116 protein-coding genes, 2 tRNA genes, 2 pseudogenes and 1 riboswitch (1 of these 121 cut by a window edge) are annotated in these 108,886 nt (G+C 61.4%); of the genes and pseudogenes, 53 read left to right on the forward strand and 67 right to left on the reverse strand.

The annotated features are described in order from the left end of the window. Positions 1 to 103 precede the first annotated feature (103 nt). The 3 genes from AC1D2N_RS06805 to AC1D2N_RS06815 form a co-directional block, all read right to left on the reverse strand. Positions 104 to 727, reverse strand: coding sequence for an outer membrane protein (locus tag AC1D2N_RS06805; protein WP_018445435.1), 624 nt, complete (start codon positions 725 to 727; stop codon positions 104 to 106). 48 nt (positions 728 to 775) lie between these two features. Next, positions 776 to 1,033 carry a DUF982 domain-containing protein gene (locus AC1D2N_RS06810; RefSeq protein ID WP_477980982.1) on the reverse strand — a complete coding sequence of 86 codons (258 nt, stop codon included), beginning with the start codon at positions 1,031 to 1,033 and terminating at the stop codon, positions 776 to 778. Positions 1,034 to 1,202: 169 nt separating this feature from the next. Next, a complete protein-coding gene (locus AC1D2N_RS06815; RefSeq protein WP_130728733.1) occupies positions 1,203 to 1,724 on the reverse strand; it encodes a hypothetical protein in 522 nt (173 codons plus the stop codon). 160 nt (positions 1,725 to 1,884) lie between these two features. Between AC1D2N_RS06815 and AC1D2N_RS06820 the strand changes: the two genes are divergently transcribed. The 4 genes from AC1D2N_RS06820 to AC1D2N_RS06835 all read left to right on the forward strand — a co-directional run bounded on the left by AC1D2N_RS06820 (position 1,885) and on the right by AC1D2N_RS06835 (position 3,846). Then, entirely contained in the window at positions 1,885 to 2,685 is an 801-nt protein-coding gene (locus AC1D2N_RS06820) for a hypothetical protein (RefSeq protein ID WP_130728734.1), read from the forward strand. After that, a complete protein-coding gene (locus AC1D2N_RS06825; RefSeq protein ID WP_018244560.1) occupies positions 2,682 to 3,239 on the forward strand; it encodes an SEL1-like repeat protein in 558 nt (185 codons plus the stop codon). Before AC1D2N_RS06820 ends, AC1D2N_RS06825 begins: the two co-directional genes overlap by 4 nt. Positions 3,240 to 3,337: 98 nt before the next feature. Next, complete coding sequence (locus AC1D2N_RS06830; RefSeq protein WP_130715504.1) at positions 3,338 to 3,520, forward strand: hypothetical protein; 183 nt, start codon at positions 3,338 to 3,340, stop codon at positions 3,518 to 3,520. A gap of 29 nt (positions 3,521 to 3,549) precedes the next feature. Continuing rightward, positions 3,550 to 3,846 carry a hypothetical protein gene (locus tag AC1D2N_RS06835; protein ID WP_130715505.1) on the forward strand — a complete coding sequence of 99 codons (297 nt, stop codon included), beginning with the start codon at positions 3,550 to 3,552 and terminating at the stop codon, positions 3,844 to 3,846. Between the two features lie 127 nt (positions 3,847 to 3,973). Here AC1D2N_RS06835 and AC1D2N_RS06840 read toward each other — a convergent pair whose 3' ends face one another. Next, positions 3,974 to 5,449, reverse strand: a complete 1,476-nt coding sequence (locus tag AC1D2N_RS06840) for a hypothetical protein (RefSeq protein WP_130728735.1) — start codon at positions 5,447 to 5,449, stop codon at positions 3,974 to 3,976. 187 nt (positions 5,450 to 5,636) lie between these two features. Further along, positions 5,637 to 6,092, reverse strand: a complete 456-nt coding sequence (locus AC1D2N_RS06845) for a hypothetical protein (protein WP_018244562.1) — start codon at positions 6,090 to 6,092, stop codon at positions 5,637 to 5,639. A 211-nt stretch (positions 6,093 to 6,303) separates the two neighbouring features. Between AC1D2N_RS06845 and AC1D2N_RS06850 the strand changes: the two genes are divergently transcribed. Beyond that, positions 6,304 to 6,891, forward strand: coding sequence for a hypothetical protein (locus AC1D2N_RS06850; protein ID WP_130728736.1), 588 nt, complete (start codon positions 6,304 to 6,306; stop codon positions 6,889 to 6,891). A gap of 86 nt (positions 6,892 to 6,977) precedes the next feature. Here the strand turns inward: AC1D2N_RS06850 and AC1D2N_RS06855 are convergent, their stop codons facing one another. After that, positions 6,978 to 7,679 (reverse strand): class I SAM-dependent methyltransferase, encoded by a 702-nt coding sequence (locus tag AC1D2N_RS06855; protein WP_018244563.1) that lies wholly within the window; start codon positions 7,677 to 7,679, stop codon positions 6,978 to 6,980. Positions 7,680 to 7,880: 201 nt separating this feature from the next. Here AC1D2N_RS06855 and AC1D2N_RS06860 point away from each other — a divergent pair, with 201 nt between their 5' ends. From AC1D2N_RS06860 to AC1D2N_RS06870, 3 genes are all read left to right on the forward strand, one after another. Further along, entirely contained in the window at positions 7,881 to 8,201 is a 321-nt protein-coding gene (locus AC1D2N_RS06860; RefSeq protein WP_026188598.1) for a hypothetical protein, read from the forward strand. 191 nt (positions 8,202 to 8,392) lie between these two features. Continuing rightward, positions 8,393 to 8,764, forward strand: coding sequence for a hypothetical protein (locus tag AC1D2N_RS06865; RefSeq protein ID WP_018447726.1), 372 nt, complete (start codon positions 8,393 to 8,395; stop codon positions 8,762 to 8,764). A gap of 154 nt (positions 8,765 to 8,918) precedes the next feature. Beyond that, entirely contained in the window at positions 8,919 to 9,221 is a 303-nt protein-coding gene (locus AC1D2N_RS06870) for a hypothetical protein (RefSeq protein WP_047617188.1), read from the forward strand. Here AC1D2N_RS06870 and AC1D2N_RS06875 read toward each other — a convergent pair. Beyond that, positions 9,215 to 9,538, reverse strand: coding sequence for a putative quinol monooxygenase (locus AC1D2N_RS06875; RefSeq protein WP_130651626.1), 324 nt, complete (start codon positions 9,536 to 9,538; stop codon positions 9,215 to 9,217). The two genes, AC1D2N_RS06870 and AC1D2N_RS06875, sit on opposite strands and share 7 nt — an antisense overlap. Before the next feature lie 5 nt (positions 9,539 to 9,543). Continuing rightward, entirely contained in the window at positions 9,544 to 10,575 is a 1,032-nt protein-coding gene (locus AC1D2N_RS06880) for an NADP-dependent oxidoreductase (RefSeq protein WP_130651627.1), read from the reverse strand. A gap of 107 nt (positions 10,576 to 10,682) precedes the next feature. On the opposite strand from AC1D2N_RS06880, the gene AC1D2N_RS06885 reads away from it, so the two are divergent. The 4 genes from AC1D2N_RS06885 (at position 10,683) to AC1D2N_RS06900 (ending at position 14,006) form a co-directional block, all read left to right on the forward strand. Then, positions 10,683 to 11,249: a TetR/AcrR family transcriptional regulator gene (locus AC1D2N_RS06885; RefSeq protein ID WP_130651628.1), complete on the forward strand. Its 567-nt coding sequence runs from the start codon at positions 10,683 to 10,685 to the stop codon at positions 11,247 to 11,249. A gap of 260 nt (positions 11,250 to 11,509) precedes the next feature. Beyond that, complete coding sequence (locus AC1D2N_RS06890) at positions 11,510 to 12,181, forward strand: class I SAM-dependent methyltransferase (protein WP_130651629.1); 672 nt, start codon at positions 11,510 to 11,512, stop codon at positions 12,179 to 12,181. A gap of 19 nt (positions 12,182 to 12,200) precedes the next feature. Continuing rightward, the gene (locus AC1D2N_RS06895) at positions 12,201 to 12,836 is read left to right on the forward strand and encodes a TetR family transcriptional regulator (RefSeq protein WP_130651630.1); all 636 of its coding nucleotides are present in this window, start codon (positions 12,201 to 12,203) and stop codon (positions 12,834 to 12,836) included. Between the two features lie 273 nt (positions 12,837 to 13,109). Next, on the forward strand, positions 13,110 to 14,006 hold the full coding sequence (locus AC1D2N_RS06900) for an aldo/keto reductase (RefSeq protein WP_028731619.1): 897 nt from the start codon (positions 13,110 to 13,112) through the stop codon (positions 14,004 to 14,006). 420 nt (positions 14,007 to 14,426) lie between these two features. Here the strand turns inward: AC1D2N_RS06900 and AC1D2N_RS06905 are convergent, their stop codons facing one another. Further along, positions 14,427 to 14,810, reverse strand: coding sequence for a hypothetical protein (locus tag AC1D2N_RS06905; protein ID WP_026188599.1), 384 nt, complete (start codon positions 14,808 to 14,810; stop codon positions 14,427 to 14,429). A 199-nt stretch (positions 14,811 to 15,009) separates the two neighbouring features. Between AC1D2N_RS06905 and AC1D2N_RS06910 the strand changes: the two genes are divergently transcribed. The 4 genes from AC1D2N_RS06910 (at position 15,010) to AC1D2N_RS06925 (ending at position 19,494) form a co-directional block, all read left to right on the forward strand. Further along, complete coding sequence (locus AC1D2N_RS06910) at positions 15,010 to 16,287, forward strand: alpha/beta hydrolase (RefSeq protein WP_130651631.1); 1,278 nt, start codon at positions 15,010 to 15,012, stop codon at positions 16,285 to 16,287. A 183-nt stretch (positions 16,288 to 16,470) separates the two neighbouring features. Next, positions 16,471 to 17,721 carry an NAD(P)/FAD-dependent oxidoreductase gene (locus tag AC1D2N_RS06915; protein WP_130651632.1) on the forward strand — a complete coding sequence of 417 codons (1,251 nt, stop codon included), beginning with the start codon at positions 16,471 to 16,473 and terminating at the stop codon, positions 17,719 to 17,721. 9 nt (positions 17,722 to 17,730) lie between these two features. Next, positions 17,731 to 18,441 (forward strand): SDR family oxidoreductase, encoded by a 711-nt coding sequence (locus AC1D2N_RS06920; protein ID WP_047617166.1) that lies wholly within the window; start codon positions 17,731 to 17,733, stop codon positions 18,439 to 18,441. A 15-nt stretch (positions 18,442 to 18,456) separates the two neighbouring features. Then, positions 18,457 to 19,494, forward strand: coding sequence for a 4-hydroxyproline epimerase (locus tag AC1D2N_RS06925; protein ID WP_047617163.1), 1,038 nt, complete (start codon positions 18,457 to 18,459; stop codon positions 19,492 to 19,494). 249 nt (positions 19,495 to 19,743) lie between these two features. Here AC1D2N_RS06925 and AC1D2N_RS06930 read toward each other — a convergent pair whose 3' ends face one another. After that, a complete protein-coding gene (locus tag AC1D2N_RS06930; RefSeq protein ID WP_130651633.1) occupies positions 19,744 to 20,427 on the reverse strand; it encodes a TetR/AcrR family transcriptional regulator in 684 nt (227 codons plus the stop codon). Positions 20,428 to 20,508: 81 nt separating this feature from the next. Here AC1D2N_RS06930 and AC1D2N_RS06935 point away from each other — a divergent pair, with 81 nt between their 5' ends. Next, positions 20,509 to 21,249 carry an SDR family NAD(P)-dependent oxidoreductase gene (locus AC1D2N_RS06935; RefSeq protein ID WP_130651634.1) on the forward strand — a complete coding sequence of 247 codons (741 nt, stop codon included), beginning with the start codon at positions 20,509 to 20,511 and terminating at the stop codon, positions 21,247 to 21,249. A gap of 75 nt (positions 21,250 to 21,324) precedes the next feature. Here the strand turns inward: AC1D2N_RS06935 and AC1D2N_RS06940 are convergent, their stop codons facing one another. From AC1D2N_RS06940 to AC1D2N_RS06975, 8 genes and pseudogenes are all read right to left on the reverse strand, one after another. Further along, positions 21,325 to 21,705, reverse strand: a complete 381-nt coding sequence (locus AC1D2N_RS06940) for a TfoX/Sxy family protein (RefSeq protein ID WP_130651635.1) — start codon at positions 21,703 to 21,705, stop codon at positions 21,325 to 21,327. Further along, a complete protein-coding gene (locus AC1D2N_RS06945) occupies positions 21,698 to 22,060 on the reverse strand; it encodes a nuclear transport factor 2 family protein (protein WP_130651636.1) in 363 nt (120 codons plus the stop codon). Before AC1D2N_RS06945 ends, AC1D2N_RS06940 begins: the two co-directional genes overlap by 8 nt. Then, positions 22,057 to 22,638, reverse strand: a complete 582-nt coding sequence (locus tag AC1D2N_RS06950; protein WP_047617150.1) for a TetR/AcrR family transcriptional regulator — start codon at positions 22,636 to 22,638, stop codon at positions 22,057 to 22,059. Before AC1D2N_RS06950 ends, AC1D2N_RS06945 begins: the two co-directional genes overlap by 4 nt. Before the next feature lie 242 nt (positions 22,639 to 22,880). Beyond that, positions 22,881 to 23,726, reverse strand: a complete 846-nt coding sequence (locus tag AC1D2N_RS06955) for a putative bifunctional diguanylate cyclase/phosphodiesterase (protein ID WP_477981084.1) — start codon at positions 23,724 to 23,726, stop codon at positions 22,881 to 22,883. Between the two features lie 21 nt (positions 23,727 to 23,747). Further along, positions 23,748 to 24,428 (reverse strand): annotated as a pseudogene (locus AC1D2N_RS06960) (diguanylate cyclase domain-containing protein); the annotation flags it as partial. Between the two features lie 338 nt (positions 24,429 to 24,766). Further along, positions 24,767 to 25,441, reverse strand: coding sequence for a hypothetical protein (locus AC1D2N_RS06965; RefSeq protein ID WP_130651638.1), 675 nt, complete (start codon positions 25,439 to 25,441; stop codon positions 24,767 to 24,769). A 219-nt stretch (positions 25,442 to 25,660) separates the two neighbouring features. Beyond that, on the reverse strand, positions 25,661 to 26,137 hold the full coding sequence (locus tag AC1D2N_RS06970) for an RbsD/FucU family protein (RefSeq protein ID WP_130651639.1): 477 nt from the start codon (positions 26,135 to 26,137) through the stop codon (positions 25,661 to 25,663). Then, a complete protein-coding gene (locus tag AC1D2N_RS06975; RefSeq protein WP_018447702.1) occupies positions 26,121 to 27,368 on the reverse strand; it encodes an ROK family transcriptional regulator in 1,248 nt (415 codons plus the stop codon). Before AC1D2N_RS06975 ends, AC1D2N_RS06970 begins: the two co-directional genes overlap by 17 nt. 227 nt (positions 27,369 to 27,595) lie before the next feature. Between AC1D2N_RS06975 and AC1D2N_RS06980 the strand changes: the two genes are divergently transcribed. From AC1D2N_RS06980 to AC1D2N_RS07010, 7 genes are all read left to right on the forward strand, one after another. Next, complete coding sequence (locus AC1D2N_RS06980) at positions 27,596 to 28,615, forward strand: sugar ABC transporter substrate-binding protein (protein ID WP_003556143.1); 1,020 nt, start codon at positions 27,596 to 27,598, stop codon at positions 28,613 to 28,615. 155 nt (positions 28,616 to 28,770) lie between these two features. Further along, positions 28,771 to 29,835 (forward strand): ABC transporter permease, encoded by a 1,065-nt coding sequence (locus AC1D2N_RS06985; protein ID WP_012755861.1) that lies wholly within the window; start codon positions 28,771 to 28,773, stop codon positions 29,833 to 29,835. A gap of 2 nt (positions 29,836 to 29,837) precedes the next feature. Next, complete coding sequence (locus AC1D2N_RS06990) at positions 29,838 to 30,620, forward strand: ATP-binding cassette domain-containing protein (protein ID WP_018244589.1); 783 nt, start codon at positions 29,838 to 29,840, stop codon at positions 30,618 to 30,620. Beyond that, entirely contained in the window at positions 30,617 to 31,249 is a 633-nt protein-coding gene (locus tag AC1D2N_RS06995) for a nucleoside triphosphate hydrolase (protein ID WP_018447701.1), read from the forward strand. The genes AC1D2N_RS06990 and AC1D2N_RS06995 overlap by 4 nt, the downstream gene beginning before the upstream one ends. A 112-nt stretch (positions 31,250 to 31,361) precedes the next feature. After that, positions 31,362 to 32,408 (forward strand): dihydroorotase, encoded by a 1,047-nt coding sequence (pyrC, locus tag AC1D2N_RS07000; RefSeq protein ID WP_130651640.1) that lies wholly within the window; start codon positions 31,362 to 31,364, stop codon positions 32,406 to 32,408. A gap of 177 nt (positions 32,409 to 32,585) precedes the next feature. After that, positions 32,586 to 33,764, forward strand: a complete 1,179-nt coding sequence (locus tag AC1D2N_RS07005) for a GGDEF domain-containing protein (protein ID WP_028731606.1) — start codon at positions 32,586 to 32,588, stop codon at positions 33,762 to 33,764. A gap of 202 nt (positions 33,765 to 33,966) precedes the next feature. Next, positions 33,967 to 34,503, forward strand: coding sequence for a glyoxalase superfamily protein (locus AC1D2N_RS07010; protein WP_018244593.1), 537 nt, complete (start codon positions 33,967 to 33,969; stop codon positions 34,501 to 34,503). 1 nt (position 34,504) lies between these two features. On the opposite strand, the gene AC1D2N_RS07015 is transcribed toward AC1D2N_RS07010, so the two are convergent. From AC1D2N_RS07015 to AC1D2N_RS07025, 3 genes are all read right to left on the reverse strand, one after another. After that, entirely contained in the window at positions 34,505 to 35,146 is a 642-nt protein-coding gene (locus AC1D2N_RS07015; protein ID WP_018244594.1) for a glutathione S-transferase family protein, read from the reverse strand. A 98-nt stretch (positions 35,147 to 35,244) separates the two neighbouring features. Next, entirely contained in the window at positions 35,245 to 35,742 is a 498-nt protein-coding gene (locus AC1D2N_RS07020) for an anthrone oxygenase family protein (protein ID WP_197728220.1), read from the reverse strand. Then, positions 35,730 to 36,554: an NmrA family NAD(P)-binding protein gene (locus AC1D2N_RS07025; RefSeq protein ID WP_130651642.1), complete on the reverse strand. Its 825-nt coding sequence runs from the start codon at positions 36,552 to 36,554 to the stop codon at positions 35,730 to 35,732. Before AC1D2N_RS07025 ends, AC1D2N_RS07020 begins: the two co-directional genes overlap by 13 nt. Before the next feature lie 101 nt (positions 36,555 to 36,655). Here AC1D2N_RS07025 and AC1D2N_RS07030 point away from each other — a divergent pair, with 101 nt between their 5' ends. The 3 genes from AC1D2N_RS07030 (at position 36,656) to AC1D2N_RS07040 (ending at position 39,063) form a co-directional block, all read left to right on the forward strand. Next, positions 36,656 to 37,312: a TetR/AcrR family transcriptional regulator gene (locus AC1D2N_RS07030; protein ID WP_130651643.1), complete on the forward strand. Its 657-nt coding sequence runs from the start codon at positions 36,656 to 36,658 to the stop codon at positions 37,310 to 37,312. Between the two features lie 72 nt (positions 37,313 to 37,384). After that, a complete protein-coding gene (locus tag AC1D2N_RS07035) occupies positions 37,385 to 38,074 on the forward strand; it encodes an orotate phosphoribosyltransferase (protein ID WP_477980997.1) in 690 nt (229 codons plus the stop codon). Positions 38,075 to 38,136: 62 nt separating this feature from the next. Continuing rightward, positions 38,137 to 39,063: a carbohydrate kinase family protein gene (locus AC1D2N_RS07040; RefSeq protein WP_130651644.1), complete on the forward strand. Its 927-nt coding sequence runs from the start codon at positions 38,137 to 38,139 to the stop codon at positions 39,061 to 39,063. 202 nt (positions 39,064 to 39,265) lie between these two features. On the opposite strand, the gene pgi is transcribed toward AC1D2N_RS07040, so the two are convergent. Both pgi and AC1D2N_RS07050 read right to left on the reverse strand, forming a co-directional pair. Continuing rightward, the gene (pgi, locus tag AC1D2N_RS07045; RefSeq protein ID WP_130651645.1) at positions 39,266 to 40,891 is read right to left on the reverse strand and encodes a glucose-6-phosphate isomerase; all 1,626 of its coding nucleotides are present in this window, start codon (positions 40,889 to 40,891) and stop codon (positions 39,266 to 39,268) included. Between the two features lie 179 nt (positions 40,892 to 41,070). Beyond that, positions 41,071 to 42,771 (reverse strand): long-chain fatty acid--CoA ligase, encoded by a 1,701-nt coding sequence (locus tag AC1D2N_RS07050; RefSeq protein ID WP_018447689.1) that lies wholly within the window; start codon positions 42,769 to 42,771, stop codon positions 41,071 to 41,073. Between the two features lie 247 nt (positions 42,772 to 43,018). Between AC1D2N_RS07050 and AC1D2N_RS07055 the strand changes: the two genes are divergently transcribed. After that, positions 43,019 to 43,411, forward strand: a complete 393-nt coding sequence (locus AC1D2N_RS07055) for a PRC-barrel domain-containing protein (RefSeq protein ID WP_018244602.1) — start codon at positions 43,019 to 43,021, stop codon at positions 43,409 to 43,411. Positions 43,412 to 43,460: 49 nt separating this feature from the next. On the opposite strand, the gene AC1D2N_RS07060 is transcribed toward AC1D2N_RS07055, so the two are convergent. From AC1D2N_RS07060 to AC1D2N_RS07090, 7 genes are all read right to left on the reverse strand, one after another. Further along, the gene (locus AC1D2N_RS07060) at positions 43,461 to 45,914 is read right to left on the reverse strand and encodes a glycoside hydrolase family 2 protein (RefSeq protein ID WP_130651646.1); all 2,454 of its coding nucleotides are present in this window, start codon (positions 45,912 to 45,914) and stop codon (positions 43,461 to 43,463) included. 88 nt (positions 45,915 to 46,002) lie between these two features. Further along, positions 46,003 to 46,398, reverse strand: coding sequence for a VOC family protein (locus tag AC1D2N_RS07065; RefSeq protein ID WP_047617126.1), 396 nt, complete (start codon positions 46,396 to 46,398; stop codon positions 46,003 to 46,005). Between the two features lie 146 nt (positions 46,399 to 46,544). Continuing rightward, the gene (locus AC1D2N_RS07070) at positions 46,545 to 47,294 is read right to left on the reverse strand and encodes an ABC transporter permease (RefSeq protein WP_047617124.1); all 750 of its coding nucleotides are present in this window, start codon (positions 47,292 to 47,294) and stop codon (positions 46,545 to 46,547) included. Next, on the reverse strand, positions 47,291 to 48,235 hold the full coding sequence (locus AC1D2N_RS07075) for an ABC transporter ATP-binding protein (RefSeq protein ID WP_047617122.1): 945 nt from the start codon (positions 48,233 to 48,235) through the stop codon (positions 47,291 to 47,293). Before AC1D2N_RS07075 ends, AC1D2N_RS07070 begins: the two co-directional genes overlap by 4 nt. After that, a complete protein-coding gene (locus tag AC1D2N_RS07080; protein WP_130651647.1) occupies positions 48,232 to 49,398 on the reverse strand; it encodes an ABC transporter permease in 1,167 nt (388 codons plus the stop codon). Before AC1D2N_RS07080 ends, AC1D2N_RS07075 begins: the two co-directional genes overlap by 4 nt. An 83-nt stretch (positions 49,399 to 49,481) precedes the next feature. Next, positions 49,482 to 50,390, reverse strand: a complete 909-nt coding sequence (gene osmF / locus AC1D2N_RS07085; protein WP_003545119.1) for a glycine betaine ABC transporter substrate-binding protein OsmF — start codon at positions 50,388 to 50,390, stop codon at positions 49,482 to 49,484. Between the two features lie 186 nt (positions 50,391 to 50,576). Further along, a complete protein-coding gene (locus AC1D2N_RS07090) occupies positions 50,577 to 50,762 on the reverse strand; it encodes an acetyltransferase (protein WP_245484433.1) in 186 nt (61 codons plus the stop codon). A 49-nt stretch (positions 50,763 to 50,811) separates the two neighbouring features. Here AC1D2N_RS07090 and AC1D2N_RS07095 point away from each other — a divergent pair, with 49 nt between their 5' ends. Further along, a complete protein-coding gene (locus AC1D2N_RS07095; protein ID WP_047617696.1) occupies positions 50,812 to 52,059 on the forward strand; it encodes a LysR family transcriptional regulator in 1,248 nt (415 codons plus the stop codon). Beyond that, positions 52,056 to 52,781 (forward strand): copper homeostasis protein CutC, encoded by a 726-nt coding sequence (locus tag AC1D2N_RS07100; RefSeq protein WP_130651649.1) that lies wholly within the window; start codon positions 52,056 to 52,058, stop codon positions 52,779 to 52,781. Before AC1D2N_RS07095 ends, AC1D2N_RS07100 begins: the two co-directional genes overlap by 4 nt. 363 nt (positions 52,782 to 53,144) lie before the next feature. Here the strand turns inward: AC1D2N_RS07100 and AC1D2N_RS07105 are convergent, their stop codons facing one another. The 8 genes from AC1D2N_RS07105 to AC1D2N_RS07140 all read right to left on the reverse strand — a co-directional run bounded on the left by AC1D2N_RS07105 (position 53,145) and on the right by AC1D2N_RS07140 (position 61,787). Beyond that, positions 53,145 to 53,522: a hypothetical protein gene (locus AC1D2N_RS07105; protein ID WP_018447681.1), complete on the reverse strand. Its 378-nt coding sequence runs from the start codon at positions 53,520 to 53,522 to the stop codon at positions 53,145 to 53,147. A gap of 267 nt (positions 53,523 to 53,789) precedes the next feature. After that, on the reverse strand, positions 53,790 to 54,809 hold the full coding sequence (locus AC1D2N_RS07110) for a zinc-binding alcohol dehydrogenase family protein (protein ID WP_018447679.1): 1,020 nt from the start codon (positions 54,807 to 54,809) through the stop codon (positions 53,790 to 53,792). Positions 54,810 to 54,872: 63 nt separating this feature from the next. After that, entirely contained in the window at positions 54,873 to 55,847 is a 975-nt protein-coding gene (locus tag AC1D2N_RS07115; RefSeq protein WP_018244613.1) for an ABC transporter permease, read from the reverse strand. Positions 55,848 to 55,874: 27 nt separating this feature from the next. Next, complete coding sequence (locus AC1D2N_RS07120; RefSeq protein WP_130651650.1) at positions 55,875 to 57,428, reverse strand: sugar ABC transporter ATP-binding protein; 1,554 nt, start codon at positions 57,426 to 57,428, stop codon at positions 55,875 to 55,877. Between the two features lie 81 nt (positions 57,429 to 57,509). Beyond that, positions 57,510 to 58,454, reverse strand: coding sequence for a substrate-binding domain-containing protein (locus AC1D2N_RS07125; RefSeq protein WP_477981004.1), 945 nt, complete (start codon positions 58,452 to 58,454; stop codon positions 57,510 to 57,512). 208 nt (positions 58,455 to 58,662) lie between these two features. Beyond that, the gene (locus AC1D2N_RS07130; protein ID WP_018244616.1) at positions 58,663 to 59,109 is read right to left on the reverse strand and encodes an RbsD/FucU family protein; all 447 of its coding nucleotides are present in this window, start codon (positions 59,107 to 59,109) and stop codon (positions 58,663 to 58,665) included. Between the two features lie 9 nt (positions 59,110 to 59,118). Further along, positions 59,119 to 60,138 (reverse strand): aldo/keto reductase, encoded by a 1,020-nt coding sequence (locus AC1D2N_RS07135; RefSeq protein ID WP_047617695.1) that lies wholly within the window; start codon positions 60,136 to 60,138, stop codon positions 59,119 to 59,121. 146 nt (positions 60,139 to 60,284) lie between these two features. Further along, positions 60,285 to 61,787, reverse strand: a complete 1,503-nt coding sequence (locus AC1D2N_RS07140) for a UxaA family hydrolase (protein ID WP_047617110.1) — start codon at positions 61,785 to 61,787, stop codon at positions 60,285 to 60,287. 227 nt (positions 61,788 to 62,014) lie between these two features. Between AC1D2N_RS07140 and AC1D2N_RS07145 the strand changes: the two genes are divergently transcribed. From AC1D2N_RS07145 to AC1D2N_RS07155, 3 genes are all read left to right on the forward strand, one after another. After that, positions 62,015 to 62,914 (forward strand): GntR family transcriptional regulator, encoded by a 900-nt coding sequence (locus AC1D2N_RS07145; RefSeq protein ID WP_130651651.1) that lies wholly within the window; start codon positions 62,015 to 62,017, stop codon positions 62,912 to 62,914. 229 nt (positions 62,915 to 63,143) lie between these two features. Next, entirely contained in the window at positions 63,144 to 64,268 is a 1,125-nt protein-coding gene (locus tag AC1D2N_RS07150; RefSeq protein ID WP_130651652.1) for an MFS transporter, read from the forward strand. A 118-nt stretch (positions 64,269 to 64,386) separates the two neighbouring features. After that, positions 64,387 to 66,384: an ABC transporter ATP-binding protein/permease gene (locus tag AC1D2N_RS07155; protein WP_477981007.1), complete on the forward strand. Its 1,998-nt coding sequence runs from the start codon at positions 64,387 to 64,389 to the stop codon at positions 66,382 to 66,384. 35 nt (positions 66,385 to 66,419) lie between these two features. On the opposite strand, the gene AC1D2N_RS07160 is transcribed toward AC1D2N_RS07155, so the two are convergent. Continuing rightward, positions 66,420 to 66,869 carry a MarR family winged helix-turn-helix transcriptional regulator gene (locus AC1D2N_RS07160; protein ID WP_130651654.1) on the reverse strand — a complete coding sequence of 150 codons (450 nt, stop codon included), beginning with the start codon at positions 66,867 to 66,869 and terminating at the stop codon, positions 66,420 to 66,422. Positions 66,870 to 66,995: 126 nt separating this feature from the next. Here AC1D2N_RS07160 and AC1D2N_RS07165 point away from each other — a divergent pair, with 126 nt between their 5' ends. Next, on the forward strand, positions 66,996 to 67,373 hold the full coding sequence (locus AC1D2N_RS07165) for a nuclear transport factor 2 family protein (RefSeq protein ID WP_477981009.1): 378 nt from the start codon (positions 66,996 to 66,998) through the stop codon (positions 67,371 to 67,373). Between the two features lie 137 nt (positions 67,374 to 67,510). Here the strand turns inward: AC1D2N_RS07165 and AC1D2N_RS07170 are convergent, their stop codons facing one another. Then, the gene (locus tag AC1D2N_RS07170; RefSeq protein ID WP_018244624.1) at positions 67,511 to 67,762 is read right to left on the reverse strand and encodes a hypothetical protein; all 252 of its coding nucleotides are present in this window, start codon (positions 67,760 to 67,762) and stop codon (positions 67,511 to 67,513) included. Between the two features lie 277 nt (positions 67,763 to 68,039). On the opposite strand from AC1D2N_RS07170, the gene AC1D2N_RS07175 reads away from it, so the two are divergent. Continuing rightward, complete coding sequence (locus AC1D2N_RS07175; RefSeq protein WP_112905875.1) at positions 68,040 to 68,885, forward strand: class I SAM-dependent methyltransferase; 846 nt, start codon at positions 68,040 to 68,042, stop codon at positions 68,883 to 68,885. 98 nt (positions 68,886 to 68,983) lie between these two features. On the opposite strand, the gene AC1D2N_RS07180 is transcribed toward AC1D2N_RS07175, so the two are convergent. The 13 genes from AC1D2N_RS07180 to ccoN form a co-directional block, all read right to left on the reverse strand. Continuing rightward, positions 68,984 to 69,559 carry an AAA family ATPase gene (locus AC1D2N_RS07180; RefSeq protein ID WP_130651657.1) on the reverse strand — a complete coding sequence of 192 codons (576 nt, stop codon included), beginning with the start codon at positions 69,557 to 69,559 and terminating at the stop codon, positions 68,984 to 68,986. Positions 69,560 to 69,622: 63 nt separating this feature from the next. After that, positions 69,623 to 70,063, reverse strand: a complete 441-nt coding sequence (locus AC1D2N_RS07185; RefSeq protein WP_130651658.1) for a hypothetical protein — start codon at positions 70,061 to 70,063, stop codon at positions 69,623 to 69,625. A 40-nt stretch (positions 70,064 to 70,103) separates the two neighbouring features. Then, positions 70,104 to 71,594 (reverse strand): MDR family MFS transporter, encoded by a 1,491-nt coding sequence (locus AC1D2N_RS07190; RefSeq protein ID WP_130651659.1) that lies wholly within the window; start codon positions 71,592 to 71,594, stop codon positions 70,104 to 70,106. Between the two features lie 257 nt (positions 71,595 to 71,851). After that, positions 71,852 to 72,274 carry a hypothetical protein gene (locus AC1D2N_RS07195; RefSeq protein WP_130651660.1) on the reverse strand — a complete coding sequence of 141 codons (423 nt, stop codon included), beginning with the start codon at positions 72,272 to 72,274 and terminating at the stop codon, positions 71,852 to 71,854. Positions 72,275 to 72,380: 106 nt separating this feature from the next. Further along, positions 72,381 to 72,692, reverse strand: coding sequence for a hypothetical protein (locus AC1D2N_RS07200; protein WP_130651661.1), 312 nt, complete (start codon positions 72,690 to 72,692; stop codon positions 72,381 to 72,383). Between the two features lie 34 nt (positions 72,693 to 72,726). Next, on the reverse strand, positions 72,727 to 72,885 hold the full coding sequence (gene ccoS, locus AC1D2N_RS07205) for a cbb3-type cytochrome oxidase assembly protein CcoS (RefSeq protein ID WP_018447663.1): 159 nt from the start codon (positions 72,883 to 72,885) through the stop codon (positions 72,727 to 72,729). After that, positions 72,886 to 75,153: a heavy metal translocating P-type ATPase gene (locus AC1D2N_RS07210; protein WP_130651662.1), complete on the reverse strand. Its 2,268-nt coding sequence runs from the start codon at positions 75,151 to 75,153 to the stop codon at positions 72,886 to 72,888. It lies immediately after the preceding gene. A gap of 13 nt (positions 75,154 to 75,166) precedes the next feature. Continuing rightward, a complete protein-coding gene (locus AC1D2N_RS07215; RefSeq protein ID WP_130651663.1) occupies positions 75,167 to 75,991 on the reverse strand; it encodes a DUF2189 domain-containing protein in 825 nt (274 codons plus the stop codon). Further along, entirely contained in the window at positions 75,992 to 76,186 is a 195-nt protein-coding gene (locus tag AC1D2N_RS07220) for a hypothetical protein (RefSeq protein ID WP_018244634.1), read from the reverse strand. It abuts the gene before it with no gap. Next, complete coding sequence (gene ccoP, locus AC1D2N_RS07225; RefSeq protein ID WP_130651664.1) at positions 76,183 to 77,061, reverse strand: cytochrome-c oxidase, cbb3-type subunit III; 879 nt, start codon at positions 77,059 to 77,061, stop codon at positions 76,183 to 76,185. The genes AC1D2N_RS07220 and ccoP overlap by 4 nt, the downstream gene beginning before the upstream one ends. Next, entirely contained in the window at positions 77,052 to 77,222 is a 171-nt protein-coding gene (locus tag AC1D2N_RS07230) for a CcoQ/FixQ family Cbb3-type cytochrome c oxidase assembly chaperone (RefSeq protein WP_003546168.1), read from the reverse strand. The genes ccoP and AC1D2N_RS07230 overlap by 10 nt, the downstream gene beginning before the upstream one ends. 18 nt (positions 77,223 to 77,240) lie before the next feature. Beyond that, positions 77,241 to 77,993, reverse strand: coding sequence for a cytochrome-c oxidase, cbb3-type subunit II (ccoO, locus tag AC1D2N_RS07235; protein WP_011650325.1), 753 nt, complete (start codon positions 77,991 to 77,993; stop codon positions 77,241 to 77,243). 3 nt (positions 77,994 to 77,996) lie between these two features. Beyond that, positions 77,997 to 79,640, reverse strand: a complete 1,644-nt coding sequence (gene ccoN / locus AC1D2N_RS07240) for a cytochrome-c oxidase, cbb3-type subunit I (protein ID WP_130651665.1) — start codon at positions 79,638 to 79,640, stop codon at positions 77,997 to 77,999. Positions 79,641 to 80,113: 473 nt separating this feature from the next. On the opposite strand from ccoN, the gene AC1D2N_RS07245 reads away from it, so the two are divergent. Next, positions 80,114 to 80,614, forward strand: coding sequence for an ankyrin repeat domain-containing protein (locus AC1D2N_RS07245; RefSeq protein ID WP_130651666.1), 501 nt, complete (start codon positions 80,114 to 80,116; stop codon positions 80,612 to 80,614). A gap of 112 nt (positions 80,615 to 80,726) precedes the next feature. Here the strand turns inward: AC1D2N_RS07245 and AC1D2N_RS07250 are convergent, their stop codons facing one another. The 3 genes from AC1D2N_RS07250 to AC1D2N_RS07260 form a co-directional block, all read right to left on the reverse strand. Beyond that, complete coding sequence (locus AC1D2N_RS07250; protein ID WP_130651667.1) at positions 80,727 to 81,332, reverse strand: hypothetical protein; 606 nt, start codon at positions 81,330 to 81,332, stop codon at positions 80,727 to 80,729. Positions 81,333 to 81,590: 258 nt separating this feature from the next. Continuing rightward, positions 81,591 to 81,666: transfer RNA gene (locus AC1D2N_RS07255), tRNA-Thr, on the reverse strand. Between the two features lie 110 nt (positions 81,667 to 81,776). After that, positions 81,777 to 82,736 carry an NAD(P)H-dependent flavin oxidoreductase gene (locus tag AC1D2N_RS07260; protein WP_130651668.1) on the reverse strand — a complete coding sequence of 320 codons (960 nt, stop codon included), beginning with the start codon at positions 82,734 to 82,736 and terminating at the stop codon, positions 81,777 to 81,779. Positions 82,737 to 83,024: 288 nt separating this feature from the next. Here AC1D2N_RS07260 and AC1D2N_RS07265 point away from each other — a divergent pair, with 288 nt between their 5' ends. Then, entirely contained in the window at positions 83,025 to 84,212 is a 1,188-nt protein-coding gene (locus AC1D2N_RS07265; protein ID WP_130651669.1) for a regulator, read from the forward strand. An 88-nt stretch (positions 84,213 to 84,300) separates the two neighbouring features. Here AC1D2N_RS07265 and ppk2 read toward each other — a convergent pair whose 3' ends face one another. After that, on the reverse strand, positions 84,301 to 85,182 hold the full coding sequence (gene ppk2 / locus AC1D2N_RS07270) for a polyphosphate kinase 2 (RefSeq protein ID WP_026188606.1): 882 nt from the start codon (positions 85,180 to 85,182) through the stop codon (positions 84,301 to 84,303). A gap of 242 nt (positions 85,183 to 85,424) precedes the next feature. On the opposite strand from ppk2, the gene phoR reads away from it, so the two are divergent. From phoR to phoB, 7 genes are all read left to right on the forward strand, one after another. Further along, positions 85,425 to 86,648, forward strand: coding sequence for a phosphate regulon sensor histidine kinase PhoR (phoR, locus tag AC1D2N_RS07275; protein WP_130651670.1), 1,224 nt, complete (start codon positions 85,425 to 85,427; stop codon positions 86,646 to 86,648). 195 nt (positions 86,649 to 86,843) lie between these two features. Next, the gene (locus AC1D2N_RS07280; RefSeq protein ID WP_018244642.1) at positions 86,844 to 87,878 is read left to right on the forward strand and encodes a substrate-binding domain-containing protein; all 1,035 of its coding nucleotides are present in this window, start codon (positions 86,844 to 86,846) and stop codon (positions 87,876 to 87,878) included. A gap of 171 nt (positions 87,879 to 88,049) precedes the next feature. Then, positions 88,050 to 89,531, forward strand: coding sequence for a phosphate ABC transporter permease subunit PstC (gene pstC / locus AC1D2N_RS07285; RefSeq protein ID WP_026188607.1), 1,482 nt, complete (start codon positions 88,050 to 88,052; stop codon positions 89,529 to 89,531). Continuing rightward, positions 89,528 to 90,850, forward strand: a complete 1,323-nt coding sequence (gene pstA, locus AC1D2N_RS07290) for a phosphate ABC transporter permease PstA (RefSeq protein WP_028731567.1) — start codon at positions 89,528 to 89,530, stop codon at positions 90,848 to 90,850. Before pstC ends, pstA begins: the two co-directional genes overlap by 4 nt. A 15-nt stretch (positions 90,851 to 90,865) precedes the next feature. Further along, positions 90,866 to 91,681 (forward strand): phosphate ABC transporter ATP-binding protein PstB, encoded by an 816-nt coding sequence (gene pstB, locus AC1D2N_RS07295; protein WP_130651671.1) that lies wholly within the window; start codon positions 90,866 to 90,868, stop codon positions 91,679 to 91,681. 44 nt (positions 91,682 to 91,725) lie between these two features. Further along, positions 91,726 to 92,439 carry a phosphate signaling complex protein PhoU gene (gene phoU / locus AC1D2N_RS07300; protein ID WP_018244645.1) on the forward strand — a complete coding sequence of 238 codons (714 nt, stop codon included), beginning with the start codon at positions 91,726 to 91,728 and terminating at the stop codon, positions 92,437 to 92,439. Between the two features lie 134 nt (positions 92,440 to 92,573). Continuing rightward, a complete protein-coding gene (gene phoB / locus AC1D2N_RS07305; protein WP_003545181.1) occupies positions 92,574 to 93,257 on the forward strand; it encodes a phosphate regulon transcriptional regulator PhoB in 684 nt (227 codons plus the stop codon). Positions 93,258 to 93,513: 256 nt separating this feature from the next. Here the strand turns inward: phoB and AC1D2N_RS07310 are convergent, their stop codons facing one another. Next, on the reverse strand, positions 93,514 to 94,047 hold the full coding sequence (locus AC1D2N_RS07310; RefSeq protein WP_018447648.1) for a GcrA family cell cycle regulator: 534 nt from the start codon (positions 94,045 to 94,047) through the stop codon (positions 93,514 to 93,516). 419 nt (positions 94,048 to 94,466) lie between these two features. Between AC1D2N_RS07310 and AC1D2N_RS07315 the strand changes: the two genes are divergently transcribed. The 3 genes and pseudogenes from AC1D2N_RS07315 to AC1D2N_RS07325 form a co-directional block, all read left to right on the forward strand. After that, on the forward strand, positions 94,467 to 95,666 hold the full coding sequence (locus tag AC1D2N_RS07315) for an aspartate aminotransferase family protein (protein ID WP_018447647.1): 1,200 nt from the start codon (positions 94,467 to 94,469) through the stop codon (positions 95,664 to 95,666). 40 nt (positions 95,667 to 95,706) lie between these two features. After that, positions 95,707 to 96,621, forward strand: coding sequence for an ornithine carbamoyltransferase (gene argF / locus AC1D2N_RS07320; protein ID WP_018447646.1), 915 nt, complete (start codon positions 95,707 to 95,709; stop codon positions 96,619 to 96,621). A 28-nt stretch (positions 96,622 to 96,649) separates the two neighbouring features. After that, a pseudogene (locus AC1D2N_RS07325) lies at positions 96,650 to 97,597 on the forward strand (Hsp33 family molecular chaperone); the annotation flags it as partial. A gap of 209 nt (positions 97,598 to 97,806) precedes the next feature. On the opposite strand, the gene apaG reads toward AC1D2N_RS07325, so the two are convergent. Together apaG and AC1D2N_RS07335 are read right to left on the reverse strand one after the other, a co-directional pair. Beyond that, positions 97,807 to 98,199 (reverse strand): Co2+/Mg2+ efflux protein ApaG, encoded by a 393-nt coding sequence (apaG, locus tag AC1D2N_RS07330; protein WP_003556205.1) that lies wholly within the window; start codon positions 98,197 to 98,199, stop codon positions 97,807 to 97,809. 243 nt (positions 98,200 to 98,442) lie between these two features. Next, positions 98,443 to 99,627: an O-succinylhomoserine sulfhydrylase gene (locus AC1D2N_RS07335; protein WP_130651672.1), complete on the reverse strand. Its 1,185-nt coding sequence runs from the start codon at positions 99,625 to 99,627 to the stop codon at positions 98,443 to 98,445. A gap of 42 nt (positions 99,628 to 99,669) precedes the next feature. Beyond that, positions 99,670 to 99,748: riboswitch (SAM riboswitch) on the reverse strand. Positions 99,749 to 99,821: 73 nt separating this feature from the next. Between AC1D2N_RS07335 and AC1D2N_RS07340 the strand changes: the two genes are divergently transcribed. Both AC1D2N_RS07340 and AC1D2N_RS07345 read left to right on the forward strand, forming a co-directional pair. Then, positions 99,822 to 100,916, forward strand: a complete 1,095-nt coding sequence (locus AC1D2N_RS07340; RefSeq protein WP_018244652.1) for a 2'-deoxycytidine 5'-triphosphate deaminase — start codon at positions 99,822 to 99,824, stop codon at positions 100,914 to 100,916. 59 nt (positions 100,917 to 100,975) lie between these two features. Beyond that, positions 100,976 to 101,049, forward strand: a tRNA-Gly gene (locus tag AC1D2N_RS07345). A gap of 26 nt (positions 101,050 to 101,075) precedes the next feature. Here AC1D2N_RS07345 and AC1D2N_RS07350 read toward each other — a convergent pair. Beyond that, positions 101,076 to 101,354 carry a hypothetical protein gene (locus tag AC1D2N_RS07350; protein WP_028731565.1) on the reverse strand — a complete coding sequence of 93 codons (279 nt, stop codon included), beginning with the start codon at positions 101,352 to 101,354 and terminating at the stop codon, positions 101,076 to 101,078. On the opposite strand from AC1D2N_RS07350, the gene AC1D2N_RS07355 reads away from it, so the two are divergent. After that, positions 101,353 to 101,505, forward strand: a complete 153-nt coding sequence (locus AC1D2N_RS07355) for a hypothetical protein (protein WP_165403072.1) — start codon at positions 101,353 to 101,355, stop codon at positions 101,503 to 101,505. The genes AC1D2N_RS07350 and AC1D2N_RS07355 overlap by 2 nt on opposite strands. A gap of 270 nt (positions 101,506 to 101,775) precedes the next feature. Beyond that, positions 101,776 to 102,156 (forward strand): VOC family protein, encoded by a 381-nt coding sequence (locus AC1D2N_RS07360; RefSeq protein ID WP_047617079.1) that lies wholly within the window; start codon positions 101,776 to 101,778, stop codon positions 102,154 to 102,156. Positions 102,157 to 102,213: 57 nt separating this feature from the next. Here the strand turns inward: AC1D2N_RS07360 and AC1D2N_RS07365 are convergent, their stop codons facing one another. Then, complete coding sequence (locus AC1D2N_RS07365; RefSeq protein ID WP_130651674.1) at positions 102,214 to 104,217, reverse strand: methyl-accepting chemotaxis protein; 2,004 nt, start codon at positions 104,215 to 104,217, stop codon at positions 102,214 to 102,216. Between the two features lie 434 nt (positions 104,218 to 104,651). Between AC1D2N_RS07365 and AC1D2N_RS07370 the strand changes: the two genes are divergently transcribed. Beyond that, positions 104,652 to 105,527, forward strand: a complete 876-nt coding sequence (locus AC1D2N_RS07370) for a transporter substrate-binding domain-containing protein (protein WP_065275818.1) — start codon at positions 104,652 to 104,654, stop codon at positions 105,525 to 105,527. 33 nt (positions 105,528 to 105,560) lie between these two features. Here AC1D2N_RS07370 and AC1D2N_RS07375 read toward each other — a convergent pair whose 3' ends face one another. The 5 genes from AC1D2N_RS07375 to AC1D2N_RS07395 form a co-directional block, all read right to left on the reverse strand. Further along, positions 105,561 to 105,974, reverse strand: a complete 414-nt coding sequence (locus tag AC1D2N_RS07375) for a tellurite resistance TerB family protein (protein WP_018072434.1) — start codon at positions 105,972 to 105,974, stop codon at positions 105,561 to 105,563. Between the two features lie 102 nt (positions 105,975 to 106,076). Continuing rightward, on the reverse strand, positions 106,077 to 106,787 hold the full coding sequence (locus AC1D2N_RS07380) for a thermonuclease family protein (protein ID WP_130651676.1): 711 nt from the start codon (positions 106,785 to 106,787) through the stop codon (positions 106,077 to 106,079). Between the two features lie 11 nt (positions 106,788 to 106,798). After that, complete coding sequence (locus tag AC1D2N_RS07385; protein WP_018244658.1) at positions 106,799 to 107,461, reverse strand: S24 family peptidase; 663 nt, start codon at positions 107,459 to 107,461, stop codon at positions 106,799 to 106,801. A 116-nt stretch (positions 107,462 to 107,577) separates the two neighbouring features. Beyond that, complete coding sequence (locus tag AC1D2N_RS07390; RefSeq protein ID WP_003545225.1) at positions 107,578 to 108,225, reverse strand: response regulator; 648 nt, start codon at positions 108,223 to 108,225, stop codon at positions 107,578 to 107,580. Positions 108,226 to 108,316: 91 nt separating this feature from the next. After that, a complete protein-coding gene (locus tag AC1D2N_RS07395; RefSeq protein WP_047617687.1) occupies positions 108,317 to 108,715 on the reverse strand; it encodes a hypothetical protein in 399 nt (132 codons plus the stop codon). 118 nt (positions 108,716 to 108,833) lie between these two features. Between AC1D2N_RS07395 and AC1D2N_RS07400 the strand changes: the two genes are divergently transcribed. After that, a protein-coding gene (locus AC1D2N_RS07400; protein ID WP_130651677.1) for a DUF952 domain-containing protein crosses the window boundary here: on the forward strand, positions 108,834 to 108,886 show its start. 301 nt of this gene lie beyond the right edge of the window; only the first 53 of its 354 coding nucleotides appear in the window; it begins with the start codon at positions 108,834 to 108,836; its stop codon lies off the right edge, out of view.

Consider the following 108,886-nt stretch of genomic DNA (forward strand, 5'->3'; position numbering starts at 1 on the left):
CGCGCCGATCGACAGCGCAACGTCATAGAGTATGAATAGGGGTGAATACAAAAGCCCCGCCAACATGGCGAGGCTCTCATTCTGCTGATCTGACGGGCCGTTCTTAGAACTTCACGCCGACCCCGAACTTGAGTTCGTGCTGATCGAGGTCAACATCGACACCAAGGATGTCTTTCTCGCCGAAGTCATTGAACCGGTACTCACCACGGGCAAAGATGTTGTTGGTGATAGCAAAATCGACGCCACCCCCGACGGTGTAGCCGTTGAACGTCTCCGTTTCCTTATCGAACCCTGGCACGTCGACGTAACCGCGCGTGGCGGTCCAGCCAGCTGCTCCATAAATCAGAGCTTTGTCAAAGGCGTAACCAACACGGCCGCGAACAGCACCGGACCAATCCGTTCCAATGTCCGCTCCGAGCGCGTCCTTTTCATTCCAGTTGTGTTCCAGATTGCCTTCAATGCCGACAACAACRTTGTCAAACTGGAAGTTGTAACCTGCRAATCCSCCGAAGACGCCGCCGTTAAAATCCTCAGAAGCGCTGGCACCRCCGACGCTGAAATCACCGTTCAGCCATCCCGCKCCGCCATCGATACCGAAATACGGCCCCGACCAYGTGAAAACAGGCGCCGCTGCAACTGGAGCAGCYGGGATGTCCTGAACGGCATCAGCCGCGAGCGCGGTGGTAGTGAAAAGTGCGAGGAAAGTGGTGGCAATAGTTAACTTCATTTTCGTACCCCATGGCATTACATTGCAACCAAAGGATACACCATCAGCTCAACAAAAAGCTGTAGCAATAAGAGCACACCCGGCTTCGATCGCCGCTTCGATGAACGCCTGCCGCGCCTCTTCCCGGTTTCGTTTGCCCGACATGACATCCGCGCAAACCGCACAAGCCCTATCCAAGGCGGGACCCTCTTCGGTCGGCCAGTCCTCAACCAACGCCCATGTTGCGGCCTGGGTCGTCTGGATCACCACCCACTGATCCGGGCCCTCAAGGGCGATCGTCACCGGCTTCTTCCAAATGGTCTGCATGATCTCAGGATCTCCGCTCCGCTCTCTGTAGGCTGCTCACATAGCGCGGTTCATCCAGCGTGGCGAGGAGAGGGGATGAACGAGATGCTTTTCTTAGACAGTGAACTGCTGGGATATGCTTTTCGAAAGGGGTTTCGTGCCGCCGTTTTGCGCGCTTATGCGGAGCCTCCTAGAATTCCTGCACGAATTCACACGCCAGCAAGGTTTTGCCTGGCAGGGCGTTACCTTGGCGGGCAACGATGGAGACCTTTCCGGGGCCGGCCATTCCGGGTTCCGGCTGCAGATCTGCCGGCAGCTCGCGCGAATAGCCCTTGGTGGCTGTGCCGAGCAGATCGGAGGTCTCCGGCTTCAAACCGTATTTCAAGGCCAGATCGTCAGCGCGTTCGCCCTCGATCAAGACGCCAACAGCGTTGCTTGCAAAGAAAATCTCGTTCGATTTGAAACCGTCGCGGACTATCTGGTTTGGGAGTTTGTAGATCGCCGCGCCCAAGGATGACGTGTCCGGCTTGGCCAGAGCTTCCACGACATCATAGATCTTCATTGCCGATGTCATCGTATAGGGTGGCTTGCAAAGGGCTGCGTCAAAGAACTTGTCATTGGCCGAATCGGCCAGAACCTGTCCGGCCTGAAATGCCGCAAAAGCGACGCAGGCGGAGAAGGCGGCGTAACGAATGAATTGAGCGTTGTGCATGGAATATTCCTGAGAATGCTGTAGCGGGTTGGTAGTCGTGCAATGCATCCGGATGCTTAGGGGATTCGAAGCAATTGTGCTACCTTAAGTTTACCTCTCGACATTTTCGGAAGGGCTGCCAAATGTTTAGCGGAAGGTGGCGGTGGAGACGGAAATTTAAATGACGTCACTAACCCAGGCGCAAATCGCCGAATTTCAGGGCATCGCAGGCAATGCTCCATCGATTTCACCAAGCGATCCAAAGTCTCTTCTCAACGCGACGGCTAGCCTGCTGGATGAAGACGATCTGCAGAGCATCGCGCGTGCTGACTACGGCAACGACACCCATGAACATCTCACCCAACTCGTTGACATCGTCCGGCTGTGCGAATTGCCCTCGCCATTGAAATGGCATCCCCGTGAGGTTCTGGAACTGACCCGGTGGTCTGAACCCGAACAACAGGATCCCGGCATGGCGGCGAGACTATCCAGGCAGTGCGCGTTCGCGTGCACGGTTCTCCTCGTCTCCTATGGCGATCCGCGCAACGCGGGTGCTTCTTATGGCAGCAACCAGACACTCATAAGCTTGGTCGGCAGCCTGGAAGCGCTCGGGTTGGACGTCGAGGATGAGGTTCTGTCGCTGTTATCCTGGCTTATTCCGCGCCTGCCCGAACATGAAGCGGGAGAAATCCCCTTCTTCGGACTGGCCATGCTGTGGTTCGCGCTCGGCAGCAGGCGCCAATGGAACGACGCAGTACTTCTCGGTCTCTGCGAGTGGATCATGGTCACCGAGGAGGCAGCCAGGCGCCGCAAATCCATCGGCTTGGGCGCAAGCGGATCGTGGCTGGTTTCGGGAACTGGCTATGACACCCATATCGACCGGTGGCAGAAATTGGGGCGGAAGCTGGTGGGTCGGCTCGACATGCGTCACGGCCCGGACGTCAGAGAGGCAGTTCAACTGATCGGAGCGATGCTGACATGACTGCGTCCAATGAGGAGATGGCCCAACAATTGTACAAACAGAAGCGTTATAAAGAAGCCCTCCCTCTTCTGGAGGAGGCCGCAAATGCCGGATCTGCCTGGGCTCATGGAGTGCTTGGTTGGATGTATTGGTATGGCCACGCTGTTCGAAAGGATAGAGATCGATCGCTTCACCACTACCAGCTGGCCTATGACGGCGGAGACGAGTCCGCTGCAAATCCTCTTGGGCTCAGCCATTTCGACGCGGGACGCGCCCAACTCGCGCTGGAATGGTTCCGGAAAGATCGCCATTACCCGATATCGTCGCTCTATTGGCAATACAGGACGATCGAGGCGCATCCCCATTTGGCGCGATATGCCGACGAAGCCGACGAGATTCTGTTGGAAGCAGCCGATAGCGGCCACCTGTTCGCGAAACGCGATGTGGCTTTTCGAATGATGAAAGGGCACAAGCGCTTCGGGACACGACTCCAGGGTTTGTTTCTATGGTTGGGTGTCTATCCCGATTTGTTCCGTCTGGCTCGTGCCGATTCATATGATGAACGGCTTCGCTAAAGCAAGTCGCGCAAAACTGTGCAGCGGTTTAGCGACCGTGACATGCGCAAAACCAAAGACAGAGATTGTCGCGGCGCCTTTTGCAGGGAGGAGAGCCAATGATCGCAGCCTATCTCGATGAAATCATCATGTTTTGCGCCGGCCTGTGGATGACGTCCGTTGGCTTTGGTTATCTGCCGTTTCCCGGTAATCCGGCCAACCGGCCGCCGGTGGTTCGTCACTTCAAGTGGATGGGTCCCTTGCTGCTCGCGATCGCCATCGTTCTGGCTGCCGCCTCATAAAAACCGCGTGCTCACGCTGGGGTGAAGCAATGAACAATATGTTGGCCTGTCCCTGGTGCGGATTGGACAAAACAGAATCGATCGTCCACCGCGGTTCCTACATTCTTCGCTGCGCCGCCTGCGGCGAAGCGATTGTCGCCACATCATTCATGGCGATGCTCGACTCGGATCATCAGTGTTCGGCCTTTATCGATCCGGGTCCCGGAAAACACCCTCCGCCAGAGACGCTCGCCGCGCGTGGACCGTTCCGGCAGATCGCAACGGCAATCAGCGCTGCGGCGAGTGACGGAACGCTGATACGTCTGATCCCCGAAGCGAAGGATTGAAGCCCGGCGTCGTTCACCGGTATATTTTACGCCGGCGACCAACCCAGCGGCTGAGATGAAGGGGCAGCTCACCAGGGCGCGGCCGACGATGATGCCGTTGGGAATGCGGACGACACAGGTGGCTCCCTTATGGGCGTAACCGGACGAGAATCTTGGTCCCGGGAGCCCTCAACCGTTCCGCCATCGCTTCCAAATCTTTCCTATCCGTTCCCGCCAGCACGATGCGACCATCCATGATCGGCTCCCTCATCCAGGGTTCCATGACGACCTTGTCGTTGATCAGCATCTGCGTTTGTCGTCCCAATGCCGCCTGCGTGAAATCACGGAATTTAGCGGCACTTTCCGGGGCGAGCACGATATTCAGGCCATGGTCGTAGGAGGGTGACAGGGTTACCTCCGCACTCTTCACCTCAAGCGAGACAGGCGCGATCGCCTTGGCCGCGTCATTGTCTGCAGCAACGGTCGTATCTTGCAATGCCGTCGGTGGGGCAGGCGGTGTCGAAAGCTCATCCAGGATGCTCGGCCCGGCCTCGGCCGATGGCAGCGGCTCGATATGCAAATCGGGCGTCTGCAACTCTTTTGCCGTCAGCACAGCGGGAAGCTGCAAGCTGGCCGGCATATCCTCGCGTTGGATGTGGGTGTATGTGCGCAACGTCGTCCCTCCTGCCTCAACGGTTACGATCTCCGACGCTTCGAGCGTCGAACCATCGTCCAGGGACACCACGAGCTCGACGCCGCGGATCTTGCTGGCGCGTTTGAGGGAAGCCAGCTGATCGGCGGTCAGGTTCTTTGCCCGCTCGGCAAAGCCGTTCATCAGCTTTGCGATCGCCGGCTGCTGCGACTGGCTGAATGCTGCGGCATCAGCTTCCTCCGACAGCGAAAGGGTTGCCGTGTGTGCGGTTGCGTCGGTCGATTCCAGGGTCCAGGTCGACGTCACCGGGACATTGACGCCGCCATAATCTTCGTCTCGCGAGGTCGCCGAAGCCTGACCAATCTCCATGGTCTCCGCCTGATAGGATTGCCCTGTGGCAAGCAGTTGCGCCTCCGGCACCAAGGCGACCACAATTTGAAGAGGGTTTGCCTCGATCTTGGCGATGATGTCATAGACCCCGCTTTCCCCCGTCACGGGGACTCCACCCGGTCCATTGGCCGCCATCGCCCGCATATGCGCCACGATCTGATCGACACCGGAGAGATCGCGCGGGTTGCCGTTCAGGTCGGTTTCAAGTTCGAGCGCAGCGGTGCCATAGGCCGTGAGGGAATTCCGATGGAGCGGGTTCATCTGATAGCTGTCGGCAAGGCCCGCAATGCCTTCCGGCAAGTCGGCGCGGAGGGACCAGCGGACCCGCATGCCGTCTTCATCCAGCGACAGGACCGTCATACGCTGGCGAAACGCGCCGCGCATCGTCATGGCCGAGGCGCCTGGCTTGTCGAACCAGAACGACATGTCGGTCTCGGTCGCTTTTTGAACGCGGTAGCTGCGCTCGACACCCATCGCCGGTGCGTAGCCCGGGATCTCGATGCCGCCGGCAGACCATGCCGGATGGGAGAGTGTGAGGCACAGGCAAAACCAGGCAAATCTCTTCCAGTGCGGTGATGTCATGCGGGCAGGGCCTCTGAACATTGAGGGTTGTGGGGCGCCGTCCGGCTGCCGGCCCGCGAGCATATTTGCATATGAAGAGGATGGGTAGTGCCGTTGCCGCAATAATCGTTTTGCGCGAAACTGCTTCAGGTTTTCAAGATTGAGATCAGGAGATCAAGGCTCAGCTTCTTCGGCTATAGGGTCTCTCTCAACCCCCTTCGGATTCTCTTTTCCACGACGCGCCGTTGCAAATGATATAGGAGCATTCGTCCTTATTGCCCTCATCCCATCCCGGCCAGCAGATCACGACGCGATGGAATTTGGCGTTGCAAAGCCCGTGGTTTGCCAGCGCACGCGGATCATTCAAGAAATACGGGCTTATGGCTTTGTCGCGGGTCCATTCAGGCACCGCCTTCCAATCAGCGGCGCCACCCTCATCGCTCAAGGGGGCGACCTGGCAAGACTTCCAGTTGGACAGCACGATGGTCTGATCGCAGGGAAAGGCTTGGACAGCGCTTGCTAGTAAGATCGAAACCAATGCCGACAATCGCCGGATGCAAACGACCACGCTCTTCTCCCCCATACCGCTTATTCGCATCGTGCTTCTACCCCCGAGATTCATTGCAGGGATCCTAGCAGAAGGGACTGGATAATAGAAGATCATAACTAAGAATATTTTCCTAGTTCATGGATCGTTCTTGCGCTAGGTTTGCCGCCATTGCAACCACGGACTGTTAGATGTTGAGCAAATTTTTTCTCAGAGATGAGGTGATGGTGTGGACGAGCTTTGGCCGTCACGCGCTGTATGAACGGAGTTCCCGCAACAGGCTCCGGAGGGCGGGCGGATACCGATCGACAACACGGGCGAGGGGCTGATGGCGGAATTCAACCCTCGCGACAAAAGCCGAACCAGTCAGGGAAAGGCGCGGACGATGGTGCGCAAGCATACCGCTCCGCCGAGCGGGACGGATGACGGTAGCCTTCGCTGGCAATGGTTCACCATTCAGTTGCTGGAATCTACGGCCTTCACGACATTGAGTGCGAATGCCTGCCGCGCCTTCTTCCGCATCGTCATCGAGCACACGTCGCACGCCGCCTTGGAAAACGGCAAGCTTGTCGTGACCCATCCTCAATTCGTGTCTTACGGCGTGACCGGCGAATATGTGGCAGATGCGATCGATGAGCTCGAATATAAGGGGCTGATAAAAGTTCGCCGTGGCCGAGCGGGCAGCGGTGTCGCGCATCCCAACCGGTTCACGCTGACTTTTGTCGGTGACCATGAAGGCGCGCCACCCACCGACGAGTGGAAGCGATGCACGGCGGAAAGGTGCCGGAAATGGTCCGAGACCGACCGCAAGATTGCCGCCGACAAACGCGGGCGCGTCGGCAGGAAGAGAAAAATCCCACTTCGGAATCCCGAAATTCCCCCGCTTCGGGATTCCGAAATCCGCCGCGCTTCGTGAGGTATCGACAGCGAGAAACGTTGAATGATTTCAATGTCGCAACCAATTTCGGGATTCCGAAGTGCTATATAGATCTTGGTGGGGAGTTACTGACGAAGACACTTTGCCACGATCAGGAACTCCGTCTCCCGCCCCCCGATCTTCCCAGCCGAAGTCGTGCGAAGCAGAAGGCCGAAAGCTTCATAGAGCCAATAAAGCGGGGGAATTCGGTCCTTGAGCGCGTACACCTGCGTCGACACATACTCGCCGACGAAGACGACATCCATGCCGAGTTCCTTCAATGTTCCTGCAATCTCCGAATGGGATGCCTCCGCGGCGTGCTCGACGCGGAAGGGGGCATAGCCCGGTTTTCCGGCGTTTTTCTGCCTGAGCACGTAGCGATAGAACAAGACGTGGGTCCACCAGGGTGTCAGATCGGTGAAGATCCCCTTGGCTGAGTTCAGGATCGGACCCTTGACGAACACCAGACCACCGGGAGACAGGGTGTCATGGGCTCTCAACAAGGCAGAGCGCGGGCTTTCCAAATGCTCGAGAACGTCCCAAAAGACGCAGGCGTCGAAGCGGCGATCTCCATAGTCGATGGTTTGAGCATCGCCGAGGATCCGCTCAGCGGCGTCCTTGTTCTTCTCGAGTTGCTCCTTGGAGATATCGACAACGGTATATCTCGCTCCTTGCAAGGGGATATGCGTGCGAGAGCCACCTCCAACCTCAAGGATATTTGTGTCGGTCTTGCTGGAAAACGCTGATTGTGCGTGCGACAGCGCGTCGTTTACCCACGGCGAAGCCATAATCTTTCCCTCCTGAAAGATTAGCGTTTACGACTATAAGTAAGCATTAATATAATATTTTAGCAATATTTTRAACATATCTAGTTGAGTGGCGCCCGTCTGGTCGGAATTGGCAGGCAACTCGTCAGCCTAGTTTCGCGCAACCTTCCTGATGTATCCGCAGGTCTGATGATCTTTGAGGCGCTTCAGCCGGAGGAATGCATGACGGTGGGAATTATTCGGGCTCTGGCTGCCCTGGCGATGATGACGGGCCTTGCCGGCTGCATCGACCATGCCAATGATCCCGTACTCCTGGCGGTCGGCGTGCCGGTCAATCCGCCTGCTGTTGCGCACGGCCTGTGCATGACTGACGGCAACGCCATGTATGACGAGGCGAGGAAGCAGTATCAGCTGCGCGCCCAGCTGACCGGATATGCCGGGGCTGATGAGCTGGAGGCCGAAACGACGGCGCGCGCCGCCGCCCATCGGCAATATGTCGCCTGCCTCTCCGGCCAGGGCTACCGGACATTATACGCGAATTGAGAACAGAGAATTCAGCTTTCCTCACCAGCGCCGTGTGAGCCCTCTTCCTGATCGCGACTTTTCACGTTTTTCGGCGATTTAGTCACGCCGGATCGCCTGCAATCACGAGTTTTGGAATTGCATGTGAGTCGCGGAACTCCGCACCCGGGAAAGGCATTCTCTCGAGATAAATCCAGTAAGGAGGGTTTATCATGAAGATGCTCAGGCTCACCCCTTCCACCGCCGCACTCGGCGCCCTTCTCGCCCTCGCGTCGATTGTCCCCGCGCGAGCCGCACCCGTCCAGACGGGCTCCCCGCCAACTGTCTCGGACGTGAAAATGGTGCAATATAAACCACATGCCGGGTCCTGGCATGGCTACCAGGGCTTCCGCACCGAGCGCCCCGGCACCCGGCGCCATTCCGATGGCTACTGGTATCCACTTGCCGCTTTCGGCGTCGAGGCCGGCACCACGGGCTCCATCGTCCGCCCGCCGGTGAACAGGCCGGCAGCTCCGGAAATGTGCAACCCTACGTTTTCTGGATCGATCGGCCCCGGTAGCATGCCCTGTGATAACGGCTATTGAGCCGGCAAATGAAAGAGGCGGCGATGAGCCGCCTTTTTCTCGATCGGGCCGCCGCTCACATGTCCGTGACCCCCGCTTTGGCACCGTAGTATGTGACAGATCGCCTTCCTAACTCCGGGGCGTAAATTCCACGAATCCTCCCAAGGAGACGATCATGACCACGACTTTCAAGCACGGCCTGATGGCCGCTGCCTTCGGCGCAATCCTCGGCCTGTCGGCCTTCTCGGCCACGGCAGCTCCCCTCCAGTCGAGCGCGACGGAGCAGGGTGCCGCCACGCGTCCGGTTGCCCAGCAAGAAACCACGGTGCAGCACGACAGGCGCACGACCGGTTCGATCGGCGAGCGCGCCTCGGAAACCACGGGCTCGACACATTATATGATGAACCCGAAGAAGCCGCTCAACATGGATTGCAAGCTCGGCTTCAACCCGACGAGCAGCTCCAGCTGCAATTACTGACGAGACGCTCGGCCGTTCGCCATCGCGAGCGGCCGTTCTTCCAGAACGTCATAGGCTTGCAGATCGACTTTCATCCTGTCCCTCCAGGTCTCCAGAAATGCCAGGGTCTCGCCTCTCTCAAGATGGGCCGTCAATGATTCCCGATCCTGCCAGCGCTGAGCGACCAGAAAGCGTCCGCTCGGCCCGTCCTCCAGGACAATGCCGTAAAAGAGGCATCCCTCTTCAGTTCTCGTGCCGAGGCTGATCGCCTCAACGTCGGTGACGAAATCATGAAGGTCGGACGGATCAAGGTGGATGTAGCCCATGAGGATAAGCATGCTTGTTACGCCCCCTTCTTCAATGGCATGACCGTGAGCACGATCTTGCCTTGGATGTGGCCTTTGGCGGCGCGTTCGTGCGCCTTGCGAGCCTCGGCGAGCGGGTAGGTGCTGTCTATGACGACGCGGATCGTCCCGTCATCGAGCAAGCGGCCGACGTCCGTCAGCTGGGCCCCGCTCGACCGGACCTGGGTTGCCGAGACCGTGACGCCCAGCTTCTCGGCATCCTCGGCACCGGCAAAGCCCAAGGGGTACACCGGGAACAATGCGCCGCCGCGCTTCAGCGTGCGCAGGAAGCGACCTGATGTCGGCCCGCCAAGCGCGTCGATGACAAGGTCAATGTCATGCGCGACGTTCTCGGGTGGCGTTCTGGTGTAATCGATGAATGCGTTGGCGCCGAGTTCGAGCAAGAGGGATTCATGCTTGCCCGATGCCACGGCGATGACGTCAGCGCCTTTCAGTTTGGCGATCTGCAGCGCGAAATGCCCGACGCCGCCGGCCGCCCCGTTGACGAGCACGGTCTTGCCCTTGAGCGGCACGGGCTGATGCCTATGCGGCTGAAGCGGATTGGGCTCGTTGTGCCCCAGTTCGATCATGAACTGCCACGCGGTGAGCAGCGACATCGGCGCGCCGGCGGCATGCACGTGATCGATGCCGGCAGGCTTGAGGGCAAGATCCGACGCCGGCACGCTGACATACTCGGCATAGGCCCTGCTTTCCCCGACACTGAAAAATCGAACCATGGAGTAGACCTCGTCGCCGACGGAGAAACCTCCGACATCGGCGGCGACCGCTTCGACGACACCAGAGACATCCGTGCCCAGAATGATGGGGAACGGTACTTGCGGCCGCCATTCCGGCGGAAGCGCCCTATAGCCATCGCGCAGGTACCAGTCGGGAGGATTGATGCCGATGGCGTGCACGCGAACAAGGACCTCTCCCGGCTTCGGCTCAGGCTTCGGCGCGTCCTCGTAGCGCAGCACCTCGGGGCCGCCAAAGGCATGAATCCGGATCGCTTTCATTGTTTCACCCGACATCGCTTTTCTCCATCAGGACAGATGTGCTATTGAATTCGGAGCGCTGCCCCGGTTTATCCGGAGTGCCGCCCCGTTTAAGCGGAGCACTGCCCCGCTTGTCAAGAGGTATGATGAGAGCCGACGCGAAAAAGAACTACGATCACATCCTCGCCGTTGCCCGCGAACTGCTGACGGGAGGAGGTGCCGATGCCTCGCTGCGCGACATTGCCCGCAAAGCCGGGGTGGGGGATGGGACGCTGTACCGCCACTTTCCGACACGGGAGGCGCTGCTGGAGGCGCTTCTCCGCAACGGCTTCGACGCGCTGAAGGAAAGGGCGCACGCACTCGAAACGTCGAACGAGCCCGATGCCGCTCTGGTGACCTGGCTGCGGGAGGTCGTCGCTATGGCGCATCATTATAGTGGTGCCATTGCCGCGATGGTCGCCGCGATCGCCGACGAAGGCTCGGCGCTTCATGCCTCCTGCGTCACCATGAAAGCAGCCGGGACGCGCCTGCTTGTCCGCGCCCAGGCCGAAGGCGTGGCGCGATCCGACATGGACGGGACGGATCTGTTTGCGATGGTCGGAGCATTGGCATGGATCGGCGACCAGCCTTCGCTCGCCCCACGCGCGGATCATCTGTTCGACATCATCTCGAGCGCGATCCTGACGGGCAAAGTGCGATCACCAGCTTGAACTCCGTCGATCTCGGCGACCGACAGGCGAGGAGGGATGGCCGGTGGCGGCAACGGTGGCAGTCATTCCTCTCGCAATTGCAGCACGGATGTTGCATCGAATGCAAAAATGCAATAAGTACAGAATCGTGCAAACTGGTGACAGTGGGTGTTGCGAAAAGCCGCAGCCAAGAGCGATTGACGCGTCTGCCTTGGAATTGCCATGCTCGCCGCGATGGTCGCATTTCATAATCAATCGAATTTCAGACAGGTGGGATAGTCATGACTGCAAAGGCCGCATGCTCCGATTTCCTGCATTTTTTCCGCTCCTGGATCAGCAACCCGCTTCGGGTCGCGGCCATCGCGCCGTCGGGGGATTCGCTTGCCAGGATCATGACCAGTGAAATTGCCGCACTCGACGGTCCGATCATCGAACTCGGCCCGGGAACCGGCGTCTTCACCCGTGCGCTGCTGGCGCGCGGCGTCAGTGAGGCGGATCTGACCCTGATCGAGTATGGCCCGGAGTTCATCAATTCGCTGCAGGCGCGGTTCCCGACGGCGCGCGTGTTACAAATGGATGCCGCCCATCTCGCCCATGCCGATATTTTCGAAGGCGAACCGGTCGGCGCAGTTGTCAGCGGCCTGCCGCTTTTGTCCATGTCGCCGCGCAAGATCGCCTCGATCATGGCTGGCGCCTTCGCCTATATGCGGCCGGGCGGGGCCGTCTATCAGTTTACCTATGGTCCGCGCTGCCCGGTGTCGCGGCCGATCCTCGACCGTCTCGGCTTGAAGGCGGTGCGCATCGGCGGCACGGTGCGCAACCTGCCGCCGGCCTCCGTCTACCGGATTTCGCGCAGCAAGCCGCTGGAATTGTCGCGCGAGCGCATCAGCTATCGCCAGAGCGAGACCGAAATCGACGACGTCGCCGCCTTTTCCAACGAAACCGGCGGCTGAACGATGATGCCGGGCCGGAATGGCTGAGAACAAGCGGACGGAGACCACGGAAGGCAGGCGGGAACGCAAGCGGCGGCAGACGCGCGAGCGCATCGAAAACGCTGCGATGACCCTGTTTCTCCAGCGCGGCTTCGACGCCACGACCATCGAGGACATCACCGAAGCGGCCGATGTCTCCAAGCGTAGTTTCTTCGATTATTTCCCCTCCAAGGAAGAGGTGGTTTTCGCCTGGCAGGATAGCTTTGCCGATCGGCTGATGGCGGCAATCGCCGCGAGGCCTGCAGATGAATCTTCCGTCGAGGCGGTCGAGGCGGCAATCACCGCAACCGTCATCGCCTCCGTCGACGAGCGCGGCCTGGCGCTTGGTGAACTCATCCATTGCACGCCGGCGCTGAAAGCCCGCGACCAGCTGAAATACGCCAAGCTCGAACAGAAGCTCGCCGAGGCGCTGCTGCTGCGCAGAGGAAACGATCCAGAGCAGCGGTCGCGCATGCGCCTCCTTGCGGCGATCGTCATCGGTGCGCTGCGCGTCGGTGGCGAACTCTGGCAGCAACGCCCGCCGGGCGCCTCGCTTGAGGATTTCGCCCGGGAGATCTTCGCCGACCTCTGGAAGATGCTGGCGGAGTTCGGCGACCAGGCGAAGACCAGGCTTTGACGTACGTCGCCTGAGGATCAGCGTGCACGCCCGCGCGCCAGTGGCCGGTAATGTTTTCATCGCCGTCACTGTTATCCCCGCGGTGCCATCCTATATCTGCAAGCGTCGCAGCGACCACATTCTCATTTATCATCTCGATGGGCGGGTCATCACCATGCCGGCGTCACTTTCGATCAGGGCAGGCATTCGCGTCCGAAGACGTCCCCAAAAGCCCAGGCATCTCCGACCATTCCACCGACTTTCAATGATCTATTGACCAAGAGAGGAAAGACCATGTCCAGTTACACCGCAGCCAACTACAACGCAGCGAAGTCAGGCACCTTCAAGATCGGCGGCGAGATCGAGGTCAACCGTCTCGGTTTCGGCGCCATGCGCGTCACCGGCAAGGGCATCTGGGGCGAACCGGCCGATCATGCCGAATCCATCCGCACGCTGAAGCGCCTGCCGGAACTCGGCGTCAACTTCATCGATACGGCCGATTCCTACGGCCCCGATGTCTCCGAATGGCTGATCAAGGAAGCGCTGCATCCCTATGGCGGCAAGTCGATCATCGCCACCAAGGGCGGCCTGACCCGCCACGGTCCCGATATCTGGCTGCCCGTCGGCCGTCCGGAATATCTGATCCAGCAGGCGCATAAGAGCCTGCGCAATCTTGGGCTCGAGCAGATCGATCTCTGGCAGCTTCATAGGATCGATCAGAAGGTGCCGGCCAAGGAACAGTTCGATGCGATCAAATCGCTGCTCGATAGCGGCCTCATCCGCCATGCGGGTCTGAGCGAAGTGTCCGTTGCCGACATTGAAGCCGCCTCGAAGTACTTCAAGGTCGCGACCGTCCAGAACCGCTACAATCTCGTCGATCGCACCAGCGAGGACGTGCTCGATTACTGCGCCAAGCACAATATCGGCTTCATCCCCTGGTACCCGCTGGCCGCCGGCGACCTCGCCAAGCCAGGCTCGCTGCTCGATACGATCGCCAAAAAGCACAATGCCGCGCCAAGCCAGATCGCGCTCGCCTGGGTGCTGAAGCGCAGCCCGGTCATGCTGCCGATCCCCGGCACCTCCAAGGTCAAGCATCTCGAGGAAAACGTCGCAGCCGTCGACATCACCCTCTCGAACGAGGAATTCTCCGCCCTCGACGCCGAGGGCCGGAAGCTCTTTAAGGCGGCTTGACGGGCGCTGACAGCTGCCCCTCACCCTAACCTTTACCGGGTCGAGACGAGTGGCTCGACCCCGGTTGGTGCCGGCAGGCGGATGCGGGGCAAGCCATCGGCGATCCGCGAGGCCGCAATTTTCGGCATAAATTTGACCATCCGGTCAAACATGCTGCAAAATGAGGCGGCGACCTGTTATTTTGAGGGCAAGCATTGCGTCCAGCGCATTGCTGCATTGCGGTATTTTCGCTATTCCAACTCGAAAGAATTGGGTATCACTATCTTCGTAAGCAGCGCACTCCTCCTCCCAGCGCTCTTACATCGGACTGACAACACTCCTCCTCCCAGTTGTCAGTCAGGATCAAGAGCCCGGCGCACCTCCTCCCGCGTCGGGCTTTTTTCTTTTCCTGCAAGTCTGTTTTCTCCCAAGTCGAATCGATCAATTGCCAATACGGGCAACGCCGCTTTTGCCGTTGTCCCGGGTCCATTTGACCTTGTTGGCGCCGGCGCGTTCGAGTTCGAAGCACATCGGCTTGCCCTTGTTCCAGCTCTGGAATTTCTGGCAGAGCCGGTTGGCGTCGATCCACCATTGGCCGGTATCGCTTGGCTTGACATAGCGGCCGAGACCGATCGCCTGGCCGTTGCCGTCGACCTTGCCGGAGGAGCGGAAGATCAGTGGCAGTTCACCGCCGAGCGGTGTGGAGAGGTAGACCGTCTTGCCGATGATGTCGCGGCGGATGTCGGCCTCGCCAAGCGTCTCCGTCGAGCCGAGAGAAGGCATCAGCATCAATGTCGATAGGCCTGTGATCGCGAGCAACTTCATCACCCTGATCCATCGATTGAATGTGATCGGACAAAACGCCGTGGACAGCCGAAAGTTTCAGGCGCAATTCCAGCAAAAGCGCGCAGCGGTTCTCACAGGAAAGCTCTTGTCCACCTCCCGCGGTTTGACTCGGCAAGCCTCGTCGGACTATTTGAACGGGCGCCGCCTGTCCGGTGCGTGAACCGATTGGAGTTTGGTCATGATCGGCAAAAGGCGCGCCCCGCGCGCGGCCCTGACAGGTCTTCTGGTTGCAACGATGGTGCTCGCCGGCTGCGGCGGCAGGCCGGTCGGTGTCATGCAGGCGGCCGGCACCGTCGCCCCGGGCACCTCCAAGGTCGATCTTCTCGTCGCCACGACGCGCGCTGCCGACGACAATCCCGCCGTGCTTTTCTCCGGTGAGCGCGGCACTGGCCTCGCCGTCAATGCCGTCGATGTCTCCATTCCGCCGGAAGCCAATCGCAAGGTCGGCCAGGTGCAATGGCCAAGCCGCCTGCCGGCCGATCCGCTGCGCGACTTCGTCACCATTTCGGTCGATCCGCTGGACGGCGAGCGGGCCGGCGAGACCTGGCTGAAGACCCATATGCCGAAGAGCCGCCGCGTGCTGGTCTTCGTCCACGGCTTCAACAATCGTTATGAGGATGCCGTCTACCGCTTCGCCCAGATCGTCCATGATTCGCATGCCGACGTCGCCCCGGTCGTCTTCACCTGGCCGTCGCGCGGCAGCATCTTCGATTATAATTACGACAAGGAAAGCACCAACTATTCCCGCGACGCGCTGGAGGAATTGTTGACCCGCACCGCCGCCAATCCCGCCGTCAGCGACGTCACCATCATGGCCCATTCGATGGGCACCTGGCTCACCGTCGAAGCGTTGCGGCAAATGGCGATCCGCAATGGTCATGTCGCGTCGAAGATCAACAATGTCATCCTCGCTTCGCCGGATCTCGATGTCGACGTCTTCGGCCGCCAGTTCGCGAGCCTCGGCAAGGAAAGGCCGCACTTCACCATCTTCGTCTCGCAGGACGACCGGGCTTTGGCGCTGTCGCGGCGCATCTCCGGCAATGTCGACCGGCTCGGCCAGATCGATCCCTCCGTTGAACCCTATCGCAGCAAGCTCGAGGCGGCCGGCATCACCGTGCTTGACCTCACCAAGCTCAAGGGCGGCGACCGGCTGAACCACGGCAAGTTCGCCGAAAGCCCCGAAGTGGTGAAGCTGATCGGCGACCGGCTGATTGCCGGCCAGGCGATCACCGATTCCAATGTCGGGCTCGGCGAGGCCGTCGGCGCGGTGGCGATGGGCGCTGCCCAGACCGCCGGAAGTGCCGTCAGCGTCGCCGTCAGCACGCCGATTGCGATCTTCGATCCGCGCACCCGGCGCAACTACGACGCCCAGCTGAAGCGTCTCGGCCAGTCGATGAACAACACCGTCGGTTCGGTCGGCGACAGCGTCGGTGCCAGCCTGCCGGAAAGCCAGTAAAAATTCCACAGAGCAATTCCAGCAAAAGTGCACAGCGGTTTTGCGTTTCGGAATTGCGAAAACCAAAGAGATAGGGAATTTCCCGTAATTCGGAGAAAACGGAAATTCTCTAGGCATCGCATCTTGATGTGATATATCAGGCTCACGACGGCAATTCTGTCTGCCGTGCGATGGGTTGATGGCATGGCGGATGAGATGAAGAAGAGGGTAGCGGTCGTCGGCGCGGGCGTGATCGGCGCCTCGATCGCTTTCGAGCTGCAACGGCGCGGCCTTGAGGTGACGCTGATCGACAAGGGTGAGCCGGGCCGCGGTACCTCCTTCGGCAATATGGCGAGCATCGCGCTCGATTTTGCCGCCGGCTCCGGCCCTTCGACCTGGAAGAAGATCCCCGGCTGGCTGCTCGATCCGGAAGGTCCCGTCTGGCTGCGGCCCTCCTATGCCGCCAGGATGCTGCCCTGGTTCCTGCGTTTCCTCGCCGCCGGCCGGCCGTCGCGTCTCCGAGAGATCGAGGATGCCGGCATGAGCCTGTCCAACCGCGCGCTCGGCGATTTCAGGCAGATGCTCCAGGCGATCGGCGCACCCGAATTGATGACCGAGGAAGGTTGCCTGGCGATCTACGAGACCGAGGCCGAATTTGCCGCCGATCGCGGCCATCTAGTCATGATGCAGCGCTACGGCCTCGAATTCGAGGTTTTGAGCAACGGCGCCATCCAATATTACGAACCCACCCTGTCACCGGCGATCGCCAAAGCCGTGCTGCTTCCCGACAACAAGTCGATCCGCGACCCCTACAAGCTGGTGGTGAAACTCGCCGACGCCGCAAAGGCCGCGGGCACGACCTTCGTCTCCGGCACTGTGCGGAATATCGAGCGCAGGGGCGATGGCACGGCCGTCGTTCTCCTCGAGGATGGCAGGCGGATCGAGGTCGGTTCGGTGGTGCTTGCCGCCGGCGTCCACACCCGTTTCCTTGCCGAAAAGCTCGGCGAGCCGATCCCGCTCGAAACCGAGCGCGGCTATCACACGCAGATCATGAAGCCCGGCATCTCCATGCGTTATTCGGTGATCTGGCCGCATCGCGCCTTCATGGTGACGCCGACGGCGGGCGGCATCCGTGTCGGCGGCAATGTCGAGCTCGCCGGTCTCGATGCCGCGCCGGATTTCCGCCGTCCGCGGGTGCTGGTGCGCCATGCCCAGCGCGCGCTGCCCGGCCTGAAGGTCGAGGAGACGACGGAATGGATGGGTCATCGTCCGGCGCTGCCCGATACGATCCCGATCATTTCGCCGTCGTCGAAAATGCCCGGCGTTTTTTATGCGACTGGCCACGGCCATCTCGGCCTGACCTTTTCGGCAACGACAGCGCTCGTGATCGCCGATATGGTGACCGGGCTCAAACCATCCCTCGATGTGACCCCGTTCCGCATAGACCGCTATTAGGAGGCCCTCATGTCCGATACCAGTAAACCCGTAGCGCTGATCACCGGCGGCGGCCGCGGCATGGGCGAGGCGATCGCCCGCGAGCTCGCGGCGCAAGGCTATCAGCTGGCGTTGATGTCGCCGTCGGAAAGCTGTGAGAAGCTGGCGGCCGAACTTGGCGGCGTCGCCTCGCGCGGCGTGGCCGAAAAAGCCGAGGATCTCAAGACGATCTTCGACCTGACGATGAAGACCTATGGCCGCATCGACGCCGTCGTCAACCTGAGCGGTCACCCGCCGAAGGGCGACCTGCTCGATATTTCAGACGAGAACTGGACGCTCGGTTCCGACATGATGATCCTGTCGCTGGTGCGCATGGCCCGCCTGGTGACGCCGGTCATGCTGAAACAGGGCAAGGGCGCCTTCGTCAACATCACCACCTTCGCGGCCTACGAGCCGTCGCTGGTCTTCCCGGTTTCCTGCACCTATCGTGCCGCTGCCGGCGCCTTCACCAAGCTCTATTCCGATCGTTATGCGGCCGACAATATCCGCATGAACTGCATACTGCCGGGCTATATCGACAGTCTGAACCACAAGCCCGAGACCGCCGAGAAGGTCCCGATGAAGCGCATCGGCCATGTTGAGGAGATCGCCAAGACCGCGGCCTTCCTGCTCTCCGATGGCGCCGGGTATATCACCGGCCAGAATATTCGCGTCGATGGCGGCGTCACCCGTCACGTCTGATCTGGAGTTTTCGATATGAGATGGAAGCGCACGATCCAGTTGCTGGATGTCCACGCCGAAGGTGAGATCGGCCGCGTCGCGATCGGCGGCGTGCCGAAAATCCCGGGCGATACCATTGCCGCCCAGCTGCATTGGCTGAACACCGATCCGAAGGGTGATGAGCTCCGCCGCTTCCTTTGCCTGGAGCCGCGCGGCGCGCCCATCGGCTCGGTCAACCTGCTGCTTCCGGCACGGCACCCGGAGGCCGACGCCGCCTTCATCATCCTGCAACCCGACCAGGCGCATGCGAGTTCCGGCTCGAACTCGATCTGCGTCACCACCGCCTTGCTCGAATCCGGCATCGTCGAGATGAAAGAGCCGGAGACGATCGTCACCCTCGAAACCGCCGCCGGCCTGGTCAAGGCGACGGCGACCTGCCGCGACGGGCGCTGCGAAAAGGTCAGGCTCACCATGGTGCCCTCCTTCGTGCATGAGCTCGATGTCGCAATCGACACGCCGCATTGGGGAAAGATCAAGGCCGACATCAGCTACGGCGGCATCTTCTATGCGCTGGTCGATGTCGGCCAGATCGGTCTGACGATCGAGAAGGCCAATGCCGCCGGCCTCGTCCAGGCCGGCATGATCCTCAAGGAGCTGATCAACCGCGACATCAGGGTCGTCCATCCCGAGATCCCGGCGATCTCAGGCGTCGCCTATGTCATGTTCCGCGATACCGAAGCCGACGGCACGGTGCGCACCTGCACCACCATGTGGCCGGGCCGCGCCGACCGCTCGCCCTGCGGCACCGGCAACTCCGCCAATCTCGCCACGCTTTATGCCCGCGGCAAGGCCAAGGTCGGCGACGTCTTCACCTCGAAATCGATCATCGGCTCGGAATTCGAGGTCGGCCTCCAGGCAGTAACCGAGGTGGCCGGCCGCCCCGCCGTCATCCCCACCATCACCGGCCGCGGCTTCACCTTCGGCCTGACCCAGGTAGCCCTCGACCCCTTTGACCCGCATCCGAACGGTTTTGCGCTGACGGATGTCTGGGGACCGTCGGCGGGAGAGATTTGAGCGTTCAGGGCATGGTGCCGGAACTGTGAGGCGGGTTCCTGACGGTTCGCGCCGATGGCTGCCCCTCACCCTAACCCTCTCCCCGTAAACGGGGCGAGGGGACGTGCCCTGCGAGAGGCCAGTGGGGAACGGAGAGGTCGCGACATGTCCCCTTCCCCCGTTTACGGGGAGAAGGTGGCGGCAGCCGGATGAGGGGCAGTGGCACGCTCCAACGATCCTGCGAAGCCTCCGCGACCGACTGCCTAGAGGTTACGCATGATCGGCGTAAGTCTGCCTGCGCTCAGCACCCCCGGTTCGAGTGTCCCAACCCAGCATGGCCAGCTCGGCCACGGCCTCCAGTTCGCCACGGGTCGCTCCGTCGCGGGCCAGGATCGACATGCCGTTCTGAACGGTCTGGACGAAGCGGGCAAGCGCGTGGACGTCGGTCGAGACTGGAATTTCGCCTGCTGATATCGCCTGGTTCAGGCGCAGCTTCAGGCGCTCGAGCGTGACGGCGCGGGCGGCTCGCACGAGTTCGCCGAGTTCCACATGGCCCTCGCTGCCGACCGAAGAGAGCGCCACCATGCAGCCGCGGGGAATATCCACGACACAGCCGGTCAGGGCAGCGGCCGAATCCATCAGGAGCGACATCACCGCTTCACGGGCCGTGCCCGCGGAGAGGAAGCCTGCCCAGACGAGCGCCTCGTTGTTGTCGCGATAGTGGCGCAACGCCTCGGCATAGAGGGCCTCCTTCGAGCCGAATGCCGCGTAGAGACTCGGCGATCCGATCCCCATCGCCTCGGTGAGATCGGCGATCGAGGTCGCCTCGAAGCCCTTGATCCAGAACAGGCGGGTTGCCCGCGCCAAGGCTGTTTCCCGATCGAACACCCGCGGCCGCCCGCGACTGCGGGCAGGGGTTTTATCGACTTCCGAGATCTCATTCGATTTTTGCATCGATCATTATATAAACCCATTGACACCCCATCGCAACGTGCCTAGCTATTTATGTGTCGATCACTACAGAAAGAGAAGATCATGACAGAACTGGCTGGAAAGCGTGCCCTGGTAACAGGTGGCTCGCGTGGCATCGGTGCCGCCATCGCATTGGCGCTTGCCGACAAAGGCGCTGATGTCGCCATCACCTATGAGCGTTCGGCCGATCGCGCCGCCGAAATCGTCCGGGCGATCGAGCGCAAGGGCCGCAAAGCGCTTGCCATCCAGGCCGACAGCGCCGATCCGACAGCCGTGAAGCGCTCGGTCGACGAAGCGGCCCAGGCACTTGGCGGTCTCGACATTCTCGTCAACAATGCCGCAATCGCGCTTTACGGTGCGATCGCCGACGTCAGCGTCGAGCAGATCGATGCGCTGCTGGACGTCAATGTGCGGTCGCCCTTGCTCGCTTCGCAGGCCGCGATTCCCTATCTGCAGGCGGGCGGCCGCGTCATCACGATCGGCTCGGTCGGCGCCGAACGCATCGTCGGTGATACCGGTACGGTCTATTTCATGACAAAATCCGCGCTCCACTCGTTTACCCGCGGCCTCGCGCGGGAACTCGGATCTCGCGATATCACCGTAAACCTCGTCCAGCCGGGTTCGACCGACACCGATATGAATCCCGCAGACGGCGACTTCGCCGACTTCCAGCGCGCCCTCATCCCACTTGGCCGTTATGGCGAGCCGGAAGATGTGGCGGCCGCTGTGGCTTTCCTCGCAAGCCCTGCTGCAAGGCACATCACCGGAACCATTCTCACAGTGGATGGCGGCCTGAACACCTGAATCGGGAGGTGTTGCTTCCGGCCCTCAAAAGACAGGGGGACCGACAGATGTCGGCCCTTCTTTCTCACTTATGCATTAGCCAAACGGGGTGACGGCCAGGATCGTGTCGGAGAGCCTGTGGCCGGGCGTGGGGGTCGCGTGCAATGCGCGCTCCGCGTAGCTGTGCAGCAGCGCAGGGTCGTCGATCACATGTGCCGGGACGGCGTAGTAGCGGCGAACCGTCACCTCCCTGCCGGCAGCGCGGTAGCTGAACGGTTCGGAGCCATCTGCCTCGAACTCCGCGCGCATCGCTTCGTCGACGCGGAGATACAGCGTGCCCATCATGACGAACCCGAACTGCGCGCCGTTTCGGACCAGGGCGGATCCGCCGAAGAATCGCCTGATATCGATGCAGCCGGCTGGGGCGATCTGGCTGGCAAAGTCGAGCGCCAGCCCGCGTGTCGCCTCGCTAGTCATGGTGCTGCTCCGCCAGAAGATCGAAGAAGCCGGTGATCGCGCCGAACCGGCCATCGGAAATCACCCCGAAACTCGTGCCGGTCTGCAAGACCCTCTCGTCTTCGTGGCGCAGTGCCCAGCGCGCCAGAGAGCGGTCATTATGGTGGAGAACGCTCAATATCTTGAACCGGCCTCCCGGCATGCTCTCCTTGAAGCCCGCCATATAAGCCGAGAGACCGGCTCGCCCCGCGATCGCTCCATTCGGGTCGCAATAGGTCACCTCGTCAGCGAGGCAAGCCAGCATTTCCGGCTCGCGAGCGTCAGCGTCCAGCGACCAGATGGCTGCATATCGATTCCAGAGTGCCTCAGGTGTCATGACATCGTCTCCAGTTGATTGAATTCATCTTCTATCGCCTGCCGCAGGCCGGCCTTGTCATCGCCACCGCGAATGAGCACGAGGAGTCCCTGATAGAAGGCCAGAAGGCGGGTGGCTGTCCTGTTCGCCTTGGCTCCGTCACCGTCTCGAGCGATGGTCGGCACTTCGGTCAGCCTCGAGCGGAATGTGGTACGAAGGAGGCCGAGCGCCGCTTCGACACGGGGATGCGGATTGACGCCGCCGCCGAATTCCACCGCCATATTGGTGATCAGGCAGCCAAGGGAGCCATCGTCGGGCTCATGCAGGAGCGACAGGAACAATTCGCGCAACCCTTGAAGCCCGCTTCCTGGCGGCGCAAACCGCTCGATCCGTCCCTCCAGCACCGTTCGGTGGTAATGTTCGAACGCTGCGTCGAAGAGGCCGGCCTTGTCGCCGAAGGCGTGATAGATGCTTCCGCCCTTGAGCCCCGTCGCCTCCTCGAGGTCTCGGATTGATGCAGCTTGATAGCCCTGCTTGCGAAAGATGTGCATCGCCCCCGTCAGCACCGCCTGCTCATCGAATTCCCGCGTTCGGCCCATCGTCGCTCCGATTCTTTATCGATTGTTCTAGAATGACCGATAAAGAATTCAAACGCAACTGCCTCAGTGACTTTCGGCGAAATTCTCGCCGGCCGACCTCGGTCATCCCAAGCGCGTGGGTATCCATCGCTTAAGGTTTAGGATGATGTTTCGGTGGAATGGCCGGTCGGCCAGGTGGACGGCGCTTGTTCGACGACAGCCTCCAGCATCTCCAGGCTGAACCCGACATACCGCGGCCCCCATCAACCGCGCTGCAAAACTCTGGCGCTGACCTGACCTGTGGCAAGCTTCTCGGCCGGCGCTGGCCTGCCAAGCAGATACCCTTGGCCGATGTCGCAACCCAGGTCCTGAAGCCGCTGAAGCTGGCTCTCCTCTTCGATGCCTTCGGCGGTTATCGTCACGCCAAGTCCCACACCGAGAGCGATGATCGCCTTGATCACCTTGTCTTGCTTATCATCGGTCTCGAATGAAGAGACGAAACTCCTGTCGATCTTGATCTTGTCGAACCGGTAGTTGGATAGTTGTGAGAGGCTGGAATATCCTGTTCCAAAGTCGTCGAGAGCAATCCTGACGCCCGCGTTCACCAGATCGTCGAGGACGATTCGTGCCGTGACAGCGTCCTGGATGATGGCGCTCTCCGTCACCTCCAGCTCGACCCTGTGCGCCGGCAGACCGACATCGCCCAATATCTTGAGAATTCGCAGGCCCAGTAACCGGTCGCTTAGTTGGATCGGAGAAAGGTTGAATGACAGGACAAGCTCATTTGGCCAGGAAAGCGCATCGGTGCAGGCGTGGCGAAGCAGTTGGTCTGTCAATTCGACGATCAGACCGGCTTCCTCTGCCACCGGAATGAATTCGTTCGGTGGGATGAATTCGCCGGAGGCCGTCTTCCAGCGCGCCAGGGCCTCGAAGCCGATAATCCGATTCGTCTTCAGGTCTACGAGCGGTTGATAGTAGGGAACGATCTCGGCCTTCTTGATGGCTGCTCTCAGATCAGCTTCCACTCGAATCCGCTTTGCCAACTCGTCCTGCATCGAAGCCACGAAGGGCTTCACCAGATTGCGCCCCTGCTTTTTCGCGACATACATCGCACAGTCCGAATGTCGAATGACTTGACTGAGGTCATCGCCGTTCTCCGGATAAAGCGCGAAGCCGACACTGGCGCCGAGGTCGACGGCGACACCATTGAATGTGAACGGCTTGCCGATCAAAGTCACTATGCGGTTCCCCAACGCGACAAGATCGGGATTTCCGGTGCGCCGTGCCAGAACAACGAACTCGTCTCCGCCAAGGCGGAAAACGTGCTCGCGGGGAAAGAGGGAAGAGAGCCGCTGGGCAACAGTCTTCAGCACCGCATCACCGTGATCGTGCCCGAGGAGATCATTGACCTTCTTGAAGCCGTCGAGATCGATGCTGAACACGACGTAGGTTTCTTGTGCCCTTTGATCGGTCATCGCCTGCGCGCATACGGAATCCAGAAACCTGCGGTTAGGCAGTTCGGTCAGCGTGTCGTGACAGGCGATCCAGTCTACGTTCTTTTCGGCCTGCAGCCGGCGATTGACCTCCCTCGAAAGATCCCGGATCCTCAGCGCGGAATAAATGAGCCCGAGAAACCCGGAGATATTAAGGGCGAGGAGCGCATGGTCCAGCGGATAGTCATGATGCTTTTCGATGAATCCATCCAGCCCTTCATGCCATTGGAAGAGCCAAGACAGGCAGAAGAGAAGCAGGAAGATCGCGAGCCAGGCAACGATCTCCATCTGCGGTCTGGTTGGTTGGATGCGAGGCATATGAACAGGCTCCTGTTGTGTGAAGAGCCGTCATGGCCAGTTTGCTACGCTCGTATCAGCGAATGCCGACGACGGATGGCGCAACGTCACGGCATCGGCGGTCCCAGGCCGTGATCGAAGACCGCCTCAATTCATTCGGGCGGAATTAAGAGGGCCGATATCGCAGTGGCTGATGAAGCCGCGCAGCACCGACAAATCCCAAAGATCGTGCGCTTGGTAGGTTAATGGTGGGTTGCCTTTGCGAAGGCACGGGAGTTTCGCTGCGCACAATGGATATCTTTGCCGTAAATCGGATGAGGATTCGGTTCCTGTCCATCGGTCGCGCATCCCGGAGCCGATCAACCTGCCAGCATCGTATCCGCCAGGCTGTAGCAGTGGCTCGCCTGATAGGCGTTCCGGCCCCGGTTCATGTGCGTCACATTGAAAGTCCGAATGGCGCGCAAGATGCGGCGCTCCGCGAGGAATTTGCGGATCGAGGCCGAGCCCCGCACATTGATGCCGAAAATGTCCTCGCCGCGCGGAAAAAAGTAACCGACGTCTTCGGGCGTCGTGACGCAGTGCTCGAGAAAAGCCGCGTCCACATCGCCCTGCGCGGGTGAATGGTCGGTGGTGAAATGCGAAAGATGCACCAGGAATCGTGCACGCAGCCCTTCGCCGTCGGCGTAGAGCGTGAAAAGCTCCATCCAGCTCGCATTAACGCGGACGAGCGGCTTGTCGGAAGTCGAGGGCAGACAGGAAACTGACCAGTAGTGACGCTCGGTCTTGCGCGGGATGGGGATGCAGGTCTGCCCGTATACCCCGAGAATTTCCAGAACGTCTTGCGCCTGCGGGCGACGAAGCAGCTTCTGGAACCGCGCGACGTACTTGAACCGCTGTTCCAGGGACTCCAAACGCTCTTCGGCGTCGATCAAGTCCGCCTCGCCTTCTATCCAATCCCGCTGCTGCTCAGGATCCAGAAACTTGCGCAGGCCGGTGGTGCTGCGACGAGGGGTCGTGCTTATGTCAGGTGCCATGCGAGATCCGTCTTCTCATCGCTTCACCGGCCTGATCCCGCGACGTCGGCTCCTGGTGGTGAGGCGCCGTTCGCAGCCGAGCGGTTTGCCGGCGCGGTGGACCAACGCACCGGCCGCACAATAACATCCATCGAACGAATGGCGAAGACTGCCTTCAGCCGGCCCGAAAGCCAAAGCCTGCCGACGACCAAACCGCTGCGCACTTTTGCCGGAATTGTTCTAGTAAACGAACGGATCGACCCCGGCCGCCGCATGGGTGCCCGGCTCTTTCGGATAGATCACGCCCTTGCGCAGGATGATGTTGGCATAGAGCCTGGGCTCGCCGGTCTGGACCACCGCATGGGCGGTCTTCACCCTTCCGTAGAAATCCTGGCCGATCAGCGGCACCACCTGCCGGTGCGGCTCATGGCGGGCGCAGCAGTCGATCATCTCCTCATGCACGGGATCGAGCTTGTCGCGCTCGGCCTTGACGGTCGAGCGGAAGATCGCCTCCGCCACGAAATCGTCGATCGGCAGCACGCTGAGCACGGCATTGAGGACCGGGATGAGGTGGTGGCCGTCGAGCCGGATCAGCCGGCGGGCATGTTCGACGCCGGGATAATTGCCGTCGACGATGGCGATCTCGTCGCCGTGGCCCATGGCGCGAAGCGTAAAAAGCAGCTCCGGGCTCAACAGCGGATCAAGTCCTTTCAGCATGGTCTACCTCCTTGAAGAGTACGTTCTGGTCGGTGAGGTAACGCGCGAAGATCGGCAGGCTGGCGCCGCCGATGGCGCGCGCCTGCGCGCCGACCGCGCCCTCGATGATTTCGGGCATGACGACGCCCTGCAGGTCGAGCTTGGCCGCTTCGTCGATGGTGGCCTGCACCACCCGGCTGCGCACCCAATCGGGAAAGCCGCCGTCGATGACAGCCGCGCTGAAATCGACGATCGAGGCGGCCGCAACGATCGCCTGCGCCAGCGCCTTGGCGCTATCCTGGATCCAGGCTTCCATCGGCTCGCCGAAATCCACCCAGCCGTCGGCCGAATACCAGAGCGGCTCGGGATCGATGCCGCGCTCGCGCAGCATGTTTTCGAGCACGAAAATCGAGGCGATTTCAAGCAACTGCATCGTCTCGCCGTTCTTGCCGCGCACAGGCAGCGGCCCGATCGCGCCTGCCGTGCCGGTGCGGCCGGAAAAGATCGCCGAATTCAGGACGATGCCGCCGCCGATGAAGGAGCCGATGAAGAAATAGACGAAATCCGGATAGGACGGTCCGACGCCGAAGACGAGCTCGGCGCCGCAGGCGCTGGTCGCATCGTTCTGCATGAAGACCGGATGCGAGACACGCGCGGCGATGTCGGCCTGCAGGTCGACGTCGCGCCAAACCTCCATGGCGCCTGGCGGCGCACCCACCTCTTCGGCCCAGTTCCAGAGCTCGAAGGGGGCGGCGATGCCGAGGCCGGCGATGCGGCCGCGCTGCTTGTCGTCGAGCCGGTCTTCGAGCTCCCGGATGCCCGAGGTGACGAAGGCGAGGATTTCATCCGGCAGCGGATAGGCATAGGTTCGGTGCAGCTGCATGCGGATGCGGCCGACGAAATCCATCAGCACCAGATCGGCGCTGCGCCGGCCCATCTTCAAGCCGAAGGAATAGACGGCATCCGGATTGATATGCATCGGGATCGACGGCTGGCCGACACGGCCGCGCACCGGTTCCCCGCGCGACAACAGCCCTTCCTTCTCCAGCACCCGCATGATGACGGAGACGGTCTGCGCCGACAGCCCGCTGCGGCGCGCGATATCGGCCTTCGACAGCGCGCCGTAGAGACGCACCAGCGACAGCACGAGCCGTTCGTTATAGGCGCGCACCCTGACCTGGTTCGCACCGCCGGCCGGATTCAGAATTGGTGGCGGAACCGGTGTGTGTTCCGGTCCTTCCAAGGACGACATGGCCGCTCCTCCCGATTGTTGGCCTATGCCCTAATTCGATTGAGCATGCCACATCGAATTAATAATTCAATTGGATTTATTTATTGACAAGCCGATTTCTTTTCGCTCTTAATTGCCGTCGTCAAGGGCACGGGACCGCTGGGAGGCGTTAGCGATCCACGGCGAAGTGCTATATCTTAAATTCCGGCCCCGCAGGGGCGGCGCCGGCAAACTCTGGGAGGAGTTCCATGAAGAAATCTGTTCTCGCTTTCGGCGCGCTCGCGCTTGGTGTCACCTTTTCCGCTCCGGTCATGGCGGCTGACGTTGCTGCCTGCCTCATCACCAAGACCGACACCAACCCCTTCTTCGTCAAGATGAAGGAAGGTGCGACCGCCAAGGCCAAGGAACTCGGCGTCTCGCTGAAGTCTTATGCCGGCAAGGTCGACGGTGACAGCGAAAGCCAGGTGGCCGCGATCGAAAGCTGCATTGCCGACGGCGCAAAGGGCATCCTGATTGCTGCTTCCGACACCAAGGGCATCGTGTCTTCGGTCAAGAAGGCCCGTGATGCCGGCCTGCTGGTCATCGCTCTCGACACACCGCTCGAGCCGGCCGATGCCGCCGACGCTACCTTCGCCACCGACAACCTGCTCGCCGGCAAGCTGATCGGCCAGTGGGCCAAGGAAACGATGGGCGACAAGGCCAAGGATGCCAAGGTCGGCTTCCTCGACCTGACCCCGTCGCAGCCGACGGTCGACGTTCTGCGCGACCAGGGCTTCATGATGGGCTTCGGCATCGATCCGAAGGATCCGAACAAGATCGGCGACGAGGATGATGCTCGTATCGTCGGTCATGACGTGACCAACGGCAATGAAGAAGGCGGCCGCAAGGCCATGGAAAACCTTCTGCAGAAGGATCCGAGCATCAACGTCATCCACACGATCAATGAGCCGGCCGCTGTCGGCGCCTATCAGGCGCTGAAGGCCGTCGGCATGGAAAAGAACGTGCTGATCGTCTCGGTCGACGGCGGTTGCCCGGGCGTGAAGTCGGTCAAGGAAGGCGTCATCGGCGCCACCTCGCAGCAATATCCGCTGATGATGGCAGCCCTTGGCGTCGAAGCGATCAAGAAGTTCGCCGACAGCGGTGAAAAGCCGAAGCCGACCGAAGGCAAGTCCTTCTACGACACCGGCGTCTCGCTCGTCACCGACAAGCCGGTCTCCGGCGTCAAGTCGATCGACACCAAGGAAGGCACGGACAAGTGCTGGGGCTGAGCCCCGATTGCTGAAAGCAGAGCGGCCGGGGCTTGATCCCCGGCCGTTTTCGACGGACGATGTGCCGTCGCCTCACGAACCGGCTAATCAAAGACCGGATGGATATCGGTGACGGCCCCCGCGCGAGTTCGGCGCGCGGATGCGGAGGAGGAACCATGACCGGAACACAGGAATTCGAACGTGTCCTCGACGGCAGCGACAAGAGCGTTGCCTCCTTCGAGCACGAGAAAGTCTCGCTGATCAAGCGCGCGCAGCATTTTCTGCACTCGACGCCGGCCGCCGTGCCGCTGATCGTGCTGGTGCTGGCGATCGTCATCTTCGGGATCACCATCGGCGGACGGTTCTTCTCGTCCTATACGCTGACGCTGATCCTGCAGCAGATCGCCATCGTCGGTATTCTCGGCGCCGCCCAGACGCTGGTCATCCTGACCGCCGGCATCGATCTTTCGATCGGCGTCATCATGGTGATCTCGGCCGTCATCATGGGCAATGTCGCCATCACCTACGGCATACCGACACCGATCGCGGTCGCAGCCGGCATGCTTGTCGGCGGCCTTTGCGGATTGCTGAACGGCTTCCTCGTCGCCTACATGAAACTGCCGCCCTTCATCGTCACGCTCGGCACCTGGAACATCGTCATGGCGACGAATTTCATCTATTCCGCCAATGAGACGATCCGCGATACCGACGTCGACGAAAAGGCGCCGCTGCTGCATCTTTTCGCCGTGAGCTTCAAGCTCGGCAGCGCCGTGCTCACCCTCGGCGTCATCGCCATGGTGCTGCTCGTCTTGGTGCTCTGGTATGTCCTCAATCACACCGCCTGGGGCCGGCATGTCTATGCCGTCGGCGACGATCCGGAGGCAGCCAAGCTCTCGGGCATTCAGACCAAGAAGGTGCTGCTGACCGTTTATGCCATCTCAGGCGTCATTGCCGGCTTGGCCGCCTGGGTCTCGATCGGACGCAACGGCTCGATCTCTCCGTCTTCGGCCGTCACCGATTTTAACCTCCAGGCGATCACCGCGACTGTGATCGGCGGCATCTCGCTGTTCGGCGGCCGCGGCTCCATTCTCGGCACGCTCTTCGGTGCCATGATCGTCGGCGTCGTCTCGATGGGCCTCAACATGCTCGGCGCCGACCCGCAATGGAAAGTCCTTTTGACAGGCGTGCTGATCATCGCCGCCGTCGCCATCGATCAGTGGATCAGAAAGGTTTCGGTGTAATCATGGCTCGCGAACCCCTTCTCACCGCCCGCGGTCTCGTCAAGCGCTATGGCCGCGTGACCGCGCTCGACAATGCCGATTTCGACCTCTATCCGGGTGAAATTCTCGCCGTCATCGGCGATAACGGCGCCGGCAAGTCCTCGCTGATCAAGGCGATATCGGGAGCCGTCACCCCGGACGAGGGGGTGATTACCCTTGAAGGCCGGCAGGTGCAGTTCCGCTCGCCGATGGAAGCGCGCGAGGCCGGCATCGAGACCGTCTATCAGAATCTCGCTTTGTCGCCGGCGCTGTCGATCGCCGACAACATGTTCCTCGGCCGCGAGATCCGCAAACCGGGCGTGCTCGGCTCCATGTTCCGCATGCTCGACCGGCCGGCCATGGAAAAGCTGGCGCGCAACAAGCTGTCCGAACTCGGCCTGATGACCATCCAGAACATCAACCAGGCGGTGGAAACGCTCTCCGGCGGTCAGCGCCAGGGTGTCGCGGTCGCCCGCGCCGCCGCCTTCGGCTCGAAGGTCATCATCATGGACGAACCGACGGCAGCCCTTGGCGTCAAGGAAAGCCGCCGCGTGCTGGAGCTGATCCTCGATGTCAGGGCCCGCGGCCTGCCGATCGTGCTGATCTCCCACAACATGCCGCATGTCTTCGAAGTGGCCGACCGGATCCATATCCACCGTCTCGGCCGGCGGCTGACGGTGATCGATCCCAAGGAATACACCATGTCCGACGCCGTCGCCTTTATGACCGGCGCCAAGGCGGTGCCGACGGAGCCCGTCGCGGCATGACGGCACGCATCGACGAAATCGCCGGCGCAGTTCTTGACCGCGCCGGCCATTCCAAACGTTTCCTGGTCGCCATCGCCGGACCGCCGGGTGCCGGCAAATCCACCATGGCCGACAACCTGGCGGAAGCGCTGAAAGCCAGGGGCGAAAGTGCCGAAGTCCTGCCGATGGATGGCTTCCACATGGACAACGCCATCCTGATCGAACGCGGCCTGCTGGCGCGCAAGGGGATCCCGGAGACCTTCGACGTTCGTGGTTTCCTCGATATCATCCGCGCCGTCAGGTTGGCCGATCAGGAGGTTCTGGTGCCGGTCTTCGACCGCTCGCGTGAACTCGCCATCGCCTCGGCCCGCCCTGTTTCCCCCGATCACCGCTTCATCATCGTCGAGGGCAATTACCTGCTCTTTTCGCTCGGCAAATGGGCCGAACTCGAAGGCGTCTTCGACTTTTCGATCATGCTGGCGCCGCCGATCGAGGTGCTCGAGGAGAGGCTGTGGGCGCGCTGGCGCGGTTATAAGCTCACCGAAGAGGCCGCCAGCGCCAAGGTCTACGGCAATGACCTGCCGAACGGCCGGCTGATCCTCGAAAACCGCCGCCCGGCCGATGTGACGCTGGAGATCGCGCTGGCGTGATGCCGCGCGACATTCACGAAAAAAAGAGCTAAAGCGCGTCGCATGATTCAATTTCAATGCGACGCGCTTTAGTGTTATCGAGGCCGCAGACGCATCGCTTCGGAGGTCTGCCATGCAATCGATCACCATCCGCCGTCCTGATGACTGGCACCTGCATCTGCGCGATGGCGCCATGCTGGAAGGCGTGATCGCCGATACGAGCCGCACCTTCGCCCGCGCCATCATCATGCCCAATCTCGTGCCGCCCGTCGTCACCACCAGTGACGCCAAGGCCTATCGCGAGCGTATCCTCAAGGCCTTGCCGGACGGCCATCGCTTTCAGCCGCTGATGACGCTTTATCTCACCGAACATACCAGCCGCGATGACGTGGAGGAGGGGAAGAACAGCGGCCTCATCACCGCCGTGAAGCTTTATCCCGCCGGCGCCACGACCAATTCGCATGGCGGCGTGCGCGACATGGAAAAGGCGATGCCGGTGCTGGAGCGCATGGCAAAGATCGGCCTGCCGCTCTGCGTCCATGGCGAGGTGACGACGCCTGATGTCGATATCTTCGATCGCGAGGCCGTCTTCATCGACACCGTGCTCGATCCGCTGCGGCAGCGCCTGCCGGAGCTGAAGGTGACGATGGAGCACGTGACGACATCAGATGGCGTCGATTACATCAAGGCGGCCAAGGGCAATCTCGCCGGCTCGATCACCACCCACCATCTGATCATCAACCGCAACGCCATCCTCGTCGGCGGCATCCGCCCGCATTATTACTGCCTGCCGGTCGCCAAGCGCGAAAACCACCGGCTGGCTCTGCGTGCGGCCGCCGTCAGCGGTGACGCCCGCTTCTTCCTCGGCACGGATTCCGCCCCGCATGTCGATCCGCTGAAAGAATGCGCCTGCGGCTGCGCCGGCATCTATACCTCGGTCAATACGATGAGCTGCCTCGCCCATGTCTTCGAACAGGAGGGCGCCCTGGAGCGGCTCGAAGCCTTCGTGTCGCTGAACGGGCCGGCCTGGTACGGGCTCCAGCCGAACGAGGAGCGCATCACCCTGTCAAGGCAGGCCGAGCCGGTCGTCTTTCCCGCGAGGATTGAAACCGGAGCCGGTCCGGTGACGGTGTTCGATCCGATGTTTCCCCTGCATTGGCAGGTGATGCAGCAGGCGTAAGCTTTCAGAATTCAATTTTAAATAGAATATTCATCTTAAACTTCGGCGCGACGTTAAACGCGTAACATTTGCATTGTGCAGTGCATCATTTGTTAACGGATGCATAAGACATTCCTCGTCGCGGAGCCCATAAGCTGCCAACATCTGGCGCGGCAACAGCTGCGGAGACTGAAAAGCATGACGCTTGACTATAACTCTCTCTTGCTGGCGCTCGGCGTCTCCGCGGCATGCCTTGCCGTCACGCTGATGGGCAGTTGGATTGTCCGCCGGGCGGAAACGGTGCTGCTCACCGCCACCATCGGCCTGGTCCTCGTCGTCAGCGGCATTTTCGTCTACAGCGCCTACGTCAATACGCCGGAGACATGGCTGGGCGTTGCCAATTTCGTGCTGTTTCATGCCGGCTTTGCCACCATATGGGGGGCAGGCAGACAGTTCCTCACCGGCCGCCTGTCTATCCCGGCCATCGCGATCCGCGCGCTTGCCGCGATGGTCTTTTCCATCGTGCCGATGCTATCAGGGTATGACGGCCTGGCCTTCATCGCCGACAATCTCGCTATCGCCCTTTTGCTCTTTGCCACCGCCCGGCAATATTGGCTCGCCCGTGTCGAAGCACCCGCGCCGCTCCTCGGCATTACCGCGCTCTATACGCTGACGGCGATCTCCTTCGTTCTCTGCGCCGCCGTGCTGATCTCCGACGGCAAGCTGGTGCTCGGCAAGGCCCCCAGCAACTGGGCGGAAGATCTCAGCCTCGCTGTCTGCATTGCCGGCATGACCGGGATCGGCGCGCTGTCGTTGGCGCTGCATCAATGGCGGCTCGCTGCCCGCCACCGTCTCGATGCGATCACCGATCCGCTGACCGGCCTGCTCAACCGCCGCGCCCTGTTCGACGAGTACGGCACGCGCCCGATGGGCACGACCACCGCCGTCATCGTCTTCGACATCGACCATTTCAAATCCGTCAACGACCGCTTCGGCCATGCTGCCGGCGATCGCGTGCTCAAGGTCTTCGCCGGCGAACTCGCGGCCAGCTGCCGCACCGGCGACACCGCCGCCCGGCTCGGCGGCGAGGAATTTGCGCTGGTGCTGAAGGAGATCATGCCCGGCCGGGCGGAACTGACGGCCGAGCGCATCCGCCGGGCTTTCGAGGCGCGCGAGATCCATATCGATGACGAAGTGCTGACATGCACGGTCAGCGTCGGCGTCGCGCCCGGCCGCTCGAAGCCGCAGGATTTCGACGCCATGCTGAGTGCCGCCGACAAGGCGCTCTATGTCGCCAAGCGCGCCGGCCGCAACCGTGTCGAGCTTGCCGGCCATCTGCAGGCCGTTCCCGTCGAGGCAGCGCGCACCGCGTCTTGATCGCCGATCGATCCTCTCATACTATCGCCTTCGGCCGGATGCGGCCAGCCGCCCCGCGACGCTCGAGTTTGACGCTCTGGCGTTATGGTGAATGCATCCAGACAACATCCTTCACATCCTTGCCGTTAGGCGATCGATGGCGAACGGGTCAGCAGACGCGGGCACTGATCTTCCTGTTTGCCGTCAACGGAAGGATGACTTCATGCGCGATTTTCGCGATGCCAAGCTCATGGCAAAAACATTGCGGCAGGCCCTGGCCGACCGCGACATTTCGCTCACCCACAGCGAAACGCTCGAAATCGTTGCCCGGCAGTTCGGGCTCGATCAATGGAATATTCTCTCGGCCAAGATAGAGGAGGCGGGCGCCTCCCGCTCGGTCATCGGCATCGAGCCGCCAATGCCGATCTTCCGCATCTTCTCGGTCGAAAAAGCCATGGAATTCTATTGCGGCTTCCTGGGCTTCCGTCTCGATTGGGAGCACCGTTTCGGCGAAAATTTTCCGCTCTATTGCCAGGTTTCGCGTGACGGCATGGCGCTGCACCTGAGCGAACATTCCGGCGACGCCAGCCCCGGCGCCAAGGCATTCGTCCGCGTCGCCAATGTCCAGGCCTATCACGCCGAACTCTCAGGCAAGGACTACCGCTACATGAAGCCCGGTGTCGAGGAAGAGCCGTGGGGGCTGGAGATGACCGTCATCGACCCCTTCAGCAACCGCATCGTCTTCTGCGAGCAGACGTAGTCTAGGGCATCGCGCCGGCATTGGAGTGCGGGTCGATGCTATAGGGATAGACTGGATAATCGGCCCCGATGGCATCTCCAACGCGGTCAGACCAGGCGACGAAGGCGGGATAGGCCGCAAGAGAAAACCCGCAATCCTCGGCCCGGTGGCTATAGGCGTAAACGGCGATATCGGCGATCGTCAGCTCCTGGCCGACAAGAAATGGGCTGTCGGTCAGGCCGCGATCGATGGCGGCGAGGGCGCGGGTTGCGGCTTCGCGCTTGCCCGCAACCATGCTCTGGCTACGCTCCAGCCGTCCCGTCAATGTCCAGAAGCGCAGCGAGCCGATGACCGGCTCGACATGATACTGTTCGAAGAACAGCCATTGCATCACCTTGGCGCGCAGATAGTGGTCTGACGGCAGGAAGCGCGTGTCCTCGGCGAGAAAAGTGAGGATCGCATTGGATTCGGCGATCGGACGCCCGTCGTCGAGTTCGAGGACCGGAATGGCGCCCACCGGATTGAGTTTCAGGAACGCCTCGGTGCGGCTCTCGCCCTCGAAGATCGAGACGATACGACTGCGGTAGGGTATGTCGAGCAGGCCGAGCAAAACCCTGACCTTCCAGCCATTTTGCGACGGCAGATAATCGTGAAGTGTGAACATGGCGGTCCTTTCGCGGCAATCGGCTCATGTTCACACGCCGGCCCCGAACCAACCACCCGATTCCTGACGGGGGCGTCGGATCGTCGGGAAGCAATCATTCAAACGATCATCAGCGCCCGCACGAAGGCGACCGAGGCGAGCAGCGAGGCGATGGTCCGCACATGGTTCCACCATGTCCAGTCCCTGACATAGCTGGTCCAGAGCTGAACCGCTTCCGGCCCATTGCCGACGACCTTCGCCAGTGCATCGTTCATCGGCACGTTGAAGACGATGGTCGAGACGAAAGAGGCAAAGACATAGAGGGCTGCTCCGCCCAGCATCAGAAAAGATGCCCCGCCGCGCCAGTCGATCAGGGCGAGCACGGCGATGACGATGCAGAGGATCGCCGTCGGCACGAAGAGGCCCATGAAGGGCGAGCGGACGATCGTCACGTTGATCGAGTTCATCGCCGCGATGCCTTGCTCTGCCGGAATCCGCGAGAAGGCGGTCATGATGAAGGTCGAGAAGGCGAAGAAGATGCCGGCGACAAGGCCGCTGCCGATCGCCGCCGCCGCGAGGGAGAGGATGAGAATGATCTGCATAGTCAGGCGCTCCATATTCCGGTTGCCGCGGTTTGGCGGGCATATTCGCTGAAATCGGTGGCGGGGCGGCCAAGAATTTCGGTGACGCCGCCCATCACATTGGAATTGCGCCCATCGAGCACCTGGCCGAAGAGCTCCTCCAGAAGATCGATCAGGCCATGCGGCAGGCCGGCAGCCGCAAGCCCGCCGGTGAAATCCGCCATCGAGACCTGCTGATATTCGATCGGCCGCCCAGCGGCCGCGGCGATTTCGCCGACCGCCTGCCGGAAGGTCAGCGCCCGAGGGCCGGTCAACTCGTAGGTCTGGTTGCGGTGGCGCGGGTCGGTCAAGGCGGCGACGGCGGCATCGGCGATGTCGTCGGTATCGATGAAAGGTTCACCGATCTCGCCCGCCGGCAATTGCAGCCGGCCGCCAATGATCTGCTCGACAAAGGCGCCCTCGCTGAAGTTCTGGCAGAACCAGGAGGCGCGCAGGATGGTGGTATCGATGCCGGAAGCGGTCAGCGCCGCTTCGCTGCGCTGCGCGCTCTCTTCGCCGCGGCCGGAGAGCAGTACGATATGCTCAAGGCCGCATTCCACGGCGACCTTGGCGAGCGCTTCGATCGCCTCCGCCGCCCAGGCGACGGCAAGGTCCGGCTGGAAGGCGACATAGGCGCTCGATGCGCCCTGAAGTGCGCCGCGCCAGGTCGACCTGTCCTCCCAGTCGAAGGGACGGGCGCTGGAGCGTGATGCCGCGCGGACGGTCAGGCCGCGCGCTTCCAGACGCCTGATGATGCGGCCGCCGGTCTTTCCCGATCCACCGACGAGGACGATTTCGGACGTCTGCATGTCAAAACTCCTTCCATATTTTGCAAACAAGAGAAACTCTCTCATTTGCAAAATGAGATAATCTCTCTTATTTTGTTTGTCAACGTGGAAAAGGAGAGATCATGTCGGAACAGCCGGTCGCAACGCGCAGGCGCCAGCAGGAGTCTACCGGCCAGCCGCGCCGCATCCCCAGCCAGCAGCGCGGCCGCGAGCGCTTCGAAAAGATCCTCGCGGTTGCCTCGCAGCTGATCGAAAGCCATGGCAGCGACGGTTTGAAGATGAGCGAGATCGTCGAAAAGGCCGGTCTTTCCTTCGGCGCCCTCTACCAATATTTCCCCGACAAGACCTCGATCATCCGCACATTGGCCGAGCGCTTCAACGAGCAGGGCAGGCGGTGCGTCGAAGAGGAACTGGCGAAGGTGACCGACGCTGCGGCCCTGCAGCGCGCGCTCGCCAATATCGCCGATGAATATTATGCCTTCTTCCGCCGTGAGCCCGTCATGCGCGACATCTGGCATGCGACCCATACCGACAAGCTGCTGCAGCAGGTCGATGCCGAGGACATGGAATTTCATGCCCAGGCATTTCTCGCCGTGCTGATCCGTCTATGGCCGGATCGCGACCACAAGGAGCTGTTGGCGATCGCCCGTCTGACGATGCAGCTGCTTGCCGCCGGCGTACGTTATGCCGTTTCGCTGGATGCGGAGGAGGGCGCTCAGGCGATTGCCCTGTTCAAGAAGATGCAGATCGCCGATATCGGCCGTCTGCTGCTGTCATGAGCGCGCCTTTCGTCTGGAAACGTCGGGCTCTTGCTGCTATTCCCGCAAGGATCCAAGCCGAAGGAGAGCCGCATGATCCAGACCACATTTCCCGACCGCGCCGTGATGGCCGAACTGCTGGCCAAGATGCTCTGGGAGATCAAGGCGGTGCATTTCAATGCCGCTCAGCCCTATAAACTCTCCTCCGGCATGGCGAGCCCGGTCTATATCGATTGCCGCAAGCTGCTCTCCTTTCCGCGCATCCGCTCGACGGTGATGGATTTCGCCGCCAGCACCCTGATGCGCGATGCCGGTTTCGAGCAGTTCGATTGCATCGCCGGCGGCGAGACCGCCGGCATCCCCTTCGCCGCCCTGCTGGCAGATCGTCTCGGCCTGCCGATGATCTATGTCCGCAAGCAGCCGAAGGGCCATGGCCGCAATGCCCAGATCGAAGGCAATATGCCGGAAGGCTCGCGCGTGCTCGTCATCGAAGACCTGACGACAGCAGGCGGCAGCATGTTCAAGTTCATCGATGCGGTCCGTGCCGCCGGCGGCGTCGTCGATCATGGCATCGCGCTGTTCTTCTACGGCATATTCGGTGAACAGCGCTTTGCCGACGGCAAGGTCAGGCTGCATCACATCGCCACCTGGCGGAATGTTCTGGCCGTCGCCAAGGAGCAGAAGCTCTTCGACGACAAGACGCTGTCGGAAGTCGAGGCCTTCCTCGATGCGCCGCTGGCCTGGTCGGGAAGGAATGGTGGGGTTAGTGAGCTTTCGCTCTAGCCAGTTGACAAAAGCTCGCTTAATCGGTTGATGAACGTATAGATGCTGTTGGGAGGAATACGATGATTTTGTGCTGCGGCGAAGCCTTGATCGACATGCTGCCGAGGGACACGACGCTGGGCGAAAAGGGCTTCGCGCCCTATGCCGGCGGCGCGATCTTCAACACCGCAATCGCGCTCGGCCGCCTCGGCATCCCCACGGCCTTCTTCACCGGCATCGCCGATGACATGATGGGCGAAATCCTGCTGGAAACGCTGAAGGCGAGCAATGTCGATTACAGCCCATGCGCCATTACGCCGCGTCCCTCGACCATCGCCTTCGTCAAGCTGGTGAACGGCCAGGCGACCTATGCCTTCTACGACGAAGGCACCGCCGGCCGCATGATCACCACGGCCGACCTGCCTGTTCTCGGTGACGATTGCGAGGCGCTGCATTTCGGCGCAATCAGCCTGATCCCGAGCCCTTGCGGCGAAACCTACGAGGCGCTTCTCGACCGCGAAGCCGCTCGCCGGGTCATCTCGCTCGATCCGAATATTCGTCCGGGTTTCATCAAGGACAAGCCGGCGCATATGGCCCGCATCAAGCGCATGGCCGCTAAATCTGACATCGTCAAATTTTCCGACGAGGACCTCGAATGGTTCGGCTTGGAAGGCGACCATGATGCGCTCGCCGCCCACTGGCTGAACCACGGCGCCAAGCTCGTCGTCATCACCAAGGGCGCAGAAGGCGCCTCCGGTTATACCAAGGAGCGCAAGGTGACGGTCCCGAGCGAACGGGTCACCGTCGTCGACACGGTCGGCGCCGGCGATACTTTCGATGCCGGCATCCTGGCGTCGCTGAAGATGGATAATCTGCTCACCAAGGCGCAGGTCGTCTCGCTCGACGAAAAGGCGCTGCGCAACGCCCTGACCCTCGGCGCCAAAGCCGCCGCCGTCACCGTCTCCCGCGCCGGCGCCAACCCGCCCTGGGCACGCGAGATTGGGCTTTAAGGCTTAAGCCCGAGTCTGCCCCTCATCCGCCTGCCGGCACCAACCGGGGTCGAGCCACGTGTCTCGCCCCGTCCTTCGGACCCCCGTAAACGGGGCGAAGGGACAATGCCGCGGCCTCTCGATTCCCATTGACGTCTCGCGTGGCACGTCCCCTCTCCCCGCGCGCGGGAAGAGGGTTAGGTGAGGGGCAAATCTTGAACGGTTACTTCGCAAGCTTCGCCAGCGCCGCAACCAGGCCCTGCGTCGACGAATCATGCGATGCGGCACTCTCCTTGCCTTCGACGACAGGCAGCAGGCCCGTCGCCAGTTCCTTGCCGAGCTCGACGCCCCACTGGTCGAAGGAGTTGATGCGGAAGAGCACGCCTTCGACGAAGACGCGGTGTTCGTAGAGTGCGATCAGGCGGCCGAGTACGTAAGGGGTCAGCTTGTCGTAGACGAAGGTGATCGACGGCCGGTTGCCGGTAAAGACGCGGTGCGGCGCGATGAAATCGGCCTTTTTGTCGTCCATGCCCTTGTCGGTCAGCTGCTTCTTGGCTTCTTCGAAACTGCGTCCCTTCATCAGTGCTTCCGACTGGGCAAGCACGTTGGAGATCAGCAGCTGGTGCTGGTGGCGCAGCTCCGGCTCGAAGGCGTTGGCGGCGATCATGAATTCGGCCGGGATGATGCTCGTGCCCTGATGGATGAGCTGATAGAAGGCGTGCTGGCCGTTGGTGCCGGGCTCGCCCCAGACGACTGGGCCGGAATTGCCTTCGACCGGCGTGCCGTCAATGGTGACGCCCTTGCCGTTCGATTCCATGTCGAGCTGCTGCAGATAGGCCGGGAAGCGCGACAGGCGCTGGTCGTAGGGCAGGATGGCGCGGGTGGGGTAGCCCAGCACATTGCGATGGTAGAAGCCGATCAGGCCGAGCAGCATCGGCAGGTTCTCGGTAATCGGCGCCTTACGGAAATGATTGTCGACGGCATGCGCGCCGTCGAGGAACTTGCCGAAATTCTCCGGGCCGACGGCGATCATCAGCGGCAGGCCGATCGCCGACCAGATCGAGTAGCGGCCGCCGACCCAGTCCCAGAAGCCGAAGACGCGGCCGCTGTCGATGCCGAAGGCGGCGACCTTGTCGAGTGCCGTCGAGACGGCGGCGAAGTGGTGCTGCACGGCGGCTTCGCCGAGCGCCTTGGCGATGAAGTTGCGCGCCGTCTGCGCATTGGTCATCGTCTCGACGGTGGTGAAGGTCTTCGAGGCGACGATGAACAGCGTCGTTTCCGGCTGCACCAGCTTCAGGATGTCGGCGATATGGGCGCCGTCGATATTGGAGACGAAATGCGCGCGCGGACCGTCATGGAAGGGGGCAAGCGCCAGCGTCGCCATGACAGGGCCGAGATCCGAGCCGCCGATGCCGATATTGACGACATCGGTGATCGCCTTGCCGGTGGCGCCCTTCAGCGTGCCGGAGCGGACGTCGTCGGCAAACTTGCCCATGGCGGCAAGCACCGCATTGACGTCGGGCATGACGTCCTTGCCGTCGACCAGAACCGGTGTGTTGGAGCGGTTGCGCAGCGCGGTGTGCAGAACGGCGCGGTCCTCGGTGAAATTGATCGCCTTGCCGGAGAACATTTCCTCGCGCTTCTTCTCGACGCCGCCGTCTTCGGCGAGCTTCACCAAGAGCTTGAGGATGTCGTCATTCACCGCCGTCTTGGAAAAATCCATCAACAGGTCGTCAAGCGAGACGGAAAAGCGCGAAAAGCGCTGCGAATCGGCGGCGAAGGCGGCCCGGATATCGGTCACCTTGGTGGCATCAGCGGTGCTTTTCAGCTGTTCGACGATGGCGTTCATGGGAGGCTCCTTTGGAGGCGGAAAGGTTGCGGAAACTATTCGCTTTATCACCCGCAAATCAAGTTCAGCCACCTGCCGAAATGGAAAAAAGCCACCCGCGGCAAGCGGATGGCCCTTAAGCCTTTCCTGGCCAGCTTCAATCTGACCAGGAAAGGCACTGATTCATCAGAACGTCAAATTCAGCCGCGCAGGTCCTTGCGCAGGATCTTACCGACCGGCGACTTCGGCAGCTCGGTGCGGAACTCGATGAAGCGCGGCCGCTTGTAGTTGGTGAGGTTGGCGATGCAGTGGGCTTTGACCTCCGCTTCCGTCAGGTTCGGATCCTTCCTGACCACGAAGAGTTTTACCGCCTCGCCCGAATGTCCGTCCGGCACGCCAATGGCTGCGGCCTCGAGGATGCCGGCATGCATGGCGGCGACTTCCTCGATCTCGTTGGGATAGACGTTGAAGCCGGAGACGAGGATCATGTCCTTCTTGCGGTCGACGATCTTGGTATAGCCGCGGTCGTCCATGAAGCCCATGTCGCCCGAGCGGAAGTAGCCGTCATCGGTCATCACCCGCGCCGTTTCCTCAGGCTTCTGCCAGTAGCCGGCCATCACCTGCGGTCCGCGAATGCAGATCTCGCCGACGTCGCCGAGCGGCAGCGAATTGCCCGCCTCGTCGCGGATGTCGAGGTCGGTGGAGGGAAGCGGCAGGCCGATCGTGCCGGTGAACTCAGCCGAATCGAAGCGGTTGGCGGTGGCAACCGGCGATGTCTCGGAAAGGCCGTAGCCCTCTGTGACTGCCGTGCCTGTCATCTTCAGCCAGCGGTCGGCGACCGGGCGCTGCACAGCCATGCCGCCGCCGAGCGACATGATCAGCGAGGAGAAGTCGAGCTTGGCGAAATCCGCATTGTTCATCAGCGCATTGAACAGCGTGTTGAGGCCGGGGAAGATATGGACCTTCGACTTTTCGAATTCCTTGACGAGACCGGGAATGTCGCGCGGATTGGCGATCAGGATATTGTGGGCGCCGAGCGACATGCCCATCAGCGAATTCACCGTCAGCGCGAAGATGTGGTAGAGCGGCAGGGCGCAGAGGAAATTCAGCACCTCCGGCTCTTTCTTGCGCTCGAAGGCGGATCGAAGCCAGAGCGAAAGCTGCACCTTGTTGGCGAGCAGGTTCTGATGCGTCAGCACCGCGCCCTTGGCAACGCCCGTCGTGCCGCCGGTATATTGCAGGAAGGCGATGTCGCTGCCTGTCAGCGTGACCGGCTGGAGCTTTTTTCCGGCACCTTCGCGGAGCACCTGGCCGAAGCTCTTGTGCTGAGGGATCGACCAGGAGGGAACGAGCTTCTTCACCTTGCGCACGACGAAATTGACGATCAGCCCCTTCGGCCCGAGCATTTCCCCGAGCGAGGTGACGACGACATGGCGAAGGTCGGTCTTGTTGAGAACCTGCTCCACCGTGCGGGCGAAATTCTCCAGCACGAAGATCGCCTTGGCGCCGGAATCCTTCAACTGGTGTTCGAGTTCGCGCGGCGTATAGAGCGGGTTGACGTTCACGACGACGAGGCCGGCGCGCAGGATGGCATAGGTGGCGATCGGGTTCTGCAGCACGTTCGGCATCATCACGGCGACGCGGTCGCCCTTCTGAAGGCCGGTGCTCTGCAGCCAGGCGGCGACCTTGCGCGTCTGGCTCTCCAGTTCGCGGTAGCGCATCCCCTTGCCCATGCTGGAAAAGGCGGTCCGGTCGGCGTAACGGGCGCAGGATTTTTCCAGCAGTTCGGCAAGCGAGGCATATTCCAGCGGCGGAATCTCTGCCGGAACAATATCGGGATAGGCGGCAAGCCAGGGCTTGTCCGGCCTGGCGCCGTTTGGATGGACGGAAATGCTGTTCATCTGTCTCTCTCCCCTGCGGCCGCCGCGCCGACATCATTCGGCAGATAACCGGAAAGATCCTCCATCTTCCAGTCCGGCAGCTTATGCGATTGCCTGAATGGTTCAAGCCGAATGAAGCTATACTAACCTTGACGTAAACGTCAATATTCCGCCCGCGCACGATCATGGAAAGGATGGGGAACTTTGAGCCCGCCATGACGTTGATCTTGCATACTCACCATGAGGAAACACCAAAAGGAGGTGCACAATGTTGAACCAGGATACTGACGCCACCCGCCGTGACCCGAATGTCAAGGTCACGCACTCGCTGATCGCCAGCGACCGCGTCGAAGGCACCCGTGTCTATGGGCCCGATGGCAGGCATATCGGCTCGATCGAACGGCTGATCATCGGAAAGCTCGACGGCCGTGTCGCCTATGCCGTGTTGAGCTTCGGCGGCTTCCTGGGCATCGGTCACGACCATTATCCGCTTCCCTGGGAAAAGCTGAACTACGACACCCAGCTGGATGGCTATCGCATCGACCTGACCAAGGAGCAGATCGAAGGCGCCCCGAGCTATTCGGACGATGACGACACCTGGTACAACGACAATGGCCGCCGGGTCTATGATTACTACGGCGTGCCGCCTTACTGGATGTAACGTCGTCCGATAGGCCGAGCTGGAAGGGCCCCGCGGATGCGGGGCCTTTTTAGTGTTTGGCGACGAGATCGTTGGCCGATCGGAGCACGGTGCCGATGGTAATGTCATCGGCCCTGATCGTCTTTGCCGTCTTGACCGCAAAGACATGGCTCTCGCCCGGCAGCAGCGTCACCAGCATCGAATCGACAACGGCATCCGGATGCAGCCGATCCGCCATCAGGCAGAGATCCTTGAGGAAGTTTTGCGCCGTCACCTTGACCTCATACCCACCGTCGATCCCGACGACATCGACCGTCAGCCGCGGTGCCGGCAGGGCAAGCTCGATATCCTCGACGAAATAATGGAAGGCCCGCCGGTCGAGCATCTGCACGACGATGAGCTCGTCCTTCGGTAAGCCGGGGGTGACGATATCCTCGGGCAGCGGGAATTCCTTTGCCTCGAAACGATCGCAGAGCAGGCGCCAGAATTCGAATTCGGCCAGCACGGTGCCGTCGAGCGTCACGCGTTTGCCGCTGATCTTCGCCCGCCAGAACAGCGTCCGTTCATTGACGGCCACCGCCGCAAGTCCGCCGCCGCGCGGCTGGATCGTCAGCAGGCGCGGATCATAGGCTGCCTTCAGCGCATACCAGAGCGGCTTGCGGCGTCCGGCCGAATCGAGCGCGGCCCATGAGGTCACCGGCCAGCAATCGTTGAACTGCCAGACCACCGCACCCTTGCAGATATTCCGATGCGAGCGCATGTGTTCGACGCCGAAGCGGATGGCGCGCGCCTGGTTGAGCTGGGTGGCGAAGTGCCAGTCATCCATTGTCCGCGGCTCCGGCAAATGGCCGGACAGGCCGCGGATCAGCTTGTCATTGCCTTGGGTGGCCTTCTGATGGTGGAAGACGCCGTTCGATTGCGGCGTCAGCGGGGCGTCGTGCACGCTTTCTTCGATCGTTGCCCAGGCCGGCGGCGCTTGCCAGCCGAATTCGGAGCAGAAGCGCGGGATATAGTTGCGGTAGACCTCGTAGCCGACATCGTTCCACACGTCCCAGATATGTTTGCAGCCATGGCCGTCGGCATTGGGTTCGATCTCCATCGAGCCGGAATAGGGACTGCCGGGATAATAGGGCCGGTCCGGATCGAGTTCGACGCAGAGTTTCGGCAGCAGGTCGAGATAATAACCGAGGCCCCAGCTTTCGCCCGCCTTGATGATCGGCCGCCAGCCCCATTCGTCGAAGCCCCAGATGTTCTCGTTATTGCCGTTCCAGAGGACCAGCGAGGCATGCGGCATCAGCCGCACGACATTGTCGCGCACCTCCGCCTCGACCTCGTTTCTGAGCGGCTCCTCCTCCGGATAGGCGGCGCAGGCAAAGAGGAAATCCTGCCAGACCAGCATGCCGGCGCGGTCGCAGGCCTCATAGAATTCGTCGGCCTCGAAAATGCCGCCGCCCCAGACGCGCAGCATGTGGATATTGGCGGCCTTTGCCTCCTCGATCCGAGCGGCATAACGCTCAGCCGTCACCCGCGGGGGAAAACAATCGTCCGGAATCCAGTTCGCCCCGCAGATGAAAAGCGGTACGTCGTTGATGACGAAGGTGAAGGCCGAGCCATGGTCGTCGGCCGAGGTGTCGAGCCGCAGTGAGCGGAATCCGAGTTCGCGCTCATGAGCGTCGAGCAGATCGTCGCTCCCGTCGCCGATCAGCCGGAGAGTCAGGGGATAAAGTGGCTGCGCGCCGAGATGGTGCGGCCACCAGAGCTGCGGCGAGGGGAGGTTAAGCTCGAAGGCGATCTCGTCTTCGTCAGCGTCAATCGCCAGCGTTTTGGTTACGCCGCCGATTTCGGCGACAAGCCTCAACGGCGTTGTGCCGCCATGCCGCGCCAACCTGGTATGCACCTTCACCAGCCCGTCACCGCCGGCAAGCGTTGCCGACACCCGTGTTTCGGCAAGCCGCGCCCGATCCCAGCTTTCCAGCCGGACGGGCTTCCAGACGCCGGCCGTCACCAGCGTCGGCCCCCAGTCCCAGCCGAAATTGCAGGCCATCTTGCGCATCAGATTGCCCGGTCCCGGATAGTTGTTGGGACGGTAGCCGTAATGTTCTTCCATCTCCGCACCATAGGCGTAAGCCGAGCGGAAGGTGACGGTGAGTTCGTTCTGGCCAGCCTTCAGCAGCCGGGAAACATCGAAACGATAGGTGCGGTGCATGTTGAAGGTGCGGCCGATCTCTTCGCCGTTGAGGGATATCACCGCGATCGTATCGAGCCCGTCGAAGACGAGCTCCTGCACCCTGCCATCGTCAGGCATCGCCTCGAACGTGCAGCGATAGGTCCAGTCGGTCTTGCCGATCCAGTCACTGCTGATTTCGTTCACGTCGATATAGGGATCGGGGATCAGCCGGTTGGCGATCAGGTCGAGATGCACGCAGCCCGGCACCGTTCCGGGGATTGCGGCGGGCAGTCTGGATCTTCCTGTATCGTTACAGGAGAGCGTCCAGCCGGAATTGAGCTCGGTCTTCTCGATCATGGGCGGGCTCCTAGTTCATGCCGCTCGAAGCTGTGGGATTATCGGGAGATTGGATGTGTGCCGCCGCAATCCGGCTCGGCACGATGCGTCAGAGAAACCGGCCGTGGCGCTGCAGCACCTCGATCTTGTAGCCATCGGGATCGCTGATGAAGAAGAACAGGCCGAAGAGCTTGCCGTCGCGGTTGAGCTCTACCAGTTCACCCGGATTGAGCCCGAGCTTCGACAGCCGCTCCCGCTCGACCGCCACCTCCTCGACCGAGACGGCGAGATGGCCATAGGCATTGCCGAGGTCATAGGGCGCGGTCCGGCCCTTGTTGACGGTCAGTTCCAGCTCGAAGCCGGTCTCGGTATTGCTCATATAGATCAGCGTGAAGGTTTCGAAATCGACGCGGTCGGCCACCGAAAGGCCGAAGGCCCTCTCGTAGAATTCGACGGAGCGCGCCTCATCGAGAACGCGGATCATGGAGTGGATCATCTTCGCCAATTCTGCCTCCCATTGCACTACAGCGCCGCGCGTCTTTTTAGACGCGCAAAGGACGCTGTAGCACTTTGAATTGCTGCATAATTCCTTAAATCGGAATCGATTTAAGGAATTATGCAGTAGTCACGGCAGTCTTGGTACTCGTCCTCCTACGCCGCGCGCAAGCCGATTCTTCGGGTGATCGCCGCTTCGACCATACCCATGGCGTCATAGATCAGCACCGCCATCAGGCCGACGATCAGGCCGCCCTGCAGGATGAAGGCGGTATTGTCGGAAATCAACCCGGCGATGATGACCTCGCCGAGGCCCTTGGCCGCAACCGTCGAGCCGATCGTCGCCGTGCCGATATTGATGACGGTCGCCACCTTCAGCCCTTCGAGGATCAGCGGCAGGGCCAGCGGCAGCTCGACCCGCAGCAGCCGCTGCGTGCCGTTCATGCCCATGCCGTCGGCGGCATCGAGCACCTGCGGCGAAACCTGCTTCAAGCCGGCGACGGTGTTTTCGAAGATCGGCAGCAGGCCGTAGAGAAAGAGCGCAATCAGCGTCGGCATGGCGCCGAAACCGGTGGCGGGAACGGCGAGCGCCAGCACCGCGACCGGCGGAAAGGTCTGCCCGGCATTGGCGATGGCGCGTGACAGCGGCAGGAAGTCAGCACCGCTTTCCCGCGTCACGAAGATGCCGCCGACAACGGCAAGCACGGCGCTGCAGACAATCGATCCGATCACCAGCTGCAGATGCCCGGCGGCCAGCGAGGCAAGGCTGTTCTGCGTATAGACGGCAGGCGCATTGTTGCTGGTCAGCGGCACCAGCAGGAAGGAAAGCCACTCCGTCCTGAACAGCAGGATGAGCAGCAAAGCCAGCGCCGCCAGGCGGAAGAGATTGGCGACGACGAGCTTCATGCCTTGCGGCCCAGTTCGAGAAGCCGCGTCATCGAGATCGAGCCAACCGGCGCCTTTTCGCCGTCCTGCACGGCCGCCTCGTCGACCCCCTGCCAGATCATTTCGGCCAGCGCATCACGCAGGCTGAGCGACTGCGGCAGGGCATAGGCGAGACCGTTCTTCGCCGGCTCCATGCTCTCCTTCAGCGGCAGCAGCGACATCAGCTTCAAGGCCCGGTCGGACGTGCCGGTCAATTGCTGCACGAAGGGATCGGCGGGTTCGGTGAGGATCTTTTCCGGCGTCGAGCATTGCAGCAACCTGCCCTGGCTCATCACCGCGATCTGGTTGCCGAGATGGAAGGCCTCGTCCATGTCGTGGGTGACGAGAATAACCGTCGTACCGAACTGTTTCTGGATCGCCAGCAGGTCGTCCTGCGCCTTGCCGCGGATGACGGGATCGAGCGCGCCGAAGGGTTCGTCCATCAGCAGCAGCTCCGGTTCGGCCGCCAGCGCCCGGGCCACGCCGACGCGCTGCTGCTGGCCGCCGGAGAGCTGGTGCGGATATTTGTCGGCAAAGGTTGCCGGATCGAGGTTGAAAAGCCCGAGCAGTTCTTCGACGCGTTTGGCGATGCGGGCGGAATCCCAATCGAGAAGCTGCGGCACGGTGGCGATATTCTGCGCCACCGTCCGGTGCGGAAACAGGCCGTGCCCCTGGATGGCATAGCCGATCTTGCGGCGAAGCTCCGTCACTGGAACGTCCATGACATTCTGTCCGCCGACGAAGATTTCTCCTTCGGTGATCGGCACCAGTCGGTTGATCATCCGCATCAGCGTCGATTTGCCCGAGCCCGACGTGCCGACGATGACGGTGATCTCACCCTTCTCGACGCTCATCGAGACGTTGTCGACGACGGTGGCCGTGCCGTAGCGCTTGGTGACGTTCCTGATCTCGATCATGGTCATGCGGCGGATCCCCGGATGCTGTCGATGACCGCATCGAGGATGACGGCCGATGAGAAGGCGAAGAAGACGGTCGGCACGGCGCCGAGCAGGACGAGATCCATGGCCGTCTGGCCGAGCCCCTGGAAGATGAAGATGCCGAAGCCGCCGCCGCCGATCAGCGCGGCGATCGTCACCATGCCGATCGCCTGCACCAGTACGATGCGGATGCCGGTGAGGATGACGGGAAAGGCGAGCGGCATGTCGATGCCGGTCAGAATCTGCAAGCGCGTCAGCCCCATGCCGGCCGCGGCATCACGCACCGAGGGGTCGACGCCCTGAAGGCCGACGACGGTGTTGGCGACGATCGGCAGCAGCGAATAGAGCACCAGCGCAATCAAGGCAGGCGCCGTGCCGATGCCGCGGATGCCGATCGCGGCGGCGAGCGGCACATGGGTGGCGAGATAGCCGAGCGGCAGCATCAATAGGCCGAAGAGTGCCAGGCTCGGGATCGTCTGGATGAGGCTCAGCCCCTGCAGCACGATGGCCCGCAGCTTCGGCACCCAGAAGCAGAGGATGCCGAGCGGCAGGCCGAGAACAATGGCGATGGCAAGCGAGCCGAACGCCAGCAGCAGATGCGAGATCGCTTCGGTCTCGAATTGCGGGGCCCGCGTCGAGAATTCCTTCATGATCGAAAGGCTGTCGAGCAGGCCGGAGGAGAGCGAGATGAAGAGCAGCGCCGTATAGGCTGCAAGGGCTGCGACCCGCATCCAGGGCGCCAGCCGGATTTTGACAAGCGCATCGGATATGACGAGCCCGATCACCGCAAACAGCGCCCAGAAGCCGCCGCCGGGCGTCATGCGCGCTACCGTGCTGCCGGGGGGCGTTGCCGCCGTCGAGACGAGGCCGATCGCAACGATCAGCGCCGCAAGGCAGAGTGTGGCGATGACAAGCCGCGCGATCGCATTGGTGAGGAACAGCGTGGCGAAGGCGGTGAGAAGGAGAAGCACGGTCAGGATGACGACGGAAGGCTGGGGAAGAAGCTGCATCAGCAGCATCGGCTTGCCGGCGGCGATGCGGTTTGCCTTCACGTAGATGAAGGGCATCAGTGCAGTCGCCGCGATGCCGCCGGCCACCAGAACCACGCCGAGCCGGTCCAGCCTGCGGACCGCTAAGGTTTCTTCCATCAAATCAACCCTGTCTGGCCAACATCAGCCCAACCCTATCAGCAAAGGGGGCTCCGCCCGCAATCGGGCGGAGCGAGCGATGATTACTTCAGGAAGCCCTTTTCCTTGAGATAGGCTTCGGCGACGGACTTTGCCGGCTCGCCGTCGACTTGGATCTTGGCGTTGAGCTTGCGCAACTCGTCGGCGGTCAGGCTCTTGAAGATCGGCGAGAGCACCTCCTCGATTTTCGGATTGGCCTTCAACACCTCTTCGCGGATGATCGGCGTCGGGGCATAGACCTGCTGCACGTTCTTGTCGTCTTCGAGAACGGTGAGTTCAGCCGCTTCGATGGCGCCGTCGGTGCCGTAGACCATGGCGGTGTTGACGCCGTTCGTTTGGTCGGCGGCCGCCTTGATCGTCGCCGCCGTGTCGCCGCCGGAGAGAACGACCATCTGGTCGGGCTTCAGCTGGAAGCCGTAGGTCGTCTGGAAGGCGGGGAGCGCGCCGGCCGAATTGACGAATTCGGCGGAGGCGGCAAGCTTGGCGGCACCGCCGCCGGCGACCCACTTGCCGAAGTCCGTGAGGCTCTTCAGCTTGTTCGGACCGGCGACATCGCTGCGCACGGCGAGCGCCCAGGTGTTGTTGGCGGGCGACGGCGTCAGCCAGACGATCTTGTTGGCGTCGTAATCGAGCTTCTTCGCCAGCTCATAACCCTGGTCGATGTTCTTCCAGGCGGCGTCATCGGCCTTGTTGAAGAAGAAGCCGGCATTGCCGGTATACTCCGGATAGATGTCGATTTCGCCGGCGGTGATCGCCTTGCGCACGACGGGTGTTGCGCCAAGCGCGATGCGGTCCTGCGTCTTGATGCCGTTTGCTTCGAGAGCGAGCGCAATGACGTTGCCGAGCAGCGTGCCTTCGGTGTCGATCTTCGACGAAACGACGACGTCGGCGGCATGGGCCGCACCCACCGCGAAGGCGGAGAGCGAGACGGCAAGTGCGAGTTTCTTCAGCATGGAAAGTCCCCTTTTTCAAAACCATTGAATGTGGCCCAAGCCTCGGGCGGGAGGCCTGCGCATAGGAAATCCGCCGGCGAAGGCGACCAAGCCGCCATCATGCCGGAATTGCGTGCGTCATGGAAATAGCGTTCATGCCCGAAAAATCGATGCAAGCCCCCTCCAGTATTTGCGGTCGCAGCACGATTATGGCGGCGAATGCGGCTCCGCGCGCGGAAACGCATTCCCTTTTCCAAGGCCGGCGCGATTTGTTTTTGTCCCCTTGCGTGTTTCCACGATATTCCCCGGCTCTTTCGCGGTTTCCCGCCGCCCGGATTTTTTATGACGGGAACGATAGCCCGCCTCTCCGGAGGCAGGGATATCTTTTTTCATGAACACAGCATATCGTCCGGTTTTTCCAGCGCTTTCCGGAGGCGACCGTTTGCATCTTGGTGCCCTGTTCATCGCAAGCCATGTCCTGACCTCCGGTTCGGTGCGCGAGACCGCGCGGCGCTTCCAGCTGTCGCCCTCCACCGTCTCGACGGCAATCCATAATCTCGAGACCGAACTGGCGATGAAGCTGACGGAACGCGCTTCCGGCGAGCTCGCGACTCTGATTGCGAGCGGCAGGGTGCTGGAAAGCCTGGAGCCGATCACGGCTGCGATCGCTGAACTCGGCCAATGGGCCGGTCACGACGGCGCCGCCGCCGGGATCGACGAGGCCTGGGCATCCCGCATTCCCGTCAAGATCGTCACGATGGAACGCTTTCTCGAAGTTGCCGACCAGGGCAGCATCAACCGGGCCGCCCGCCGCCTCCGCCTCGGTCAGCCGCAGCTTTCGCTTCAGCTTGCCAATCTTGAGAAATTTTTAAGCCATCGCCTGTTCGAGCGGCAGGCGCAGGGCTCGGTGCTGACGGAAGAGGGCAGGCGCGCCTACCAGATCTTCATGGCGATCAGCCAGGCGTGGAACGATCTCAAATCGTCGGCCGACGAGCGTTATCGGCGCACCGCCCGATCGCTACGCATCGGCTCGATCATCCCGACCGGATCGGAAAGCTGGGTGGCCCGCTGCCTGGGCACGCTGGTTTCGGAATGGAATGCACGCCGCAACAACAATGCGATCTCGCTGGTCTCGATGACCGCCGACGATCTGCGCGAGGCGCTGAAGAGCGGCCGCATCGATGTCGCGATCCTGGATTCGGTCTTCGGGCTGGAAAACTTCCGCCATCGCGAATTGCTGCAGACCGACATGGTGGTGATCGCGCCACCGGATAGCGCCGAGACCAGCGTCGCCGATCTCGTTGCCGGCCACCCGATCTGCATGCCGAGCCCGCGCACCGGCCTCGGCCATGCGGCCATGGCCTTCAGCTACGAGCGCGCGCCCAACTGGCGCCTGCGCGGCCAGGATATCACCGCGGCGGATTCGCTGCCGGTCATCGTCGACCTCGTCGCCAATCACGGTTACGTCTCCTTCCTCGGCCGCGTCAGCGCCATGCCGATTGCCGACAAGGTGCGCATCGTCGATCTCGACGAGCACCTGCCGATGTCCTATCACGTCGCCTTCAACCATCGAAAAGCCGCCGCCGATGCCTGCACTGTCATCATCGAGGTGGCGGCGAGAATTACCTCGGAAACCGTGGCGCGCACCATAAGGCCGACGGACGCCGGAGCCAGGGAGACTGCAGCGTGACAATCTTGCTTGAAGTGTGCGTGGACAGCGCCGAAGGCCTTGCCGCCGCGATCGAAGGCGGCGCCGGCCGCATCGAGCTCTGCTCGGCGCTGGAGCTCGGCGGCCTGACGCCGCTGCCGAGCCTGATGAAGATCGCCGCCCGGGCTCCCATTCCGGTCTACGCGATGATCCGCCCTCACGCCGGGCCTTTCATCTTCGACGGGGCAGATGAGGAAGCGATGATGATCGATATTGATGCCGTGCGCGCCGCTGGCCTTGCCGGTGTCGTCATCGGCGCCAACCGGCCGGATGGTACGCTCGACATGCCGTTGATCCACCGTTTGAAGGCGCATGCGGCCGGCCTCGGCTCGACGCTGCATCGCGCTTTCGATCTGGTGCCGGATGCCGACCAGGCGCTGGAACAGGCGGTCGAACTCGGCTGCGAACGCATCCTGACCTCCGGCTGCGCCCTGAAGGCCACCGACGGCCTCGACGCGCTGAAGCGCATTTCGGCAAAGGCGGCCGGCCGCATCGCCATCATGCCCGGCAGCGGCATCCGCCCGGCAAATGTCGGCGAGATCCTGCAGGCGACCGGCGCCCGCGAGGTCCACGGCTCCTGCAGCTCGCCCGTCGAAAGCGCCGATCTGCGCGCGGTCGCCTTCGGCTTCGAGGCGAAGAGTACCAACAAGACCGATGTCGCTATTGTCCGGCAGATGCGCAGGGCGATTGAGGCGGTGGGTTAGCCCGACTGCGGGGAGAAGGGATATGCCGCAACATCTCGATTCCCTCTTCTCCCCAGCGGGGAGAAGGTGCCCGTAGGGCGGATGAGGGGGCCGGCGAAACCGGTCTTTTCAACAACGCCTATGCGAACTTCGACCGCGCCGGTATAGTCTCGACCGTGTTCAGCGCGACTGCCGTCGGCGGGGCGGAGTAGATTTTACGTGAAGGATGTGCCGCGTGGCCCCCTCATCCGCCTGCCGGCACCTTCTCCCCGAGGGGAGAAGAGGGCATGCCGCGACGTCTCCGTTCCCGCTCGCTCTCGCAAGCTGGGGCAGCCATCGGCGCGAACCAGACACCCGGCTCTTGAACAAAGCCCAAGCGGCTCATCACTCGCGGTCATGCACGACGCCCATGATCTCACCCCTGCGGGAGACACTCACGAGGAGATCGTCCCCGTCTCGCCATGCTCTGATCAGATATCGTTCACCCACGTCCCTCACATCTCTGACGCGATAACCACGCCGTTCGAGGAGGCGAACCGCATCGTCTGGCCCGAAATTGTCCCGACCCGAACGCCATCCGCTTCGCTGGTCGTGGTGGCGATTCCATCGCTGCAGAAAATCCGTTTCCGTCTGGTTATCGTCAGGATCAGCATAGAATTCCGATCCCTGGCCTTCCTGGATGACCACCTGCGCACGGGCAGGCACCACAAGCGGCATTGTCAGCGCAATAGCCATTGCCAAGGAGGCAATTCGCATTTTCATCGCCCGACCCTTTCCATCACTTAATTGATGAACATCTGCCGAGTATCCGGCGGGCTCCACTTATGGACACTTCCGTTTTCTTCTGTGTGCTTTTTGATTGAGAAATGTTGCGCGAAATCGCGGGCGCCGGTCTGAGTCGGAACCGCGTTGTTTCCGGGCGCATCCATCAGAACGTCTTGTGGAAAGACCAAGGGCCAACGGCTCCCGGCGAGATTTGCCGGAAGCGTTCAAGACGATCGCTATGCGACTTCGTACCTTGGGATTGCCCTAGGCACCGATGCGGATCACCGCCTTGATCAGCCCATTCTTCTCATGCGCCCATCGCGCGAGATCGCGCGGCGCATCGGCAAGCGTCGTGCGGTGGGTGATGAGTTTGTCCACCGGCACCAGCCCTTTGGCGATGGAATCCGCCACATGCTCGAAATCGACGCGGGTGGCGTTGCGGCTGCCGATCACCATCATCTCGCGCTTGTGGAATTCGGGGTCAGAGAAGCGGATATCGTCCTTGACGACGCTGACCAGCACCAGCGCGCCGCCATGGGCGACGAAGGAGAAGGCCTTTTCCATCGAAGGGCCGTACCCCGTCGCGTCGAAGACCACGTCGAAACCGTCGCCATTGGTCTTTTCCCGTACGGCCTCCGCTGTCGCCTCGTTGGCAACGATGCCGGAGGTGAAGCCGAAGCGCTCGGATGCCATCTGCAGCCGCTCGGTGCTGGTATCGAGCAGCGTCACCTCATGGCCTGCGATGCGCGAGAAGATCGCCGCCCCGAGGCCGATCGGCCCGGCGCCGATGACGAGCGCCCGCGCTCCGGCACCGGTCATCGAACGGCGCACCGCATGCGCGCCGATCGCCAGGAACTCCGTCGTCGCCGCCGCTTCGAGGCTTACACCTTCGGCGGCATAGAGGTTCTCGGCCGGAACCGAAATCTCCTCGCAGAAGGCGCCGTCGGTATGGACACCGAGCACCTTGATATTGGTGCAGCAATTCGGCTTGCCCTGACGGCAGGCGATACATTGCCCGCAGGAGAGATAGGGATTGACGATGACGGGCGTGCCGACTGCCATGGCAACGCCGTCGCCCGCTTCCAGCACCGTCGCCGAGATCTCGTGCCCCATCACCCGGGGATATTCGAGGAAGGGATGTTTGCCCTCGAAGATATGGTAGTCGGTGCCGCAGATGCCGACATGGCTGACGGCAAGCCGCACCCAGCCGGCGGCGGGAGCCGCTGGCGAAGGACGCTCGACGATATCGAGCACGCCGGGCTCCCGGCAAAGAACTGCTTTCATGACGGGTCTCGCATTCCTGAAATGGAAGAAGCCGGCTTGTTCAGGCCGGCTGTCTCTTGTCGCTCAATTGCTCTTGCGGCGGCGCAGCTGGTCGAAGAACACGATCACGATGATCAAGAGACCGGTGATGATACGCTGCCAGAAGGAGTTGACGTTCAGAAGGTTCGCGCCGTTGTTGATGGTGGCGAGGATGAAGGCGCCGATCAGCGGGCCGTGCACAGAGCCGACCGCGCCGAACAGGCTGGTGCCGCCGATAACGGAGGAGGCGATCGCCTGTAGTTCCCAGCCGTCGGCCTGTGTCGCATTGCCGATCGCGATGCGCGAGGCCAGCAGCACGCCGACGAAGGCGGCGAAGGAGGCGGAGAGGATATAGGCAAGGTAGATCATGCCCTTGACGTTGACGCCGGAAAGGCGCGCCGCCTCGGCGTTCGAACCGACCGCGAAGAGATAGCGGCCCCAACGGCTCAGATGCAGGAAGATGAAGGAGGGGACCGCCACCAGGATGACCATCCAGAACAGGCTCGGAATACTGAGCAAATCGGCGCGGGCGAAATTGCTGAACCCCTCATTGGTAATGTTGATCGTCGAACCGTTGGTGATCAGCAGCCCGATGCCGCGCAGCGATGTCAGGGTTGCGAGCGTGATGATGAACGGCGGCAGGCCCATATGCACGATGCCGAAGCCATGGAAGGCGCCGATCGCCACACCCATGAGCAGCGTCAGCGCGATCGCACCCCATACCGGTACGCCCGCCTGCAGCAGCCAGGCGATGATCACGGTGCAGAAGCCGACAATGGCGCCGACCGAAAGGTCGATGCCGGCGGTGATGATGACGAAGGTTTGGCCGAGTGCGAGGATCGCCGTCATCGCGCCCTGACGCAGCAGGTTCGAGATGTTGAGCGGCGTCCAGAAGCTCGGGGTGACAACGGCGAGCACGATCCAGAGGAAGATCAGCAGGCCGATCAGCGTCAGGCCGAACAGGATGTTCATTTTCCGGCGCGGCGGCGGTGCGACGATTTCTGTGGGGGTGGCAGTCATGAATTTTCTCCCTCTTATTCTTTTGGCTCAGACGCCGATCGCTTCGCTGAGCACTTGTTCATGCGTCGCCGCATGGAAATCATGGCTCGCGACGATTTTGCCGGCGCGGAAGACGTGTAGCCGGTCGGCCAGTTCGTAGACCTCGGGCAGGTAGGAGGAGATCAGGATGATGCCCGCGCCGTCCTTCAGAAGCTTGGCGAACAGCCGGTAGATTTCCGCCTTGGTACCGACGTCGACGCCGACGGTCGGCTCGTCAAAGATGAAGAGCCGGGCGCCGTGGCTCAGCCACTTGCCGATGACGATCTTCTGCTGGTTGCCGCCCGACATGCTGGAGGCCGGAACGCGCCGGCTCGGCGTCTTGATGCTGAGATCGCGGATCTGCTTGTCGGCATTGGCCGATTCGCGTGCGTGATTGATGACGGGGCCGTGGCTGAGGCGCCCGAACACCGGCAGGTTGATGTTGAGGCCGATCGGCAGGTTGAGGCAAAGCCCCTGGTCGCGCCGGCTTTCGGGCGCGAGCGCAATGCCGAGTTCCATGGCGGTGCGTTCGTTGCGGATATCGACACGTTTGCCCCTCCACTGGATTTCGCCGGTGCTGATCGGCTGGCGTCCGTAGAGGCCGAGCGCGAATTCGCTGCGGCCGGCGCCGATCAGCCCGTAGAGGCCGACGATCTGTCCTGCCTTGACGCTGAGCGACACGTCTTCGAAGCCCGGGCCGGAGAGGCCCTTGACCTCGACGATCGTCTCGCCGATCGCAATCTCTTCCTTGTGGTAGATCTGCTCGATCGAGCGGTTGATCATCAAAGCGATCAGTTCGGCATCGTTGGTCTCGCCGATCAGCCGCGTGCCGACATGCGTGCCGTCGCGCAGCACCGAGACACGGTCGGCCAGCTCGAACACTTCCTCCATACGGTGGCTGATATAGACGATCGTGACGCCTTCGCCCTGCAGGCGGCGGATCAGCTTGAAGAGCTGCGCCGATTCCTGGCGCGTCAGATAGGCCGTGGGTTCGTCGAAGATCAGGAACTGCGTGCCGCGCATCGCCGCGCGCGCCGTCGCCACCAGCTGCTGCTGGCCGATCGTCAGCGAGCTCAACAGCGCACCGGCCGGCAGGCCGAAGCCGAGATCGTCAAGCACGGCCTGCGCCATCTTCTCCATCTGCTTCTTGCGCATCAGGCCGTAGCGGTTGACCTCGTCGCCGAGGAAAAGATTGGCGGCAACCGTCAGGTGCCGGCAGAGCACGACTTCCTGGTGGACGGCGTTGATGCCGCGGGCGATCGCCTCGTTCGGCGTCGACAGCCCCACCGGCTGGCCGCACCACAGCACTTCGCCCGCCGTGCGGGTAATGACGCCGGTCAGCAATTTGATAAGGGTGGATTTGCCGGCGCCGTTTTCCCCGACGATGGCGTGGATTTCACCGGCAAGGAAGGTCAGCGTCGCTGGCTTCAGCGCCTGCACATGACCATAATTCTTCTGCAGGCCCTTGAGTTCGAGGATAGGCGATCCGGCGGGAATTCGATTGGCTTCTTTCAGCGTCGCGCTGTCATCATGGCGATGACTGACCTCTTCCAGTCCGATCATGGACCTCTCCTCCTTGTGTCGCCTCTGCTCTCCATCCCGCACAAAACATACCACGGATGGAAAAGGGCCCCCCGGGGTTTGTTAACGCCGCGGGGTGACGAGATTGGCACCGGTATCGACATTTTCCGGAACCTTCTCGCCCTTGGAGACGGCAAGCGCGGTCTTCACGCCGTCATAGCCCATGCGATAGGGGTCCTGAACGACGAGGCCGGCGATCGCGCCATCCTTGAGGAAGCCCACCGTCTTGTCGTCGCTGTCGAAGCCGATGACCTTGATCTTGTCGCCGAGCTTGTTTTCGGCGATCGCCTGGCCGACGCCCTGCGCCAGGATGAGGTTCGAGGCGAAGACGCCGACGAGTTTCGGGTTGGCCGTGATCAGGTCGGTCATCATGTTGAGGCCGGTCGTCGCCTGGCCGTCGCCATACTTGTCGGCGATGACCTTCAGGCCGGGATGCTTGGTCTTGATCTGATCCAGGAAGCCTTCGCGGCGCTGCTCCAGCGAGCCGACGCCGGGAAGATTGGTGAGGATGACGATATCGCCTTCTTCCTTGCCGGTCATCTCCTTGATGGCGGCGGCCAGACCGTCAGCGGCGATGCGCCCGCCCTGAACGTTGTCGGTCGTCAGGAACGACTTGAACGCCTTGGAGTCGGCGCCTGAGTCGATGCCGATGATCGGAACCGACTTGGCGGCTTCATCGATCGGCTTGCCGAGCGCCTTGAATTCGGTCGGCGAAATGACGACGGCGGCCGGCTTGCCGGCAACGGCGTTCTCCAGAATGCTGATCTGGCCGTTGACGTCGGATTCGGCCTGTGCGCCGAGTTCCGGCACGTTGACGCCGAGATCCTTGCCGGCCTTGCGGGCGCCGGCCAGAACGATCTGCCAGTAGAAGGACGTCGTGTCCTTGACGATGATCGGGATCGTCACGTCGGCGGCAAACGACGTTGCCGGCATCGCCGTGGCGATGACTGCGGCACCTGCAAGCGCGGTAAAGGCGCGGCGGGACAGAAGGGATTTCACGATACTCATAAGGGTTCTCCTCTCAGGGTGCGTTCTCCTCCAAATAAATCGGCCGCTGAACGCAGGCGGACGATTTTTATCGATAAAAAACATTTGCCGGGTGAAGCTAGCCGAGGCGCAATCAAATTGCAAGAGCGCCAAACCGGCTTTTTTTCTTTGGCAAACTCCCGCCAAGCAACTGATTTTATTCCAATACCACGATACCCTAAAATAGGGATCAGGCCATGTCGACCTCATCAGGATGGACTACGCCTTTTTTCAAAATCAGGTTGCCGTACAGCCGGAATTCCGTCGTCGCGACGATGTAGGTGGCCTTGCGAGCCATCGCGTAGAAAGCAAAACGCTCTACCGGCACGATGCGGAAATCGCCGGCGTGCTTGGAAACGATCTGCTGGAATTCGGTGCAGACCTCCGGCATCGCATCGGGATCGCCGACCACCTCCATCCGCCACGCCGCTTCCGGCACGAAAGTGTCGAGCGGCATATGCGTCAGGATAGCCTCGGCCATCGCAGTGGCGCTGACGCCGTCGGCGCGGATGACCGGCGGGCCCATCGAGCCCGAGGGAAAATTGGCGTCTGATATGACGATGTCGTCGCCATGCCCCATGGTCTTCAGCGCATGAAGCAGGTCGGGTCCAAGCAGCGGATGAATACCCTTGAGCATAGTCTCTCCTCAGACTCGGACGGCTTCGGCGCCGAGCGGCGGCGCGACCAGCGTATAGGGTTCGAATTCGGCATAGATCTCGTCGGCAAGCCGCGGCTCGACGATCTCCATATTGCGCGTCAGGCTGGACGGCTTGGCCGTGCCGATCAGCACCGAGGCGACGATCGCCTCGCGTAGCGGAAACTGCAGGGCGGGCGCTGCCAGCGGCACGCCGTGACTTTTGGCGATCGCTTCCATGGCGCCTACCTTGGCAAGCACATCGTCATCAGCAGGCATATAGTCGAAATGCGAACCCGGCACCGGGCCGGTGGCGAGGATGCCGGAGTTGAATACGCCGCCGACGACGAGCGACGTGCCCTTCTGCCGGCAGAGCGGCAGCAGTTCGGCGACGGCCGAGCGGTCGAGCAGCGTGTAGCGGCCGGCAAGCAGGATGCAGTCGAGATCGGAATGGCGCATGACGTCGAGGCAGACAGGCACCTCGTTGACGCCGAGGCCGAAGGCGGAGATCGCGCCGGACGACTTGAGTTCCTCCAGCGCCTTCACGCCGGAATCAAGAAACTGCTTCTGGTGGACCGCGTTTTTCGCCGCGCCATGTGTGTAGACGCCGAGATCGTGCACGTAGAGAATATCGATGCGGTTGAGGCCGAGACGCGCATAGCTGAACTCGACCGAGCGCATGATGCCGTCATAGGAATAATCGTAATCGGCGTCGAAGGAGAGCGGGTCGACATAGCTGTAATCAGGCACGGTGCCGGTCGGCACCGGCCGAAGCAGCCGGCCGACCTTGGTGGAAAGCACGTAACTGCCATCCGGCTGGTCGCGCAGGAAATCACCGACCCGCCGCTCGGCAAGGCCGAGCCCATACCAGGGCGCCACGTCGAAATAGCGGATGCCGCTGTCCCAGGCCGCCTGCAGCGTGTCGATCGCCTGCTCGCGCGGGCATGCGCGGTAGAGACCGCCGAGAGCGGCGGCACCGAAACTGATTTCGGTCACCTCCAGCTTGGTCTTGCCGATCCGTCTCGTCTTCATCATGCCTCCTCGCGAAGAACTTGAGCTTGGTCTATGGAGCAATCCCAGGAAAAGTGTGAAGCGGTTTTCCGTCCGGGATTGCGTACTTCAAATCAATCCCAGGAAAAGTGTGAAGCGGTTTTCCTGGGATTGCGTCAAAGCAAGGGTTAGAGCGTCGCACCCAGATGCCAGGGCACGAATTCATTGTCGCCGTAGCCGAAGAGCTCGCTCTTGGTCTTCTTGCCTGATGCCGTATCGACGATCAGGTCGAAGATCTCGCGGCCCTTGCCGCTGATTGTCGCATCGCCGGTGGCGATCGTGCCGCAATCGATGTCCATGTCCTCTTCCATCGAGGCATAGAGCGCCGAATTGCTGGAAAGCTTCAGCGACGGCGCCGGCCGGCAACCGAAGCAGCTGCCGCGGCCCGTCGTAAAGGCGATCATGTTTGCCCCACCGGCCACCTGGCCGGTCGCCGAGACCGGGTCGTAGCCGGGCGTGTCCATGAAGACGAGGCCGGGGGCCGTGACCCGCTCGGCATAACCATAGACCGCCGTCAGCGGCGAGCGCCCACCCTTGGCGACCGCGCCCAGCGATTTTTCAAGGATGGTCGTCAGCCCGCCGCGCTTGTTGCCGGGCGACGGATTGTTGTCGAGCGAGGCGCCGTGCAGCGCGACGTAATCTTCCCACCAGGCGATCTTGTCATCGAGCTTCTTTGCCACCTCGTCGCTGACGGCGCGGCTGCGCAAAAGGTGCTCCGCACCGTAGATTTCCGAAGTCTCTGACAGGATCGCCGTACCGCCGGCCGCCGCCAGCAGGTCGGCCGCGACACCGAGCGCCGGATTGGCGGTGATGCCGGAAAAGCCGTCCGAGCCGCCGCATTGCAGGCCGATGATGATCTCACCGATCGACATCGGCACGCGCTTTTCCTTGCCGACATCGGCAGCGATCTCGCGCAGCATGCCCATGGCGCGCTCGACTGCGCGGCGCGAACCGCCGGCATCCTGGATGTTGAAATGCCGCTTCGAGGCGCCGGCGCCGCTCTGGCCGTACAGCGTCAGCTGGTTGACCTCGCAGCCGAGGCCGATCATCAGCACGCCGCCGAAATTCACATGCCTGGTGTAGCCGGCGAGCGTCCTATGCAGCACGTTCATGCCGTCGCCGGTCGAGCTCATGCCGCAGCCCTGGTCGTGCACGATCGGCACGAAACCGTCGATGCCCTCGTAATGCGGCAGGATCGTCCGGTTCGCCTCGTCGGCGATCGCCCGGCAGACCGTGGTGGAACAGTTCACGCTGGCGATGATGCCGATATAGTTGCGCGTCGCCGCCCGCCCGTCGGCGCGGCGATAGCCCATGAAGGTGCGCGCCTTGTCATCGGTGGTCGCCGTTTCCGGCGCCGAATTGGCGGTCGCCGCCAGCCGGTCGTTTTCGAAATGCAGGTTATGGCTGTGCACATGGTCGCCGGCCTTGACCTCGGCCGTCGTGCGGCCGATCGCCTGTCCATATTTCACCACGGGTGAGCCGAGCGGAATATCCGCAATCGCCACCTTGTGGCCGGGGTCGATCTTCTCACGGGTCTGAATGCCGGCAACCGTCGAACCCGGCGCAATTGCCACCGTTGCGACCGCGACATTGTCGCCGGCCGAAAGGATGATCCAAGGCAGTTTTTCCAAGTCTCTATCTCCCTGGGAAAGGCTCGCTACATCGGCGAAAGCGCATTGATTTTGTTTTTTATCTACAATAAACATTTTCAAGTCAACGGGAATATTGATCCTGTGGACGAGGGAGGCAATGAGCCGCAGGCGACCGGAATTAAGCTAAAGGTCGTTTGAACAAGCCCCGGTCCGCTCCGTCCTGCTTTGAAGCGGGCGACGGTCACGAGGGCGGAAAGCGGGGTCTGGTGGCAAGGCAGAATACGGTCTTCAAGGAAGCCTACAACAGGTATGCCGCAGCCCTGCGTACGGATACGGCGCTGCCCTCGGAACCGGAGATCGCCGCCCAGCTCGGCGTCAGCCGTTCGACGGCGCGCGCCATCCTGACGCGGCTGAGCGAAGAAGGCATCATCCGCTGGAACAAACGCCAGAAGATCGTGCTGCGCCAACCCACAGACCGTGACCTCTTTCCCTCCGAAGAAACCGATTCCCTGCACGATATTATCGAGCGCAGCTTCATGCAGCGCATCCTTGCCGATGATGCCGCACCCGGCATGCAGATCAACGAATTGGAGCTTGCCCGCGAGATCGGCACCGGCACGACCAGCGTACGCGAATTCCTGATCCGTTTCTCCCGCTTCGGCCTCATCGAGAAACGCCCGAACAGCCACTGGACGCTCAAAGGGTTCACCCGCGAATTCGCGCTTGAGCTTGCCGATGTACGCGAGATGTTCGAGCTGCATTCCGCCGCCGAATTCGGCCGGCTTTCCAGGGATAATCAGAGCTGGGCCGATCTTGCCGCCATCCGCGACGAACATCACGCCATGCTTGCCGACATCAACCAGCGCTTCAAGGATTTCTCCGTCCTCGACGAGCGCTTCCATTTGCTGATCCACCGCGCCTCGAAGAATCGTTTCATCGCCGATTTCTACGACGCGATCGCCATCGTCTTCCACTATCACTACCAGTGGAACAAGACCGCCGCCCGTCAGCGCAACGAGCGCGCCATCCACGAACATCTGGATTATATCGCAGCGCTGGAATCCCGCGACCAGGCGGCAATCGAAACCGCCTGCCGCGCGCATCTGCACTCCGCCCGCCAGACCCTCCTGCAATCCCTGCCGCAGATCGCCACCGAATCCGCTTGAGGAGGTGAGAGTAACGCCAGGAAGGCGTTGTCTTACGGAGCGGATGCCAGCCCTGGCACGTTTCGGCGCGACAGGGACATTTATAAATCCGTCACGATATGTCGGCAAAACCTCTGGGCTGGTCCGGATGCCGCGTCAAAGCTATTGAAATAACCTCCTCGATGCGCATGGTCGACGCATCCACCGTTTGCGATGCGCGATGATCATGAATGGAGAGCAAGTTTCACCGATGGAAAACACCTCTGCCCCCTCCAGCAATATCGAATGGACGCTGGCTGATTTCCTGAGCACCTATCGCTATTGGGCTCTGTTTTTTTCGTCACTTCTTTTGGCAATCGGCGGACAAGGTTTCAGCACGGTCTTTCCCTTGATCTCGCAAATGGCCGGCAGCAGCGCTCAGACGATCGGGATCTTCTACTTCGGCTCCACTCTTGGCTGGGTTGCCGGTGCCTTCCTGGGGTTTATCGTCGCGAGCCGCCATGGTCGGTCGGCTTTGATTTCGCCCATTCTCGTCTGTGCCATTGTCGCCATCAGTTTTCTGCCGGCGCCTGCATTGTGGGGATCGCCGGCGTTTCTGTTTTTGTTTGGTGTGGTGTTCGGCACGGTTCGGGCCGTTTTCCCCCTCGGGATCGCGATATTCCTGGTGGGCGGGCGACCGGGCAAAATCGACTTCGGCTGCGCCCTCACTCTCCTGTCAACGACGATCCTGATCTCAGCCTTTGCTCCGATCGGCGCGTCGTGGTTATACGGCCTCGATCTAGGCGCCGTGCCTGTCGTTTCGGCTTTCCTGGCCTGCCTGCTTCTTGCTGTCATATTGCTGGTGCCGGCCGGAAACCTGGCCTTCGATGAAGCTCCGCGTCCGCGACACACGCCGCTTGCGCCGCGCCGGCGATCCCCACTCCTGGTCGCTGTCATCCTGGTCATGCCGCCGATCCTGATTTTTCTGATGGCGATTGGCGTCCATCTGTTTCAAGCGAATGATGCCGACGTCACCTCTTCCCCCGTCACGCTGCTTTTAGCACTTCTGGTCTTCGGCATTGCCGTGGCCGCCTTTATCTATCTGGCCTATTGGGTCTATCGCATCCATGGGGAACTGGCGGGCGCCGCACGGTCGCAGCGCCTGCTAACGCCGCTTGCTGGCATGCTGATCGCCATCCTCGTGCCGCTCGGATTGCCGGTTCTTGTCATGACCCTTGGCGATCTCCTCAATGATCGCGCACGCGACAGAGGCCATGGAAGTTTGATTTCGATTGCCTGGCTCGGGATCTGGAGCTTCATCTTGCCGCCGGTCGCGATCGGAATGATCCAGAACGCGGCAAACGAAAGCTATGGCATGGGCTCAGACGCGGCGTAATAGCGACAGCGCGGTCGCGGTCTTCCGGTGATTGCCTGATTTTCTCGACAAGCCCTCTGATGCGATGTTCGCCACCGGCATCATGAAACATTTCGATGTGTAAGCCGTTATCGCGCTTATGACCGACGCTAAACTCAAACCGAAATCGGTCGACGGCACCGAACCGCACGGTGCCGGGAACTCGCCCCAGGAGACGGCATCGACTGTCGAGGTCATGCCGCCGCCAGATGCCATCGAACCCGATCCGGAGCTGACGCCTGAAGAGGCCGAGCAGGCGCGCAAGCGGTATCTGCTCAAGCGTTTCTGGATCAGCGCGCGCCGTTACTGGGGCCRCGGTGGCGACAAATTCGCGTGGCCCTTCTCGATCGGGCTATTGGCGATGATCGGCATGAATGTCGGCTTCCAGTACGGAATCAATCTGTGGAACCGTGGGATCTTTGACGCCATAGAGCGACACGATGCCGGCACCGTCTATTTCCTGAGCGCCGTATTCGTGCCGCTTGTGCTCGGAACTGTAGCCATTGTCACGATACAAGTCGCCGTTCGCATGATGATCCAACGTCGCTGGCGTTCCTGGCTGACAACAGCCGTCATCGCGCGCTGGCTCGCAAACGGCCGTTACTATCAGTTGAATCTTATCGGCGGCGACCACAAGAACCCCGAAGCGCGCATTTCCGAGGATTTGCGGATTGCCACCGAAGCACCCGTCGATTTCATCGCCGGTGTCATTTCCGCATTTCTGGCAGCCTCGACTTTCATCGTGGTGCTCTGGACGATCGGTGGGGCCCTCACTCTTCCGATCGCAGGTTTCACCGTTACCATTCCCGGCTTTCTTGTCATCACTGCGGTCCTCTACGCCGCGATCACCTCCAGCTCGATGGCGGTCATCGGCCGCTATTTCGTCCACGTCTCCGAGGCCAAAAATCAAGCAGAAGCCGAGTTTCGCTACACGCTGACGCATGTCAGGGAAAACGGCGAGAGTATCGCCTTGCTCGGTGGCGAAGAGGAGGAGCGTAACGACCTCGACAAAACCTTCGCCAATGTGCTCAAGCAATGGGCGCTCCTTGCCCGCCAGCACATGCGCACGACGCTTGTGTCGCATGGATCGATGCTGATTGCGCCTGTCGTGCCGGTCCTGCTTTGCGCGCCAAAATTTCTCGAAGGCAGCATGACCCTCGGGCAGGTCATGCAAGCCGCCTCTGCTTTTGCCATCGTTCAGGGCGCGTTCGGCTGGCTGGTCGACAACTATCCCCGTCTTGCCGATTGGAATGCCTGTGCACGGCGCCTCGCCTCGCTGATGATGTCGCTCGACGGGCTGGAGCGCGCCGAACAGAGCGACTCGCTCGGGCGCATCAAGCATGGTGAAACCGAAGGCGAGTCGATGCTCAGCCTCAACGATCTCTCCGTGTCGCTTGACGATGGCACCGCCGTGGTCACGGAAACCCGAGTCGAGATCGAACCCGGCGAACGGGTGCTCGTGGCCGGCGAATCCGGGTCCGGCAAGAGCACGCTGGTGCGGGCCATCTCAGGACTCTGGCCGTGGGGCAGCGGTAGCGTCAATTTCCACGCCGACAGGCGATTGTTCATGTTGCCGCAACGGCCCTACATCCCGTCCGGCACGCTTCGCCGTGCCGTCGCCTATCCCGGCGCCGCCGATAGCTGGACGCCGGACGAGATCAAGGCGGCGCTCGCCAAGGTGGGACTGGATTATCTGAACGACAAGATCGAGGAAGATGCGCCATGGGACCAGACCTTGTCCGGCGGCGAAAAGCAGCGGCTCGCCTTTGCGCGTCTGCTGCTACACCAACCCGATATCATCGTGCTGGATGAAGCAACGGCAGCACTCGATGAGAAGAGCCAGGATAAGATGATGCAGATGGTGATCGATGAATTGCCTGAAGTCACCATCGTCAGCGTCGCGCATCGCGCCGAGCTGGAAGCCTTCCATAGCCGCAAGATCACCTTGGAGCGGCGCAAGGGCGGCGCAAAGCTTGTCAGCGATATCGATCTTATCAAGCGCAAGAGAAAACGGAACTTGCTGTCCCGCGTTTTGAAGAACCCCTCCATGCCGAAAGTCAGCACGACCTCGAATAAAGACAGCGCAGTCCCAGAATAGAAATTGTCCGTTTGGCCATAGAACCATCAATCGCCTCACGAAGACTCTGCGCTCGCAATTTGATCCAGATTTTCGATCAGCCGCTTGAGCAGATCGACCAGTTGTCCCGCTTCCGCATCTGTGAACCCGGTCAATGCCTCACGATTCCCTTGGAATAGGGTCGTAATTGCCTCCGGCATGCGTTCCTGTGCGGTTCTTGTCAGCACGATGCGGCTGCTGCGGCCGTCAGCCGGGTCACGTGTCCGCTCAATCAAGCCATCCCGCTCCATGCGTGCGAGCATCTGCGCCATCGGCGGTTGCTCGATCCTGGCAAAGCGGGCGAGGTCGCGCTGTGTGCTTGCCTTGCCATTTTGCAGCGCGACGAGGACAGGCAACTGGCCGACACCGAAGCCGAGCGGTTTGAGCCCTGACTCGCTGAGGCGGGCAAACCCCCGCGCCGCAAGACTGATGAGATGGCCAGGCGTAGAAAGCACGTCTTCATTCATTCGCTCACCTCTTGCCTGCGCTTGATCGCGAGATATATATGTACGTATGTATCTTGACGCGCGGCAGGAAGCAATGCCGCTTCGATGCCGCCCAGCGAATGTTTCAAGCTCCATTGAGGAAACGAAATGTCCAACAATGACGTCGACATGATCAAGCGCATCTATACCAGCTTTAATGCCAGGGACATCGACGCTGTCCTTGCCGTCCTTTCCGATGATGTCGCCTGGGCCAACGGCATGGATGGCGGCCACATCAATGGTCGTGACGCTGTGCGCGACTATTGGACACGTCAGTGGGCTGTCATCAGTCCCCACGTCGAGCCGGTCGCATTTGAGGAAACCGAAGACGGCGCCGTCGCTGTCGAGGTCATCCAGTCGGTCTTTGACCTCGATGGCCGGCCGCTGGCTGGGCAGGCCCATGGCCTGAAGGACRAGACCGTGACGCACATCTTCCGCATGGAGGGCGATAAGATTGTTCGCTTCGATATCCAGGATGCCCTGTAAGCCCAGCGTGCTCTGTAAGCTCTCTCTATGCGGGGGGATGACCGCTCCTGTTGCGAAGCGCCGTTGTCGGACCCGCCTTTCGCCCGTCGGGCCGCCTGGCTTGTGCGTTCAGTTCACGCTTAGCCGGCGGTATCGGTTCAGAGCCTGCGAGCTTCCAGACGCCGCTTGTCGCGCTCGACATAGTCGGAGCCCAGCTCTGTCAGACGAAATTGCCGTTTCTGGAATTCCCCGCGGATCAAGATGAAACCTTGCTCTTCGGCTTCGCTCAATGTCTTCAGGCTGGTGCCTTTAGGGGGAGACTGCCAAGCCATGCCATCGGCGCTGTGCAGTAAGACCATGATCTTTATAATTTTGTTTCTCCATGGCTGATGCATGCAGCCGGGCTGCATCGCATCAGCAATCCGCTGGTTCCGTATTCTTGATTTGGCTCCATCCAGGAGAAGCCCATTGATTTAAAAGGATTATTTTTGGCTAGTCCGGAGTTTCGCAAAAGCTATTGTATAAAAGCTCCAATAGTCTTGGTCAATTCAATCACTCCGTCCCAACGGGTTTGGTCGCGCCTGGCGATTGGCCCGATGGCGCTTATTTCCATTGAATCCCGACATCAGCGGCGCATAGTGCCGACGTTCCCGGCTTTGCCGGTTGAACGGATGGGGGAGCCGGTGCATGTCAGCAAATCTCGACGATATCCGTAACCAGCAACGTGAGACGTGGGACAAATTTTCCGCCGGCTGGAAGAAATGGGACAGCTTGGTTCTCGGTTGGCTCGCCCCGTTTGGCGACGCCATGCTTCGGCGCGCCAATCTCTCCAACGGCTTTAGCGTGCTTGACATAGCCGCCGGCACTGGCGAACCCGGCCTGACGGCGGCGGCGGCAATCCCCGACGGTCAGGTTGTCGTCACCGATCTCTCGGAAAATATGCTGACTGCTGCCGCCGAAAATGCGGCCAGACGTGGCCTCAAAAACTTCGAAACTCGCCTATGCGATGCGGGAGCGTTGCCTTTTGCCGATGCCAGTTTCGACGCCGTCCTATGCCGGTTCGGGTTTATGTTCTTCCCGGATATCGCTGCCGCCGCCAGGGAGATGGCGCGCGTCGCAAAGCCCGGGGCGCGGGTCTGTGCCGCAGTCTGGAGCGCGCCTGCCAAAAATCCATGGGCGACCACGATCATGGGCACGATCGCCCGCCACGTGGACATGCCCCCGCCGCCCTCCGGTTCTCCGGGCCTGTTCCGCTGCGCGGGGGAAGGCATGATGGTCGAGACCTTCAAAGAGGCGGGCCTTCTCGACGTCGCCGTGGAAGAGGTGTCGGCGATGATGGTGCACGATGCCCCGGCGAGCTATTGGGACTTCATGACCGAGATCGCCGCGCCTGTTGTCGCCGGACTATCCAGGGCCGACGCGGCAACACGGGAGAAGATCTGTCGTGAGGTCCTGGAGCTCGCTCTCCAATCCGTCAGCGACGGCAAGGTTCACCTTCTCTCAACAGCAACTGTGATCACAGGCACGCGATAGCCTCAAAATCTCGTCGACAACGACGGCGAGCGGGAGCGTGGCGTCGATGACGACACCACACTTCGGAATATCCTCTTTCGTTGCATGCAATCGCACAATTAGCTCCCGTTCGGCAGGCAGGTCACAACATGATCCCGTATTGCCGCAGCACTTTCCAAAGGCGACGTGAACGTCACATCTAGGGTTAGCGCGTGCTGGTGCGGGATATCAAGAACCACGGCCTGTTGGCTTCGGTTTCTTGAAGTCTCGACGTCGGTCGTTTTCAAATAGTCGCGCCTTGCGGGGGAGGAAACGCGACGCGCCAATTCTTCTTCGGCACAAAGCAATCTCACCGGAACGAAGACCGCGGCGCGCTGTCTGGCGGCGTCAACAAACTCTTGGTACGTCCGCGTGCTCCGCTCATCGCCTTCGACGCCGGCATGGGTGAAGATGAAATTCGCCGACGGGCCGCTATAGGTGGCGATTGCATCCAGGACGGCCTGCCGGACCCTGCCGGTGTACTCCCAGACACCCTTAGGCAGCGGAGCGGTCTGATCCTCGTCGAGGAGGCGCAAGATCGGGTTGTTGAACCAGTGATTGTCAATGATCTTTGCTGATAGAAGCGAGCCGAGTTCTTTGGCGATTGTCAGCTTCCCGACGCCCGGAAACCCCAAGAGCAAAACGAAAACACCCATCGTCCGACAACTCTCCCAATACAATCCACCGGCAACAACGCAGTGCAGAACATTGTCTGGAATCTACCAGAATTTCCACCATGGACGCTTTGGATCGGGAGGCATCGAAGGCTCGGGCGCGAGCATGGCTTTCATCACGATCATCTCGCCATCATGGTCATAATATTCTCCCTCTTCCCCCTGGACTTTGGCTTCGAGAGATTGGGCGATAAGCCACATTTTCCGACGGATTTCTTGATCAGGATTTTTGACAACGATGTTGTCTCCGCTCCACCAAAGCCATGCGGCGTTTTTTCGATTTTCGCCGCGGGAGTATCCTTTCCACACGCATATGCCCGCCTGTTCCACCCGTAAAACACCCCCGTCGGCGGCGGGAGTTTCGGCAAAACCGTCATGCTGAATTTCGGGATCACTGGCAACGTACTCGAGCCATTCGTCGAGAGCGATCGATGGAGAGGCATCGAACCAATTTGCCTTACGGGTAATGTGAAGATCGTAACCCATCAGAGCCTATTACCTAAGTCGCGCCGAACGGCTGAGCCGCCTAATGCGAAGCCGCCTCGCTTGCGACGGCCGCCCCCTCACGCTTCTGACTATGCCCGACCGGGATCAGCCAGGTGGTGAAGAAGGTCAGCACCGCAACGACGACCACGCCCCAGAAGCTCCAGTGCAGCGCCGCATTGAAGACGGCGCGGATCGCCGGATCGGCGGCGAGCGCCGAGAGCCCGGTCGGCTGGTTCAGTGCGTCATGCAGTCCTGCCGCCGCTTCGCCGCTCGCATAGTGATTGATGCCGGCATTGAGGATGGCGCCGAGCACGGTGGCGCCGAGCGTATTGCCGAGGCTGCGGGCAAAGATGATCGAGGCGGTGGCACTGCCGCGCATCGACCATTCGACGCTGTCCTGCACCAGCACGATGCTGGTGAGGCTGATGAGACCCATGCCGAAGCCCATGAAGAAGGAGCCGGCGCCGGCAACGACCGGCGAACTCTCAGGCGTCAGGAACAGAAGAAAACAGGCGCCGAAGGGAAACAGCAGGCTGCCGACGCGCAGCGTGCGGCGGATGCCGAAGGCCTTGTAGAAGCGGCTGGAGAGCATCACCGCCAAGGGCCAGCCGACGACGAGCATGGTGAGCGTGAAGCCGGCAACAACAGGCGAACGGCCGAGAACGCCCTGCACATAGATCGGCAGGATTGTCGAAAGCCCGATCAGCGCCATGCCGGCCAGCAGCGTCGCCGCATTGCTGGTCGCAATCAGCCGGCGGCTCCAGAGCGGAATCGAAATGATCGGCTCCGGCGCCCGCTTCTCCTGGGCAAGAAAGAGAAGGCCTGCGACCACGAAGACGGCAAAAAGCGAAAGCAGGATCCAGGCACTGGCATCGGTTTCCGTCAACATGACGAGAAGTGCCACGATCGAGATCGAAAACAGCACCGATCCGAGGTAATCAATCTTTGCCTGCTTGTGCGCCACATCCTCCTTCAGGAAGATCATGAAGGCGATGATCGAGATGATGCCGATCGGCAGGTTGATCCAGAAGATCCAGGCCCAGGAGATGTTGTCGACGATGATGCCGCCGGCAAGTGGCCCGACCACGGCCGAGGTCGCCCAGACGGTCGCCATCGCACCCTGCACGCGGCCGCGTTCCTCGAGCTTGAAGAGATCGCCGATAACAGTCATCGTCACCGGCTGGATGGCGCCGGCGCCCAGCCCCTGCAGCAGCCGGAACAGCACCAGCGACATCATCGACCAGGCAAGCCCGCAGAGCAAAGAGCCGACGAGGAAGATCAGGATGCCGCCGATCAGCACCGGCTTGCGCCCAAAAATGTCGGAAAGCTTGCCGTAGATAACAGTGGTCGTCGACTGCGCCAGCAGGAAGGCCGAAAACACCCAGCTGTAATAGGAAAAGCCGCCGAGCTGCCCGACGATGCGCGGCATCGCGGTCGCCACGATCGTCGCCTCGATCGCCACCATGAAGGTCGCGAGCATGATGGTGGCGACGATAAGCACGCGGTTCGAGCGTTGCGCTGCATTCGACATGACAATCCTCTTCGGGTGCTCCGCAGATGCCGGGAATATCGGCAGGCTGGCTTTGGTGTGGGGCGATGCGCCGCTTGCGGAGTGATACGATCTTTTACGTCCTCGAGGCCGGCCGGTAAAGCAGGCCGCGACCGGTTTCTCATGAGGGCATTTGTTTTCGCGTCATGTGAGGGAAGGCCGGTCGAAAACGAAGGCCCCGCGCCATTCCGCCCGGGCCTCCGTTCCATCAGGGGGGAAGGCAACTAATCACCTTATCCTTATTGCGGGCATGCCTCACTGAGCGAGCCTGTGTCCGCGCTTCCGCCGGTGCAGCCCGGCGTTGGTTGGAGATCAGGGTTGACACCACCGGGATTGATCGTGCTGCGGCCGCTGTTGAGATCGACGCCGCCATTCCCGGTCGTGCTGCCGGTGGTGCCGGGGTCGGTTCCGACAGAACCGGTTCCCGCCGAGCCTGTGCCGACAGACCCGGTGCCCGCTGCACCGCCGCCGACGGACCCAGTGCCAGCCGACCCGGCCCCGGCGGAACCAGCGCCCGAACTCCCTGATCCGCCGATGATCGGCGCCACCGATAGCCGCCCATTGGCATCCGCGCCACCGGCCGTCTGGGCCAGCGCCGAGCCGGCGAGACCGACCGAAAGCAGCGATATCGCGATGAATTTGCAGGACATGATTTTCTCCATGCTTGTTGTCTCACGGAGAAAACCAGCTGGTCGGCGGCATTGTTCCGGGATGGATTGGGCTGGTTGGCACTATCGCGCCGGAGGCGGTGACCTCGGCCTGGCCTCTTCAGCCCTGACGATCACTGCGGGCGGGTACCGTTATTCCCCTGGTTACCGCGAAAATCGCTCCAAACATTCCGCCAACGACGATCCCTGCAGAGCCGCCCGCCAACGCTGCAATGAAGCAGTAGACGATCCAGGAGCCAACACCGGATGCATCGGCCTGGAACAAGGTGGAAACGACGCCGATTGCTCCGCCAAGGATGCCCAAGACAATGGCAACCCCCGTCACAGCCTCCGATGGATCAATGGTAGGGATGCGTGACGCTTGGACCGTATCATGTTCAACCGGCGGAGACTGGCTATCCGTGTCTTCCATTCGACCCTCCTTCAAAGCATTTACAATCGATCCTTCAGCCGCTGAGAGGCTTGTCGTCCTTTTCGGACAATATCCTTTCTGCTGCGCCATCCAGATCTTCGTACTGACCGGTGCGCAGGGACCAAAGGAAGGCGCCAAGCCCGGCGATGCCCATGAACAGAGCTATGGGTATCAGAAACGACAATGCGCTCATTTATCCCACTCCCGCCAACTTTTTTATCCGCCGCATTTCCCGCTCTGGCGGCGTTCCGTCAATCTCAAGCCTCATCGCATTCGCGACGACCAATATCGACGACGTCGACATCGCTATCGCGGCCATGAGCGGGTTGGCATAACCCAACAGCGCGAGAGGAATGCTGCACGCATTGTAGACGATAGCCAATGCGAAATTTTGGCGGATCAGCACGGCCGCACGACCCGCCGTCGTCAGCGCGACCTTTATCCCGTCCATGTCTCCATTGAGCAGGATGAAATCGGCGGCGCTGCGACCGATGTCGCTTCCTGACGCCGGAACCATGGAAACATGCGCGGTCTTCAGCGCGACCGCGTCGTTTATTCCGTCACCAATCATCATCACCTTGCGTCCGAGACCACGCAACGCATCGATCGCCTCGGCCTTGTCCTTGGGGAGGGCGGCTGCTTTTACGGAGTCGATTCCGACTTCCCGTGCCACTGCAAGAGCCGCTTCGGGGACATCGCCCGTCAGCATTTCGACAGCGATGCCGCGGCTCTTCAAGAACTGCACCGCCATCGCCGACCCGGCTCGAACCTTCTCTCCAAAAACGAAAGAGGCGAGGATTTCTCCCTGTCGCGTCAGGACGATAGTAGAAGCTGCGGCAGTCCGGTCGTCTGTATCGCCGCTCGCCGCCCATGCCGCTCGCCCAAGTCGATAAACTTCCCCTCGGAAAGACGCCTCGAGACCGTTGCCTTGTATCTCCCTGACGTCATCGAGCGCGAGAGCCTCCCACTCGCGCCGTGAGGCGTAATCCGCGATCGCTCTCGACATCGGATGGCTCGAAAACCGCGACAGTGACACAGCCAGTGAAAATTCCAGTGGTCCGGTCCAGTTCCCGGTCAACAACGTCGGCTCGTATTGCGTCAGCGTACCGGTCTTGTCGAAAACGACGGTGTCGATTTCCGCCAAACGTTCCAATGCCGATCCGTCCCGTGCCACGATGCCCTGGGTGAACAATCTGCGTGCTGCAACGACCTGAACCATCGGAACCGCCAGTCCCAGCGCACAAGGGCAGGCAATGATCAAGACCGAGATCGAAATCGTCAGGGAGAGGTGGATGTCCTGTGTCACCGCAAACCACGAAAGGAATGTCAGCACCGACAGTCCGTGGATAACCGGAGCGTAGAGACGCGCGGCCCTGTCGGCGAGTATCTGGTATTGAGACCGGCCGTCCTCCACGGCTTCCAGCATCCTATGCAGCTCGGCGAGTGTCGAATCTCCAGGTGCGGCGGTGGCTTCGACAGTCAGGGGATGGCCGACGTTCAAATCTCCCGCGCGAACCTGTCCGCCTGGTCCAACCGCCTCCCAACGGCTCTCTCCCGTCAGCAATGAACGGTCAAGTTCCGACTGGCCGGAGAGAATCGTCCCGTCAGCTGGAATTCTATCGCCGGCTGCAATCAGAGTGCGGGTGCCGGAAACGATGTCGCTCAGTGGAACATATTCGATTCGTCCATCCGCGCGGATCACATTGGCGCCTTTCGGCATCATGTCGGCCAGAGACGCCGCCGCCGATCGCGCCCGCCGTCGCATCAGATGGTCCAGCGTGCGTCCGACGAGCAAAATGAAGATCAATGAGGTACTGGCCTCGAAGTAAGCTTGCCGTCCTTCGGCGAACGTGTCGTATACGCTGAGACCGAACGAGAGCAGGACGCCGATGCTGACCGGCACATCCATGTTTGCCCGACCGTGCACGAGCGCCCGCCACGCCGACCGGTAGAATGTCGCCCCGGAGTAGATCACGGCCGGTAGTGCGAGCGCGGCCGACATCAGGTGGAGCGTCTGACGTGTTGCCGGGTCTGCGCCCGCCCAGACCGATACGGACAGCACCATGATGTTCATCGAGCAAAAGCCGGCCACTGCCAGCGCGCGCAACAGCCCTGATATCTCACCGTCCGGTTGATCGCGGCCTTCCATCGGCAAGACGGCCGTGTAACCGATCGTTCCGATCAGGGCGGCAAAATCGGGCGGCGAAACATTTTCCGCGTGCCAATGGATGGTCACACGCTTCGCCGTCAGATTGGCGCGCGCCATGTGAACTTCGGGGTGCTTGCCAAGCGTCGATTCCAAAAGCGCCATGCATGCGCCACATCGCATGTCCGGGACGGACAGGGTGATCTGCCTGAGACCACTGCCCAAATCCTTGCTTGCCAACGCAACCTCGTCCACACTCGGCCTTCTTGGTCCGGGCTCGGGGAGCGACGACGCAATTGACGCGCAGCAGGTCATTGTCCGTTCCTCGCTACCTCATTGCCTTGTAGGCATGCCATGTGGCGTGGCCGAGCAAAGGAAAAACGACGATGAGTCCGACAAGTCCCGTCAGCAGGCTGGCGAGGAAGAGGGCGAGCACGATCGCACCCCAGACCATTGACGGTCCCATGTTGTTCCAGACCATGACAACGCTGACGCCCATCGCTGTGAAGGCGTCTATGCGCTCATCCAGAAGCATCGGAATTGAGAACACCCCGATTGCAAAAGCGAATCCAGCGAACAATGCGCCGACACACAAGCCGACGATCAGCATGCCCCAGCCCGAGGGGGTGGTGACCAATAGCCTTGCTACGCCACCAAGGCCGGGGAACGGATTAACGCCGAAAAAGAGCGCGTAGATAATGACCGCCGCCCTCATCCAGAGCAGCATCACCATGCACAGCAGCATCCCCGTGAAAAACACCTGCCCTCCAGCTCTCGGCCGGACGAACAACATCTGACGAAGCGAGATGCGCTCGCCGTTCGCCAAACTCCTGCTCTTGACAAAGAGCCCTGCGGCAAAGAGCGGGGCGACGATCAATATGCCCGCCAACGCAGGAAAGAGAAGATAGTCGCGCTCGAGCCGAAATAGCATCACGGTGGCCGCCAACGCGAGTAAGAACACCACGAACCCGTAGGCCAGACTTGGCCAGGGTTGCCGGATCAAGTCCTGCCAGCCTTGGCCAAGCCAACCGAGAGGAGCGCCGAGGGGCAGATGCCGCTGCCACTTGGGATTCATCGTCTCCTCTATCCCTGATACCTCGCTCCGATATCGGCCGGAAGTGTCGTCCTGCGGCATCTGATCCTCCTCGCGCATTCAGCAAGCTGAAGCGGCGGCCCTGAATTGGTTGGGTTGCTGGCCTTTTTCCTTGATATGCTCGATGCAGGCGGGCTGAGTGGTGATCGCCATGTAAACAAAATGGGCGTTAGCGCCGACAAAGATCGCGCCGGTCAGTCCGATCAGCAGCCACTTGAAAACGCGGGGTATGGGGCTCTTCGCTTCGGGCGTCACGGCTGACCCCCACCCAGCTTGTTCACATAAAGCGCGAGTATCTTTATCTCAGCTGGACTTAGGCGTTCGTCCCAGGTGGGCATATGTCCCTGCCGTCCGCCATGGATCGACTGGACGATCCGTTCGATACCCCCGCCGTAAATCCAGCGGCCGTCGGTCAGGTTCGGCGCACCGACATCCTGTTTGCCTTTGGCATCTTCGCCGTGGCATGCCACACAGCTAGCCATGAACACTTGGCGGCCAGCAGCGATCTGGCTGGCGTCTACGGATTCGGTGGACGTATTGCTCAACGAATAGACATAGGCGGCGACGTCGCTCACCTGTTTTCGGTTGAGCATTTCGTCTGTTCCGAACGCAGGCATCTGCGACACGCGGCTTTGCGAGTGCGTCGTATTGACGCCCACCGTCATGGTCTGGACGATTTTTTCTGGTCCTCCACCCCAAAGCCAGTCGTCATCGGTAAGATCGGGGAAGTCTCGTCCGCCCTTGCCGTCCCTTCCATGACAGGCGGCGCAGTTGTCTCCGAACAACTGGTGGCCGCTGGAGGTCACCTTCTCCATCAGCTTTTCGTCGGCACGGATTTCATCAAAGGAACTGGTCTCGATCTTCTCGATCCAGGGCGCGCGCGAAGCATCGGCTTCTATGATCTTTCGCTCTACCGCCTGTTTTTGACTCGTGCCGATCAGGCCCCTCGTATATGTGCTTCCAAGCGGCCAGGTCGGATACAGGATCCACCAGAGAGCGGCGAACAGGTGGGTGATGATCAGGAAGAGCAGAACCCCGCGCGGTACAGGAGTATCGAGCTCCTTGATGCCGTTCCAGATGTGTCCCGTCGTCTTCCGGCCTGTTACGGGATCGACTTCCTCTATCGCCATGGGGTGTCGTCCTTATCGAATATGTCCGTTTCCGCCCGATCGAAACGCGCCTTGTTGGAAGGCCAGAAGGTGTAGATGATCACCCCGATCGAAAACAAAATGAGATAGAATAGGCCCCAAACCTTGGACAGTTCCAACATGGTTTCGTGGGTAAGATCCATTTCAAATCCCCTGAGGAATCAATTGTTGGGGTTCGGCATCTGCTCCGGTGCCGCAGTGTTCTGGTAGGCAGCCTTTGTGAGCCGGCCAAGCACCTGCAGATAGGCGACCATGGCATCCATTTCCGTCACGCTGGTTTTTACGCCGTCAAACGCAGAGACCTGCGTGTCTTGCCCATAGCGTTCCGTCACGCCTGAGGACTGTTCGCTGTCTGGATTGGCTTGGCCGAAGGCATCGGCAGACGCGTTTGCGACCATGTCATCCGTATAGGGCACTCCCACGGTTCTCAGGGCCGCCAGTTGGTCACGCAGATCGCCCAAATCGAGCGGGGTTGTTGCCAGCCATTGATAGGACGGCATGTTGGATTCCGGCACGACCTCGCGAGGGTTGATCAAATGGGCCACGTGCCAGAGATCGGAATACTTCCCGCCGATGCGCGCCAGATCGGGACCCGTGCGCTTTGATCCCCACAACATGGGATGGTCGTACTTGGATTCGACCGCAAGAGAATAAGGACCGTACCGCTCGACCTCGTCCCGCAGCGTTCTGATCATCTGGCTGTGGCAGGCGTAACAGCCTTCGCGAACATAGATGTTCCGGCCCGCCGCCTCGAGGGGTGTGTACACTCTCATGTCGGGGGCGTCCTCGACCGTCTCGTGGATCGTGAACAGCGGGGCGATCTCGACAAGCCCGCCGACGCTTCCCGCTACAACGATAGCCAGCATAAACCCGACGGCCGTCCGTTCCAGTCTTCCGTGCAGACGTTCGCTCATCTCTCACTCCGCCGGTGCGTTTTCGAGAATGCCCGAAGTCAGGGGCGCATCGTGAACTGCTCCCGCGGCGGGAGCTGTTCGTACGGTCATCCAGATATTGAAGCTCGCCACGATCGCCCCAAGGAGGAAAAGCAGCCCTCCGAAAGCGCGTGCGATGTAGTAGGGATACATCGCCAGCAGACTGTCGACGAATGAATAGACCAAACTGTTGTCGGCGGAATAAGTGCGCCACATCAAGCCTTGGATAATGCCGGAATTCCACATGGCGAAGACGTAGATGAGTGTGCCTGCAAGCGCCAACCAGAAATGGACTTCGACCAGGGCTGCAGAATACATCCTGTCGCGTTTCCAGATCGATGGAACGAGTGTGTAGAACGCGCCGAACGTTATCATGGCAACCCAGCCCAGCGCACCGGCATGAACGTGTCCGACCGTCCAATCGGTATAATGAGACAGTGAGTTGACGGGTCTGATTGCCATGAAAGACCCTTCGAATGTCGACAGCCCATAGAAGAACGCCGCCATCATGATGAAGCGAAGAGTGGCGTCGTCACGCACGCGATGCCAAGCCCCGTTCAACGTGAGCAACGCGTTCCCGGCCGACGCCCACGACGGAACGAGCAGCATGACCGAGAACGTCATTCCAAGGTTTTGCACCCAGATAGGCAGCGCCGTGTAATGGAGATGGTGGGACCCCGCCCACATGTAGAAGAAGGTGATCCCCCAGAAGCTGAGAATGGACAATCGATAGGAAAAAATCGGCCGCTCAGCGCGGATCGGCAGATAATAGTAGAGCATCCCTAGGAAGCCCGACGTCAGAAAAAACGCCACGGCGTTGTGCCCGTACCACCACTGGACCATCGCATCCTGTACACCGGACCAGACCGTGTAGCTTTTGGCGTGTCCGAACGATACCGGCACTGCCAGGTTGTTGACGATGTGCAGGATCGCCACCACGATGATGAAGGCGAGATAATACCAGTTGGCCACGTAGATGTGGGGTTCCTTGCGCCGCGCCAAGGTGCGTACGAAGAGCGCGAAATAGGCGATCCAAACGATCACGAGCCAGAGGTCGGCATACCATTCCGCTTCCGCGTATTCCTTGGACTGGGTAACGCCCATGAAATACCCGCTGACCGCGATCAGACAGAAAAGGTTGAAGCCGAAGATCACGAACCACGGCGAGAGTTGATCGGCCAACCTTGCGCGCGATGTTCGCTGAACGACATGGAATGATGTCGCGATCAACGCGTTTCCGCCGAAGCCGAAGATCACCCCTGTCGTATGGGCGGGCCGTATACGGCCGAAGCTGGACCACGCCGTATCGAAATTCAGGCTCGGCCAGGCAAGCTGTGCAGCTGCCCAGACGCCGATGAACATGCCAAAGATCGCCCACGCCAATGTGAAGGCCACGCCGACCTTGATCGGATCGTCATAGTAGCTGGAAAAGCGCGAAGCATCCGGTTCTTCGTCGAAAGCCGAAGTCAGGATGTAGCAGAACAACGCGCCGCAATACACAAGGACGATAGCGCCGTGAATGCCGATGGGATCGAAGCGGCCAGCGGCCGCCATCGCGACACCGACAACCATCAAAGCGAGAAGTATAGCTGCCGCGAACCCCCGTTCGCCGGTCGTGAGTTGTCCCATTGTTCCCCATCCCCCCGGCTATGTCGATGATGGTGCGCCACAAAGCGTTGAAAGGCAATCAGTTCTGCGAGCCTGCACACGCGAAGATAGACATGGATCGTCCATCACAATCGCCGTTGGACCGATTTGCGCCTGAAACAGAAGACCGTGTTATTCGGTCATGGGAGCGAACGTTCCCGTTGTCATTTGACGCGGGATGAGCTTTGCCACTGGCCAAGGCTGATGAACGGTAGGGATTGCGTTTGGATTGGGAGTGACAGGGAGGGATTCCTTGCGGCATTTCTAACGGGGCGGATCTGGCACCATCCCTTCGGCGGCATTGGAGGATGCCGATTTGCCGCTGGAAAACGTAGATGCCTTACTAGCTGATCTGCCGTCCAAGCATTGGCGAGGGCATCGAGAGAACGTAGTGTGTGCGAACAATGTCCCTCCAGACTGGAGGAGAGCGATGATAGAGAACTCAACGTACTCCCATGAACGATCAGTCAAAGATTGAGCATTTCATTGAGCGAATCGTGGCCGGCGCTTCACAAGCTCAGCTAGAAATCGAGTCCAAGGAACTCGACTTGAACAAAGTCGGCATACATAGTCGAACACCGCTCATGGTCTCGGCAGCTGAAGGTTTGCTTGCAGCGGTTGAGACGCTAGTGCGGAACGGTGCATCAGTACACGCGATTGGTCGTGGTGAAATGACGGCACTGCACGAGGCATCTGCGAATGGCGAAGCAGCCGTTGCAAACTACCTACTATCCCTTGGCGCGGACGTAAACGCCGAGACGGCCGATGGCGTGACCCCGCTGATGTGCGCGGCCGCCTGGGGAAGCACCGAAGTTGCAAAGCTATTGTTGGAGAACCATGCGGACCTGACAAAGACCGATCGCATTGGTGCAGCCGCCGCCGATATTGCACGCGAGAAGGGAGAGGACGATGCCGCGGACCTGATCAACTCATACTTGTCGCGGGGGAGTGCATAGTCTTCTGAAAGCACTCTTGCCGCAAAGGGACTTGAGATTGCCCCGGGCAAGTTCGACTACTTGTTTTGGTCGAGTCTCAACGAGGCGTCAGGAACTTGAGATGATCGCTTAACTATTCGGTTCGGAAATTTTGTCCTTGGCTTCGTAGCTCCTTCCATCGCCAAAAATCGGAGAGCTCGTTGCGGGCATTATTCAGCACTTCGCTTGGTGGGGGATGAAGAACATATCGACGCGCCGCAAGAATTTGATCGGACCGGCTCATATTCCCGAGCCCGGGGAATAAGGAGTGGGCCTCTTCGGAAAGGAATGACCCCGTCTTCTCCGGGTTCGTGGCGGCAAACCAGATGATGAAAGCGCCTACGATATCTGGAGCCCGCCGTGCGGCCATCGAATAGTCGATGCAGGCAGTTAGATTGACCCCATTGCAGTCCTCAAAGACTAAATCTTCCATCTCGGCCTCCGGGTCTCGATCAGCGTGCTTTGAGAAATTTCTCGCGACGTGGATCAGAGCGTTCAATTGGCCAATCTCCCAGCCCTGTTGCTCTGCCACATGCTGCTTTATTCTGGTGCAGCCGCTCTTCTTTAGAATCGCGTCGCATATTTCCGAGGCATTCGTCGCCAGCTGATAGACAGCGATCGGCTCGATGAAAAACCAATGAAGGTGGATTGCGGCAAGTAACTGTCTGCGGGCAGCGTCCAGCTTTGTGATTGTGGCCATTCTCCGTCCTTTAACTACCTTTGGCGCGTTAAGCGCGGAAGCCAAGGCTTCGAATATCCCCGTCGTGCGTCATCCCTTTGCCTTTTTGACCCGAGCGCCCAGCACAAGAATGATTGGGCTCGCTGACTATGATGCGAGAGGAGTCGAAGTCGCTCAAAATCTTTCGCCATCTCGCCTCAACTTCCTCAACCTCGCGAAGTCGTGAAAAGGCGCCCATCGAGTGTCAATAGGTGAACTAAAAGGGGGATTGAAAGAAAATGGTGCCGCTTGCAGGACTCGAACCTGCGACCCCATCATTACGAATGATGTGCTCTACCACCTGAGCTAAAGCGGCGTTTCACGGCCGAAGCATGCGGCCTGCGATTTGCATGGCGCTGATACAGCCATTGTCGGAAGATTTCAAGCGCCCTGTCATGGCTTTGGCAAAAAAGAGGGGAGGGCGCCTCAGAGTGCCAGCCGGGTGCGCGCCGCCCTGTATTCGGCCTCCAGCCGGTCGACGAGTTTGGCCACCGGCTCGACGGCCTTGATCGCGCTGATGCCCTGGCCGCTGCCCCATATGTCCTTCCAGGCCTTGGCGCCGCCGACAGCCTGTTCGAAATCCATCTTCGAGACATCGGCTAAGGGCAGATTGTCCGGGTCCATGCCGGCAGCGACGATCGAGGGCTTGAGGTAGTTGCCGTGCACGCCGGTGAAATAGTTGGAATAGACGATATCGCTAGCAGCGCCTTCGACGATCGCCTGCTTGTAGGCGTCCGCGGCGCGGGCTTCCTCGGTGGCGATGAAGGGCGAGCCGATATAGGCCATGTCGGCGCCCATCGCTTCTGCGGCAAGGATGGCGCCGCCGGTGGCGATCGCACCGGCCAGCAGCAGCGGCCCCTCGAACCATTCGCGGATTTCCTGGACGAGCGCGAACGGCGACAACGTGCCGGCATGGCCGCCGGCGCCGGCCGCGACCGCAATCAGCCCGTCAGCCCCCTTGCGGATGGCCGAATGGGCGTGGCGGTTGTTGATAATGTCGTGCAGCACGATGCCGCCATAGGAGTGCACCGCGGCATTGACCTCGGGCACGGCGCCGAGCGAGGAGATGACGATCGGCACCTTGTATTTGACGCAGAGCGACAGGTCGTGCTCCAGCCGCTTGTTCGACATATGCACGATCTGGTTGACGGCAAAGGGGGCGGCCGGCCGCTCCGGATGGGCGGCGTCGTGGCGGGCAAGCTCCTCGGTAATCTCCGCCAGCCACTCGTCGAGCTGGCTTTCCGGCCGGGCGTTCAGCGCCGGAAACGCCCCGACGATGCCGGCCTTGCATTGCGCCAGTGTCAGCGCCGGATGCGAGATGATGAACAGCGGCGAGCCGATGACCGGCAGTCTCAATCTGTCCTTGAGGATCGGGGGCAGGGCCATCGTTCACCACTTCCATTGACGTTTACGAAAACGTCAATCTCATAACAGAGATGAAAAGGCGATAAAAGAGCGGCTGCCATGCCTTCGTCGATTTCAGCCCGAATATATACGTCCGAGAAAGCTAATAGAATAAGGCCCGCAAGCGGTGAAACCTGCCGATTATCCCCGCCGATCAACGGCGGCCCGCCCTCGCAAGGCTTGCGGTTTGCCGCACTTGACGCTACCGAATTTTGATGGAGAACGGCGGGGATTGCAGTCCGATGCCGAATTCAAGGTGAAGGACTGAATGTGAGCGGATTAGAAACGGCCATCAGAACTGCGCTCGAGAATTCCGATCGCGATAATCCGGAGGTTCGAGCGAGGATCTATCAGTCCGCCCGCCAGGCGCTGGAAGCCGGGCTGCGCAAACAGGATATCACCGACACCGAGGTCGTCGCCCATCACCGCCACCGCCTGGAAAGCACCATCCACGCCATCGAGGGCGAGGAGCGCGACCGTCTTCACCCCCGCCAGAGGCCGCCTGAGGTGCCGGTGCCGCCGGTGGTGGAAATGCCGGCGCCGCCGGCTCACCAAGCCGAAGTCGATCAGTTCGACGGTCCCATGGTCTCAGGCGAGACCCGTGCGCCCGACGTGGCCCCGAACCGCGGCGACGAGTCCAGCCTCGACGACGTGCATGCCGGGAGTGCCGATCATCTGGCTGCCGCCCCTGTCGGCGAGGAACGCCTTGCCCGCGGTCAGCGCGCCACCAATATGGATTTCCGCCCGGAGCGGGCGGCAGGCCGCCGCAAGCCGCGAAAATTCTTTTCGAGATTGCTCGTCTGGTGCGTCCTGCTGGCCTTCATCGGCATCGGCGCCTGGTGGGCGCATACGTCGGGCCTGCTGATGACGGCGGCCGAGCGCGACACCAGTGTTGCCAACCCGCCGGCAAGCACCCAGCCGGAGGATTTCACCGGCAATGACGATGGCGCCGGCAATGCCGCCTCCCACACCGATCAGCCGGTAACCATCGATCCGCAGAACAGCTTCTCGGCCGATTGGATCCCGCTGTTCAAGCCTGAAGACGCCGACAAGATCCAAAGCGGCCCGCGGGCGCGCACTGAAAAAATCGCCGAGAATGACGGCCCTGCCGTGCGGTTGATTTCCGAGAGCGGTACGGCCGATGGCAACATCTCGATCAGCGTACCCCCCTCGGTGCTGCAGCAGCTTGCCGGCAAATCCTCGACGATCGCGCTGACACTGCAATCCACCACCGACGAGCCGACCCAGATCACCGTCGAGTGCAATTTCCAGACGCTCGGCAATTGCGCCCGCCATCGCTTCAACGTCACCCGGGAAAAATCGGATGCGCTGCTGCAGGTGAAGTTCGACCGCTCGCTGGCGCCGAATTCGCCGGGCACGCTGACGATCAATAGCGATCTCGACGGCAAGGCGCGCGGCATCAACCTCTTCGCCATCCGCATTCTGCCGGGGCAATGATCTCAGCCCCGGCGGAGCCGGTGGCTCAGTCCCGGCGGAGCCGGTGACCCCCGTCCCAATGCAATCGGTGGCCTTATTTCAGAAAGTGCTATTTCAGAAAACCTGGGCCTGAGCCGATGATCTCCGCATCGACCGTTCCCAGCGCCTTTTTGTCCTTGCCGTCATAATCCATCTTGTTCAGCATGTGGCGGATGAGTTCGAGGCGCGCCCGCCGCTTGTCATTGGCGCGGATCACCGTCCACGGCGCAAAATCCGTATGGGTTTCCTTCAGCATCCGGTTGCGCTTGTCGCTGTAATCGCTCCATTTTGTCAGCGCCGCGATGTCCATCGACGACAGTTTCCAGACTTTCAGCGGATCGTGCCGGCGGTCGTGGAAGCGCTTCAGCTGCATCTCGCGGCCGATATCGAGATAGAATTTGAAGAAGAAGATGCCCTCATGGGCGATGATCTTTTCGAGCTGCGGCGTCTGCTTGAGGAAGTCTTCATATTGCTGCGGCGTGCAGAAACCCATGACCGGCTCGACGCCGGCGCGGTTGTACCAGGAGCGATCGAACAGCACGAATTCGCCAGCCGTTGGAAACTGCGCGACATAACGCTGGAAATACCATTGCCCCTGCTCGCGCTCGGTCGGCTTGGTCAGCGCCACGACGCGCGCAAGGCGAGGGTTCATATGCGCAGAGGAGGCGGAGATCGCGCCGCCCTTGCCGGCAGCGTCCCGTCCCTCAAACAGCGCCATCACCCGCTTGCCGGTCGCCTGCAGCCAGAACTGCACCTTGACGAGTTCGATCTGCAGCTTTTCCAGCTCCTCCAGATAGTCCTCTTCCTTGAGCTTCTTCTTGTAGGGAAAATCGCCGGATTCCAGCGCGTGCTCGTCCACCCAGTCCGGCAGAATGGGATCGTCGACATCAAAGGTGCGTTTCTTTCCGCGGATCTCCAGCTCCACGGCCCTGTTTTCGACGTCCTCGTCCATATGCTCCTCCTCGGCCTGATCGTTTCTCTCGTGCAGGCGAACATAGTTACCGTTGAAAATCAAATCTTTCGCGGCCGGCCGGTCATTTTTCTTAAGCTTCGGCTGCGGCCTTTCCCATCTCAGAGGGCCAGCCGAAAACTTCTGTCATGAATTGCCGCTATCAGGCAGAGTTCAATATAAAGAAAAACGAATCGACGCCGCGAGGGCACTTGCCAGACGACACTCCATGGAGAAAAAGCCTGTTGGCGCGCATAAGGCGCGAGCGGCCGGTGCTGCTTGCGGCGATCCTCAGCGCGCTCGCCGCGCTTGCCGCCGGCATGAACAAGTGGGTGGTGCTTGTCCTGCTGCTTGTGATGATCCTCGCCGCGCTTTTCAACGAGGCGCCCGTCATCGCGACCGAACCCGCCCCGCCGGTGGAGATCAAGCCGGAGGCGCCGCCAAGCCGCCTGCCGGAGGTTTCCGCCACGCTCTCCGGCCTCGATTTTCCTGTCATGCTGCTGTCGGACGATGCCTCGGTGCTCTTCCAGAACCGCGCTGCCGAAAAGGCCTTCGGCGAGGTGGCGCTCGGCGCCCATATATCGGCCCGCCTGCGCTCGCCGGGTGTGCTCGACATGGTGCGCGAAACCATCGCCACCAACGCGCCGAACCAGATCGAGCATTCCGAGCGGCTGCCCTCCGAGCGCGTCTATATCGTGCGCAGCGCGCCCATTGAATTCGCGGCCGATGACGGCCCGCATGAGCGCTATTTCATCCTCTCCTTCCGTGATATTTCAGAGGTCCGCCGCATCGACCGCATGCGCTCGGATTTCGTCGCCAATGCCAGCCACGAGCTGCGCACGCCGCTTGCCTCGCTGCGCGGCTTCATCGAGACCATCCAGGGGCCGGCAAAGAACGATCTGAAGGCGCAGGCGCGTTTCCTCAATATCATGCTCGATCAGGCGACGCGCATGAGCAGGCTGGTCGACGACCTTTTGTCGCTCTCTCGCCTGGAGCTGAAATCGCACATCGCGCCGGATGAGAAGATCGACCTGGTGCCGTTGCTCGGCCATGTCAGGGATTCACTGGTGCCGCTTGCAAAGGATGTCGGCGTCGACATCAACCTGCATCTGCCCGACGGCAAGGTCGAGGTGCTGGGAGACCGCGACGAGCTTGTCCAGGTGTTCGAAAACCTGATGGAAAATGCCTGCAAATACGGCCAGGAGGGCGAGGTCGTCGATGTCTGGCTGAAGAACGGCACCGGCCAGCCGGTCGAGGTCAGCATCGTCGACAAGGGCCCCGGCATTCCCGCCGAGCATGTGCCGCGCCTGACCGAGCGCTTCTATCGCGTCAGCATCGAGGACAGCCGCTCGAAGAAGGGCACCGGCCTCGGCCTTGCCATCGTCAAGCACATCCTCACCCGCCACCGGGCGCGGCTGATCGTCAAGTCGGAAGTCGGCAAGGGTACCGATTTTACCGTCCGTTTCTGACAGATATGTCGCGTAACTTTTAAGCCAAAAATTTTTTCGTTATAAATCAAAAGCTTAACCTGTCACAAATGTTTCACGCCTTTGACATAAAAGGACGGTGCTTAAAGCGCTAAGAGAGTCTCGCCGATGAAAAAAGGCACTGCGAGGGCCTCTCTAAAGGCCGCACTCACACAAGCCCAATGCCGGGAGATTTACATGAACACCTTCAAGCTCACCGTTGCCGCGCTCGCTGCAACCGCCGCTTTCGCTGGCGCTGCCGTCGCCCGCGACCAGATTCAGGTTGCTGGTTCGTCCACCGTCCTGCCTTATGCAAAGATCGTTGCCGAGTCCTTCGGCGAAACCTTCACCAACTTCAAGACGCCGGTCGTTGAATCCGGCGGCACGGGCGCTGGTCTGAAGGAATTCTGCAAGGGCGTTGGCGAAGACACCATCGACATTGCGAACGCTTCGCGTCCGATCAACAAGAACGAAGCCGAAGCCTGCAAGGCTGCCGGCGTAACCGACATCCAGGAAGTCAAGATCGGCTACGACGGCATCGTCTTCGCAACCGACGCTTCCAACCCTGACGTCGCCTACGTTCCTGCCGACATCTACAAGGCCCTCGCAGCCCAGGTCGTCGTCGACGGCAAGCTCGTCGCCAACCCTTACAAGAAGTGGTCGGAAGTCAACCCGAAGCTTCCGGCTGTTGATATCGCTGCCTACATCCCGGGCGAAAAGCACGGCACCCGCGAAGTCTTCGAACAGAACGTTCTCGCCGCCGGCTGCAAGGCCTCTGGTGCAACCGACGTCATCGCCAAGGAAATCGCCGACAAGGCTGCCCAGGGCAAGGCCTGCGTCGCAGTCCGCAAGGACGGCGCTGCCGTTGACATCGACGGCGACTATCCGGAAACCCTCGCACGCATCGCCGCCAACAAGACCGGCGTCGGCGTATTCGGCCTTTCCTTCTACGAAAACAACGCCGACAAGCTCAAGGTTGCGAGCATGAGCGGTATCGTTCCGTCCACGGAAACGATCGCTAACGGCACCTACCCGGTTTCCCGCCCGCTGTTCTTCTACGTCAAGAAGGCACATCTCGGCGCCGTTCCGGGTCTGAAAGAATACGTCAACTTCTTCGTATCCGACCAGATGATCGGCCCCGACAGCCCGCTCGTCGAATACGGCCTCGTTGCCGCTCCGGATGCCGAACGCGACGCGATCCGCAAGGACGTCGAAGCCGGCAAGTCCATGTAATGACTTTGCCGGCGCGGCGCCTTTCAGCCCGCGCCGGCATTGCCTTATGTCCCTGCGCGCCGGCGGTTCTGGAGCTGCAGGGTTGGAATTCCTTCTCCATGATTGGAAGCTGAAGGCAGGCTGATGAAGCCGCCGGGCTTTTTGGGGGCTATGGGCCTGGGGACGTAACGAATGAGCACATCCATCATACTTTTGTGCCTTGTGGTGATCGGAGCCGCCGCCTATCTGGTCGCGCGCAGCCGGGCCACGGCGCTTGCCGGAGGCCGATCCTCCGCATTGCATTCACGGCCGGCCTATTATGGCGCCTATGCCGCGATCTGGGCGGTTCTTCCTGCCCTCATCGTCCTCTGCCTCTGGCTTTCCATCAGCCCCGGCATCATCCAGTCCTCGGTTCGCGGCGCTGTCCCCGACGACATCAAGGCTCAAGCCTCGGTCGAGCAGGATCTTGGTTATTCGATGGTGGCGACGGTCGCCCGCGGCCTGACGATGCTGACCGCGGATGAAGCTGCGGCGGTCTCCAGCGATCCCGCAGCCCTGCAGGCCAAGCTCCTCGAAAAGGGCGTGCCGCTTGCTGGCCAGCCGCTGCCTTACATGCTCGACGCCGCCAAAAAGCTCAACACCATGAGCATGACGAGCCGCATCGCCATGACGGCTGTTGTCTTCGCTCTCGCCATTGCCGGCGCCTTCTATGCGCTGCGCTCCATCGCTCCGCGCTTCCGCGCCCGCAACCGGGTCGAGCGCGTCATGCTCTGGGGCCTGCTGCTCGCCTCCTCGATCGCCATTCTGACGACGATCGGCATCGTGCTCTCCATGCTGTCGGAAGCTGCGCGCTTCTTTGCGGCCGTTCCCGCCATGGACTTCTTCTTCGGCACCGTCTGGGATCCGCGCTTTGCCGGCGCCGGCAGCTCGTCCTTCGGCCAGTTCGGCCTCATCCCGTTGCTGCTCGGCACGATCTATATCGGCCTGGTGGCGATGCTGGTCGCCGTGCCGGTCGGCCTCTTCGCCGCCATCTACATGGCCGAATACGCTTCGCCGAAAGTGCGCGGCGTCGCCAAGCCGCTCCTCGAAGTGCTCGCCGGGATTCCGACGATCGTCTACGGCTTCTTCGCGCTCGTCACCGTCGGCCCGTTCCTGCGCGATTTCTCCGCCCAAATCAGCGGTCTTCTCAGCGGCAACTATAGCAACTTCATCCAGGCGCAGAGCGTTCTGACCGCCGGCATCGTCATGGGCATCATGCTGATCCCCTACGTCTCCTCGCTGTCGGACGACATCATCACCGCCGTGCCGCGTGCCCTGCGTGACGGTTCGCTCGGTCTTGGGGCCACACGCTCGGAAACCATCAAGAAAGTGGTTCTCCCCGCCGCTCTTCCCGGCATCGTCGGCGCATTGCTGATGACGGCTTCGCGCGCCATCGGCGAAACCATGATCGTCGTGCTGGCCGCCGGTGTCGCCGCCCGCATCCAGATCAACCCCTTCGAGCCAATGACGACGGTGACCGTCAAGATCGTCAACCAGCTGACCGGTGACCTTGAGTTCACCTCGCCGCAGACGCTGGTTGCCTTTGCCCTTGGCATCACGCTGTTCTGCATCACGCTTTGCCTCAATATCTATGCGCTCTACATCGTGCGCAAATACCGGGAGCAGTACGAATGACGGATATTGTTTCTCCCACATCAGGCGTCACCGTTTCCAAGGCGCCAGTGCGCCGCGATATCGGCATCAAGCGCCGCTACGCCGCCGAGCGCCGGTTCCAGGCCTATGGCATCGCCGCCATCACCTTCGGTCTCGTCTTCCTCTTCATCCTGCTGTGGACGGTGATCGGCAAAGGCTACACCGCCTTCCAGCAGACGGCGATTACCCTGCCGATCGAATTCTCCGAGAAGACGATCGACCCGAACAATAAGCGTGCGACCGACCCTTCGGTGCTGATCGCCGCCAACTACCCGGTTCTCCTGCGCGACGCGATCGTCAAGCAGCTGAACGTCAATGCCTCGAGCCGTCCCGATGTGCGCGATGCATCCGCGATGCTCTCCAAGGGTGCGCCGGTCCAGCTGCGCGACATGGTCGTCGCCGATCCGTCGATCATCGGCAAGACGGTCAATGTCACGGTGCTCGCCGACGCCAATGTCGACAGCGCCAACAAGGGCCAGATCGATCTGTCGGTCGATGAGAAGAACCGCAAGGTCAACGACAAGCAGGTTGCCTGGATGAACGAGCTGAAGGCGAGCGGCGCTCTCCACAAGCAGTTCAACACCGGCCTCTTCGTCAATGGCAATTCCAGCCGTCCGGAGGCCGCAGGCCTTGGCGTCGCCCTGATCGGCTCGCTCTACCTGATGCTGATCGTGCTCGTGCTCGCTCTGCCGATCGGCGTCGCCGCCTCGATCTATCTCGAGGAGTTCGCGCCGAAGAACAAGCTGACGGACCTGATCGAGGTCAACATCAACAACCTCGCCGCGGTCCCTTCAATCGTCTACGGCCTGCTCGGTCTTTCCGTCTTCATCAACTTCATCGGCCTGCCGCGCTCGGCTTCGCTGGTCGGTGGCCTGGTGCTGACGCTGATGACCCTCCCGACGATCATCATCGCGACGCGTGCGGCGCTGCGCGCCGTGCCGCCGTCGATCCGTGCCGCAGCGCTCGGCCTCGGGGCGTCGAAGATGCAGATGGTGTTTCACCATGTTCTGCCGCTCGCCATGCCCGGCATCCTCACCGGCACGATCATCGGCCTGGCGCATGCGCTCGGCGAAACCGCGCCGCTGCTCTTGATCGGCATGGTCGCCTTCGTCGCCAACGCGCCGACGACACCGCTCGATCCCTCGACGGCTCTGCCCGTGCAGGTCTATATGTGGGCCAACGAGGCCGAACGTGCCTTCGTTGAGCGTACTTCGGGTGCCATCATCGTCCTGCTCCTGTTCCTGATCGTCATGAACATGGGCGCCATCCTCTTGCGTCGTCGCTTCGAGCGCCGCTGGTAAACGGAGTTAAACATCATGAACATGTTGACGGAAGCTGCAGTTGAAAAGGCGCTGGATCACAAGATGAGCAACGGCCCGTATAAGATGATCGGAAAGGATGTCTCGGTTTACTACGGCGAAAAGCGCGCGCTTTTCGATGTGAACCTGAACATCCGCGAAAACACCGTAACCGCCCTGATCGGCCCGTCTGGCTGCGGCAAGTCGACCTTCCTGCGCTGCCTCAACCGCATGAACGACACGATCGACGGCTGCCGCGTCACCGGCAAGATCACGCTTGATACCGACGATATCTATGATCCCGATATCGACGTCGTCGAACTTCGCGCCCGCGTCGGCATGGTCTTCCAGAAGCCGAACCCGTTCCCGAAGACGATCTATGAAAACGTCTCCTACGGCCCGCGCATCCATGGCCTTGCCATGTCGAAGGCCGATCTCGACCAGATCGTCGAGACCAGCCTGCAGCGCGCCGGTCTCTGGAACGAAGTCAAGGACCGCGTGCACGAATCCGGCACCGGCCTGTCGGGCGGTCAGCAGCAGCGCCTCTGCATTGCCCGTGCCGTCGCCGTCAGCCCTGAAGTCATCCTGATGGACGAGCCCTGCTCGGCGCTCGACCCGATCGCCACCGCCAAGGTCGAGGAGCTGATCCACGAGCTGCGCGAGAACTACACGATCGTCATCGTCACCCACTCCATGCAGCAGGCCGCGCGCGTCTCGCAGCGCACCGCCATGTTCCACCTCGGCAATCTCGTCGAGGAGAACGACACCGACAAGATGTTCACCAATCCCGACGATCCGCGCACCCAGGACTACATCATGGGTCGCTTCGGCTGATCTTGGCGACACCAAGCCTTCCCGTTATTCGAGGATAAAGCCCCATGGCATCGACACATATTTTTTCTGCCTATGATGATGATTTGAAGTTCCTGTCCAGGCGGATTTCCGAAATGGGCGGCCTGGCCGAGCAGATGGTCAGCGAAGCCGTGCGCGCTCTCGTCAACGGCGATACCGCGCTGGCGCAGAAGGTCATCTCCGACGACGTGATCCTCGATCACGCCGAACGCGAAATCGGCGACAAGGCGATCGTCACCATCGCCCGCCGTCAGCCGATGGCTTCGGACCTGCGCGAAATCATGGGTTCGATCCGCATCGCCGCCGATCTCGAACGTGTCGGCGACCTCGGCAAGAACACCGCCAAGCGCGTCATCGCCGTCCAAAGCACCGGCGTTCCCCGCAAGCTCGCTCGCGGCCTCGAGCATCTGTCCGAGCTGGCGCTCGTTCAGCTCAAGGAAGTGCTCGACGTCTACACCAATCGTTCCGCCGACAAGGCGAATGCGATCCGCGAACGGGACAATGAGATCGACGCGATGTACACCTCGCTGTTCCGCGAGCTCCTGACCTACATGATGGAAGATCCGCGCAACATCACCAGCTGCACACATCTTCTCTTCTGCGCCAAGAACATCGAGCGCATCGGCGACCACGCCACCAACATCGCCGAGACGATCTATTACATGACGACAGGCGCGCAGCCGGAAGGCGACCGTCCGAAGGACGACAGCGCCAACACCGTCGGCGCGGTCACGGAATAACCGCCCACACCCCGCCACCTGCGTGCGCGCCCGTCCGGGCGCGCAAGAGGTCGCAGCCAATTTCTGAATTTGCGCAGGATGCATTGCTTAAATCACCCCCGGTTTAAGGATCATGCGCGAGGAGACCGACACGCATGATCCCGAGAGTTGCAGTTGTTGAAGACGAGGAAGCCCTCAGCGTGCTTCTTCGCTACAATCTCGAAGCGGAAGGCTTCGAGGTCGATACCATCCTTCGTGGCGACGAAGCCGAAATGCGGCTTCAGGAGCGCACGCCCGATCTTCTCATCCTCGATTGGATGCTGCCTGGCGTCTCCGGCATCGAGCTCTGCCGGCGCCTGCGCATGCGGCCGGAAACCGAGCGCCTGCCGATCATTATGCTGACGGCGCGCGGCGAAGAGAGCGAGCGTGTTCGCGGATTGTCGACGGGCGCCGACGATTATGTCGTCAAGCCCTTCTCGACCCCCGAGCTCGTTGCCCGCGTCAAGGCGATGCTGCGGCGCGCCCGCCCCGAGGTGCTGTCGACGGTGCTGAAATGCGGTGACATCGAGCTCGACCGCGAGACCCATCGCGTCCATCGCAAGACCCGCGAAGTCCGCCTCGGCCCCACCGAATTCCGCCTGCTGGAATTCCTGATGTCGTCGCCGGGCCGGGTCTTCTCCCGCTCGCAGCTTCTGGACGGCGTCTGGGGCCACGATATCTATGTCGACGAGCGCACCGTCGACGTCCATGTCGGCCGCCTGCGCAAGGCGCTGAATTTTTCCAACATGCAGGACGTCATCCGCACCGTCCGCGGCGCCGGCTATTCGATGGAAGCCTGAGGGCTTTGTCCCGCTGCTGTCCGGTTTGCGCTGATGGCTGCCCCTCACCCCAACCCTCTCCCCGTAAAAAACGGGGAGAGGGGACGTGCCACACGAGCGCGCGCTGGGAACGGAGAGGGCGCCGCATGCCCCTTCGCCCCGTTCACGGGGAGAAGGTGGCGGCAGCCGGATGAGGGGCAGCCATTGGCACGAACCAAAATTGCATAAAAAAACGGGCCACTTGGCCCGTTATTTATGTCTGACGATAATAGCCCGCTCAGCTGGCCCGCGCGGCCGCCCGGCGGCGTTCGTTGACCGGCTGGTAGGCAAGCTTCTGGTGGTAGCTGCAATAGGGCGAATTGTCGGGGGATTCGCAGCCGCAGAAATGGAAGTCATCCTTCAGCGGATCGCCGACCGGCCACTTGCAGGTGCGTTCGGTCAGTTCCGTCAGGCCGAGGCGTCGGGAAATCGGCACGACCACGTTGCCTCTCGGCACGTATTCCATTTCCTCGATCGTTTCGATCTCGATCTCTTCCTTCAGCATGGTCGCGCCCTGCTGGCGGGTAACGGTGCGCGTGGCGACCCGTGAGGCATAGTTCGGTGCGCGCGGCGCCGATGTATTGCGCTTCGGCGTTCGTGCGGCGGTGTTGGTGCCGCCGGCCTTGGCACGGCCTGGAAGGCTCAGCCGGTGCACTTTGCCGATGACCGCATTTCTGCTGACTCCGCCAAGCTGCGCAGCGATCTGGCTGGCGCTCAGTCCTTCGGCCCAAAGTTTCTTGAGTTTCTCGACCCGCTCGTCTGTCCAGTTCATGCCCTGTCTCCACCTTTTGCGTTGGTGATGGCAGAATCCCTCACCGTTGTCCCGGGAGCTCCGAAACAAGAAACGCTTGATCAATTTTGGTGACTAGTTCCGCCGCATGCAGTCTAGTAATTGATCTTTAACCTAGTGTGAGGCTGACTCCGTGACAAGAGTCGCATGAATCCGGATGAATCGAATTCGTAGTTTTCCCCAACTTGCTGCCTCTGCGTGGCATTTCTGCAATAATGCCTGTTGAAGACTGAAAATGCCGCTGTACACCCTTGCTGCATACGCTAAGGGCGCAGTTTTGTTGACATTGCAGCGCGAAAAGGAAATAGTGCCCCTCGCCGCCGCAAGGCGGCATTTTTGATTTTTCGGGCCTGGTTTCCTTAGCCGGAGTCATTGCCCGGCAACTTGATGGAGATCGCGCCATGGCTGAAGCCGCGCCGCTTTATGACACCTATTCTCGTGCCCCGCTGCGGTTCGAGCGAGGCGAGGGCGTGTGGCTGATCACCGAAAGCGGCGAGCGATATCTCGATTTCGGCGCTGGCGTTGCCGTTACGTCAGTCGGCCACAGCAATCCGCATGTCGTGGGCGCACTGAAGGAGCAGGCCGACAAGGTCTGGCACCTGTCGAACATCTATGAGATCCCCGGTCAGGAACGTCTGGCAAAACGGCTGACGGACGCCACCTTCGCCGACAAGGTGTTCTTCACCAATTCGGGTGCCGAGGCGCTCGAATGCGCGATCAAGACGGCGCGCCGCTATCAGTTTTCCAAGGGCCATCCCGAGCGCTTCCATATCATCACCTTCGAAGGCGCCTTCCACGGACGGACGCTGGCGACGATCGCTGCCGGCGGCCAAGAGAAATATCTCGAAGGCTTCGGCCCCAAGGCGCCGGGTTTCGATCAGGTGGCTTTCGGCGACATCGAAGCGGTCCGCGCCGCGATCACCGATGCCACGGCTGGAATTCTCATCGAGCCGGTGCAGGGCGAGGGCGGTGTCCGTCCTGCCACCACCGAGTTCATGAAGGCGCTCCGCCAGCTCTGCGACGACAACGGCCTGCTGTTGATCCTCGACGAGGTCCAGACCGGCGTCGGCCGCACCGGCAAGCTCTTCGCCCATGAATGGGCGGGCGTGACCCCCGACATCATGGCTGTCGCCAAGGGCATCGGCGGCGGTTTCCCGCTCGGCGCCTGCCTTGCCACATCAGAGGCCGCCTCCGGCATGAAGGCCGGCACGCATGGCTCGACCTATGGCGGCAATCCGCTCGCCATGGCCGTCGGCAGCGCCGTGCTCGACATCATCCTTGCCGATGGCTTCCTCCAGCATGTGCGCGACGTCGCACTGGTCTTCCGCCAGGGCCTCGCCTCACTGAAGGATCGTTATCCCGATGTGATCGAAGATATCAGAGGCGAGGGGCTGTTGCTCGGCGTCAAGGCTGCCGTTCCCTCAGCCGAACTGCTGCAGGCGATCCGCGCCGCCCATCTGCTCGGCGTGCCCGCCGGCGACAATGTCATCCGCCTTCTTCCGCCCCTCGTGGTCACCGCCGAGGAAGCCCGCGAGGGCCTTGCCCGCATCGAGCGCGCCGCCGAGAGCATTCGCGCCTCCAAGGTCAAGAAGACGGCTTGACGAGATTGCCGCCTTCGGGCGCAGCACAGGTAAGAAGACTATGGCTCCTAAACATTTCCTCGATCTTTCGGCGGTCACATCAGCCGATCTCAGAACCATCATGAACGATGCGCTCGCCCGCAAGCAGGCCTTCAAGGCCGGCAAGGGCGACAAGCCGCTCGCCGGCAAGATGCTGGCGATGATCTTCGAGAAGCCGTCGACGCGCACCCGCGTCTCCTTCGACGTCGGCATGCGCCAGCTCGGCGGCGAAACGCTGTTCCTGTCCGGCACCGAGATGCAGCTCGGCCGCGCCGAGACGATCGGCGACACCGCCAAGGTGCTGTCGCGCTATGTCGATGCGATCATGATCCGCACCACCGAACATTCGCGGCTGGTCGAGCTTGCCGAGCATGCGACCGTGCCTGTGATCAATGCGCTGACGGATGACACCCATCCTTGCCAGATCATGGCCGACATCATGACCTTCGAAGAGCACCGCGGCCCGATCAAGGGCAAGACCATCGCCTGGACCGGCGACGGCAACAATGTGCTGCATTCGCTGGTCGAGGGGGCCGCGCGTTTCGGCTACCGCATGAACATGGCCGTACCCCTTGGCTCCGAGCCCAAGGATCACTATCTGAACTGGGCCCGCAATGAGGGCGCCGAAATCATGCTCTGCCATGATGCCGACCGTGCGGTCGCCGGCGTCGATTGCGTGGTGACCGATACCTGGGTCTCCATGAATCAGGAACATCGGGCCCGGGGTCACAATGTCTTCCAGCCTTATCAGGTCAATGCGGCCTTGATGGCCAAAGCCGGCAATGATGCATTGTTCATGCATTGCCTGCCCGCCCATCGCGGTGAGGAAGTGACGGACGAAGTGATCGACGGTCCGCAATCCGTGGTCTTCGATGAGGCGGAAAACCGTCTTCATGCGCAGAAGTCGATTCTTGCTTGGTGCCTGGGCGCGATCTGAACCATAATCGGACGTCGCGAGTCACAGACATGACCATGTCGTCCCCTTCCAGGTGGAGGGGCTGGATGTGCGCGGTCGCGCCGTCCAGCTCGGCCCGATGCTCGATGCGATCCTCGAGCGTCATCATTATCCCGCACCTGTTGCCCGGCTGCTTGCCGAAGTCGTCGTGCTGACGGTGCTGCTCGGCACCTCGCTGAAGTTCGACGGCAAGTTCACGGTGCAGACCAAGGGCGATGGCCCGGTCGATCTCCTCGTCGCCGATTTCTCGACGCCGGAAAATGTCCGCGCCTATGCCCGTTTCGATCAGGCGCTGCTCAACAAGGCGATCGAGTCTGGTGAAACCGAGCCGGAGCAACTGCTTGGCAAGGGCGTGCTCGCCTTCACCATCGACCAGGGCAAGTTCAGCCAGCCTTACCAGGGCATCGTCGCGCTCGACGGCACTACGCTCGAAGAAATTGCCGGCGTCTATTTCCGCCAGTCGGAGCAGATCCCGACGCGCGTCCGCCTTGCCGCCGCTGAACTCTTCGATCGTGACGATGCCGGCAAGCCGCGCCATCGCTGGCGGGCAGGCGGCCTCGTCGCCCAGTTCCTGCCGGAAGCGCCGGAGCGCATGCGCCAGCCGGATCTCCACGGCGGCGACGGCGACACTGGCAACCGCCCGCATGGCGAGGACGATGCCTGGGTCGAAGCCCGTTCGCTGGTCGAGACCATCGACGCCGATGAACTCACCGACCCGCTTGTCGGCACCGAACGGCTGCTGTTTCGCCTGTTCCACGAGCGCGGCGTGCGCGTCTATGAACCGCGCGCCGTCTTTGATCGCTGCAGCTGCTCGCGCGACAAGATCAAGGGTGTGCTGAAAGGCTTTTCGGCCGAGGAGATCGAGGCCAGCCAGGAAAACGGCGAAATCGCCGTCACCTGCGAATTCTGCTCGACCACCTACCGCTTCGAGCCGGCCGAGCTTCAGCCGGCTGAATAGGCTCCGTTCGCATTAATGGCTGCCCCTCACCCTAACCCTCTCCCCGTAAACGGGGCGAGGGGACGTGCCCCGCAAGAGCTGGGTGAGGAACGGAGAGGTCGCGGCATGGTCCCTTCGCCCCGTTTACGGGGAGAAGGTGGCGGCAGCCGGATGAGGGGCCAGTGTCGGCGATCTCTTGGGCAGAGGTGTACGGCCTATGGCGTCACACGTCAGTTGAGCACGCGCAGCAGCCCCGGGGAATCCAGCGAGAAGGCGGGGATGTCGACATCGAACATCTCGCCTTCATCCGTTTCCATCTGGTAATGGCCGAACATCAGCCCTGAGGGCGTGTCGAGCGGGCAGCCGGAGGAATATTCGTAGGTGTCGCCGGGGCTGAGCCGCGGCTGCTCGCCGACGACGCCGGGACCGGTGACCTCGTCCACCTGTCCGTTCTGGTCGGTGATGTTCCAGTAACGGTTGACCAGCCGAACGGCGATGCCGGAATTGTTGCTGATGACAATCCGGTAACCCCAGACATAACGATCGTCGTCCGGATCGGATTGCTCCTCCAGATAGAACGGTTCGACTACAACTTCGATGTCTCTTGTGAGGGCGCGATACATGCCTTGCACCTTAGTCAAGATATGTTACCCGTATCTTATAAGAGGCCCTGTCCGTCAAGAAACGGAACAATTATCATCGCTGAAACGGCTGTGATCCGAAGGGTTTTCGATCGTTAAGCCTAATTGTCAGTGTGAATTCCGGTTCGGAACGCCGCGGCGGGCAAACTTGTTCCCCCGGCCTCACCTTGGTGAGATCCGGCACGGCCGAACCCCAAATGAGGTCCGGCCGCCTTTATCCCTAGGTCAGGCCGAAACCTTGGCAAGCGCCCGTGCGAAATCCTCGATCAGGTCGTCGGTATCCTCGATGCCGGCCGAAAGGCGGACCGTACCAGGCGAGATGCCGAGTTCGGCGCGCGCCTCTTCCGTCAGGTTCTTGTGCGTCGTCGTCGCCGGATGGGTGATCAGGCTCTTGCTGTCGCCGAGATTGTTGGAGATTTTGACGATCTCAAGCGCGTTCTGCAGCGCGAAGGCCGCATCCTTGCCGCCCTTCAGCTCGAAGGCGACCAGCGTCGAGCCGCCGGTCATCTGCTTGGCGATGATATCGGCCTGCGGATGGTCCTTGCGGCCGGGATAGATCACCTTGGCGATCTTGCCTTGCTCGGCCAGGAAATCGGCGATCTTCGCCGCATTCTCGGTCTGCTGGCGCACGCGCAGCGGCAGCGTCTCGATGCCCTTCAGCAAAGTCCAGGCGTTGAACGGCGACATCGCCGGGCCGGTATGGCGGAAATAGTCGTGCAGGTTCTCGTCGATCCATTCCTTGTCGGAAAGGACAACGCCGCCGAGGCAGCGGCCCTGGCCGTCAATATGCTTGGTGGCGGAATAGGCGACGATATGGGCGCCGAGCTCCAAGGGCTTCTGGAAGAGCGGTGTCGCAAAGACGTTGTCGACGACGACCTTGGCGCCGATCTGGTTGGCGAGCTTGGCGACGCCTGCGATATCGATCACTTCGAGCGTCGGGTTGGTCGGGCTTTCCAGGAAGAACACCTTGGTCTTCGCCGTGATCGCCTTTTCCCAGTTCGCAAGATCCCGGCCGTCGATCAGCGTGCAATCGATGCCGTATTTCGGCGCCAGCGTCTCGACGACCCAGCGGCAGGAGCCGAAGAGGGCACGTGCAGCGACGATATGATCGCCGGCCTTCAGCTGGCAAAGGATCGCCGCGGTGACGGCGGCCATGCCGGAAGCGGTGGCGCGGGCGTCTTCGGCGCCTTCGAGCATGCACATGCGCTTTTCGAACATGTCATTGGTCGGGCTGCCGTAGCGGGCGTAAATGAAGCCCTCCGTCTCGCCCTTGAAGCGGGCTTCGGCTGCCTCCGACGTCTCGTAGACGAACCCTTGCGTGAGATAGATTGCCTCGGACGTCTCGCCATATTGCGAACGCAGCGTGCCGCCGTGGACGAGTTGGGTTGCCGGGCGCCAGGTCTTGCTCATGCCATCACCTTCACATAACAAAAAAACCGGTCGCAAAAGCAGACCGGTTTCAACCCGGTCTTTTTAGCCACTTGTTTAACGTGGCTGCAAGCCGACCGGCCAAATCACCACGGGATAATTCTGCAATACTGCTGTTAGCTGCTTGCGTCAATTCCCCGAGTTTGGTTTTGTCGGCGGCAAATGATGGATGAGGCATGATGGCTCGTGAAACGGGAATTCTGGCGGATCGCGCGATCTCCGCGCTGTTCGAAACGGAGCGTCTGATCTCCGAACGGGAGCTGGACCGTGACCAGATCCAGCCGGCAAGTCTCGACCTGCGCTTGGGCGCCAAGGCGTTTCGCGTGCGCGCCAGCTTCATGCCCGGCCCCTCGCATCTGGTGTCCGACAAGCTCGACCGGCTGAGCCTGCATGTGATCGATCTCTCCGAGGGGGCGGTGCTCGAAACCGGCTGCGTCTATATCGTGCCGCTGATGGAGAGCCTGGCGCTGCCGGCCGACATGTCGGCCTCGGCCAATCCGAAGAGCTCGACCGGGCGCCTCGATATCTTCACCCGCGTCATCACCGATTACGCCCAGGAGTTCGACAAGATTCCATCAGGCTATGCCGGCCCGCTCTATCTCGAAATCAGCCCACGCACCTTCCCGATCGTCGTGCGCCGCGGCTCGCGCCTGTCGCAGATCCGTTTTCGCGTCGGCCAGGCTCTGCTCGGCGAGCCGGAACTGTTGAAGCTGCATGAAAGCGAGACGCTGGTCGCCAGCAAGCTGCCGAATGTATCAGGCGGCGGCATCGCGCTGTCGATCGACCTCGCCGGAGACAAGGAAGGCCTGATCGGCTATCGCGGCAAACATCACACCGCTGTCGTCGATGTCGACAAGAAGGCCCAGCACGACATCTATGATTTCTGGGAACCGCTCTATAGCCGCGGCCGCAACGAGCTGATCCTCGATCCCGACGAGTTCTATATCCTCGTCTCGCGCGAGGCCGTGCACGTGCCGCCGGATTATGCAGCCGAGATGACCCCCTTCGATCCGCTGGTCGGCGAATTCCGCGTGCATTATGCCGGCTTCTTCGACCCTGGCTTCGGCCATGCTCCGGCCGGCGGCCGCGGCAGCCGCGCCGTGCTCGAAGTGCGCAGCCACGAGGTGCCCTTCATCCTCGAAGACGGCCAGATCGTCGGCCGCCTCGTCTACGAGCACATGCAGGAAAAGCCCGCAAGCCTCTATGGCTCGGGCCTCGGCTCCAACTATCAGGCCCAGGGCCTCAAGCTCTCGAAGCACTTCCGCATCTGAGCCTTCCCGGCGGCCGCGACTTGACAGCGGCCCCCATCTGTTGGAAATCTCGCATCAACGCGGGTGTAGCTCAATGGTAGAGCAGCAGCTTCCCAAGCTGAATACGAGGGTTCGATTCCCTTCACCCGCTCCAGCTCCCGCAAACTATACCTGATGCGCCTAATCCCCGAAAAACCGGATCGGCTTGTACCGACGATGCGCGATGATCAGGCTTCTGTCGGGCTGGATGATGTAGGTTTCCTCCACCTGCTGGCCGTACTGGTCGATGAAATCATGCGGAAAGGCGGAACCAACCGGTGATTTGGTGAGCTTGGTACGGGGCTGGCCACTATAGGTGATGCTTCCCGGTATGGGTTCGAGGCCGGGGCCGCCATAGGTGACGGTGCTGCATCCGGCGAGAACGAGCGTGCCGATGAGGCCGATGATTGCAGGTTTCATGTCCATCCCTCCCAATGCCGTGAATGGCATCACTCTACGCCTTGCCGGAGAGGAGCTGACGACACGAAAGCCCATGCCGCTCTTCAATCCTTTGGGAAGCATCGCCGGGGACGTCGTGATCGAGCGGCCGGACTCCACCTCCACCTCTTGATATTAGGGTGATAATCCCGTTCCTCCAGATGCGCCGACGCATCCATTGCCGAAACCGGTGCCGTCTGCTAGATCGGCATCGTCGAAAAAGGCAGGATCGGTTGAGGTAAGCCCGGTCCCTTCCGCTGGAGCGTTAAGCGCTCCGGCGAAGCTCTGCTCCGTGCCATGGCACGAGAACCCGCGACGTGATCCGCATGAAGATGCGGGATCCCGGCGGCGTGCGGAGACGGCAAAAAGGCAGTCCTGGGATTTTTTTCGAACGGAGACTGTCATGCGCCTGAACCATCTCGATTTCCACGTTCCCGATATTGCTGCCACGGCGGATTTCTTGATCCGTCATTTCGGCCTGAGACTTAAGGATATGCGCGGTCAGAACGGCCTCGCGATCCTGGAAGACGATGCCGGCCTCGAAATTGTCCTCAGCCACGCCATCGCCAAGTTCGGCACCGCCGATCAGGTGGAGATCGGGCGCCAGACCTATCACATCGGCTTCATCCTGCCCGAAAGGGCGGATGTCGATGCGGTCCATGCCGGGCTTGCGGCTGCCGGTGCTGATCTGTCCGGCCCGCCGGTCGCCATGCGCGGCGGCTGGCTATTTTATTGCACGGCGCCCGGAAACATCCTGGTCGAGATCGGCTGGCGACAGGGTTAGGTCCCCAAATAGCAAGGGCGGCCGCAGCCGCCCTTGCCAATGCCTGTTTTGACCGGCTCAGAATTCCGTCCAGTCGGGATCCTGGCTCGGCGACGTGCTGCCGCCGGCGCCGAAGGCGTTGGCGATTTTCTGGCCGAGCGCGCGGGCCGGCGAGGCGGCAGGGCGGGCGGTGCCTTCCCTAGCGACGCGGATCGGGGCTGCCCTGGCTGCCGGGCGGGCGGCAGCGCGCGGTGCGGCGGTGTGGGCCGGCGCGATCGGCGCACTAGTGGTGAAGCCGCCGGTGCCGGTCAGCCTGAATTGGCCGAGCAGATTGTTGAGCGCTGCCGCTTCCGTTGCGAGGTTGTGGCTGGCGGCGGTGGATTCCTCGACCATCGCCGCATTCTGCTGCGTGCCCTGGTCCATGGAATTGACGGCGGTGTTGATCTCCTGCAGGCCGATCGACTGTTCGCGGGAGGCCTCGGCGATCGCGTGGACGTGCTGGTTGATCTCCTGCACCTCGGCGACGATCGCGTCGAGCGCCTTGCCGGTTTCGCCGACCAGCGAGACGCCGGTCTGCACATGTGTGCCGGAGGTGCTGATCAGCGCCTTGATCTCCTTGGCCGCCTTGGCCGAGCGCTGGGCGAGCTCGCGCACTTCCTGGGCGACGACGGCAAAACCCTTGCCGGCTTCACCGGCACGCGCCGCTTCGACACCGGCGTTGAGCGCCAGCAGGTTGGTCTGGAAGGCGATGTCGTCGATGACGCCGATGATGTTGGAGATTTCTCCCGAGGACTTCTCGATCTGCTGCATGGCGGAGACCGCCTTGCGGACGATCTCGCCCGATTTCTCGGCGCCGAGGCGGGTGCGGGCGACGAGCTGGCTCGCTTCCTCGGTCCGCTTGGCGGCGTCGCGCACCGTCGTCGTGATCTCCTCCAGCGCCGCTGCCGTTTCTTCGACGGAGGCAGATTGCTGTTCCGTCCGCTGCGAAAGCTGGTCTGCGGAAGAGCGGATTTCATTGGCGCCGGCGCCGATCGCCCGGGCATTGGCGCCGACCGTATGCAGGGTTTCGTTGAGCTTCTCGACCGAGTTGTTGAAATCCGCACGCAGCGCATCGAGATGCGCGACGAAGGGTTCGTCGATATGCGAGGCGAGATCGCCGGCGGCAAGGCGGCGCAGGCCGTCGCCGAGTGCGGTGACGGCGCGTTCCAGTTCGGATGCTTCGCGGACTTTCTGCGCTTCGCGTTCGCGGCGCTCGCTGTCGCTGACGTTGCGGTCGGCTTCGGCGCGCGCCTCGATTTGGGCCCGCTCGATCGCATTGTCACGGAAGACCAAAACGGCCTTTGCCATCTGGCCGACTTCGTCGCCGCGGTCGAGGCCGCTGACATCGCTTGCTGTGTCACCCTCGGCAAGCCGCGTCATGCGCTGGCGCAGCTGTGCCATCGGGCCGGCGATGCCTATCTGGGCGACGAAAACGCTGAAGCCGACGGCGGCGAGAACCGCGATGCCGATCAGCACGAAACAGAAGACCATCCGCCCGTTGACGGAAGCCGAGAGCGCGTCGCCGCCATCGTTGAGCATCGCCATCATCGCATCATTGTTGGCGATCATCTTCGGCGTCAGCGCATTGAGCTTGGCATTGATCAGGGCAACATTCGAAAGCGCGCCGGCGCTGTCCTTGGCTTTGCTCTGTTCGGTGATCTTGTTCGCCAGCGTTTCGATCTCATCGATTCCGGCCTGGATTTCATCGATCGCTGGCTTGCGGCTGGGCACCAGCGCCAGCGCCTGCTTCATGCGGTCACGCGCCTGCGGCAGCTTGCTCGGTGTGGCGAGCGCCGTCTGGAATGCCGGCGTATCGGGCTTCATGTCGGCAAGCAGGGTGACCTGCAACACTGAGGCCACCGCCGATGCGCTGGCGCGCGCGCTCAGCATCGAGGCCTGCGCCTCATGATCGATGAAGGCGCTATAGGCCGCGTCCGCACGGCGGAACTCGGAGATGACATAGATCAGCCCGGCCATGGTGATCAGCCCGAGCAGCGCCACGACCGATATGATTTTTGTGCGGATTTTCAGATGTTTCAGCATGGAAATGTCACCCGATTGACGGGGCGTGTCGCGCGCCCGGTGCTTTTGAAATCAATTGTTGCAGAAAAACGCTGCTTCAATATTGCGGTTTAGGGATTACGTTTGGGCTGACGCTTGCATCATGCGATCGGCTGGCGGGGTCCGATGTCGTCGCGACAAATAAAGGCGATATTCTTTAATTCCGCGCTAACAGAGGGCCGCGGATGACTGTGATTTTTAGGGGCTGAATTGTCGTCTCGGGTGCGTTGCCACGGCTGTCGGTCCACGCCGATGTCTGCCCACAGCCTAACCCTCTCCGCGTAAAAAACGGGGCGAGGGGACGTGCCCTCAGCACGATCCGGCTCACCTCCACGCATATTCCCCACCACGCATGACTCTGATACATCTCGCCGACGCCGCAATGCTTCGCGCTCAACCCAGAGACCAAGATCACGATGATGCAATCCAAGCTAGCATCCCTGACTCTGAAGGGTTTTCTCGCGTTCGGCCTGTTTCTCGGCGTGCTTCTTTCGAATTTGGCCGCATCCGCCCAGCAGGCGTCCCCCTCGCTGCCGCTGCTCTTCGATGCACGCGAACGTCTTGCCAGGCCCGATCTCTCCTCGCTGGTGCGCTTGCGCTTCCTGACGTCGGTCGATTTCCCGCCCTTCAATTTCACCGATCAGAACGGCAAGCTCTCCGGCTTCAATGTCGACCTCGCCCGCGAAATCTGCAGCGAGCTGGAGATTTCAGACAAGTGCCAGATCCAGGCACTCCCCTTCGCCGACCTCAGGGATGCGCTCGCCGCCTCGCAGGGCGATGCCGTCATCGCCGGTTTTGCCGTGACCCCGGAGTTGCGCCGGCAATTCGTCTTTTCCAGACCTTACCTGATGCTGCCGGCGCGCTTCGTGCGCAATCTCGCCGTGCCGCTCGACGGAAAGACCGCTGCCGCCCTGTCGAAACATCCGGTCGGTGTGGTCAGAGGGACGGTGCACGAGGCAATGCTGGCAGCCTTCTTCCCGGCGATCAAGGCCGAGCCATTTGACACAAAGGACGCCCTGCTGGCGGCGCTCAAGGATCGCAAGGTCGATGCCGCCTTTGCCGATGCGCTGCAGCTTTCCTTCTGGGTCTCTTCGCCGGCCTCGGCAAAATGCTGCGCGCTGTTCGACGGTCCCTATCTCTCCGAGCAATTTCTCGGCGAGGGCATGACAATCATGCTGCGGCAGAAGGACAGTGTGCTGACATCCGCCATCGACCACGCGCTCGCCACGCTGTCGCGCAACGGCCGCCTCCAGGAAATCTATCTGCGCTACTTTCCCTACGGGCTCTATTGAAGCCGCTAAAAGACGCGAGACGCGCTTTAGCCTTTAGCCTTTGCGGAACCGGGCAATCGCACTGCGCTCGATTGCCGCGCAGGTGAGCTTGTCGAGGCCGAGCCGGTCGCGCAGCAGGCTGAGCAGCCGCAATTCCTCCGCCTTGACCGAGAGATCGGCGGATGCCACCTCGACGGCCAGCGCATAGGCCGTGTCGTAAAGTTTTGCGGGCAGGGTGTCGCGCACGGTTTCCAGCACGACGTCGAGGCCCTCCGGCCCGGCGAGCAGCGAGGCGCAGTCGCGCGCCACCGCAATCAGCTTGTCGTCATCGAAATCCCGGAAAACAGGCAGGAATCCGATCAGTTGGCCGATCCTCTCCAGTTCCCTGTCGTTCATCGTGCTGTCGACGGCGGATGCCATCACCATCACGTAGATCAGCGCATCATGGGCGGAAAGCGGCTTATTCATCTCTGATTCCTTTTTCGATCAGCCCAGATTAGGAATTGGCGACAGCCATTACAAGGGATCGGCCCGATCCGGGCTGTCCGATCGCTTGCCAAGGCTGCCGGTTCATTTGCGGCGCGGATCGTCGCCGTAAATGCCTTTTCTGGCCTGCCTGGCCGTCTCGGCGATCTCCCTAAGCGGCGAACCCGCCGCTGCTTCCGCCCAGCCGTTTTCGGCAAGCCATGAGCCGAGATCCTGTGTGCCGAGCCGGCAGGCAGTCGTCGCCGTTTCCTTCCATTCCGCACTCTCGAGGTCGCAGGTGACGCTGCGGTTGCGCAACAGCAGGCGCAGCGCCGTCTTCGCCATCATGCCGCAGGGCCATTGCCGATCCGCCGGCCCGCAAATCCTGTCGACCGGCGTCGGCACGATGCCGGCAAGCTGAAGCCTGCGCTCGCCAAAGGAAAGGATGCCGGCATTGTCGACGGCCGGCCGTGCCAGCTCCATCGCCTTTTTCGTCGCCGGACCTCCCGTTTTCCCGGCTGCCGTCTCCGCTTGTTGCGGCAGAGCGGCCGGTTTGGATGTCACCCCGTCGCCTGGGTCTGGAGCGAGTGGGGCCGTCGGTTCGACTGAGCGAGCAATCATTTCGGCACGGTCGTCCGACATCGTCGCGGGTTCGCTGGCCTCGGGGGCCGCATCCGCTAGTGCTGTCGCCGTCTCCCCTGCGGACGCCGTCTCTTCGCCGGCCGTGCCGCCGCCAAGTCTTGCTTCGCCCGCCATCAGCAGGCCGACCACCACTACCATCCCCGTGATACCTGTAATGAAGGCGGCAGGGCGCATGGAATATCTTCCTATTGGCTGGCCCAGATGATGCGGGCGATCCAGGCGACGTCGGAAAGCTCGAGGATGCGGTTGGGATGTTCGGGATTGAGCGACATCAGCTCGATCGATCGCGGGCTCTGGCGCAGCAGCACCTTGGCCATCACCTCGCCCTCGTTTGTGCGCACGACGACGCGGTCGTTGCGGCGCACCTGCGCCCCCGGCTCGACGATCAACACATCGCCGTCGCGGTAGAGCGGCATCATGCTCTCGCCCTGCACCTCTAGTGCATAGACGCCTGATTTCTGTGCCGGGGCGGCTGGAAATTCCACCACGTCCCAGCCCTGGCCGGCCGGAAAACCGCCATCGTCGAAGAAGCCGCCGGCGCCCGCCTGCGCGAAGCCGAGCAGCGGAATGGAGCCGCCTCGCTGAGGAAATGCGCCTTCCTGCTGTCCCGAGCCGGCATCCGGCCGCATGAAGGCCATAAACTGCTCCATGCTCGCCCCTGTGGCGTCGAGCACCTTGGCGATCGATTCCGTCGAGGGCCAGCGCAGCCGCCCATCGGCGGAAAGCCGTTTCGATTTGTTGAAGGAGGTCGGGTCGAGGCCGGCGCGGCGCGCAAGTCCGGATGGCGTCAGCTCGTGCCGTTCGGCAAGCCTGTCGAGCGCTTCCCAGATCTGGTCGTGTGACAGCATGCGCGATTCCGTCGCGGCTCATTCAACGCCGCGCTCCAACCCGGCGGAATATTAACCGACCGCGCCGCCCGAGTAAAGATAGAAGAGGAATAAAATCCTGTTATCGCATGCTGCGCTCAGGCGACCATCGCCATGTTGATCTTGCCGAGCTGGATCACCGCCTGCGTCCGGCTGTCGACATCGAGTTTCAACAGGATCGCCGAGACATGCGCCTTGATCGTCGCCTCGGAGACGCCGAGTTCGTAGGCGATCTGCTTGTTCAGCAGCCCTTCGCCAAGCATGGTCAGCACCCGGCTCTGCTGCGGCGTCAGCGTATGCAGGCGGTGGATCAGGTCGGCGACATCGGGATCCTGCTCCTGGCCGTCGCGATAGCTTTCCGGCGTGGCGATGTCGCCGGCAAGCACCGTCTGGATGCTGCGACGAATATCCTCGATGCCGGAGGATTTCGAAATGAAGCCGGAAGCGCCGAGTTCCAGCGCCCGGCGGATGGTCGTCGCGTCATCGGTTGCCGACACAATGACGATTGGCAGGCTGGCAAATTCTGAGCGCAAGGCCATCAGGCCGGAAAAGCCGCTGACCCCGGGCATGGCGAGGTCGAGCAGCATCAAGTCGGCGTCCGCATGCGCGCCTGCCGCTCGACGTGCGGCAGCGAAATCGCCGGCCTCGACGATCGACTGCCGGCCTTCCATGCCGATCACTGCCTGGCGCAGCGCGTCGCGGAAAAGCGGATGATCGTCCGCAATTATGATGGTCTGTTCCTGCATCGAAAACTCCCTCCCAAGAGCCCGATCATGCCTTGCATGCGACGCCATCCCTCCGCGTTGCATGTCGGCTTGCTGACATGACTATATCAGATCAGGTCTTCTGCGGAAGGGGATTGGTGTTTTCCTCAGCCTGGAACTCCTTCACCATCCCCATGAAACTCTTCATCATCCGCTCCATGATGCTGATCGAACGGTCGACCTCGGCGTCGCTCGGCAGCGCGCGCTGGGCGACATTGCCCTGTTCGAGCGCCGTCACCCGCTTTGCCAGCCGGTCGAGTTCGTCCTCATAGGCCGCCCGCTCGTCGGCTGCCATCCGGCAGACGAGGGCGCCGTCCTTGTCCTGGCAGATCGACATGGCCCCGGTCTGCCGGTCGAGCCGGACGAAATGATCGCCGCTCTTCTCCAGCTGGAAGCGGCCGGCATCGGGTTCGGCCGCCGCGGCCGCCAACGGCATGAGAAAAACGCCAAGCGTCAGAATCAAAACCTTCATCGTCTCATCCTCCGGATTTTGCTTGTGGCGGTCCCGTTTTTCGCGCCGGGGCGTGGACATCGCCGCCTCTTTCCGGCAAAGCCCTCGTGACCAAGGAACAGCCCATCGTGAGGCCATGATGACCCTGACACCGACCCTTTACAAGATCGTGACGGAAACGCTCTGGCAGCA

This window comes from Rhizobium sp. P1_B8 (genome assembly GCF_056406515.1).

Coding starts and splice junctions, on each gene's coding strand:
- AC1D2N_RS07170 (WP_018244624.1), bottom strand. CDS start 67,762: ATGCAGCCCGGCTGCATGCATCAGCCATGGAGAAACAAAATTATAAAG.
- AC1D2N_RS07080 (WP_130651647.1), bottom strand. CDS start 49,398: ATGGAAGAAACCTTAGCGGTCCGCAGGCTGGACCGGCTCGGCGTGGTT.
- AC1D2N_RS07055 (WP_018244602.1), top strand. CDS start 43,019: ATGTTGAACCAGGATACTGACGCCACCCGCCGTGACCCGAATGTCAAG.
- AC1D2N_RS06850 (WP_130728736.1), top strand. CDS start 6,304: ATGGCGGAATTCAACCCTCGCGACAAAAGCCGAACCAGTCAGGGAAAG.
- AC1D2N_RS06955 (WP_477981084.1), bottom strand. CDS start 23,726: ATGTATGTCGCGAAAAAGCAGGGGCGCAATCTGGTGAAGCCCTTCGTG.
- AC1D2N_RS07135 (WP_047617695.1), bottom strand. CDS start 60,138: ATGAAGACGAGACGGATCGGCAAGACCAAGCTGGAGGTGACCGAAATC.
- AC1D2N_RS06945 (WP_130651636.1), bottom strand. CDS start 22,060: ATGACACCTGAGGCACTCTGGAATCGATATGCAGCCATCTGGTCGCTG.
- AC1D2N_RS06980 (WP_003556143.1), top strand. CDS start 27,596: ATGAAGAAATCTGTTCTCGCTTTCGGCGCGCTCGCGCTTGGTGTCACC.
- AC1D2N_RS06840 (WP_130728735.1), bottom strand. CDS start 5,449: ATGACATCACCGCACTGGAAGAGATTTGCCTGGTTTTGCCTGTGCCTC.
- AC1D2N_RS07030 (WP_130651643.1), top strand. CDS start 36,656: ATGTCGGAACAGCCGGTCGCAACGCGCAGGCGCCAGCAGGAGTCTACC.
- AC1D2N_RS07110 (WP_018447679.1), bottom strand. CDS start 54,809: ATGAAAGCAGTTCTTTGCCGGGAGCCCGGCGTGCTCGATATCGTCGAG.
- AC1D2N_RS06935 (WP_130651634.1), top strand. CDS start 20,509: ATGACAGAACTGGCTGGAAAGCGTGCCCTGGTAACAGGTGGCTCGCGT.
- AC1D2N_RS07390 (WP_003545225.1), bottom strand. CDS start 108,225: ATGCAGGAACAGACCATCATAATTGCGGACGATCATCCGCTTTTCCGC.
- AC1D2N_RS07195 (WP_130651660.1), bottom strand. CDS start 72,274: ATGGAGAAAATCATGTCCTGCAAATTCATCGCGATATCGCTGCTTTCG.
- AC1D2N_RS07150 (WP_130651652.1), top strand. CDS start 63,144: ATGGAAAACACCTCTGCCCCCTCCAGCAATATCGAATGGACGCTGGCT.
- AC1D2N_RS07335 (WP_130651672.1), bottom strand. CDS start 99,627: ATGAGCAAGACCTGGCGCCCGGCAACCCAACTCGTCCACGGCGGCACG.
- pgi (WP_130651645.1), bottom strand. CDS start 40,891: ATGAACGCCATCGTCGAACAGCTGAAAAGCACCGCTGATGCCACCAAG.
- AC1D2N_RS07215 (WP_130651663.1), bottom strand. CDS start 75,991: ATGCGCGAGGAGGATCAGATGCCGCAGGACGACACTTCCGGCCGATAT.
- pyrC (WP_130651640.1), top strand. CDS start 31,362: ATGCAATCGATCACCATCCGCCGTCCTGATGACTGGCACCTGCATCTG.
- AC1D2N_RS06820 (WP_130728734.1), top strand. CDS start 1,885: ATGACGTCACTAACCCAGGCGCAAATCGCCGAATTTCAGGGCATCGCA.
- pstB (WP_130651671.1), top strand. CDS start 90,866: ATGAACATGTTGACGGAAGCTGCAGTTGAAAAGGCGCTGGATCACAAG.
- AC1D2N_RS07380 (WP_130651676.1), bottom strand. CDS start 106,787: ATGCGCCCTGCCGCCTTCATTACAGGTATCACGGGGATGGTAGTGGTG.
- AC1D2N_RS06995 (WP_018447701.1), top strand. CDS start 30,617: ATGACGGCACGCATCGACGAAATCGCCGGCGCAGTTCTTGACCGCGCC.
- ppk2 (WP_026188606.1), bottom strand. CDS start 85,182: ATGGACGAGGACGTCGAAAACAGGGCCGTGGAGCTGGAGATCCGCGGA.
- AC1D2N_RS07370 (WP_065275818.1), top strand. CDS start 104,652: ATGATGCAATCCAAGCTAGCATCCCTGACTCTGAAGGGTTTTCTCGCG.
- pstC (WP_026188607.1), top strand. CDS start 88,050: ATGAGCACATCCATCATACTTTTGTGCCTTGTGGTGATCGGAGCCGCC.
- AC1D2N_RS06895 (WP_130651630.1), top strand. CDS start 12,201: ATGGCTGAGAACAAGCGGACGGAGACCACGGAAGGCAGGCGGGAACGC.
- AC1D2N_RS07130 (WP_018244616.1), bottom strand. CDS start 59,109: ATGCTCAAGGGTATTCATCCGCTGCTTGGACCCGACCTGCTTCATGCG.
- AC1D2N_RS06990 (WP_018244589.1), top strand. CDS start 29,838: ATGGCTCGCGAACCCCTTCTCACCGCCCGCGGTCTCGTCAAGCGCTAT.
- phoU (WP_018244645.1), top strand. CDS start 91,726: ATGGCATCGACACATATTTTTTCTGCCTATGATGATGATTTGAAGTTC.
- AC1D2N_RS07185 (WP_130651658.1), bottom strand. CDS start 70,063: ATGGGTTACGATCTTCACATTACCCGTAAGGCAAATTGGTTCGATGCC.
- AC1D2N_RS07375 (WP_018072434.1), bottom strand. CDS start 105,974: ATGAATAAGCCGCTTTCCGCCCATGATGCGCTGATCTACGTGATGGTG.
- AC1D2N_RS06985 (WP_012755861.1), top strand. CDS start 28,771: ATGACCGGAACACAGGAATTCGAACGTGTCCTCGACGGCAGCGACAAG.
- AC1D2N_RS07075 (WP_047617122.1), bottom strand. CDS start 48,235: ATGACCATGATCGAGATCAGGAACGTCACCAAGCGCTACGGCACGGCC.
- AC1D2N_RS07050 (WP_018447689.1), bottom strand. CDS start 42,771: ATGAACAGCATTTCCGTCCATCCAAACGGCGCCAGGCCGGACAAGCCC.
- AC1D2N_RS07035 (WP_477980997.1), top strand. CDS start 37,385: ATGATCCAGACCACATTTCCCGACCGCGCCGTGATGGCCGAACTGCTG.
- AC1D2N_RS07260 (WP_130651668.1), bottom strand. CDS start 82,736: ATGGCCCTGCCCCCGATCCTCAAGGACAGATTGAGACTGCCGGTCATC.
- AC1D2N_RS07175 (WP_112905875.1), top strand. CDS start 68,040: ATGTCAGCAAATCTCGACGATATCCGTAACCAGCAACGTGAGACGTGG.
- AC1D2N_RS07395 (WP_047617687.1), bottom strand. CDS start 108,715: ATGAAGGTTTTGATTCTGACGCTTGGCGTTTTTCTCATGCCGTTGGCG.
- AC1D2N_RS06920 (WP_047617166.1), top strand. CDS start 17,731: ATGTCCGATACCAGTAAACCCGTAGCGCTGATCACCGGCGGCGGCCGC.
- AC1D2N_RS06940 (WP_130651635.1), bottom strand. CDS start 21,705: ATGACTAGCGAGGCGACACGCGGGCTGGCGCTCGACTTTGCCAGCCAG.
- apaG (WP_003556205.1), bottom strand. CDS start 98,199: ATGTATCGCGCCCTCACAAGAGACATCGAAGTTGTAGTCGAACCGTTC.
- AC1D2N_RS06830 (WP_130715504.1), top strand. CDS start 3,338: ATGATCGCAGCCTATCTCGATGAAATCATCATGTTTTGCGCCGGCCTG.
- ccoP (WP_130651664.1), bottom strand. CDS start 77,061: ATGGCGATAGAGGAAGTCGATCCCGTAACAGGCCGGAAGACGACGGGA.
- AC1D2N_RS07190 (WP_130651659.1), bottom strand. CDS start 71,594: ATGTCGAATGCAGCGCAACGCTCGAACCGCGTGCTTATCGTCGCCACC.
- AC1D2N_RS06860 (WP_026188598.1), top strand. CDS start 7,881: ATGACGGTGGGAATTATTCGGGCTCTGGCTGCCCTGGCGATGATGACG.
- AC1D2N_RS07025 (WP_130651642.1), bottom strand. CDS start 36,554: ATGCAGACGTCCGAAATCGTCCTCGTCGGTGGATCGGGAAAGACCGGC.
- AC1D2N_RS07070 (WP_047617124.1), bottom strand. CDS start 47,294: ATGAAGCTCGTCGTCGCCAATCTCTTCCGCCTGGCGGCGCTGGCTTTG.
- AC1D2N_RS06885 (WP_130651628.1), top strand. CDS start 10,683: ATGATGAGAGCCGACGCGAAAAAGAACTACGATCACATCCTCGCCGTT.
- AC1D2N_RS07040 (WP_130651644.1), top strand. CDS start 38,137: ATGATTTTGTGCTGCGGCGAAGCCTTGATCGACATGCTGCCGAGGGAC.
- AC1D2N_RS06905 (WP_026188599.1), bottom strand. CDS start 14,810: ATGAAGTTGCTCGCGATCACAGGCCTATCGACATTGATGCTGATGCCT.
- AC1D2N_RS07020 (WP_197728220.1), bottom strand. CDS start 35,742: ATGGAGCGCCTGACTATGCAGATCATTCTCATCCTCTCCCTCGCGGCG.
- AC1D2N_RS07230 (WP_003546168.1), bottom strand. CDS start 77,222: ATGGATCTTACCCACGAAACCATGTTGGAACTGTCCAAGGTTTGGGGC.
- AC1D2N_RS06855 (WP_018244563.1), bottom strand. CDS start 7,679: ATGGCTTCGCCGTGGGTAAACGACGCGCTGTCGCACGCACAATCAGCG.
- AC1D2N_RS07210 (WP_130651662.1), bottom strand. CDS start 75,153: ATGACCTGCTGCGCGTCAATTGCGTCGTCGCTCCCCGAGCCCGGACCA.
- AC1D2N_RS07200 (WP_130651661.1), bottom strand. CDS start 72,692: ATGGAAGACACGGATAGCCAGTCTCCGCCGGTTGAACATGATACGGTC.
- AC1D2N_RS07245 (WP_130651666.1), top strand. CDS start 80,114: ATGAACGATCAGTCAAAGATTGAGCATTTCATTGAGCGAATCGTGGCC.
- AC1D2N_RS07355 (WP_165403072.1), top strand. CDS start 101,353: ATGTCCATCCCTCCCAATGCCGTGAATGGCATCACTCTACGCCTTGCC.
- AC1D2N_RS06825 (WP_018244560.1), top strand. CDS start 2,682: ATGACTGCGTCCAATGAGGAGATGGCCCAACAATTGTACAAACAGAAG.
- AC1D2N_RS07060 (WP_130651646.1), bottom strand. CDS start 45,914: ATGATCGAGAAGACCGAGCTCAATTCCGGCTGGACGCTCTCCTGTAAC.
- AC1D2N_RS07105 (WP_018447681.1), bottom strand. CDS start 53,522: ATGAAAATGCGAATTGCCTCCTTGGCAATGGCTATTGCGCTGACAATG.
- AC1D2N_RS06965 (WP_130651638.1), bottom strand. CDS start 25,441: ATGGCACCTGACATAAGCACGACCCCTCGTCGCAGCACCACCGGCCTG.
- argF (WP_018447646.1), top strand. CDS start 95,707: ATGGCTCCTAAACATTTCCTCGATCTTTCGGCGGTCACATCAGCCGAT.
- ccoO (WP_011650325.1), bottom strand. CDS start 77,993: ATGAGCGAACGTCTGCACGGAAGACTGGAACGGACGGCCGTCGGGTTT.
- AC1D2N_RS07010 (WP_018244593.1), top strand. CDS start 33,967: ATGCGCGATTTTCGCGATGCCAAGCTCATGGCAAAAACATTGCGGCAG.
- AC1D2N_RS07310 (WP_018447648.1), bottom strand. CDS start 94,047: ATGAACTGGACAGACGAGCGGGTCGAGAAACTCAAGAAACTTTGGGCC.
- pstA (WP_028731567.1), top strand. CDS start 89,528: ATGACGGATATTGTTTCTCCCACATCAGGCGTCACCGTTTCCAAGGCG.
- AC1D2N_RS07350 (WP_028731565.1), bottom strand. CDS start 101,354: ATGAAACCTGCAATCATCGGCCTCATCGGCACGCTCGTTCTCGCCGGA.
- AC1D2N_RS07005 (WP_028731606.1), top strand. CDS start 32,586: ATGACGCTTGACTATAACTCTCTCTTGCTGGCGCTCGGCGTCTCCGCG.
- AC1D2N_RS06890 (WP_130651629.1), top strand. CDS start 11,510: ATGACTGCAAAGGCCGCATGCTCCGATTTCCTGCATTTTTTCCGCTCC.
- AC1D2N_RS06925 (WP_047617163.1), top strand. CDS start 18,457: ATGAGATGGAAGCGCACGATCCAGTTGCTGGATGTCCACGCCGAAGGT.
- AC1D2N_RS06880 (WP_130651627.1), bottom strand. CDS start 10,575: ATGTCGGGTGAAACAATGAAAGCGATCCGGATTCATGCCTTTGGCGGC.
- AC1D2N_RS07120 (WP_130651650.1), bottom strand. CDS start 57,428: ATGATCGGACTGGAAGAGGTCAGTCATCGCCATGATGACAGCGCGACG.
- AC1D2N_RS06930 (WP_130651633.1), bottom strand. CDS start 20,427: ATGCAAAAATCGAATGAGATCTCGGAAGTCGATAAAACCCCTGCCCGC.
- AC1D2N_RS07280 (WP_018244642.1), top strand. CDS start 86,844: ATGAACACCTTCAAGCTCACCGTTGCCGCGCTCGCTGCAACCGCCGCT.
- AC1D2N_RS07015 (WP_018244594.1), bottom strand. CDS start 35,146: ATGTTCACACTTCACGATTATCTGCCGTCGCAAAATGGCTGGAAGGTC.
- AC1D2N_RS06865 (WP_018447726.1), top strand. CDS start 8,393: ATGAAGATGCTCAGGCTCACCCCTTCCACCGCCGCACTCGGCGCCCTT.
- AC1D2N_RS07250 (WP_130651667.1), bottom strand. CDS start 81,332: ATGGCCACAATCACAAAGCTGGACGCTGCCCGCAGACAGTTACTTGCC.
- AC1D2N_RS06845 (WP_018244562.1), bottom strand. CDS start 6,092: ATGATCTTCTATTATCCAGTCCCTTCTGCTAGGATCCCTGCAATGAAT.
- AC1D2N_RS06835 (WP_130715505.1), top strand. CDS start 3,550: ATGAACAATATGTTGGCCTGTCCCTGGTGCGGATTGGACAAAACAGAA.
- AC1D2N_RS07115 (WP_018244613.1), bottom strand. CDS start 55,847: ATGACTGCCACCCCCACAGAAATCGTCGCACCGCCGCCGCGCCGGAAA.
- AC1D2N_RS07315 (WP_018447647.1), top strand. CDS start 94,467: ATGGCTGAAGCCGCGCCGCTTTATGACACCTATTCTCGTGCCCCGCTG.
- AC1D2N_RS06910 (WP_130651631.1), top strand. CDS start 15,010: ATGATCGGCAAAAGGCGCGCCCCGCGCGCGGCCCTGACAGGTCTTCTG.
- AC1D2N_RS07125 (WP_477981004.1), bottom strand. CDS start 58,454: ATGAGTATCGTGAAATCCCTTCTGTCCCGCCGCGCCTTTACCGCGCTT.
- AC1D2N_RS06810 (WP_477980982.1), bottom strand. CDS start 1,033: ATGCAGACCATTTGGAAGAAGCCGGTGACGATCGCCCTTGAGGGCCCG.
- AC1D2N_RS06950 (WP_047617150.1), bottom strand. CDS start 22,638: ATGGGCCGAACGCGGGAATTCGATGAGCAGGCGGTGCTGACGGGGGCG.
- AC1D2N_RS07340 (WP_018244652.1), top strand. CDS start 99,822: ATGATGGCTCGTGAAACGGGAATTCTGGCGGATCGCGCGATCTCCGCG.
- AC1D2N_RS07090 (WP_245484433.1), bottom strand. CDS start 50,762: ATGAAAAAAGATATCCCTGCCTCCGGAGAGGCGGGCTATCGTTCCCGT.
- AC1D2N_RS06970 (WP_130651639.1), bottom strand. CDS start 26,137: ATGCTGAAAGGACTTGATCCGCTGTTGAGCCCGGAGCTGCTTTTTACG.
- phoB (WP_003545181.1), top strand. CDS start 92,574: ATGATCCCGAGAGTTGCAGTTGTTGAAGACGAGGAAGCCCTCAGCGTG.
- AC1D2N_RS07385 (WP_018244658.1), bottom strand. CDS start 107,461: ATGCTGTCACACGACCAGATCTGGGAAGCGCTCGACAGGCTTGCCGAA.
- ccoN (WP_130651665.1), bottom strand. CDS start 79,640: ATGGGACAACTCACGACCGGCGAACGGGGGTTCGCGGCAGCTATACTT.
- AC1D2N_RS06815 (WP_130728733.1), bottom strand. CDS start 1,724: ATGCACAACGCTCAATTCATTCGTTACGCCGCCTTCTCCGCCTGCGTC.
- AC1D2N_RS07160 (WP_130651654.1), bottom strand. CDS start 66,869: ATGAATGAAGACGTGCTTTCTACGCCTGGCCATCTCATCAGTCTTGCG.
- AC1D2N_RS06975 (WP_018447702.1), bottom strand. CDS start 27,368: ATGTCGTCCTTGGAAGGACCGGAACACACACCGGTTCCGCCACCAATT.
- AC1D2N_RS06915 (WP_130651632.1), top strand. CDS start 16,471: ATGGCGGATGAGATGAAGAAGAGGGTAGCGGTCGTCGGCGCGGGCGTG.
- AC1D2N_RS06870 (WP_047617188.1), top strand. CDS start 8,919: ATGACCACGACTTTCAAGCACGGCCTGATGGCCGCTGCCTTCGGCGCA.
- AC1D2N_RS07365 (WP_130651674.1), bottom strand. CDS start 104,217: ATGCTGAAACATCTGAAAATCCGCACAAAAATCATATCGGTCGTGGCG.
- AC1D2N_RS07180 (WP_130651657.1), bottom strand. CDS start 69,559: ATGGGTGTTTTCGTTTTGCTCTTGGGGTTTCCGGGCGTCGGGAAGCTG.
- osmF (WP_003545119.1), bottom strand. CDS start 50,390: ATGCTGAAGAAACTCGCACTTGCCGTCTCGCTCTCCGCCTTCGCGGTG.
- AC1D2N_RS06900 (WP_028731619.1), top strand. CDS start 13,110: ATGTCCAGTTACACCGCAGCCAACTACAACGCAGCGAAGTCAGGCACC.
- AC1D2N_RS06875 (WP_130651626.1), bottom strand. CDS start 9,538: ATGCTTATCCTCATGGGCTACATCCACCTTGATCCGTCCGACCTTCAT.
- AC1D2N_RS07360 (WP_047617079.1), top strand. CDS start 101,776: ATGCGCCTGAACCATCTCGATTTCCACGTTCCCGATATTGCTGCCACG.
- ccoS (WP_018447663.1), bottom strand. CDS start 72,885: ATGAGCGCATTGTCGTTTCTGATACCCATAGCTCTGTTCATGGGCATC.